At 70.4% G+C, this 115,343-nt stretch carries 98 protein-coding genes, 1 tRNA gene and 1 pseudogene (1 of these 100 running past the window's edge); 53 read left to right on the forward strand and 47 right to left on the reverse strand.

From position 1 onward, the window contains the following. Positions 1–127: 127 nt before the first annotated feature. The 7 genes from pknB to AB4030_RS06605 form a co-directional block, all read right to left on the reverse strand. Positions 128–1,975, reverse strand: coding sequence for a Stk1 family PASTA domain-containing Ser/Thr kinase (pknB, locus tag AB4030_RS06575; RefSeq protein ID WP_442278826.1), 1,848 nt, complete (start codon positions 1,973–1,975; stop codon positions 128–130). Between the two features lie 96 nt (positions 1,976–2,071). After that, positions 2,072–3,379, reverse strand: coding sequence for a serine/threonine-protein kinase (locus AB4030_RS06580; RefSeq protein ID WP_442278402.1), 1,308 nt, complete (start codon positions 3,377–3,379; stop codon positions 2,072–2,074). Continuing rightward, complete coding sequence (locus AB4030_RS06585; protein WP_442278403.1) at positions 3,376–4,836, reverse strand: peptidoglycan D,D-transpeptidase FtsI family protein; 1,461 nt, start codon at positions 4,834–4,836, stop codon at positions 3,376–3,378. The genes AB4030_RS06580 and AB4030_RS06585 overlap by 4 nt, the downstream gene beginning before the upstream one ends. Further along, positions 4,833–6,242 (reverse strand): FtsW/RodA/SpoVE family cell cycle protein, encoded by a 1,410-nt coding sequence (locus AB4030_RS06590; protein WP_442278404.1) that lies wholly within the window; start codon positions 6,240–6,242, stop codon positions 4,833–4,835. Before AB4030_RS06590 ends, AB4030_RS06585 begins: the two co-directional genes overlap by 4 nt. Continuing rightward, positions 6,239–7,690, reverse strand: a complete 1,452-nt coding sequence (locus AB4030_RS06595; protein ID WP_442278405.1) for a protein phosphatase 2C domain-containing protein — start codon at positions 7,688–7,690, stop codon at positions 6,239–6,241. The genes AB4030_RS06590 and AB4030_RS06595 overlap by 4 nt, the downstream gene beginning before the upstream one ends. A gap of 4 nt (positions 7,691–7,694) precedes the next feature. Then, positions 7,695–8,285, reverse strand: coding sequence for an FHA domain-containing protein FhaB/FipA (locus tag AB4030_RS06600; RefSeq protein WP_442278406.1), 591 nt, complete (start codon positions 8,283–8,285; stop codon positions 7,695–7,697). A gap of 49 nt (positions 8,286–8,334) precedes the next feature. Continuing rightward, the gene (locus AB4030_RS06605; protein WP_442278407.1) at positions 8,335–9,120 is read right to left on the reverse strand and encodes an FhaA domain-containing protein; all 786 of its coding nucleotides are present in this window, start codon (positions 9,118–9,120) and stop codon (positions 8,335–8,337) included. A 220-nt stretch (positions 9,121–9,340) separates the two neighbouring features. Here AB4030_RS06605 and AB4030_RS06610 point away from each other — a divergent pair, with 220 nt between their 5' ends. Further along, complete coding sequence (locus AB4030_RS06610) at positions 9,341–10,738, forward strand: MinD/ParA family ATP-binding protein (RefSeq protein WP_442278408.1); 1,398 nt, start codon at positions 9,341–9,343, stop codon at positions 10,736–10,738. Positions 10,739–10,775: 37 nt separating this feature from the next. After that, positions 10,776–11,615: an NAD-dependent epimerase/dehydratase family protein gene (locus AB4030_RS06615; protein ID WP_442278409.1), complete on the forward strand. Its 840-nt coding sequence runs from the start codon at positions 10,776–10,778 to the stop codon at positions 11,613–11,615. A 10-nt stretch (positions 11,616–11,625) separates the two neighbouring features. Here the strand turns inward: AB4030_RS06615 and AB4030_RS06620 are convergent, their stop codons facing one another. Beyond that, entirely contained in the window at positions 11,626–12,114 is a 489-nt protein-coding gene (locus tag AB4030_RS06620) for a MarR family transcriptional regulator (RefSeq protein ID WP_442278410.1), read from the reverse strand. A gap of 55 nt (positions 12,115–12,169) precedes the next feature. On the opposite strand from AB4030_RS06620, the gene AB4030_RS06625 reads away from it, so the two are divergent. Beyond that, on the forward strand, positions 12,170–13,861 hold the full coding sequence (locus AB4030_RS06625) for a DHA2 family efflux MFS transporter permease subunit (RefSeq protein WP_442278411.1): 1,692 nt from the start codon (positions 12,170–12,172) through the stop codon (positions 13,859–13,861). Positions 13,862–13,959: 98 nt separating this feature from the next. Then, positions 13,960–14,042 (forward strand) — tRNA-Leu (locus tag AB4030_RS06630). A gap of 241 nt (positions 14,043–14,283) precedes the next feature. Here AB4030_RS06630 and AB4030_RS06635 read toward each other — a convergent pair. Further along, positions 14,284–15,807: a DNA polymerase IV gene (locus AB4030_RS06635; RefSeq protein ID WP_442278412.1), complete on the reverse strand. Its 1,524-nt coding sequence runs from the start codon at positions 15,805–15,807 to the stop codon at positions 14,284–14,286. A gap of 627 nt (positions 15,808–16,434) precedes the next feature. On the opposite strand from AB4030_RS06635, the gene AB4030_RS06640 reads away from it, so the two are divergent. Together AB4030_RS06640 and AB4030_RS06645 are read left to right on the forward strand one after the other, a co-directional pair. Next, positions 16,435–17,433, forward strand: coding sequence for a serine/threonine-protein kinase (locus AB4030_RS06640; protein ID WP_442278413.1), 999 nt, complete (start codon positions 16,435–16,437; stop codon positions 17,431–17,433). A gap of 59 nt (positions 17,434–17,492) precedes the next feature. Next, the gene (locus AB4030_RS06645) at positions 17,493–18,143 is read left to right on the forward strand and encodes an LON peptidase substrate-binding domain-containing protein (protein WP_442278414.1); all 651 of its coding nucleotides are present in this window, start codon (positions 17,493–17,495) and stop codon (positions 18,141–18,143) included. Between the two features lie 282 nt (positions 18,144–18,425). On the opposite strand, the gene AB4030_RS06650 is transcribed toward AB4030_RS06645, so the two are convergent. Both AB4030_RS06650 and AB4030_RS06655 read right to left on the reverse strand, forming a co-directional pair. Continuing rightward, positions 18,426–19,133 (reverse strand): M50 family metallopeptidase, encoded by a 708-nt coding sequence (locus AB4030_RS06650; protein WP_442278415.1) that lies wholly within the window; start codon positions 19,131–19,133, stop codon positions 18,426–18,428. A gap of 46 nt (positions 19,134–19,179) precedes the next feature. Then, positions 19,180–20,115, reverse strand: coding sequence for a 2-dehydropantoate 2-reductase (locus AB4030_RS06655; protein ID WP_442278416.1), 936 nt, complete (start codon positions 20,113–20,115; stop codon positions 19,180–19,182). Between the two features lie 118 nt (positions 20,116–20,233). On the opposite strand from AB4030_RS06655, the gene AB4030_RS06660 reads away from it, so the two are divergent. Genes AB4030_RS06660 through AB4030_RS06675 form a run of 4 tightly spaced genes read left to right on the forward strand, consistent with a single transcriptional unit; the run spans position 20,234 to position 24,824 of the window. Further along, complete coding sequence (locus AB4030_RS06660) at positions 20,234–22,855, forward strand: molybdopterin-dependent oxidoreductase (RefSeq protein ID WP_442278417.1); 2,622 nt, start codon at positions 20,234–20,236, stop codon at positions 22,853–22,855. Further along, positions 22,852–23,790 carry an FAD binding domain-containing protein gene (locus tag AB4030_RS06665; RefSeq protein WP_442278418.1) on the forward strand — a complete coding sequence of 313 codons (939 nt, stop codon included), beginning with the start codon at positions 22,852–22,854 and terminating at the stop codon, positions 23,788–23,790. Before AB4030_RS06660 ends, AB4030_RS06665 begins: the two co-directional genes overlap by 4 nt. A gap of 9 nt (positions 23,791–23,799) precedes the next feature. Further along, on the forward strand, positions 23,800–24,333 hold the full coding sequence (locus tag AB4030_RS06670) for an EVE domain-containing protein (protein ID WP_442278419.1): 534 nt from the start codon (positions 23,800–23,802) through the stop codon (positions 24,331–24,333). Further along, positions 24,330–24,824, forward strand: coding sequence for a metallophosphoesterase family protein (locus AB4030_RS06675; RefSeq protein ID WP_442278420.1), 495 nt, complete (start codon positions 24,330–24,332; stop codon positions 24,822–24,824). Before AB4030_RS06670 ends, AB4030_RS06675 begins: the two co-directional genes overlap by 4 nt. Positions 24,825–24,845: 21 nt before the next feature. Here AB4030_RS06675 and AB4030_RS06680 read toward each other — a convergent pair whose 3' ends face one another. From AB4030_RS06680 to AB4030_RS06695, 4 genes are all read right to left on the reverse strand, one after another. Further along, on the reverse strand, positions 24,846–25,334 hold the full coding sequence (locus tag AB4030_RS06680; protein WP_442278421.1) for a DUF1269 domain-containing protein: 489 nt from the start codon (positions 25,332–25,334) through the stop codon (positions 24,846–24,848). Positions 25,335–25,436: 102 nt separating this feature from the next. Further along, entirely contained in the window at positions 25,437–25,934 is a 498-nt protein-coding gene (locus tag AB4030_RS06685; protein WP_442278422.1) for a DUF427 domain-containing protein, read from the reverse strand. Beyond that, positions 25,931–27,154: a cysteine desulfurase-like protein gene (locus tag AB4030_RS06690; RefSeq protein ID WP_442278423.1), complete on the reverse strand. Its 1,224-nt coding sequence runs from the start codon at positions 27,152–27,154 to the stop codon at positions 25,931–25,933. The genes AB4030_RS06685 and AB4030_RS06690 overlap by 4 nt, the downstream gene beginning before the upstream one ends. A 92-nt stretch (positions 27,155–27,246) precedes the next feature. Beyond that, positions 27,247–28,662: an FAD-binding oxidoreductase gene (locus AB4030_RS06695; protein ID WP_442278424.1), complete on the reverse strand. Its 1,416-nt coding sequence runs from the start codon at positions 28,660–28,662 to the stop codon at positions 27,247–27,249. A gap of 247 nt (positions 28,663–28,909) precedes the next feature. On the opposite strand from AB4030_RS06695, the gene AB4030_RS06700 reads away from it, so the two are divergent. Both AB4030_RS06700 and AB4030_RS06705 read left to right on the forward strand, forming a co-directional pair. Then, positions 28,910–29,440 (forward strand): mycothiol transferase, encoded by a 531-nt coding sequence (locus tag AB4030_RS06700; protein ID WP_442278425.1) that lies wholly within the window; start codon positions 28,910–28,912, stop codon positions 29,438–29,440. 92 nt (positions 29,441–29,532) lie between these two features. Then, positions 29,533–30,351: a CPBP family intramembrane glutamic endopeptidase gene (locus tag AB4030_RS06705; RefSeq protein WP_442278426.1), complete on the forward strand. Its 819-nt coding sequence runs from the start codon at positions 29,533–29,535 to the stop codon at positions 30,349–30,351. A gap of 23 nt (positions 30,352–30,374) precedes the next feature. Here AB4030_RS06705 and AB4030_RS06710 read toward each other — a convergent pair whose 3' ends face one another. The 3 genes from AB4030_RS06710 to AB4030_RS06720 form a co-directional block, all read right to left on the reverse strand. Next, the gene (locus AB4030_RS06710; RefSeq protein WP_442278427.1) at positions 30,375–30,971 is read right to left on the reverse strand and encodes an SOUL family heme-binding protein; all 597 of its coding nucleotides are present in this window, start codon (positions 30,969–30,971) and stop codon (positions 30,375–30,377) included. A gap of 44 nt (positions 30,972–31,015) precedes the next feature. After that, complete coding sequence (locus tag AB4030_RS06715; protein ID WP_442278428.1) at positions 31,016–31,303, reverse strand: hypothetical protein; 288 nt, start codon at positions 31,301–31,303, stop codon at positions 31,016–31,018. 142 nt (positions 31,304–31,445) lie between these two features. After that, complete coding sequence (locus AB4030_RS06720; RefSeq protein WP_442278429.1) at positions 31,446–32,261, reverse strand: hypothetical protein; 816 nt, start codon at positions 32,259–32,261, stop codon at positions 31,446–31,448. Positions 32,262–32,392: 131 nt separating this feature from the next. On the opposite strand from AB4030_RS06720, the gene AB4030_RS06725 reads away from it, so the two are divergent. Beyond that, the gene (locus tag AB4030_RS06725) at positions 32,393–32,737 is read left to right on the forward strand and encodes an MmcQ/YjbR family DNA-binding protein (protein ID WP_442278430.1); all 345 of its coding nucleotides are present in this window, start codon (positions 32,393–32,395) and stop codon (positions 32,735–32,737) included. Between the two features lie 75 nt (positions 32,738–32,812). Here the strand turns inward: AB4030_RS06725 and AB4030_RS06730 are convergent, their stop codons facing one another. Then, positions 32,813–33,220 (reverse strand): VOC family protein, encoded by a 408-nt coding sequence (locus AB4030_RS06730; protein ID WP_442278431.1) that lies wholly within the window; start codon positions 33,218–33,220, stop codon positions 32,813–32,815. A 135-nt stretch (positions 33,221–33,355) separates the two neighbouring features. Here AB4030_RS06730 and AB4030_RS06735 point away from each other — a divergent pair, with 135 nt between their 5' ends. From AB4030_RS06735 to AB4030_RS06780, 10 genes are all read left to right on the forward strand, one after another. Continuing rightward, entirely contained in the window at positions 33,356–34,246 is an 891-nt protein-coding gene (locus AB4030_RS06735) for a carbon-nitrogen hydrolase family protein (RefSeq protein WP_442278432.1), read from the forward strand. 125 nt (positions 34,247–34,371) lie between these two features. Then, entirely contained in the window at positions 34,372–35,007 is a 636-nt protein-coding gene (locus AB4030_RS06740) for a hypothetical protein (protein ID WP_442278433.1), read from the forward strand. Between the two features lie 110 nt (positions 35,008–35,117). Further along, entirely contained in the window at positions 35,118–35,438 is a 321-nt protein-coding gene (locus AB4030_RS06745) for a hypothetical protein (protein ID WP_442278434.1), read from the forward strand. Then, positions 35,438–36,382 (forward strand): FAD:protein FMN transferase, encoded by a 945-nt coding sequence (locus AB4030_RS06750; RefSeq protein ID WP_442278435.1) that lies wholly within the window; start codon positions 35,438–35,440, stop codon positions 36,380–36,382. Before AB4030_RS06745 ends, AB4030_RS06750 begins: the two co-directional genes overlap by 1 nt. After that, positions 36,382–36,945, forward strand: coding sequence for a ferric reductase-like transmembrane domain-containing protein (locus tag AB4030_RS06755; RefSeq protein WP_442278436.1), 564 nt, complete (start codon positions 36,382–36,384; stop codon positions 36,943–36,945). Before AB4030_RS06750 ends, AB4030_RS06755 begins: the two co-directional genes overlap by 1 nt. Further along, the gene (locus tag AB4030_RS06760) at positions 36,942–38,048 is read left to right on the forward strand and encodes an NADH-ubiquinone oxidoreductase-F iron-sulfur binding region domain-containing protein (protein ID WP_442278437.1); all 1,107 of its coding nucleotides are present in this window, start codon (positions 36,942–36,944) and stop codon (positions 38,046–38,048) included. Before AB4030_RS06755 ends, AB4030_RS06760 begins: the two co-directional genes overlap by 4 nt. Next, the gene (locus AB4030_RS06765) at positions 38,032–38,295 is read left to right on the forward strand and encodes a ferredoxin (RefSeq protein WP_442278438.1); all 264 of its coding nucleotides are present in this window, start codon (positions 38,032–38,034) and stop codon (positions 38,293–38,295) included. The genes AB4030_RS06760 and AB4030_RS06765 overlap by 17 nt, the downstream gene beginning before the upstream one ends. A 115-nt stretch (positions 38,296–38,410) precedes the next feature. Continuing rightward, complete coding sequence (locus AB4030_RS06770) at positions 38,411–39,316, forward strand: ROK family protein (protein ID WP_442278827.1); 906 nt, start codon at positions 38,411–38,413, stop codon at positions 39,314–39,316. Next, a complete protein-coding gene (locus tag AB4030_RS06775; RefSeq protein ID WP_442278439.1) occupies positions 39,313–40,269 on the forward strand; it encodes a 1-phosphofructokinase family hexose kinase in 957 nt (318 codons plus the stop codon). Before AB4030_RS06770 ends, AB4030_RS06775 begins: the two co-directional genes overlap by 4 nt. Continuing rightward, entirely contained in the window at positions 40,266–41,099 is an 834-nt protein-coding gene (locus AB4030_RS06780; protein WP_442278440.1) for a class II fructose-bisphosphate aldolase, read from the forward strand. The genes AB4030_RS06775 and AB4030_RS06780 overlap by 4 nt, the downstream gene beginning before the upstream one ends. 87 nt (positions 41,100–41,186) lie before the next feature. Here the strand turns inward: AB4030_RS06780 and AB4030_RS06785 are convergent, their stop codons facing one another. Beyond that, entirely contained in the window at positions 41,187–42,086 is a 900-nt protein-coding gene (locus AB4030_RS06785; RefSeq protein WP_442278441.1) for an SIS domain-containing protein, read from the reverse strand. Positions 42,087–42,215: 129 nt separating this feature from the next. Here AB4030_RS06785 and AB4030_RS06790 point away from each other — a divergent pair, with 129 nt between their 5' ends. The 4 genes from AB4030_RS06790 (at position 42,216) to AB4030_RS06805 (ending at position 46,340) form a co-directional block, all read left to right on the forward strand. Beyond that, the gene (locus AB4030_RS06790) at positions 42,216–43,016 is read left to right on the forward strand and encodes a DeoR/GlpR family DNA-binding transcription regulator (protein ID WP_442278442.1); all 801 of its coding nucleotides are present in this window, start codon (positions 42,216–42,218) and stop codon (positions 43,014–43,016) included. 161 nt (positions 43,017–43,177) lie between these two features. Then, complete coding sequence (locus tag AB4030_RS06795) at positions 43,178–44,434, forward strand: extracellular solute-binding protein (RefSeq protein ID WP_442278443.1); 1,257 nt, start codon at positions 43,178–43,180, stop codon at positions 44,432–44,434. 14 nt (positions 44,435–44,448) lie between these two features. Then, positions 44,449–45,444 carry a carbohydrate ABC transporter permease gene (locus AB4030_RS06800; RefSeq protein WP_442278444.1) on the forward strand — a complete coding sequence of 332 codons (996 nt, stop codon included), beginning with the start codon at positions 44,449–44,451 and terminating at the stop codon, positions 45,442–45,444. Continuing rightward, positions 45,441–46,340, forward strand: a complete 900-nt coding sequence (locus AB4030_RS06805) for a carbohydrate ABC transporter permease (RefSeq protein ID WP_442278445.1) — start codon at positions 45,441–45,443, stop codon at positions 46,338–46,340. The genes AB4030_RS06800 and AB4030_RS06805 overlap by 4 nt, the downstream gene beginning before the upstream one ends. Before the next feature lie 48 nt (positions 46,341–46,388). Here AB4030_RS06805 and AB4030_RS06810 read toward each other — a convergent pair whose 3' ends face one another. The 5 genes from AB4030_RS06810 to AB4030_RS06830 form a co-directional block, all read right to left on the reverse strand. Beyond that, positions 46,389–47,885, reverse strand: a complete 1,497-nt coding sequence (locus AB4030_RS06810) for a hypothetical protein (protein WP_442278446.1) — start codon at positions 47,883–47,885, stop codon at positions 46,389–46,391. A 106-nt stretch (positions 47,886–47,991) separates the two neighbouring features. Continuing rightward, positions 47,992–48,453, reverse strand: a complete 462-nt coding sequence (locus tag AB4030_RS06815) for a phage tail protein (RefSeq protein WP_442278447.1) — start codon at positions 48,451–48,453, stop codon at positions 47,992–47,994. 91 nt (positions 48,454–48,544) lie between these two features. Further along, on the reverse strand, positions 48,545–48,898 hold the full coding sequence (locus AB4030_RS06820; RefSeq protein ID WP_442278448.1) for a hypothetical protein: 354 nt from the start codon (positions 48,896–48,898) through the stop codon (positions 48,545–48,547). A 335-nt stretch (positions 48,899–49,233) separates the two neighbouring features. Then, a complete protein-coding gene (locus AB4030_RS06825; protein WP_442278449.1) occupies positions 49,234–49,647 on the reverse strand; it encodes a (R)-mandelonitrile lyase in 414 nt (137 codons plus the stop codon). Beyond that, positions 49,631–50,554, reverse strand: coding sequence for a helix-turn-helix transcriptional regulator (locus tag AB4030_RS06830; protein WP_442278450.1), 924 nt, complete (start codon positions 50,552–50,554; stop codon positions 49,631–49,633). Before AB4030_RS06830 ends, AB4030_RS06825 begins: the two co-directional genes overlap by 17 nt. A gap of 176 nt (positions 50,555–50,730) precedes the next feature. Between AB4030_RS06830 and AB4030_RS06835 the strand changes: the two genes are divergently transcribed. Continuing rightward, positions 50,731–51,750 (forward strand): zinc-dependent alcohol dehydrogenase family protein, encoded by a 1,020-nt coding sequence (locus tag AB4030_RS06835; protein WP_442278451.1) that lies wholly within the window; start codon positions 50,731–50,733, stop codon positions 51,748–51,750. Positions 51,751–51,800: 50 nt separating this feature from the next. After that, entirely contained in the window at positions 51,801–52,388 is a 588-nt protein-coding gene (locus tag AB4030_RS06840; protein WP_442278452.1) for a sugar O-acetyltransferase, read from the forward strand. Between the two features lie 8 nt (positions 52,389–52,396). Here the strand turns inward: AB4030_RS06840 and AB4030_RS06845 are convergent, their stop codons facing one another. The 8 genes from AB4030_RS06845 to AB4030_RS06880 all read right to left on the reverse strand — a co-directional run bounded on the left by AB4030_RS06845 (position 52,397) and on the right by AB4030_RS06880 (position 59,159). Further along, on the reverse strand, positions 52,397–52,972 hold the full coding sequence (locus AB4030_RS06845; protein WP_442278453.1) for an excalibur calcium-binding domain-containing protein: 576 nt from the start codon (positions 52,970–52,972) through the stop codon (positions 52,397–52,399). Between the two features lie 129 nt (positions 52,973–53,101). After that, positions 53,102–53,578, reverse strand: a complete 477-nt coding sequence (locus tag AB4030_RS06850) for a hypothetical protein (protein WP_442278454.1) — start codon at positions 53,576–53,578, stop codon at positions 53,102–53,104. Positions 53,579–53,725: 147 nt separating this feature from the next. Continuing rightward, positions 53,726–54,199, reverse strand: a complete 474-nt coding sequence (locus tag AB4030_RS06855; RefSeq protein WP_442278455.1) for a nucleoside deaminase — start codon at positions 54,197–54,199, stop codon at positions 53,726–53,728. Continuing rightward, entirely contained in the window at positions 54,196–55,626 is a 1,431-nt protein-coding gene (locus AB4030_RS06860) for a purine-cytosine permease family protein (RefSeq protein WP_442278456.1), read from the reverse strand. The genes AB4030_RS06855 and AB4030_RS06860 overlap by 4 nt, the downstream gene beginning before the upstream one ends. Positions 55,627–55,843: 217 nt before the next feature. After that, positions 55,844–56,188, reverse strand: coding sequence for a hypothetical protein (locus tag AB4030_RS06865; protein WP_442278457.1), 345 nt, complete (start codon positions 56,186–56,188; stop codon positions 55,844–55,846). A 351-nt stretch (positions 56,189–56,539) separates the two neighbouring features. After that, entirely contained in the window at positions 56,540–57,706 is a 1,167-nt protein-coding gene (locus tag AB4030_RS06870; protein ID WP_442278458.1) for a geranylgeranyl reductase family protein, read from the reverse strand. 356 nt (positions 57,707–58,062) lie between these two features. Continuing rightward, complete coding sequence (locus AB4030_RS06875; RefSeq protein WP_442278459.1) at positions 58,063–58,815, reverse strand: helix-turn-helix domain-containing protein; 753 nt, start codon at positions 58,813–58,815, stop codon at positions 58,063–58,065. Between the two features lie 41 nt (positions 58,816–58,856). Further along, complete coding sequence (locus AB4030_RS06880; protein ID WP_442278460.1) at positions 58,857–59,159, reverse strand: putative quinol monooxygenase; 303 nt, start codon at positions 59,157–59,159, stop codon at positions 58,857–58,859. A gap of 463 nt (positions 59,160–59,622) precedes the next feature. Between AB4030_RS06880 and AB4030_RS06885 the strand changes: the two genes are divergently transcribed. Then, complete coding sequence (locus tag AB4030_RS06885; protein WP_442278461.1) at positions 59,623–61,653, forward strand: P-loop NTPase fold protein; 2,031 nt, start codon at positions 59,623–59,625, stop codon at positions 61,651–61,653. 820 nt (positions 61,654–62,473) lie between these two features. Here AB4030_RS06885 and AB4030_RS06890 read toward each other — a convergent pair. The 3 genes and pseudogenes from AB4030_RS06890 to AB4030_RS06900 all read right to left on the reverse strand — a co-directional run bounded on the left by AB4030_RS06890 (position 62,474) and on the right by AB4030_RS06900 (position 63,980). Continuing rightward, positions 62,474–63,232, reverse strand: a complete 759-nt coding sequence (locus tag AB4030_RS06890; RefSeq protein ID WP_442278832.1) for a hypothetical protein — start codon at positions 63,230–63,232, stop codon at positions 62,474–62,476. Between the two features lie 21 nt (positions 63,233–63,253). Further along, positions 63,254–63,514 (reverse strand): annotated as a pseudogene (locus AB4030_RS06895) (hypothetical protein); the annotation flags it as partial. 211 nt (positions 63,515–63,725) lie between these two features. Next, entirely contained in the window at positions 63,726–63,980 is a 255-nt protein-coding gene (locus AB4030_RS06900) for a hypothetical protein (RefSeq protein WP_442278462.1), read from the reverse strand. Positions 63,981–64,712: 732 nt separating this feature from the next. Between AB4030_RS06900 and AB4030_RS06905 the strand changes: the two genes are divergently transcribed. Continuing rightward, entirely contained in the window at positions 64,713–66,167 is a 1,455-nt protein-coding gene (locus tag AB4030_RS06905) for a competence protein CoiA family protein (RefSeq protein WP_442278463.1), read from the forward strand. 350 nt (positions 66,168–66,517) lie between these two features. Then, the gene (locus AB4030_RS06910; RefSeq protein ID WP_442278464.1) at positions 66,518–67,588 is read left to right on the forward strand and encodes an IS110 family transposase; all 1,071 of its coding nucleotides are present in this window, start codon (positions 66,518–66,520) and stop codon (positions 67,586–67,588) included. A gap of 32 nt (positions 67,589–67,620) precedes the next feature. Here AB4030_RS06910 and AB4030_RS06915 read toward each other — a convergent pair whose 3' ends face one another. The 3 genes from AB4030_RS06915 to AB4030_RS06925 all read right to left on the reverse strand — a co-directional run bounded on the left by AB4030_RS06915 (position 67,621) and on the right by AB4030_RS06925 (position 69,785). Next, positions 67,621–68,151, reverse strand: a complete 531-nt coding sequence (locus tag AB4030_RS06915; protein WP_442278465.1) for a hypothetical protein — start codon at positions 68,149–68,151, stop codon at positions 67,621–67,623. A 419-nt stretch (positions 68,152–68,570) separates the two neighbouring features. Further along, positions 68,571–69,092, reverse strand: coding sequence for a hypothetical protein (locus tag AB4030_RS06920; protein ID WP_442278466.1), 522 nt, complete (start codon positions 69,090–69,092; stop codon positions 68,571–68,573). Between the two features lie 255 nt (positions 69,093–69,347). Beyond that, positions 69,348–69,785, reverse strand: a complete 438-nt coding sequence (locus AB4030_RS06925) for a hypothetical protein (protein WP_442278467.1) — start codon at positions 69,783–69,785, stop codon at positions 69,348–69,350. Between the two features lie 301 nt (positions 69,786–70,086). Between AB4030_RS06925 and AB4030_RS06930 the strand changes: the two genes are divergently transcribed. Together AB4030_RS06930 and AB4030_RS06935 are read left to right on the forward strand one after the other, a co-directional pair. Continuing rightward, positions 70,087–72,087, forward strand: a complete 2,001-nt coding sequence (locus tag AB4030_RS06930) for a hypothetical protein (RefSeq protein WP_442278468.1) — start codon at positions 70,087–70,089, stop codon at positions 72,085–72,087. A 248-nt stretch (positions 72,088–72,335) separates the two neighbouring features. Further along, the gene (locus AB4030_RS06935) at positions 72,336–73,127 is read left to right on the forward strand and encodes a hypothetical protein (protein ID WP_442278469.1); all 792 of its coding nucleotides are present in this window, start codon (positions 72,336–72,338) and stop codon (positions 73,125–73,127) included. A gap of 297 nt (positions 73,128–73,424) precedes the next feature. Here the strand turns inward: AB4030_RS06935 and AB4030_RS06940 are convergent, their stop codons facing one another. Genes AB4030_RS06940 through AB4030_RS06950 form a run of 3 tightly spaced genes read right to left on the reverse strand, consistent with a single transcriptional unit; the run spans position 73,425 to position 81,347 of the window. Next, positions 73,425–75,755, reverse strand: coding sequence for a beta-galactosidase (locus tag AB4030_RS06940; RefSeq protein ID WP_442278470.1), 2,331 nt, complete (start codon positions 75,753–75,755; stop codon positions 73,425–73,427). Beyond that, the gene (locus AB4030_RS06945; RefSeq protein ID WP_442278471.1) at positions 75,752–77,950 is read right to left on the reverse strand and encodes a glycoside hydrolase family 3 N-terminal domain-containing protein; all 2,199 of its coding nucleotides are present in this window, start codon (positions 77,948–77,950) and stop codon (positions 75,752–75,754) included. The genes AB4030_RS06940 and AB4030_RS06945 overlap by 4 nt, the downstream gene beginning before the upstream one ends. 1 nt (position 77,951) lies before the next feature. Further along, the gene (locus AB4030_RS06950) at positions 77,952–81,347 is read right to left on the reverse strand and encodes a GH36-type glycosyl hydrolase domain-containing protein (protein ID WP_442278472.1); all 3,396 of its coding nucleotides are present in this window, start codon (positions 81,345–81,347) and stop codon (positions 77,952–77,954) included. Between the two features lie 178 nt (positions 81,348–81,525). Here AB4030_RS06950 and AB4030_RS06955 point away from each other — a divergent pair, with 178 nt between their 5' ends. The 10 genes from AB4030_RS06955 to AB4030_RS07000 all read left to right on the forward strand — a co-directional run bounded on the left by AB4030_RS06955 (position 81,526) and on the right by AB4030_RS07000 (position 93,613). After that, entirely contained in the window at positions 81,526–83,202 is a 1,677-nt protein-coding gene (locus AB4030_RS06955) for an ABC transporter substrate-binding protein (RefSeq protein WP_442278473.1), read from the forward strand. 67 nt (positions 83,203–83,269) lie between these two features. Beyond that, positions 83,270–84,259, forward strand: coding sequence for an ABC transporter permease (locus AB4030_RS06960; protein WP_442278474.1), 990 nt, complete (start codon positions 83,270–83,272; stop codon positions 84,257–84,259). Beyond that, positions 84,256–85,209, forward strand: a complete 954-nt coding sequence (locus tag AB4030_RS06965) for an ABC transporter permease (protein ID WP_442278475.1) — start codon at positions 84,256–84,258, stop codon at positions 85,207–85,209. Before AB4030_RS06960 ends, AB4030_RS06965 begins: the two co-directional genes overlap by 4 nt. Beyond that, positions 85,206–87,059 (forward strand): ABC transporter ATP-binding protein, encoded by a 1,854-nt coding sequence (locus AB4030_RS06970; protein WP_442278476.1) that lies wholly within the window; start codon positions 85,206–85,208, stop codon positions 87,057–87,059. The genes AB4030_RS06965 and AB4030_RS06970 overlap by 4 nt, the downstream gene beginning before the upstream one ends. A gap of 66 nt (positions 87,060–87,125) precedes the next feature. Further along, a complete protein-coding gene (locus tag AB4030_RS06975) occupies positions 87,126–88,172 on the forward strand; it encodes a LacI family DNA-binding transcriptional regulator (RefSeq protein WP_442278477.1) in 1,047 nt (348 codons plus the stop codon). Positions 88,173–88,313: 141 nt separating this feature from the next. Next, positions 88,314–89,606, forward strand: coding sequence for a glucoamylase family protein (locus tag AB4030_RS06980; RefSeq protein WP_442278478.1), 1,293 nt, complete (start codon positions 88,314–88,316; stop codon positions 89,604–89,606). Between the two features lie 113 nt (positions 89,607–89,719). Continuing rightward, the gene (locus tag AB4030_RS06985; protein ID WP_442278479.1) at positions 89,720–90,196 is read left to right on the forward strand and encodes a hypothetical protein; all 477 of its coding nucleotides are present in this window, start codon (positions 89,720–89,722) and stop codon (positions 90,194–90,196) included. A 233-nt stretch (positions 90,197–90,429) separates the two neighbouring features. After that, the gene (locus AB4030_RS06990) at positions 90,430–91,755 is read left to right on the forward strand and encodes an ABC transporter substrate-binding protein (RefSeq protein ID WP_442278480.1); all 1,326 of its coding nucleotides are present in this window, start codon (positions 90,430–90,432) and stop codon (positions 91,753–91,755) included. A gap of 38 nt (positions 91,756–91,793) precedes the next feature. Continuing rightward, entirely contained in the window at positions 91,794–92,762 is a 969-nt protein-coding gene (locus AB4030_RS06995; protein ID WP_442278481.1) for a carbohydrate ABC transporter permease, read from the forward strand. Next, entirely contained in the window at positions 92,762–93,613 is an 852-nt protein-coding gene (locus tag AB4030_RS07000) for a carbohydrate ABC transporter permease (RefSeq protein ID WP_442278482.1), read from the forward strand. The genes AB4030_RS06995 and AB4030_RS07000 overlap by 1 nt, the downstream gene beginning before the upstream one ends. A gap of 22 nt (positions 93,614–93,635) precedes the next feature. Here the strand turns inward: AB4030_RS07000 and AB4030_RS07005 are convergent, their stop codons facing one another. From AB4030_RS07005 to AB4030_RS07015, 3 genes are all read right to left on the reverse strand, one after another. After that, the gene (locus AB4030_RS07005) at positions 93,636–93,968 is read right to left on the reverse strand and encodes a cupin domain-containing protein (RefSeq protein WP_442278483.1); all 333 of its coding nucleotides are present in this window, start codon (positions 93,966–93,968) and stop codon (positions 93,636–93,638) included. 94 nt (positions 93,969–94,062) lie between these two features. Next, entirely contained in the window at positions 94,063–94,428 is a 366-nt protein-coding gene (locus tag AB4030_RS07010; protein WP_442278484.1) for a hypothetical protein, read from the reverse strand. A 32-nt stretch (positions 94,429–94,460) separates the two neighbouring features. After that, a complete protein-coding gene (locus AB4030_RS07015; RefSeq protein ID WP_442278485.1) occupies positions 94,461–95,600 on the reverse strand; it encodes a carbohydrate kinase family protein in 1,140 nt (379 codons plus the stop codon). Between the two features lie 214 nt (positions 95,601–95,814). Here AB4030_RS07015 and AB4030_RS07020 point away from each other — a divergent pair, with 214 nt between their 5' ends. Then, positions 95,815–97,173, forward strand: coding sequence for a 6-phospho-beta-glucosidase (locus AB4030_RS07020; protein ID WP_442278486.1), 1,359 nt, complete (start codon positions 95,815–95,817; stop codon positions 97,171–97,173). A gap of 48 nt (positions 97,174–97,221) precedes the next feature. On the opposite strand, the gene AB4030_RS07025 is transcribed toward AB4030_RS07020, so the two are convergent. Further along, the gene (locus tag AB4030_RS07025) at positions 97,222–98,379 is read right to left on the reverse strand and encodes a sensor histidine kinase (protein WP_442278487.1); all 1,158 of its coding nucleotides are present in this window, start codon (positions 98,377–98,379) and stop codon (positions 97,222–97,224) included. Continuing rightward, positions 98,379–99,050 (reverse strand): response regulator transcription factor, encoded by a 672-nt coding sequence (locus AB4030_RS07030; protein WP_442278488.1) that lies wholly within the window; start codon positions 99,048–99,050, stop codon positions 98,379–98,381. Before AB4030_RS07030 ends, AB4030_RS07025 begins: the two co-directional genes overlap by 1 nt. A 308-nt stretch (positions 99,051–99,358) precedes the next feature. Here AB4030_RS07030 and AB4030_RS07035 point away from each other — a divergent pair, with 308 nt between their 5' ends. The 8 genes from AB4030_RS07035 to AB4030_RS07070 all read left to right on the forward strand — a co-directional run. Then, complete coding sequence (locus AB4030_RS07035) at positions 99,359–104,842, forward strand: IPT/TIG domain-containing protein (RefSeq protein WP_442278489.1); 5,484 nt, start codon at positions 99,359–99,361, stop codon at positions 104,840–104,842. 178 nt (positions 104,843–105,020) lie between these two features. After that, positions 105,021–106,325 carry a multicopper oxidase domain-containing protein gene (locus AB4030_RS07040; protein ID WP_442278490.1) on the forward strand — a complete coding sequence of 435 codons (1,305 nt, stop codon included), beginning with the start codon at positions 105,021–105,023 and terminating at the stop codon, positions 106,323–106,325. 21 nt (positions 106,326–106,346) lie between these two features. Beyond that, the gene (locus AB4030_RS07045; RefSeq protein ID WP_442278491.1) at positions 106,347–107,681 is read left to right on the forward strand and encodes a multicopper oxidase domain-containing protein; all 1,335 of its coding nucleotides are present in this window, start codon (positions 106,347–106,349) and stop codon (positions 107,679–107,681) included. A gap of 10 nt (positions 107,682–107,691) precedes the next feature. After that, a complete protein-coding gene (locus AB4030_RS07050; RefSeq protein WP_442278492.1) occupies positions 107,692–110,877 on the forward strand; it encodes a multicopper oxidase domain-containing protein in 3,186 nt (1,061 codons plus the stop codon). A 68-nt stretch (positions 110,878–110,945) separates the two neighbouring features. Continuing rightward, on the forward strand, positions 110,946–111,467 hold the full coding sequence (locus tag AB4030_RS07055) for a hypothetical protein (protein WP_442278493.1): 522 nt from the start codon (positions 110,946–110,948) through the stop codon (positions 111,465–111,467). Further along, the gene (locus AB4030_RS07060) at positions 111,467–113,353 is read left to right on the forward strand and encodes a copper resistance CopC/CopD family protein (protein ID WP_442278494.1); all 1,887 of its coding nucleotides are present in this window, start codon (positions 111,467–111,469) and stop codon (positions 113,351–113,353) included. The genes AB4030_RS07055 and AB4030_RS07060 overlap by 1 nt, the downstream gene beginning before the upstream one ends. Beyond that, entirely contained in the window at positions 113,350–114,285 is a 936-nt protein-coding gene (locus AB4030_RS07065; protein ID WP_442278495.1) for a lytic transglycosylase domain-containing protein, read from the forward strand. The genes AB4030_RS07060 and AB4030_RS07065 overlap by 4 nt, the downstream gene beginning before the upstream one ends. A 194-nt stretch (positions 114,286–114,479) precedes the next feature. Then, positions 114,480–115,343: the 5' portion of a nitrite/sulfite reductase gene (locus AB4030_RS07070; protein ID WP_442278496.1), read on the forward strand. It continues 861 nt past the right edge of the window; the window shows 864 of its 1,725 coding nt (coding positions 1–864); its start codon is at positions 114,480–114,482; the stop codon falls past the right edge of the window.

Genomic DNA, 115,343 nt, shown 5'->3' on the forward strand with positions numbered 1-115,343 from the left:
CCTCCCACCTCCCAGCTTCACTGGGAGGCGCACCTCAGTGGTACCGATTTGCCCCTGGTACCCCCACCAGAAGCCGAACAGGCCCGCTCGGGAAGGGGCCCCTTCGTCGTATGCCGTGTGCGTGGCCCTACGGGGTCGGCGTCGCGGTCCCGGTGCCGGTCGTGGTCGTCCCCGGCGTGGTGGGCGGCGGCGAGGTGACCGTCACGGGCGGAGGTGTCGGCGCCTTGGCGACCTTGACGGTGATGGAGGTGCCCATCTTGACGACGTTGCCGGCCTGGTCGACGGACAGCACCTCGTCGGGGTTCTTGGCGGACTCGACCGTCTCCTTGCGCGGCTGGAGGCCGGCGTTCTGCAGGGCGACCGCGGCCAGGGCCCAGTCCTGCCCGACGAGGTTGTCGGGCACCTTGACGTTGCCGGTCGCGTAGAAGATGCGGATCTTCGAGCCCTTGGCGACGACGGCCCGGGCGGCCGGGTCGGTCTTCGTCACCTTGTTCTTCTCCTGGTCGGGGGTGTTCTCCTCTTGGAAGCCCGACACGACGAAGCCCTGCTTCTCGAGCTCGGCACGCGCGGCGTCCTTGTCGAAGCCGGTGACGTCGGGGACGGTCAGGCTGTCCGGCCCGGTGGACACGACGTACTTGACCACCGACTGCTCGGCGATCCTCGTGCCGGACTTGGGGTCCTGGCTGATGACGTCACCCTCGGTCACGGTCGTGCTGGGTGCGGTCGACTTCTCGCCCCGGAGGTTGTTGGTCGCGAGCGTCTGCGCCGCCACGTCGCCCTTCATCCCCTCGATCGTCGGCACGGAGACCAGCGTCACGGCCGGCGTCTGGTTGCTGAACCACGTCACGGCACCCCATCCGACGAGGGCCAGCACAGCGGTGATGAGCACCGTGATGAGCGCGGCCTTGCCCCTGCCGCCCTTCCTCTCGTCGTCCTCCTCGTCGTGGCCGACGGCAGGCAGACCCGCGGTGTTGGCGTAGCGCTCGCTGCGCTCGGTGACGGGCGACTGCACCGCCGTCGGGGAGCCGGCGACGGCATACGACTGCGGGAGGGTCTGGGTGGCGACCGCGCCGACGGCGGCCGCGGTGCCCAGCGCCGCCGTGCTGATGGATCGGCCGAACCGGACGTTCTCGAGGTCGGTCCGGAAGGCGGACGCGTTCTGGTAGCGGGCCTCGCGGTCCTTGGCGAGCGCGTGCAGGGTGACGGCGTCGAGGTCTCCGCCGACGGCGTCGTTGAAGACGCTCGGCGGCTGGGGGAGCTCCCCGACGTGCTGGTAGGCGATGGCCACCGGCGAGTCACCGGTGAACGGCGGACGGCCCGCGAGCAGCTCGAACAGGAGGCACCCCGTCGAGTAGAGGTCGGACCGCTCGTCGACCGTCTGGCCCTGGGCCTGCTCGGGCGAGAGGTACTGGGCGGTGCCCACGACCGACTGGGTCTGCGTCATCGTGGCGGCGGTGTCGGCGATGGCGCGGGCGATGCCGAAGTCCATCACCTTGACGTGGCCGCTCGAGGTGATCATGACGTTGGCCGGCTTGATGTCACGGTGGACGATGCCCATCCGGTGGCTGTAGGCCAGGGCGTCGAGGATGCCCTCCGTCACGCGGATCGCCTCTGCGGGCTCGAACTGCTTGCGCTTGCTCAGCTGCTGGCGCAGGGTCTCGCCGTCGACGTACTCCATGACGATGTAGGGCAGCGTCGTCCGCGTGCCGTTGGGACCCTCGACGGCGCTGTCATCCTCGCCTGAGTCGAAGATGGCGACGATCGCGGGGTGGTTGAGACCGGCGGCCGACTGCGCCTCGCGCCGGAAGCGCAGGAGAAAGTTCGCGTCGCGCGCGAGGTCCGAGCGAAGCATCTTGATGGCGACCTGGCGCCCCAGGCGGGTGTCGTGGCCGAGGTGCACGTCGGCCATGCCGCCGCGGCCGATCAGCTCGCCGACCTCGTAGCGTCCGCCGAGGACACGGGGTGCGGTGCTCATGTCGTTGGCCTCTGCTCGTTCGGGTGCTGGGTCATCCTGGTCCACTCGTCGGGCGCCTGCAGCGCGCTGGTCGGGCTGGTCGCGGTGGTCGGTCATCTACTTGCCCTTGCCCTTCCCCTTGCCCTTGACGTGGTGGGCGGGCTGGTGCTTGGAGGTCGTGGACACGGGGGCGGCCTTGTTCGACGTGCTGTTCGGGGTCGTGCTCGACGTCGGGCTCGGCGTCACCGAGGGGGCGGTGACCCTCGTCGCTGGGCTCGGTGACGAGCTGGGCGTGCTGCTCGGCGTGGCGGTCGCCGCCGGGGCGGACGCGGGCCGCGCGGCCGGCCCCGCGACCGGGGCCTGCATCACACCGGCGAGGGCGACCGCGCCCCACGCGACGAGGGCGACGAGGGCGACGGCCGGGACCGCGAGCCAACCGAGACGGCGCCCGCGGACACGGCGGTCGCGGGGGCCAAGGGAGTCACGGCGGGCCGGACGGTTCGCCATCCGGGGCAGGGCGCGGGTCGGGGACGGCGAAGCAGCGCTTGTCGGGATGACCCTCGTGCCGTCGACGGTCACGGCGGGCAGTGGCGTGGCCCCGGGCAGGGAGGCCACCGACACCCCGGTCGCCTCTGCCACCGCGAGTGCGTGGGCCGGTCGGTCGGTCGCGGACTTGGCCAGGCAGGCCTCGATGACCTCCCGCAGGTCGAGCGGGACGGTGGCGGGCAGCTCGGGGGGAGTGTCGGTCACCTGGGCGATGGCCGTCGCCACCGGCGATCCCATGTCGAACGGCTTGCGGCCGGTGACCATCTCGTGCGCCACGATCCCGAGGGAGTAGAGGTCGCTGGACGCCGTCGCCGGGTCCCCGAGCGCCTGCTCCGGGCTGATGTAGTCGGGAGTGCCGAGCACATCGCCGGTGAGCGTGTGACCCGCACCGTCGCCGACCCTGGCGATCCCGAAGTCGGTGAGCTTCACCCGTCCCTCAGGGGTCACGATGATGTTCGCCGGCTTGACGTCGCGGTGCACGACGCCGGCCTCGTGGGCCGCCGAGAGGGCCAGCGCCGCCTGGCCGAGGATCGAGCGCACCTCCTCGGCCGGCATACCGTCGTCGTGGTCGCGGATGATCTCACCCAAGGTCCGCCCGGGCACGAGCTCCATCACGAGGTATGCCGTGCCGTCCTCCTCGCCGTAGTCGAAGACGGTCGCGATGTTGGGGTGGTGCAGCGAGGCGCTGCTGCGCGCCTCGGCACGGAAACGCTCGAGGAAGGCGGCGTCGCTCGGCCCCTGTGGGCGCATGACCTTGACGGCGACGGGGCGCCGGAGCACCTCGTCGGCGGCCTCCCACACGTCGCCCATCCCGCCGGAGGCGATGGCGGCACCCAGCGTGTAGCGGCCGCCGAGGGTCGCACCGGTCTGGAGCGTCATCGGTTCAGCACCGCTTCCATGACCGCGCGCGCGATCGGCGCCGCGACGCGGCCTCCGCCGACCTCGCTGCCCGTGACGCCGCCGTCCTCGACGACGACGGCCACGGCCACCTTGGGGTCGGTGGCCGGCGCGAACGAGATGAACCAGGCGTGCGGCGGCTTCTTGAGGTCGTGCTGGGCCGTGCCGGTCTTGCCCGCGACCTCGACACCGGGGATCTGCGCCCGCACGCCGCTGCCGTTGTTGACGACGGAGACCATCATCTTGGTCAGCGTGGAGGCGGTCTGCGCCGAGACGGCCTGCGACAGCTCAACCGGGTCGGGCGCCGACTGGATGACGTCGAGGTTCGCGCTCCGCACCGACTGGATGAGGTACGGCGTCATCACGCTGCCACCGTTGCCGATGCCGGCGGCGACCATCGCCATCTGCAGGGGGGTCGCGCGGACGTCGTACTGACCGATCGCGGCCTGAGCCGCCTGGGGGGCGTTGAGCTCGGCCGGGACGGAGCTCGTCGCGACGCGCATCGGGACCTGCAGCGAGTCGCCGAAACCGAACTTCGCGGCCTGGGCGCGGAGCTTCTCGCCGCCGAGCTGGAGCCCGAGCGCGCCGAAGGAGGTGTTGCAGGAGATCTCGAGGGCGTGCACGAGAGTGGTCTTGTCGCCCGGCCCGCAGGGCTGGCCCGTCTCGGTGGGCAGCGTGGTGCTGGTCAGGGGCAGGTCGAGCTGCGCGGGGCCGGGGACCACGGTGTTGCCATCCTTGACCAGGCCGTTCTCGATGGCTGCTGCCGCCGTGACCACCTTGAAGGTCGACCCGGGCGGGTAGATGCCACTGAGGGCGCGGTTGAGGTAGGCCTGGTTCGGGTCGGTGGACAGCGCCTTCCACGCCTTGGCGACCTTGCCGAGGTCGTGGCTGGCCAGGGGGTTCGGGTCGTAGTCCGGGTGGCTGACCATGGCGAGGATGGCGCCGGTCTTGGGGTCGAGCGCCACGACGGCGCCGCGACTGGCGCCGAGCGCCCGGTCGGCGGCCTGCTGCGCCTTGGGGTCGATCGTCAGCTCGATCGTCGCCCCCGAGGTCGTGCGGCCGGTGATGAGGTCGGTGATGCGGCGCACGAAGAGCTGGTCGGCGTTGCCGGAGAGCAGGTCGTCGGCGGCGTGCTCGAGGCCGTAAGGCGCGCCGACGGAGTAGGAGTAGAAGCCGGTCAGGTGGGAGTAGAGCGCGCCCTGGGGGTAGGTGCGCAGGTAGCGGTACTGGTCCGGGACCGAGACCGACTGAGCGACGGCCTGACCGCCGACGACGATCGCCCCGCGCTGGCGGGAGTAGTTGTCGAGCAGGGTGCGCTTGTTGCTCGCCATCGCGCCCAGCGACTTCGCCTGCGCGAACTGCACGACCGTCGAGGCGACGAGCAGCGTGGTGAAGAGCATCGCGATGACGATCGAGAGCCGTCGGATGGGGGTGTTCACGGCAGCCTCACCACCTGCGTCTGCTCAGCCGGCGACGGGGCGGGGGCCGGGTCGGCGACGGCGACCCCGACGGGCAGCTCCGGCATCGGGCGCCGGGCCTGGTCGGAGATGCGCAGCAGCAGCGCCATGATCACCCAGTTCGCGAGCAGGGACGACCCGCCGAGCGACAGGAAGGGCGTGGTCAGACCGGTCAGCGGGATGACCCGGGTCACGCCGCCGATGACGATGAACAGCTGGAAGGCGACGGAGAACGACAGGCCGATCGCGAGGAGCTTGCCGAAGCCGTCGCGCACACCGAGGGCGGTGCGGACGCCGCGCTCGCAGAAGACGAGGTAGAGGACCAGGATGGCGACGGCACCGAAGAGCCCGAGCTCCTCACCGAGGCTGGTGAAGATGAAGTCGCTCTCGGCGAACGGTGTCAGGTAGGGGCGTCCGGCACCCAGCCCGGTCCCGGTGAGACCGCCGGCCGCCATGCCCCAGAGCCCGTTGGCCAGCTGGTTGGACCGGTCGAGGCTCTGCTGCGAGAAGGGGTCGAGCCACAGGTCGACGCGCTCGTGGAAGTGGGCGAACGCCGTGAGGGCGAAGGCCACCGCGGCCGCGAAGAGCAGCAGGCCGATGACGATCCACGAGACGCGCTCGGTGGCCACGTAGAGCACGGCGACGAACAGCCCGAAGTAGAGCAGTGAGGTGCCGAGGTCGTTCTGGAAGACGAGCACGACCACGCACAGGGCCCAGGCGACGACGATCGGGCCGAGGTCGCGCCCGCGGGGGAAGGTGAAGCCGATGATCTTCTTGCCGGCGAGGGACAGCACGTCGCGCGTCTGCACGAGGTAGCCGGCGAAGAAGATCGCCAGGGCGATCTTGGCGAACTCGCCCGGCTGGAAGTTGAGCGGCCCGATGCTGATCCAGATCTGCGAGCCGTTGATGGAACGGCCGAGCCCCGGCACGAGCGGGAGAAGGAGCAGCACGAGCGCGGCCGCCATGCTGACGAAGGTGTAGCGGCGCAGCAGCCGGTGGTCGCGCAGCAGGACGAGCACGGCGACGGCCAGGACGACGGCCAGCGTCGTCCAGATGAGCTGGCGGTACGCGTCGCCGTCGGTGCCCAGCTTGCCCCGGGCGAGGTCGAGCCGGTGGATCATGACGAGGCCCAGGCCGTTGAGCACCGTGGTGATCGGCAGGAGGACCGGGTCGGCGTAGGCCGCCTTCCACCGCAGCACGACGTGAACAGCCAGCGCCAGCACGGTGAAGCCGCCGGCCACGGGGATGATGTTGGCGGGGACGGTGCCGTTGCGGTTGAGGTCGGTGGTGACCCACGCGAGGAGCACGATCGCGATCGCGAGGAGCAGGAGCAGCAGCTCGGCGCCGCGGCGCGTGCGTGGCCTCAGGGGCTCGACGGTCGTGGTCACGCGGCCACCTCGTCGTGACGGTCCGTCGCGAGCGCGACGGCCGGTGGGGTCCTCAGCGACACGGATGGGCGCGGCACCGACGGTCGCGGGGTCAGCCCCGGGAGCGTCGGGACGGGCGACGTCGATGGTGTCGGCGAGGTCGGGACGGGCGTCGTGGGGACGGTCGACGTCGGGTTCGGGGTCGTGCCGCACGGCGTGCCCGTCGCGGCCAGACGCTGGCACCGCGTTGCCTCGCCGCGCAGCGCGGTCACCTTGACCTGGGCGTCGGCGAGGTCGCGGGCCGGGATCGTGTTGCCGACCGAGGCCTGCACGTCCGTCGGCAGGTCGGAGAGGAGCACGTCGGAGGAGGACTCGACGTGGGAGAGCCGGATCGGGCCGAGGTCCTGCGAGACCCCCCGGAAGATCGCGACGTGTCCGGCGTCGGCAGCGACGAAGTACTGCTTCTGCGACCACGCCCACGCGGCATACCCCCCGCCGCCGAGGATCGCGGCGACGATGAGGACACCGATGGTGCGCAGCAGGATTTTCGAGCGGCGGGACCGGGTGCGGTCCTCGGCGAGCTCGAGGGCGTCGTCGTCGGGCTCGGCGCGGCCGGTGGCCTCGCGCGACAGGGCGGCAGCCTTCTCGGCAGGACTGGTCGGGATCGCCCGCGTGCGGCCCCGCATCCGCTTGCCGGCTGCCCCGACGACCTGCGGCACCGTGGTCGGCAGGTCGTCACCGTCGGCGTCGACGACCTCGGCGACGATGACGGTCACGTTGTCGCGGGTGCTCGCCTTGAGGGCGATCTCGATGCAGCGGTCGGCGGCCTCGTCGGGAGTGCGGGCCTCGCGCAGGATCTCCTCGATGACGTCGGCGCCGACGAAGTCGGACAGGCCGTCGGAGCACATGAGGAAGCGGTCGCCGATCTTGGCCTCGCGCAGCGACGTGTCGGGCTCGTCGTCCGGCTGGCCGGTCATGACGCGCGTGACGACGGAGCGCTGCGGGTGGTGGCCGGCGTCCTCCTTGGAGATGCGGCCCTCGTCGACGAGCTGCTGGACGAAGGAGTGGTCCTTCGTGATCTGCGAGAACGTGTCGCCGCGGAGCATGAACGCCCGGGAGTCGCCGATGTGGGCCATGGCGAGCTTGTTGCCGGTGCGGAGCATGACGATCGTCGTGCTGCCCATGCCGGCCAGGTCGGAGTTCTCACGCATCGCTTTGGTGAGCTTGGCGTTCGCGGAGTGCAGCGCCTCCTCGAGCAGCGGGATCGCCTGGTCGGCGGTGACGTCCTCCTCGTCGAGGGGGGCGAGCTCACCGACGATCATCGAGCTGGCCACGTCGCCCGCGGCATGCCCGCCCATCCCGTCGGCGAGGACGAGGAGGTTGGGACCGGCATACCCCGAGTCCTCGTTGCGGGACTTCGGTCCCAGCCCGAGGTCGGAGCGCGCGGCATAGCGCAGGGCGATGGCCACCGGGTCAGCCTCGCAGTTCGAGGACGGTCTTGCCGATCCTCAGGGTGGTGCCGACCTCGACGGGTCGCGACCCGGTGAGGCGCTCGCGACCGATGAAGGTGCCGTTGGTGGAACCGAGGTCCTCGACGGCCCAGCCGTCGCGTCCCGAGGGGTCGGGGTAGATCCGGCAGTGTCGACCCGAGGCGTAGTCGTCGTCGAGGACGAGGGCGCACTCGGGGTTGCGGCCGACGAGGACGCCGCCACTGCGCAGCGGCAGCGACGTGCCGGCCAGGGGCCCCTCGGTGACCACGAGGGTGGTCGGGGTGCCCTTGCCTCGGCTGCGCCCCTTGCGCGCGGCTGCCTGGGAAGGGCCCGCTGCCGCTGCGCCACCAGCGCCACCAGCGCCCGCGGCGCCGGCAGCCGCCGGCACCGGCGTGCGCGGTGACGTGCGCTGGCGGTCCTGCTTCTGGGCCTCCTTGAGCGCCTTGCGCTTGCCGCGCCGGCTCACCGCCGTGCCGTAGATGTCGGTGCGCAGCACGCCGACGACGCTGAAGATGAAGATCCACAGCAACGCCAGCAGACCCAGCCGCAGCAGGGTCAGGGTCAGTTCACTCATGCGTCACCCGACGTCATCGCCCCAGGGAGGTCCGTGGAGGTCATAGGGCTCACCGGCGTCCCGCGCGGAACGTCGCGGACGTGCGGCCGATCGTCAGGCGGTCGCCGTCCTGGAGCCGCTGGCTCGAGATGCGGTCGCCGTTGACGAAGGTGCCGTTGGTCGAGTTGAGGTCGCGGATCGAGGTGACGAGGTGCGGTCCGTCGGTGGTGACGCGGATCTCGCTGTGCCGCCGTGACACGCCCGGGTCGTCGATGACGATGTCGGCGGTCTCGTCGCGGCCCAGGGTCGTGAGGCTGCCGAGGAGGGGGTAGCGGTCACCGGAGATGTCGAGCCACGGGCGGGCGGAGGGGTTGGACCGGGGAGCCGGGCGCTGGACCGGGACCTCGTCGACGGCCGTGCCGGCGCTGGCCTGCGGCCTGGGTGCGGCGGGTGCCTGCTCGCGGGGGGCGGGCTCGCGCACGGCCGCCTTCGCGGTGGCGGGACGCACGCGGAAGACTCCGGTCTCGAGGCCCTCGCCCTCGACGAGCTGCACCTCGAGGGGTCCGCCGGGCTGGTAGCCCTGCGAGTCGGCGTGCTCCTGTGCCGCGGCGACGAGGTCGTCGGACAGGTCCTCCTCGTAGTCGCCGAGCCGGTCGTAGTCGGTCTGGCTGAGCTCGATCGTGTAGAGGTTCGGCACCATCGCGCGTCCGTGACCGAGCAGGGCGGCGCGATCGTCCATGGCGCGACGGATCGCGGACGCGATCTCGACGGGCTGCACCTCGGACTTGAATGCCTTGGCGAAGGCGCCGTGGACAGCCTTGGCCAGACCGTGCTCGACACGGTTGATGATTCCCACGCCGTCTCCTCCTTCGTGGTGAGCGCTCTTGCCGGGCGCCTCATCGTAACCGGGTCAGCCCCCGCAGCCCCCAACCGACAGCCGGAGCGGCCCCTCGTTCGGCACCCGTTCTGACCCGGATTGCGTGGTGCGCAGATTTGCGGTGTGGCGCAGTCATGGGACGATCTCACGGGTCCCGAGGCGGGACCGCGCACATGGTCAGGCCAGCAAGGAGTGCTCGATGAGCAAGGACGAGACCGGCACCACCGAGAGCCAGGGCATCCCCGGCTTCTCGGCGAACAGCTCCATCCCGGGTGGCTTCACTCTCCCCATTCCGACGGCGTCGGCTGCTGCCGGCGAGCCCGAGCAGGCCCCGGCCGACCCGTGGAGCTCGACGTGGGAGGACACCTCCTGGCAGTCGGCGGAGTCCGGTGAGGCGAACGCCTGGAGCGACTGGGAGCCCGCCGACCCCGCGACGTCCGACGACTCCGCGGCGACCGGCACCGAGTCGGAGACGCACACCGGCTGGACCCCTGCCGGCGCGACCCTGGACGGTCACACCGCGGCACGGCGGGCGTATGCCGGCCGGCCGACCATCGATCCCGACGTGGCCGCCGCGTCGGCATCGTCCCCCGCGTCCGCCGTCGCGGTCGAGGAGGAGCACGACGCCCAGCCCCCGGCATACGACCGCACTCCCGCGTCGCGCACCGGCCTCTCCGTGCGCCCGAGCGCCGAGGACCTCATCTCGGCCCGGTCCAAGGGAGAGCGCCAGAAGCTCAAGGCCAGCTCCGGGCTGCGCAGGGCCCTCGGCCTCGGGCCGAGCGTGCGGGAGATGCTCGAGCGGGACCGGCTCGACCGGATCGCGCGCCCCGTCAGCGGTCGCAAGACGATCATGGTCATCAACACCAAGGGCGGCGGCGGCAAGACGCTCGTCACCCTGATGCTCGCCAGCTACCTCGGGCGCTACCGCTCGGGCTCGGTCCTCGCGTGGGACAACAACGAGACCGAGGGCACCCTCGGCATGCGGGCTCCGTCCCAGAGCCACCACCGCACGGTCGTCGACCTGCTGGGCGCGCTGCCCACGATCGCCGACGACCCGTACGCCGGGACGTCTGAGCTCGCGCACTGGGTGCGGGAGCAGCGGGGCCTGTCCTTCGACGTGCTGGCCTCGGCCGACGACGACGAGGCGATGCGCATCATCGGCGAGCAGGAGTTCGAGGACCTCCACACGCAGCTGTCGCGCTTCTACCGAATGATCGTCGTCGACACCGGCAACAACCGGCTGTCGCCGAACTGGCTCGCGGCCGCCGCCCGCGCCGACATGCTCGTCTTCGCGACCTCGCTCAAGGACGACACCTCGGTCGTCGCGGCCAAGAACCTGGATGCGCTCGTGGCCATGGGCCGTGGTGACCTCGTGCGCAACGCGGTCTGCGTCATCTCGCACACCTCGGCCCGGAGCAACGACATCGGTGCCGGCGTGCACACGCGCGAGCACTTCGAGCAGTGGGTGCGCGCGGTCGTCGACATCCCCTACGACCCGATGCTCGCGCCCGGCCTGCACCTCGACCCGCTGAAGATCAACCGCAAGACGCACGAGTCGTGCATGGAGATGGCGGCCGCGGTCGTCGACGGCCTCTGAGCGAGCGGCCGGGTGGCCTCGCGGGTACGCCGGTGACGTGGCACTCCTCGCGTTGACCGGCGCCTCCGGGCGGATCGCGACCACGCTGCGCCCGCGGCTCCGGGCGGCCGGTCACCGGCTCGTGCTCTGCGACGCCCCGGGGGTGGCCGTGCCGGACGTCGAGGCGGCGACGGAGCGGGCCGTCGAGTGCGACCTGCGGGACGTGGACGGCCAGGCCGACGCGTTCGCCGGCGCCGACCTCGTCGTGCACCTCGGCGCCTACGCGGACGAGCGTCCGTGGGAGGACATCCTCGCCGTCAACATCGACGGCACGCGCGCCGTCTGCGAGGCGACGCGTCGCGCCGGGGTGCGCCGGATGCTGCTCGCGAGCTCGGTCCACGCCGCGGGCTACGTGCCGGCCGACTCCCCGCTCGTGGGCGAGGGGATGCCGTTGCCGGCGCCCGACACGTACTACGGGGTCAGCAAGGCGGCGCTCGAGGCGCTCGGCGGGTTGTATGCCGGCCGGTTCGGCATGACGGTCGTCAGCGCCCGGATCATGGTGTTCGGTGACATCGCGGACGGTCCGCCGCCCTCGCTCCGTTCGTGGTTCTCGCCCGACGACATGGCGCGGCTCGTGCTTGCCACCCTGACGACGACCGCGGCCGGTCACCACGTCGTGTGGGGCGTCTCGCGCAACACGCGCCGGGTCGTGGACCTCGCGCCGGGGCTCGCCATCGGCTTCGACCCGCAGGACGACGCGGAGGCGCACGCGGCCGCTGCGGAGCGGGTCGACCCCAGTGGACCACCCGGGATGCTCGGCGGCGGCTTCGCCGACCCGGCATACCTCCTCGGCGAACCCCACGGCGAACCTCACGGCGGCCGCACGTGCGGAACGTGACCCGAGCGCGTCAGTCGTCGACGGCGAACTGGCGGTAGGCCTCGGTCGCAGCCTGCAGGTAGCGGTGGATCGCGTCGCGCTCCTCGGCCGTGAACTGCTCGGTCAGGGCGTCGAGGCGGTCGAGCAGGCTGCGCAGCCGGCCGCGGACCTCCGTGGCGGCCGACTGCGTGGGGACGAGGCGGACCCGGCGGCGATCGGTGGTGTCGCGCTCGCGCAGGAGGTGTCCGGCGGCCTCGAGCCGGTCGACGACGTCGGTCATGGCTGCGGGCGTGATGCCGAGCCGCGTGCTCAGCTCGCGTGGGCCGAGCCGTCCGTCCGAGGCGGCGATGTGACTCATCGCGGACAGGTCGGTCGGGTGCATCCGCATCCTGCGCGCCAGGGCCCCGGAGGCCTCGGCCTCGGCGGCGCCGAGCGCTCTCAGCGCCCACGTCTCGGGCTGGTGGGTACGACGCGGCGTGCTGTCCGGCGGCGGCGTGCTGTCCGAGGGTGGGGTTGCCATGAGCCGATGCTACTGCTTCCATATGTTTAGGAGATCTAAAGACTTTGGAGGAACGATGACGCAGGACGTGACCACGGCACGTGGTGGGGACCGGCGCCGGTGGTGGGGACTGTTGGCGATCAGCGTCGCGGTGGCGCTGATCATCGTCGACTCCACGATCGTCAACGTCGCCGTGCCCTACATCGTCCAGGACCTGGGCCTGACGTCGTCGCAGGTCCAGTGGGTCCAGGAGTCCTACACCCTCGTCTTTGCCGCCACCCTGCTGATCTGGGGCACGGTCGCCGACCGCATCGGCCGACGCCGGATGCTGCTCATCGGGGTCGTCGTCTTCGTCGCCGCGTCGGCGCTGGCAGCCGTCTCCGGGTCGGGCGAGGCACTGATCGGGGCCCGCATCATCCAGGGCTTCGGCGGCGCGATGATCCTGCCGACGACGCTGTCGCTCATCAACGCCGGCTTCACCGGGCGCGAGCGTGGCATCGCCTTCGCGGTCTGGGGCTCGACGATCGGCGGCATGGTCGCGGTCGGTCCCCTCCTCGGCGGCTGGCTCACCACCTCCTTCTCGTGGCGCTGGGCGTTCGGCATCAACCTGCCCATCGGCCTGCTCATCGTCATCGGGGTGCTGCTCTTCGTCGACGAGTCGCGCGGCAGCCGCCGTGAGCGGATCGACGTCGTCGGCGCGCTCCTGTCGGCGGTCACCTTCGCCAGCCTCGCGTTCGGGCTCATCGAGGGCCGAACCTACGGCTGGTGGAGGGTGGCCAAGCCGTTCGAGCTCGGCCCGTGGACGTGGTCGAGCGGGCTGTCGCCCGTCGCGGTCGCCTTCGCGGTGACACTCGTCGCCGGGACCGTCTTCGTCGTGCGGACGCTGCGGCGCACCGCGGCCGGCCGGCCGACCCTCTTCCGCTTCGACCTCTTCGGGATCCGCTCGTTCCGCAACGGCAACATCGCCGCGATGATCGTCAGCCTCGGCGAGTTCGGCATCGTGCTCTCCCTGCCGCTGTGGCTGCAGAACGTGCTCGGCTACACCGCCTTCCAGACCGGACTGGTCCTGCTGGGGCTCGCGATCGGTTCGTTCACGGCGAGCGGCCTGGTGACGGTGCTCGGCTCCCGCCTCTCCGCGGCTTCGATCGTCCGAATCGGGATCGTCGCCGAGATCGTCGGGGTCGCCGGGCTCGGCCTCGTCATCGGCCCGTCGACGTCGTGGGGCGCCGTGGCCCCGTGCCTCTTCGTCTACGGGTTCGGTGTCGGTCTCGCGACCGCGCAGCTGACCGGTGTCGTCCTCGTCGACGTGCCGGTCGAGCGCAGCGGCGAGGGCTCGGGCCTGCAGTCGACGGCGCGCCAGGTCGGCTCCGCGCTCGGCATCGCCATCCTCGGCACCGTGTTGTTCACCACCGCCGGCGCGCGCCTCGACTCGGGACTGAGCGACCTCGGGGTGCCCTCGGCAGCGCGCACCGCCGTGGTCAACGCCGTCGTCGAGAGCGCGGGCGGCGCGATCCCGGGCCTCACCAAGGACCCACGGACGGCCGCGGCCGCGCCGGTCGCCGAGCAGGCCTTCTCCGACGCGACGAGGTATGCCGCCTTCACCGCGGCCGGCTTCCTCGTGCTCGGCCTGCTGGCCACCTTCTCGCTCGGCGACCCGCGCGACGGCCGTCACCGGCAGGGGTATGCCGGTCGGAGCGGCCCCACGGCCGGACGACGCGAGCCGGGTGCGGTGGACGTGCCCGATGCGGACGCCCCGGTGGTCCCCTAGACCGGGCACACGGCATACGACCCGTCAGAGCGCGGCGGGCGGGATGCGGGCCGGTTTGGCGATAGCGCGCCTCATGCAGCACACTGTCTCCTTGTCACGCGCGAGTGGCGGAATGGCAGACGCGCTGGCTTCAGGTGCCAGTGTCCGAAAGGGCGTGGGGGTTCAAATCCCCCCTCGCGCACGCAGCAGTGGGGAATCCCCCACGACCCCGGCCGGGTGGCCCGACGAGAGTCGGACCGCCCGGCCGCTGTCATGTCTGGGCTCCAATCCACGATCCTCGGGCACGGCACGGCACGGCACGGCACGGCACGGCACGGACGCCGCCGTCTACCCGGCCAGCCTCTGACCCTGGAGCTCGGCGGTCGACTGACCGCTGAAGGCGCCGCCTGGACCAGCCCTGCGCCGGTCCGAGGGCCGCCCGGTCACCCCGACGGCGTGGACCCCTCGACGGCCAGTGGGGCCATCGCGACACCGAGGTCGCCGAGGCTCGGCAGCGCGGTCAGCCTCCGCGGCGGGGTAGGCGCCGGCGGAGCGATCCGCATCAGGAGCGTGCGGCGCACGTCGAACGGGTGCTCGTGGCCCGGTGGCGTGCCGGGTCCCTCGAACCGGACGGTGACGACTCCGTCGTCGACGCGGGTGATCCAGCCGGGTCCGTGCTCGTCGTGCTCGACGTCCAGCCCCACCGCGCACGTGTGCACCGTCAAGGGAGCGGGCAGCCGCTCGCCGTCCCCGTCGCCGTCCTCGTCGCCGTCGTCATCCACGGCGTCATCCACGGCGTCATCCACGGCGTGATCCCCGGCGTCATCCCCGGCGTCGGCCGTGTCGGCCGCTGCGGCGAGGATCCCGTCCGTGCCGGGGCCGCTCGGTCGGAGCTCTGCACTCGCCTCACCGTCGGGCGTGGGTAGTCGCAGCTGCGCCCAGTGCGTCAACCCCGACAGGGCGACCCCGAGCAGCCGGACCGGCTCCACCGGGTCGGCCGCTGCCAACGCTGCCGTAGCGGCGTCCCGCAGCTCTGCCGCCTCTGACGTCGGCTGGGCCAGGGTGACCGAGCGGGTCACGGTGGTGAAGTCGGACAGGCGAACCTTCACCGTGACGGTACGGGCGCCGCCCCCGTGACGGTGCAGGCGCCGCAGCGCCCGAGCCAGGACGTCCTCGAGCGCGCCGGCCAGCTCCCACCGGCGCAGGTCCTCCGCGAAGGTGCGCTCCGCACCGACGCTCTTCGCCTCGCGCTCGACCACGACCGGGCGCGGGTCATCGCCGCGAGCGAGGCGATACAGGTTCCAGCCCGCAGCCTCCCCGAGCGTCCGGATGAGGTCCTCACGGCTGGTCGCGCGCAGGTCGGCGACCGTGACGATCCCGAGACGGCGCAGCGTCGTGTCCGTCGCCGGTCCGACACCCCAGAGGGCCGATACAGGCTTGGGCAGGAGGAACTCGTCCTCTGCCTCCGGCGGCACGACGGTGAACCCGTGCGGCTTGTCCGCGTCCGAGGCCAGCTTCGCGATGAGCTTCGAGCGGCCGAGCCCGACCGAGACGACGAGCCCGGACCGGTTGTAGACGAGCCGTCGGGCCAGATCTGCTCCGGCGGCCGGATGGCTGGCGAAGGGGCCGGCGGCCAGGTCGACGAATGCCTCGTCGAGGCTGACCGGCTGCACCAACGGCGACAGCTGTCGCAGGGTGTCCATGATCAGCGTGCTGTGCGCCGCGTATGCGGGGAACCTCGGCGTCAGGACGGTCGCCGACGGACACAGCACCCGCGCCTGCGCCATGGGCATCGCGGAATGGCACCCGAACGCGCGCGCCTCGTAGTTCGCGGTCGCGACCACGCCGCGCGGGCCAGTCCCGCCGACCAGAACAGGTGTGCGCGCCAGCGACGGCTTCTGACGCGTCTCGACCGAGGCGAAGAAGGAGTCCGCGTCGACGTGCATCACGCTTGCGTTCGCACGCACCCGTTCACCTCCCGTTCCTGTCATCTCTGAGTTCACTCTGGCGCGTCGGTCGGCCCTGGGCGCGGCAGTGTGCCGTTGCAACCCGCGGCTTCCTCGTCGTGAGGCGCACCTCGGCGGCGCACCACGTGCAGCGCCGATGTGCCGGCGACCGTCGTTCTACACGGTGTTGCGCCGGATGGTGAGCGTGTGCGGTGCGGCGTCTGACGCTGTGTCGCCCACGATCTTGACGTAGTGCTGCGCTGTGTCGTCGCGTTGGGTCAGACACGTGGACCAGCGGGGTGCCGGCGGTTCTGGAAGTGGCCACTGGCGTTCCAGCGGCGCGGTAGATCTCCACGGACAGCTTGTCGGGCCCTGTCGGGAGGGACAAGGGAAGGAGCCCTTCCCGCGGTCCGGGGCCGCTCGCCTCCAGAACCACCTTCGTCATCCGGGAGACGCCGTCGGGGCGTTCGAGATGTCTTCCAGTGGGGTAAGTGTCCCGGAGCCGCGCATCCGGGGGCCGGTTCAGCAGAGATTCCAACCCGTGGATGCTCACATCGTCCCGGGGTCCCGTACCATGACCGCTGACGAAGGCCCTTGAGATGTCAACCGACGCGCACCTTCCGTCCGAAAGCCACGGGTGCCACTGACATGAACCGCTTGCATGAAGGGTTCGTGCTGGGCGAGCGCTACCACCTGGACCAGCGCATCGCCTCTGGTGGGATGGCCGACGTCTGGGCCGGGACCGACTCGGTGCTCCAGCGCGAGGTCGCCATCAAGGTCATGCGTCCCGACGCCGACCACGAGCGACTGTTCGCGCTCCGATTCCGCGACGAGGCCGTCCACTCGGCCGCCCTGATGCACACCAACATCGCCACGGTCTTCGACTACGGCGAGGACCAGGGCCTCGCCTTCCTCGTCATGGAGCTCGTCTCCGGCCAGCCGCTCTCGGCGGTTCTCAACCAGCGCGGCCCGCTCCCGGCGAGCGAGGTGCGCTCGATCATGGGGCAGGCCGCCCTCGCCCTCGGTGTCGCGCACGAGGCACGAGTCGTGCACCGCGACATCAAGCCGGCCAACATCATGGTCCGCGACGACGGTCTCGTGAAGCTGACGGACTTCGGGATCGCCCGCGCCCTCGACGCCAGCGGTCACACGCAGCACGGCGAGATGCTGGGCACCCCGAACTACATCAGCCCGGAGCAGGCCCTCGGCCACGCGGCCACGGGCGCGAGCGACCTCTACGCCCTCGGCGTCGTGGGGCACGAGATGCTCTCGGGCCGGCGCCCGTTCGACCGCGGCACGCCGATCGCGACAGCTCTGAGCCACGTCAACGAGCCGTCCCCACCGCTGCCGGACGACGTGCCCGAGGACCTGCGCGACCTCATCCTCGAGTGCCTCGAGAAGGACCCCGAGAAGCGTCCGGCCAACGCCGCCGCGGTCGCGGTCCGGCTCGGACTCGGCGACCAGGAGCTGCGCGGCCTGGCGCTCGGCCTCGCCACGGCCATCAACGGGTCGCCCGCGGAGATGCTCGACGAGGTCGACGAGCTTCACGGCGAGGTCAGGGAGGGTTCGACGACCGGTTCGCGGCCCGCGGTCGACCCCGACCGGCTCGGGGCGACCCAGGCGATGCCGTCCGGGGTCCGGGACTGACGCAGTCAGGGTTGCACAGCGCCCCCGCCACTCGGACCGTTCCGACCTAGTCTGGACGCATGGCGAGCTTGCCGTTGTTCCCGCTCGGCACCGTGCTCATGCCCGGGGCCCGGTTGCCGCTCCAGATCTTCGAGCCGCGCTACGTCCAGCTGCTCAAGGACCTGCTCGACGGTCAGGACCAGCGTCCCCCCGTCTTCGGCGTGGTCGCCATCCGGGAGGGGTTCGAGGTCGGTGAGGACGGGGTCCGTGCTCTCCATCCCGTCGGTTGCGGCGCGCTGCTCACCCAGGCCGCAGCCCTCGAGGACGAGCGCTACCTCGTGGTCTCGGAGGGGACCGACCGTTTTCGCGTCGATGCCATCGACGAGTCGGCGGGCACGCCGTACACCACGGCCCGCGTCACCTGGCTGCCCGAGCGCGACGGCGACGCGGCGACGGTCGTCGAGCTCGCCGCCCGGCTGCGCGCCGAGGTGGCCGCGTTCGCCGCAGCGACCGGGAGCGAGGCCGAGCTCCCGACGGACGACCGATCGCTGGCGTATGCCGTGTCGGACACCGTGAGCCTCGACGTCGAGGACCGCCAGCGCCTCCTCTCGAGCACCGACACGGAGTCGCGTCTGCGCCTGGGGCTCCAGCTCGTCCGGCGCGAGCGCGAGTTCGCGTCCGCGCTCGGCGCGGTCGCCATGCCCCCGATGCCGCCGTTCAGCCTGAACTGACGCTCCACGTCCGGTCGGCGGCCAACCCGGCAGCACCGCCGGCCTCCCCCTGGTGCCACCGGGTCGGTGCCGCGGCCAGCAGGCCCGCCGGTCGCGACAGTCCCCGAGGGTGGTGCTGTGGATGGCATCCCCTGATTGCCATCCACCGAGTGGGCTCCCCCTGACCCACTCGCGGTCCGCTTACCCAACCGACGGTGCGACGATCACCAGCGGTCCCGCGAATCCGGGTCCTGCTGGCGGGGCGGGCACCGTGGAGCGACACGACACGGCATACGCCGTCGGTCAGCGCAGGGTGGCGACGACCTCGGCCGCGACGACCCACGTGGCCAGGGCGCACACCACCACGAACGAGAGGTTCCAGAGCAGGCGGGGCACAGGGGTCAGCGACGCGAGGACGCCGGGGTCGCTGCCGCGGCTGCGGTCACGGAGCACCGCGCTCAGGTGGCGCCACGCTCCGACGAGGAGCACCACCCCGAAGCCGACGAGGACCTGGGCCTGCAGCGCGTCGTCGCGCCACCACCACAGGGCGGCCGAGCCGGCGATCACGACGACCATGACGACGACGGTGAGGACCGACCTGACCCGGATCAGGGCGAAGAGCAGGATGACCAGCCCGGTCGTGATGAGGGGAGCCGCCCAGCCGCGTTCGGCCGCCCACACCATCGCCGCGCCGAGCAGGGCCGGCATCGGGTAGCCCGACCACGTCGAGGCGACGCGACCGGCACCGCGCACCGGCCCGCGGGTCACGGCGTGGCCGGACATGTCACCGCGCAGGACGAACCCGGTGAACTGGCGGCCGACGAGGACGCCGACGACCGCGTGACCGAGCTCGTGCACGAGGGTGACGGCGAGGCGGACGACCCGCCAGAGCGGGTCGACGGCGACGAGGACGAGGGCGACGCCCAGGACGACGAGCAGCCGGGGCGCGGTGAGCGCCACGTCGCCGGTCGCCGGGACCACCCGGTCGCGCACCGTCTCGAACCACTCCACGGACGCAGAACCTAGCCGACCGGGTTGTGTCCCCCTCGGGCCGGCGTCACCGGGGCAGGGCGCGCGGATGCCGCCCGGTCAGCACCTCGAGCAGCAGCCGGTGCAGCGGCACGGCCACGCCGGACGCGGCGGCGAGGCGGACGACCGCGCCGGTCCAGGCGTCGAGCTCGGACGGCCGGTCCTCGAGCAGGTCGCGCTGCAAGGTCGTCGTCCCCCCAGCCGGCTGGTCGTCGACGTAGGCCATCGTGCCCGCCACGACGGAGTCCGGCAGGCGTATGCCGCGTGCCCGGGCCAGCGCCTCCACCTCGCGCATCGCGGCCTCGAGCAGCAGACGGCTCGACCGCTCGGTGCGCAGCTCGCCGATGGTGGCGTCGAGGGCCGCGCCGAGGCTGCCGAAGGGCACGACGAAGAGCATCTTGGACCACAGCTCGGCCCAGATGTCCTCGGGCTCCGGCGACGTCGCGCCGGAGTCGATGATCGCCTTGCGGAGCCGCACCACCCGCTCGGAGGGCGAGCCGGGCGTCGCCGTCCACTCGTCGACGGCGAGGGACCCCGGCCCGCCGGCGTGCGTGATGCGTCCGGGGCCTTCGACGTGGACGAAGAGCTTGGCGATCCCGGGCAGCACGGCTTCTCGCCCGACGGCGGCGGCGACCTGGCCGGGCGCCTCGACGCCGTTCTGCGTCGTGACCACCGCGGTGTCCGGACCGGTGAGGCCGGGCAGCGCCGCGAGCACCGGGGGCAGCTGCCACGTCTTGACGGCGAGCAGCACGACCTCGACCTGGCCGATCGAGGTGATGTCGTCGGTGGCCTTGGCCGGCTGCACGGTGAAGTCACCGAGGACGCTCGTGACGACGAGCCCGTTCGCACGGATCGCCTCGAGGTGGGCTCCGCGAGCCAGGAACGTCACGTCGTGACCCGCCGCCGCCAACCGGCCACCGAAGTAGCCGCCCACCCCGCCCGTGCCCAGCACCGCGATGCGCATGACCGTGCCTCCTCGTCCGACGTGAGCCCTCGACACCATCATCGCGCGGAGGTCCTCGCGCAGGTAGCGTCGGTGAGCAGCGTCTCGTCCGGATGCAGTCGCGGCCACAGGAGGCCTCATGGAGCTCACCACCACGGTCAACGACGAGGCGCGGGTCGTCGAGGTCGACGGCACGGAGTCGGTGGTCGACGTCGTCCGCGACGGGCTCGGGCTCACCGGGACGAAGCTCGTCTGCGGCAGCGGCGTCTGCGGCGCCTGCACGGTGCTCGTCGATGGCGAGCCGGTCCTCGGCTGCCTGACACCGGCGACCCGGCTGCGCGACGCGGACGTCACGACCGTCGAGGGCCTGGCCGACGGGGACGACCTGCACCCGGTCCAGCGCGCGTTCGCCCACCACGACGGACTCCAGTGCGGCTACTGCACCCCGGGATTCGTCGTCAGCGCGGTGGCCTTCGACGACCGGTGGCGTGCCGAGCACGGCGCCGACGAGCCGGACGGTCCCGACCGCGAGACCATCGCCGGGGCGCTCGCCGGCCACCTGTGCCGGTGCGGCTCCTACGAGGGGATCTACCGCGCCGTGGCGGCCGCGTGCCGCGGCGAGCACGACAGAGCGCCCGACGGCCAGGCGGTCGAACGTGTCGAGTGTGTCGAGCGCGTCGAGGCGCCGGCCAAGCTCACCGGAGCAGCCGTCTACACGACCGACGTCGTGCTGCCCGGCATGCTGCACGCCGCCATCCGCCGGTCCGACCTGGCCGCGGGGGTCGTCGGACCGATCACCTTCCCCGACGGCGTGCTCGGGATGGACGTGCTCGGTGACGACCGGCGGGTCCGGTGGGCCGGCCAGCCGGTCGCCGTCGTCGCGGCGGAGTCCGCGGCCGCTGCCCGCCAGGCCGCACGCGAGCTGGCAGTTCCGTTCACGCCGCAGCCGTTCGTCCTCGACCCCGACGAGGCCAGGCGCCCCGGGGCGCCGCTCGTCTACGCCACCCGGGCGGACCGCAAGGAGGCGCCGACGGCGAGCGAGGGTGCCCCGATGCCGGCGCCGTGGGACGGCAACGTCCATGGCCCGTCGCGCGCGCCGTTCCTCGGCACCGTCGCCAAGCGCCGCATCCGGTCGGCCCGCTCCGAGGGCCGCCGAGGTCTGGTCGACCTCGAGTTCCACACCGCAGCGCAGCTGCACACCGCCTTCGAGCCGCACGCCTGCGTGGCCGACTGGAGCGACCCGCAGTACCTCCGGGTGTGGCTCAGCACCCAGGGCGTCGGGGCGATGCGCCTCGAGATCGCCGACCACTTCGACCTCGACCCGACCCGCGTCGAGGTCGTCGCCGAGCACGTCGGCGGCGGCTTCGGCGCCAAGCTCGGCCTGACGATGGAGGCCGTCGCCGCGATCTCGCTCAGCCGGCTCAGCCGCCGTCCCGTGCGCCTCGTCCTCGACCGGCACGAGGAGCTGACCGGCACGGGCAACCGCCCCGGCAGCCGCTCCCGCGTGTCCCTCCTCGTCGACGACGACACCCAGGCGATCCGGGCGCTCACCGTCGACACCGACAGTCATGCCGGCGTCGCCGTCGGCAACAGCGTCGCGGCGCTCGCCCTGCTCGTCTACGACCGCACGCCACGCCTGGCCCGTGACGTCGACGTCGTCACGAACGCCCCACCCGGCGCGCCCTTCCGGGGTCCCGGCGGCCCGACGATCGCCTGGGCGCTCGAGCAGACCGTCGACGAGGCCGCCCACCGCTTCGGCCGCGACCCGATCGAGCTGCGCGCGCAATGGGACGGCAACCAGAAGCGCCAGGCGCTCTACCGCTGGGCGTCGGCGCTCCCGACGTGGCAGGCGCGTCCGGCGACGGGAAGCCAGACCGGCCGCCACCGCCGCGGCGTCGGGTTCGCCGCGGCCAACTGGATGTACTTCGTCGACCCCGACTGCGAGGTCGTCGTCTCCGTCCAGGGCGGACGGCTCGTGGCCTCGACCGCGGTCCAGGACATGGGGACGGGCAGCCGCACGGTGCTCGCGCGGGCCGTCGCCGGCGTCTTCGGGGTCGCCCCGACCGCGGTGGACGTCCGTCTCGGGCACGCGCACAGCGGCGCGACCCACGGACCGGCCTCGGGTGGCAGCCGCACGACCGTCTCGCTCTGGTCGACGGCCGTCGAGGCGGCCACCAGCCTGCGCGCCCGCATCGGCACCGACCTCGCCGGGGCCCCCGACGGGACGTCGGCCACGGCGAAGCGCGGGGGTGACCGTGGCCTGCGCGCCGTGCCCGTGACGATGAACGGCATCCAGGTCGGCCGAGGGTTCTCGGCGGCCGTCCACGTCAGCGAGGTCGAGGTCGACACGCGCACCGGCCGGACCCGCGTCCTGCGCGTGCACGGGGGCATCGCCGTCGGCCGCATCCACGCCCCGGTGCTGGCGCGCAGCCAGTGCGAGGGCTCGGTCATCCAGGGCGTCGGGCTCGCGCTCTACGAGAACCAGGTCCTCGACCCGCACACCGGCCTCACCCTGACGGCCAACCTCGAGGACTACCGCATCCCGCAGCTCGGCGACACCCCCGAGATCGACATCCACTTCCACGAGGAGGGCTGGGACCGCGTGCCCGGTGGCGGGGTCGGTCTCGGCGAGGTCGCGACGATCAGCCCGGCAGCGTCCGTCGGCAACGCGATCTTCAACGCCACCGGCTGGCGGCCACTGACGCTGCCGGTGCGGCCGGACCGGCTGCTCGAGGGCCTGCGGGCAGGGGGTGCGCGATGAGCGTCACGATCCTCACGGCATACGACGAGCGACCCGATGGGCCAGGCGAGTTCGTCTACCGCGCCGGCGGCACCGACCTGCAGGAACGGATGCGCACGACGGGCGCGACGCCGCATGTCCTCGACCTCACCGGCGTGCCGGGCTTCGCCGGCATCGACCGCACCGAGGCCGGCACAACGATCGGCGCCGGCACGACCGTCGCCACCCTGGCGCGTGACCTGGCCACCGACTACCCGGCGCTCGCGCTGACCGCGGCGGGTCTGGCGACTCCGCAGGTGCGCGCCACGGCCACCCTCGGCGGCAACCTGCTCCAGCGCACCCGCTGCTGGTACTTCCGCCATCCGCACACCACGTGCTTCAAGTCCGGCGGCGACAGCTGCCCCGCCCGCGACGGCCGCCACCTCTACGGCGTCGCCTTCGACACCGCGCCGTGCGTCCACCCGCACCCCTCGTCCCTCGCGATGGTGCTGCTGACGTATGCCGCCACCGTCGACACGACCCAGCGGAGCGGTCTCGCGGTCGGTGACGTGCTCGGCGACGGGTCCGACCCGCGCCGCGACCACCTGCTCGCCGACGACGAGGTGCTGACCCGCGTCACGCTGCCGCCTCCGGCGGCGGGCGAGCGGGCGGCCTACTTCCGCTCGATCAGCCGGTTCGAGGCCGAGTGGCCTCTCGTCGAGGCGGTCGTCCGAGTGGTGCGCGACGGGGCCGGCACGGTCACCTCGTGCGGCCTGGCCATCGGCGGCGTCGCGCCGGTTCCCCTGCGGCTTGATGCCCTCGAGGATCTGGTCACCGGGTCGATGCTGGACGACGACACGGTGGCAGCGGCTGCCGCGGGGGCGAGCGCCGGCGCGAGCCCGCTCCCGGAGACGGGCTACAAGGTGGCGCTCGTCGAGGCCACCGTACGTGAGGTGCTCGAGCGCGTCCGCGGGTAGGGAGCGGGCATGGCATCAGGCGTGAGGACCGTGCGGGCCGTCGAGCGGGAGCGTCTCGGCGCCTGGGTGCTCAAGTGCAACCCGGCGCTGTGGGACCTGAGAGGCCTGCTCGACAGCGGCGAGCGGAGGCTGACGTCGTGGGCCGTTCACCCGAGCTATCGGACGCGCCTGCTCGTACCTGGTGACAGGGTGCTCTTCTGGGTCTCGGGCGACGGGCGTGAGGGCCTGCACCGCGGGGTGTGGGGACTCGGGCACACGGTGTCCGAGGTCGAGCCCTGGACCGAGGCGTCGCAGGGGTTCTGGCGCACCGCCGCCGATGCCGGCACCGTTCGCGTGCGCGTACGGGTCGACGTCGAGCTGCTCGAGGAGCCCGTCGAGGACGCGGAGCTGCGCTTGGTCGGCATCGACGGGCTCGAGGTGCAGCGACAGCCCTTCATGGCCAACCCCTCGTTCGTGACTCGTGACCAGCTGCGCGCGATCGAGCCGTTGCTGCCGCCGTGGCCCCCGGTCCCATCCGCCGCAGACGTCGGGGCGCGGTCGTGAGGGTCCTCGTCCTGTCGGACACCCACGCTCCGCGCCGGTGGAAGGGCTGCCCGCCGGCGCTGCTGCCGCACCTCGAGGCGGCCGAGGTCATCCTCCACGCCGGGGACGTGTGCACCCCCGACGTCCTCGACCTGCTCGCGACGTTCGCTCCGGTCCACGTCGTCATGGGCAACAACGACGTGCCCGAGGTCGCCGAGTGGGGTGCGCCCGAGACCCTCGAGGTCGAGCTCGAGGGCGTGCGCATCGGCATGATCCACGACAGCGGCCAGCGTCAGGGCCGCACGGCCCGGCTGCGCAGCCGCTTCCCGACCGCCGACCTCGTCGTCTTCGGGCACTCCCACATCCCGCTCGACGAGACCGGAGACGGCGTGCGCATCCTCAATCCCGGGTCTCCCACGGACCGACGCCGCCAGCCGGCCGGTACCTTCGCGGTGCTCGAGGTGCGGGACGGCTCCCTGGTGGAGGCCAGGATCGAGCAGCTCCCGCACTGACGGGTCTCGTCCCCGCTCGGCTCAGCGACCGCCGAAGGTCTCCATCATGATCTGGCGCTCGCCGGCCGTGAGGTTGGTCGCGATGAGCTTGCTGTGCCCGCCGTGGAAACGCTCACCCACCCGGTCGAGGTCGCCCTCCTCGGTGACGAGGAAGAGCGCCGAGGTGCCCGGCGTCACCTCCGTGCGGATGGTCGTCAGCTGCTCCTTGGTGATCCCGGAGTCCTGGGTCACCTTGCTGATGGCGCCGATCGCGGCGCCGACGACGCCACCCACCACCGGGACGAAGAACAGGGCGCCGGCCAGCACGCCCCACAGGGCGCCCCACCCCGTGCCGCGCCACCTCTCGTCATTGCCGTGGCTCGTCGTGGGGTGGGTCTCCCCCTCGGGCCAGGTGACGACTGCATGGTCGACGATCTTGATGAAGCCCTCAGCCTGACAGTCCTTGAGGACGGACTCCGCCTGGGCCGCGCCGCCCGGGCTGTCGAACTTCCATACCGTGAAGGCAGCCATGTCGTGCTCCTTTGCGTCGCCGCCGGCCGGTCGGCCGGCACCTCGACCCTCACGCTCGTGGGCGGACCTGTCCTCGCCCTCTCGGGGTGAGTTCCGGCGCCGTCACCAGCCCCAGGAGCCGGGTCCGCCCTTGAACGGACCGACGACGCGGTCGGTGATCCAGCCGCCGTAGAAGCCGCCCTCCTGCGCCCGCACCTGCTCGCCGTCGACGAAGCAGGCGTCCACGAGCCCGGGCATGACGGCGACGTGACCGGCCAGGACGGCATACGTCGGCACGGGCTCGGGATAGGTCCACGCGGCACGAGCCGCGCGACGACCGCCGCCGACGACGTCGAAGTAGGCCGCGCGACCCTTCCACTCGCACACGGTGCCGCCCTCGACGGGGACGAGCGCACCCTCGACGAACGCCTCGAGCGGCAGGTAGTAGGTCGGCGGGTGGCTCGTCTCGAGGATCCGCAGCGACGAGCGGGTGCGGGCCACGACCTCGCCGCCGAGGTGGACCTCGACGAGCTCGCCGCTGGGGTCGACGGTCGGTGGCCGCGGGTAGTCCCAGACCGACTCCTGGCCGGGCCCGGCCGGCAGCGGCACCGGGCGGCTCACCGGGCGCCCCCGCAGATCTCCTCGAGGCCGGTCGCGAGACGGTCGACGTCGTCGGCGCTCGTGTAGGGCGCGAGCCCCATCCGCAGGCCGCCGGTCGCGCCGAGGCCGAGGTGGTGGCTGCACGCCCACGCGTAGAAGTGCCCCGCGGGCGCGTTGACGCCGCGTTCCGCGAGGGCCGCACGCAGGTCCTGCGGGTCGTGGCCCTCCACGGTGACGAGCAGCGTCGGGGTGCGGCGCTTCGCGTTGCTGTATGCCGTGAGGCCGGGGATGGCGCGCAGCCGCTCCTCCAGCGAGGCGAGGAGGGCGTCCTCGTGCTCCTCGAGCGCGGCGAACGAGGCCTCGAGGCGCCTTCGGCGGGGACTGGACGGGTCGGTGAGCGCGAGATCGGCGAGGAAGTCGACGGCGGCGGTCGTGCCCGCGAGCAGCTCGTAGGGCAGGGTGCCCAGCTCGAAGCGCTCCGGCACGGCGTCGGACGACGGCAGCAGCTTGTCCGGGTGCAGCGTCTCGAGGAGCGCCGGACTCGCGGCGAGGACCCCGAGGTGCGGGCCGAGGAACTTGTAGGGCGAGCACACCCAGAAGTCGGCGCCGCTCGCCAGCACGTCGGTGAGCACGTGGGCCGTGGCGTGGACGCCGTCGACCCACAGGAGTGCCCCCACGGCGTGCGCGACGTCGGCGATGGCCGGGAGGTCGGGGCGGGTGCCGATGAGGTTCGAGGCGGCGGTGACCGCGACGAGGCGGGTGCGGTCCGTGACGACCGCCTGGACGGCCTCGGGCGGCAGCTCGCCCGTCGTCGGGTCGAAGTCCGCCCAGCGCACGGTGGCGCCGGTCGCCTCGGCGGCGAGCACCCAGGGCCGGATGTTCGCGTCGTGGTCGAGGCGGCTGACGACGACCTCGTCACCCGGGCCCCAGTCCTTGGCCAGCGTGCGGGCGAGGTGGAAGGTCAGCTCGGTCGCGGACCGCCCGAAGACGACGCCGGCGGGGTCGACCGCGAGGAGGTCTCCCATCGCGGCTCGGGCCTCGACGACGATGCGGTCGGCGCGCCGCTCGGCCGGCGTCACCGTGCCGCGGTTCGAGATGGCCGAGGTCAGGGTCTCGACGACCGCCGTGGCGACCGTGTCGGGCACCTGGGACCCGCCGGGCCCGTCGAAGTGCGCCGCGCCCTCGTGCAGGGCCGGGAAGTGCCACCGGATCCGGTCGACGTCGTAGCCGGGATGTGTCATGCCCTGATTCTCACCCATGCCCGTCGGACGTCAGGAAGTGAGCACTCGACGGACCCCCTTCGTCGAGTGCCCACTTCCCGACCACCTCCGGCTCAGGCGGTGACCTTGCCGTCCTCGAAGAGGCGGGGGATGCGGTGGTTGGCGAGGAAACGGTCGTCCGGGTCGTAGGCCGACCGAATCCCCTTGAGCTGCACCCACGCCGATTCGGTGTAACCCGTGCGGGCGTCGACCTCGTTCTCGGCGAAGTTGAGGTAGCTGCGGCCCGTCGACCACGGCTCGAGCGCCCGGGTGAGCTGGTGGGCGTCGAGCTGGCCCTGCATCGCCATCTCCGGGGTGGCCGCGATCGCGACGGCGAAGGCCGCGTATGCCGCGTCGATCGTCGCGAGGGCACCGTGGCCCTCAGGGGCCCGACCGAGCGCACCCCCGAGCTGTCGCAGCTCGGCCGCGAGCAGTGAGGAGGTCGACCCGGGCCCGACCTGCTCGAGGATCGTGTCGATGGTGACGTCGCCGAGCTCACCGAGGAGCGTTCCGTCCGAGACGGCAGGGGCGGGTCCTTCCGGGTCCATGTGCAGCCGGGTGAGGGCCCGGGCGGGCACGCGGTCGAAGGTGTCGATCTCCGGGCCGAGCCCGCGCAGCAGGGCGAGGATCGAGCTCGCCTCGGCGTCGCAGCCGAGCACCGCCCCGTCGATGACGACGAGCGACCGACCGCGCAGCGGCTCCGGGATCGTCGGCAGCGGCGGGAGGTTCAGGAAGCGGAAGGAGGTCGTGACCGCGTCGGGTGCCTCGGGCGCCCAGTCGGCCCAGCGTCGCAGCACGCGCTCGGCCTGGTCGCGGTCCCAGACGAGCATGCCGGCATACGCCGTCTCGATGGGATGGAGGCGGAACTCCAGGGCCGTGACGACGCCGAAGTTGCCGCCGCCACCGCGCAGCGCCCAGAAGAGCGGGTCGTTCTGCGTCGCGTCGGCGCGCACGTGCTCGCCGCTCGCGGTGACGAGCTCGACCGCGGTCAGGCTGTTCGAGGCGAGGCCGAGCTTGCGGGCGTACCAGCCGATCCCGCCGCCGAGGCTGTAGCCGGCGATGCCGACGTCGGGCGAGCTGCCGTGCAGCGCCGCGAGCCGGTGGTCGGCCGCGGGCTCGGTCGCGTCCATCCAGAGCGCGCCGCCCTCGACGCGGGCGATGCGCCGGGTCGGGTCGATGGTGACGCCGCGCATCCGCTCGGTGCGCACGAGGACGACGTCGTCGAGGCCGCGCGCCACGAGCGGTCCGGCGTTGTGGCCGGTGCTCTGTGGCGCGATCCGCAGACCCGCTGCGGCGGCGGCCCGGACGACGTCCTGGACGTCGGACACCGTGCGGGGCAGCGCGACGGCGGCCGGGCGCTGGTCGAGCGCCACGTTCCACGGCATCCGGGCCGCGTCGTAGCCGGGGTCGCCGGGGAGGTGGACCGCACCGTCGCAGAGTCCGGCGACGCTCGTGGCCCGTCGGTCAGTGGGGGTGAGGTTGAGGGTCATGCTCGTCTCCTGAGTCGTGGTCGGTCGTGGTCGGTCGTGGTCGGTCGTGGTCGGTTGCTCGGCCCCTGGTCGTCTCTCGTGGTGGGCGCGGCTGTTCAGAGACCCGGGGCGCCCCTCAGATACATCGCGAGCGGAAGGTCCGCTTCGTCCCAGCAGGTCCGCGCAGCAGGGGATTCGGCGCCGCGGACCCGGCCCGCAGGGCGCCCGGTTCGCTGCGCCGCAGCGGCCCGAGGTGCATGCTGGGCTGATGGACGACGTGACGACCGGCACCCTGCGCGACCTGCTGCTCGACGGCTTCGGCCGCATCCGCGAGGGTGTGCCGCAGGTGGTCGACGGCCTCTCCGTGGACGAGCTGCTGTGGCGTCCGGACGCCCAGGCGAACCACATCGCGTGGCTCGTCTGGCACCTGGCGCGCCAGCAGGACGACCAGGTGGCGCACCTGGCCGGTGAGCAGTCCGCGTGGCTCGGCGACGGCTGGATCGACCGCTTCGGGCTGCCCTACGCGCCCGACGCCCATGGGTGGAGCATGAGCTCGGACGACGTCGGCCGGTTCACCGTGACGGACCCGGAGTTGTTCGGCGAGTACCACGACGCCGTCCACGACCGCACCGCCACGCTGCTCCAGCGCCTCGATGCCGACGCCTACGAGCGCGTCATCGACGCGAACTGGGACCCGCCCGTCACGGTGTCGATCCGGGTCGTCTCCGTGCTCGGCGACGCCCTCAAGCACCTCGGGCAGGCCGAGTACGTCCGCGGCCTCGTCCAGCGACGGCGTTGAAGGGTGGGGCCCCTGTGACCTGCGTGGTGAACGTGGTCACGAGGCTCCCGGAGCATAGGTGCCCCACAGGAAGACCTGCGAAAATGGAGGCAATGAGCCTCCACGTCCTTCGTCCCGCTGCCGTCGCCGTCGAGCCACCTTTCGACGGTGGCGTCGTGTCGCGGCACGACCCGGTGCGACGTCATCGTCTGGCCCTGATCGCCCGCGGTCGCCGTGCTCGTCTCGCCGCCACCGTGGTCGTCGTCTTCGCGCTCGCGGGCGTCAACATCGGCAACCACGTGCTCGGCTGGGACACCATGTGGCTCGGCCCCGTCGGCGCCGTGGCGCTGCTGGCCTTCGCGCGGTGGCAGGGCCTGACCTGGCACCAGCTCGGCCTGGCGCGGCACACCCATGCGCGCGGCATCCGGTGGGGACTGGGGGTCATCGCCGTCGTCGGGTTCGTCTACCTCGTCGGCATCCTGCTCCCGTCCACGCGGAGCGCCTTCCTCGACGTGCGCTACCACCTGCCCCCGGCGGGCGCCCTGCTCACGGCCTTCGTCATGATTCCCGTCGGCACGATCCTGCTCGAGGAGGTCGCCTTCCGCTCCGTGCTGTGGGGCTTCCTCTCCCGGCACGCCCGGATGTGGCAGGTCCTGCTCGTCTCCTCCCTGCTCTTCGGCCTGTGGCACGTGTTCCCCGCGATGGCGTCAGCGACGGGCAACCCGGCCATCGGCTCCGCGGTGGCCGGACTGGGCCCCCTCGCGAGGGTCGCCGTCGTCGGCGGCACCGTGCTCTTCACGGCCCTCGGCGGTGTCCTCGCCGGTGAGCTGCGCCGCCGCAGCGGCAGCCTCTTCGCGAGCGTCGGCATGCACTGGGCGACCAACTCGCTCGGCGTGCTCTTCGGCGTCCTCGCCTGGCGCCTCACCTCCTGAGCCCACCCCCAGGTGGCGGCCGGCTACGTGCTGGCGCCCGGTGTGTCTGGTGTGTCCGGTGAGTCCGGGTCGACGACGTCCTGGACGACCTCGTTGCGGCGCAGGAGCCACGGCACGAAGGGCGGGTCGAAGCGCGCCCACCGGGGCGAGCCGACCGGGGTCAGGCCGGCGGCGCGGATCGCGCGGTCGAGCGTTGCGCGGTGCTGCTCGAACGACGCCTCGGTCCACCGGCCGCGGTAGCGCCGCGCCGCGCCGAGTGCTGCCGGGCGCTCGTGCAGGTGCACCTCGGGACTCGTCGGGACCGGCGCCTGCTCCAGGGTGAGCGATGAGGGCAGGACGAACGCCACGGCATACTCCCCCTCGCCCGTCCGTTGCTGCTCGACCGGCTCCGTCATCGGGATCCGCTGCGAGTCGCGCTGGATGACCGGCGCCGTCATGACCACCTTGCTGGCCGAGCGGTTCTGGCCGCTGATGTAGCCGGCCAGGGTGCGGAACGCCGCGTTGCCCGCGTCCTCGAACGGTGCCGCCACGACGACCTCCGCGACGAGGTGCGGGGCGTAGCGACGCAGCTCGAACTCGTCGTAGGTGCGCACGACCTCGTAGGCCTGCTGCTCGGTCACGCTTCCGACGCTACGCGCCTCCAGCGCGGGACGGATCGGGCGCCTCAGACGACGACGGCCTCGCGGCTGCTGTGGGAGTGGGCGGCGTGGCCGGCGTGGCGGATCTCGTCACCACAGTACGAGCAGGACCAGCGGGTGGCGTCCTTGAGGTAGTGGTGTCCGGCGGACCGGCACGTGAGGTCCGGGCCGGACTCCGTCCGCGTGACAGCTGGGGACGTCCGGCCGGCCCGGACGAAGGCGGTCCCGACGAGCCAGCCGATCATGAGCGCGAGGAGCACGAGCGGCCAGGTAGCCATCAGGGAGGCCGCGCCGTCGTGGATCACCGAGTTCATATCGTGCACTCTGCCGGCACTCGTGCAAGAGATCCTCGCGCAGAATGGCAAGAACACCGCAAGAAACGCACAAGACGCCAGCCAGCGCTCGTGCCGCCACCCGTTTCGGAACGTCACCCACTGGCGCGCTGCACCTGCTCGTCTACGAACTCGAGCTCGACGCCGACCGAGCCTCCACGCGGGCGATGAGGTCGCGCACGGCGGCCACCATGGTCGGGTCGAGGGCGACGTGGGCCTCGAGCAGGCGCAGCAGCGTGGCAGCCGCGTGCGCGTTGTGCTCGTAGCCGGGCACGAGGTCGGCCAGCGGCAGCAGGTCCGGCCCGAAGCGGCGCTCCGCGCCACGGTCGATGACGAATACGTCCTGCTGGGCCCCGTGACCGAGCCCGAGGTGGCCGAGGACCGTGATCCAGCGGTCCACGGCATACCCCTGGATGAAGCGGGTGGCCGTGAGGCGCTCGCCGCGCAGGTCGCGGTGCAGCCCGACGTAGAGGTTGGTGATCGCCTCGCCGACCTGGTGCTCGAGCGAGTCGGGCTGCGGCACCGGCGTCTTCGGCAGCTCGAGACCCGCAGGTGCGTCGGCGCGGCTCCAGTGGATGCGGCCCGGTGGGTAGCCCGCGGTCTCCATCTCGGCGAGTGAGAAGACGGCGTACTCCGCGAAGAGGTCCCCCTCGAGCAGCGCCTTGCGCCCGGCACCGCTGTTCTCGAACGACCACACGACCGGGTGCGCGGCCTCGAGCCAGTCGATGTCGGCGAGGTAGCGGTCGCGCGTGGCCGCGTCGTCGACGACGACGAAGAAGTCCGCGTCGGAGTGCTCGTCGAGGCGGTGCAGGTCGCGCCCCACCGAGCCGAGGCCGAGCAGCGCGACGGCGTCGCCGCGACGGTCGAGCTCGGCGCCGAGGCGGTCGAGGAAGGCGAGCAGGCGCTCGGGAACGGTGAGCTGGGTGGGCGCTGACGGCATACGTCGTCTCCTTGTCGTGATGGAGTCGACGTTTCAGCCCGCCCGGCCCGGAGCCGTCGGGGTCGCGACAGAGGCAGGGTATGCCGTCCCGCCCCTCCACGGAAGAGGCTCGGTCGTGGCAGGCTGGACGGGTGCCCGTGACCATCGAGGACGTGCGGCGCGTGGCCGAGCAGCTGCCTCGCTCCTACGAGGTGCTCGTCCGAGACCGCGTCAAGTTCCGCGTCGGCAAGATCGTGTGGCTCGCCTTCTCGGCGGACGAGACGCAGATGGGCTTCGCCTTCCCCAAGGATGAGCGCGACGTGCTCGTCGCGAGCGAGCCCGACGTCTTCCTCATGCCGCGCCCGTCGGACCTGCGGTTCAACTGGGTCGAGGTGCGGCTCGACGCGATCGACGTCCCGCGCATGCGCGAGATCGTCATCGACGCCTGGCGCCTCGTCGTGCCCAAGAGCGTGGCCCTGGCGCAGGGCGGCGACTGAGCGGCGCCCGCCGGACGACGTCGTGTGTGCAGGGGGTGGGGTCAGGACCCCGTCAGTTGCACACGCGGCCCCGCGTCACGTGGTGATGCGGTACGCGCGTGGGGGGCGGGGGCCCGTCTCGGAGACACCGCGCTCGATGCAGAACTCGTTGCCCTCGGGGTCGGCCATCGTGACCCAGCCCGAGCCATCGGGCGTGCGGTGGTCGCCGACGACGGTCGCGCCGAGGTCGAGCGCGCGCTCGACCCACTCGTCGCGGGTGCCCTCGTCGGGGGCGAGGTCGAGATGCTGGCGGTTCTTGGCCGACTTGCCCTCGGGGACGGGGATGAAGAGCAGCCCGAGACCCGAGCTCGGGAACGACGCCGCGACGACGACCTCGGGGTCGTCGTCGTAGTAGACGTTCCAGCCGAGCAGCTCGGACCAGAAGGTGCCCAGGGCCCGGGCGTGGGCGCAGTCGAAGGTCACGTTGTGGATGTGCAGCGTCATGCTGGCAAGCGTGCTGGCGCCTCTCCTTGCGGGGCAAGCGGATTCCGGGACTCTGACCGGGCCGCTCGCGGCTCCGAGTGGGACGTGCTCTGCGTCGCTGGGCTGGGTGTCGTGGCCCGTCACTAGGTTGTCGGCATGACAACGGTGCGGTGGGCGGTGGCGCAGAGCCGGATGGCCGAGGACCCGGGCGATGCCGAGGCCGTTCGTGCCGCTGGCGCCGAGGTCCGTGCCCTCATGCGCGAGGCCGCCGCGGGAGGCGCCCGCCTCGTGCAGTTCCCGGAGGGCGCGATCGTCTACCCGAGCAAGCACGTCATGTCCTCGTCCGGGCCGGGGACGGTGTCCGACGCGGACTGGGAGCGCGCCGACTGGGACCTGCTGCGTCAGGAGGCCGAGTCGATCGCCCGGCTCGCTGGAGAGCTGCGGATCTGGGTGGCGTTCGGGTCGATCCACCCGTTGACACCGCCACACCGTCCGCACAACAGCTACTTCGTCGTGTCCGACTGCGGCGAGCTCGTCGGTCGATACGACAAGCGCTTCCTGTCCAACACCGAGCTGACGTGGATGTACTCTCCCGGCACCAAGCCGTTGGTCTTCGAGGTCGACGGTGTCCGGTTCGGAGTGGCGCTCTGCATCGAGGCGAACTTCCCCCACCTGTTCGAGGAGTACGAGCGGCTCGACGTGCACGCCGTCCTGCTCTCGGTCATGGTCGACGACGCGATGCGCGCGGAGATCGGCCGGTCGTATGCCGCCTTGTTCGGCTACTGGGTCGGCTACTCGGTGCCTGCGCAGTACGGCTCGACCGTGCCGTCGGGCATTGCCGCACCCGGCGGCCGGTGGGTGGCCCGGTGCCCTGCGCAGGACCGGTCCGCCCTCGCGTTCGTCGACCTCGACCTGAGCGCTCCCGACGACGACGTCCGCATCGCCGTCGACCTCGCCCGTCCGTGGCGGCGCCGCGCGAAGGACGGCCTGTATGCGTCGCGCCAGGTCGCCGGCGACCCTCGCAGCCAGGACGTCAGCGCCTTCTGACGCCGGGATGTGTGCAGAGTGTGGGGTCAGGACCCCGACATCTGCACACGCGGTCGGCGCCGCGGCCCTGGCGCGGGGGCTAGATTCGGGGCCTCGATGACCGGGACGGGACTCAGGGGGTTCGGGTGGACGCGGCGCAAGCCATCGCGCGACGAGGTGGCATCGCGTTTCTGGCGGCCACGTTGACGCTCGTCGTGTGCACCGTCGCCTGGCCGGCGGTGCTCGTCCTCGGCGATGACGTGGCCAGCGCCGGCGACGCCGCCGTGGGCCTCTTCTGGGCCGGGCTCGCCCTGCTCGTCCTCGCCCGCGTGCTCGGCCTCGTCCACCGCCGGCGACACGCCTCAGGACCGGACCCGGTCCCCGGGCCGTCCCCCCAGGGCGCGCCGCGGCCGACCCCGGGCCGACGGCTGACCGTGGGGCTGCTCGTCGTCGGGGCCGGCGTCGCCACTGCCTTCTCCTGGGCCTTCGACACCGGCTCGACCTCCGTCGTGGTGAACCCGTCGAGCGCCGGTGGGTGCCGGGTCGTGGTGCAGGAGCGGTCGTTCCTCCTGAGCGGCAGCGGCGCCGTCTTCGTCCTGCCCGCCCACGGGGTCGTGGCGCGACGCGTGAGCCGGTACAGCACGGACGACGGCTATCGACCCGTCGCGGCCGGGTCCTTCACCCTGACCTGGGCCGGTGAACGGGGCCACCTCGAGGTGTCCGGGTCCGGGGTCGACCCCGTGTGGCCGAGGAGCCACGACGTCGCCTGCCCCGGCAGCTGAGCCCTTCGCCCGCGCCATGCCAGCGATGCATGCCGGGGTCATCGGGCCGGCACAGCGCTCCCACAGTGGCGCTGACAACGGTGGAGTCATCCCCACCGAAGGAGTCCCCGATGAGCACCGTTCCCCGCGCCCTGCGCCGAGCCCGACTCTGGACCGCCGGCCTGATGACGGCCTCCACGGTCCTCGTCGGCGCCATCGGCATCCACCTCGCCGAGGCCCAGACCCGGACCATCGCGACCCAGACCTCCTTCGGGACGAGCGCGTCGAGCTCGAGCGGTTCGAGCTCGTCCGACGACTCGTCCTCGACGACGAGCAGCTCGGACGCCGGCGCCTCGGATCTCGGTAGCTCCAGCTCGAGTTCCGGCTTCGGTGCCGTGGCCCCGGTGGGCGGGAGCAACGCCCAGGCCCAGACGAACTCGGGCGGCTCGTGATGGACACCGTGACCCGGCCCCCGGTCGCGACGGGCACGTTCCGGGCCATCGGCACGACGAACTCCGTCCTCGTCACCCGTCCCGAGGTGCTGGCTGACGCCACCGTGATCGCCCAGCGGCACCTGCGCGAGGTGGACCGCGCCGTGAGCCGCTTCCGGCCCGACTCGGAGGTGAGTCTCCTTGCCGCGCGGGCCCGCCGGGCACCCGCCGAGGCGTTCGTGTCGCCGACCTTCGCGGCATACCTTCAGGCGGCGCTGCGCGTCGCGCGCCTCACTGGCGGCCTCGTCGACCCGACCGTGGGGTCGGCTCTCGTCGCCGAGGGGTACGACGGCGATCTCGACGTCGTGCGCGGCCGTCGGGGCTTCCACCAGGTGCGCGTCGCCGCCGTGCCGCACTGGCACACCGTGCACCTCAACCTCTCCGGCCGCCGGGTGTCCGTCGCTCCCGGCACGCTGCTCGACCTCGGTGCCTCCGCGAAGGCGTATGCCGCCGACTCCATCGCCGCGCTGCTCGCCGAGTCGCTGCCCGGCGGGTTCGCGGTCAACCTCGGCGGTGACGTCGCCGTGTCGGGCGAGCTGCCGCCACAGGGCTGGTCGATCGGCATCGAGGACGCGGCGGGTGCTGTCCGCCAGGTCGTCGTGAGCACCGGGCAGGCCATCGCGACGTCCTCGACGCAGCTGCGGGTCTGGGACACCGACGACGGACCGCGCCACCACATCGTCGACCCCCGCACCGGGCGGATGGCGCCCGTGGTGTGGTCGCAGGTCTCGTGTGCTGCCGCCTCGTGCCTCGAGGCCAACGCGGCGTCCACGGCGTCCGTCGTGCTCGGAGCCGACGCACCGGCCTGGCTCACCGCCCAGGGTGTCCCGGCGCGGCTCGAGACCGTCGACGGCCGGGTCGTGACCACGTCGGGCTGGCCTGACGAGACGAGCCGGGCCGCCTGATGAACGAGCTGCTCTGGTACCTCTCGCGCGCCACCGGCGTCGTCAGCATCGTGCTGCTCACCGTCGTCGTCGTGCTGGGTCTCGTCACCTCCGGCCGGCGGCGCCCCACGGGAGACTCCGCGACGGTCGTGATGGCGCTGCACCGCTGGCTCTCGCTGGGCATGAGCGTCTTCCTCCTGACCCACATCGCGACGGCCGTTGCCGAGACGTACGTCTCGATCGACCTCGTCTCGGCGGTCCTGCCCTTCACGTCCGGCTACGAGGCGCTCTGGGTCGGCCTAGGCACGCTCGCCTTCGACGTGCTCGTCGCCGTCGTCGTCACCTCCCTGGTGCGGCACCGGCTCGCCGAGCGCACCTGGCGCCGGGTCCACCTGATGTCGCACGCGCTCTGGCCGATGGCGATCGTCCACGGCCTGGCGCTCGGCACGAGCAGCGAGCTGCTCCTGCGGGCCACGACCATCGACTGCGCCGTCGTCGGGGCCGGCGCCATCGCGTGGCGCTACACCTCCACCCACCTCGACCGAGAGCGACGGGTCGCCGTCGCCGCCCAGGAGTGGTCATGACCATCGTCCCCCTGCTCGCCGAGGCCGGCCTCACCGGACGGGGCGGCGCCGCCTTCAGCACCGCGACGAAGGTCGCGGCCGCGCACGCCCACGACGCCCACCTCGTCGTCAACGCCTGCGACGGCGAGCTGGGCGCCGCCAAGGACGGCTGGGTCGTCGCCCACCGCCTGGGCGAGCTCGTCGACGGGGCCACCGAGATCGCCGCCGGCGCCTCGGTCACGTATGCCGCCCACCGCGGCTCCGACACGGCCCTGCGTCTGCGCGCGGCCGGGCTGCGCGTGCTCGGCGTGCCGCCGCGCTACGTCTCGTCCGAGGAGTCGGCCCTGATCTCCCTCGCGCAGGGTGGACTCGCCCGGCCCATGACGAAGCGTCAGCCGTTCGTCCGCGGTGGCCGCGACTCCGAGGGCCGCCGGATCAGCCCGACCGTCGTGCTCAACGCCGAGACGGTCTGGCGGGCCGCCCAGATCTCGCGGCACGGTGCGGCGTGGTTCCGGTCGTTCGGCACGCCCGAGCAGCCCGGCCCGCGGCTCGTCTCGGTGAGCACTCCGGTGGCGCGGGGCGTCGTCGTCGAGACCGCGGCGGGTGCTCCGGTGGCCGACCTGCTCGATCTCGCGGGCGGTCTGCCGGACGGTTCGCCGGCCGTCCTCCTCGGCGGCCTCGGCGGCGCCATCGTCCGTCCCCGCGACGTCCCCGGTCTGCTCTGGTCCGACCCCGACCTGGCGCGCGTCGGCGCCCGCACCGGCCCCGGGGTCCTCGAGGTCCTCGACCCGCGGGACTGCCCGCTCGGCTTCGTCGAGCGCTGCCTCACCTGGGCCGCGGGCGAGTCCGCCGGACAGTGCGGTCCGTGCATGTTCGGCCTGCCTGCCCTCGCCGCGGACTGGCGGGCGCTCGTGGGAGGCGACGACACGGCATACGACCGCGTGCGCTCACGGGTCGGGCTCCTGCCGGGGCGCGGCGCGTGCCGCTTCCCCGACGGCGTGGCGGGCTTCGCCTGGTCCGCGCTGCACGTCTTCGCCGACCACGTCGAGCAGCACCGCGCCGGCCGCTGCGATGCCGTGGCGGCCCGCACCACCTCGAGGAGGACCGATGCCCACGTCCACTGACGGCTCCACCGGCGTCGGCGAGGACCACACGCGGCGTCGGCTCGGACTCGTCCGCGACGCGCACGTCGCCGTCGACCGCGTCGCCTGCACCGGACACGGACTGTGCGCCCAGCTGCTCGCCGGGGTGACCCTCGACGAGTGGGGGTACCCGATCATCGGCGACGACCGGGTCGTCGGAGAGGACGGCCGCGATCTCGCGGACACGGCCGTGCGGCTGTGCCCGGCCCGGGCGCTCTACCTGCGCTGACGCGCCCTGGGGGGCCCGAGGTGGCAGGCTGGAATCGTGCGTGAGCGACTGTCTGTCCGAATGTGATCGATCGGGTGTTCAACCGTGCACGAATGCTCATAGACTGCGCCGCGTGATGCGCCAAGCAGTGGTCGGAATCGACGTCGGCGGCACCCGGATCAAGTCGGCCCTCGTGACCCCCGACGGGCAGGTGCTCGCCGAGACGGTCCGCGAGACCCCCGACCAGGTCGGTGCCCGGCTCGGCGAGGTCGCGGCCGACGAGGTCGTGGAGCTCACGGCCAGCGCCGGCGAGGCCATCGACCTGCTCGCTGTCGGCGTCGTCGTCCCCGGCCTCGTCGACGACGTGGCCGGCGTCGGCGTCTGGTCGGCCAACCTCGGCTGGCGCGACCTCGACCTGCGCGGCCGGGTGGCGGCCCACGTCGACGTCCCGGTCGCGGTCGGCCACGACGTGCGCTCCGGTCTGCTCGCCGAGCACCGTCTCGGCGCCGCACGGGAGGCCGACAACGTGCTCTTCGTGCCACTCGGCACCGGCCTCGCGAGCGCGATCCTCTGTCGCGGCCAGCTCGTCACGGGGTCGCTGTGGACCGGCGAGATCGGCCACGTCGTCGTCGCCCCCGACGGGCCGCTCTGTGCCTGCGGGCAGCGGGGCTGCCTGGAGGCGCTGTCGAGCGCCGGCGCGATCGGCCGCCGCTGGTCCGAGGCGACCGGACTCGTCGGCGACGCCGAGGAGGTGGCCCGCCGCGTCGAGGCCGGAGAGCCCGAGGCCCGCCGCATCTGGCAGGAGGCCGTCGACGCGCTGGCGTCCATGCTCGCGCCGATCGTGGCGGGCGTGGGCACCGAGCTCGTCCTCGTCGGCGGCGGTCTCGTCCATGCCGGTGACACCCTCCTCGCGCCGCTGCGGACGGCTCTGCGGGCCCGGCTCGGGGGTCCCGAGGACGTCGTCGTCGAGGCCGCCGCCCTCGGCGCCCGCGCCGGCGCGCTCGGCGCTGCCACGATCGCACTGGACCTCGTCGGCCGATGATCATCACCGTCACGCCGAACCCCGCGCTCGACATCACGTATGCCGTCCCGTCCGTCGCGCTGGGCGAGTCCCACCGTGTCGCCTCGGTGAGCGAACGGGCCGGGGGCAAGGGCCTCAACGTCGCGGCGGTGCTCACGTCGATGCGCCACCGGTCCGTCGCCGTGGCACCGGTCGGCGCGACGGACGTCGACCTCTTCGCGTCCGACCTCGGGGCGCGCCGGGTGCCGCACCATCTCGTGCCGTCGCCGTGCCCGACCCGGCGGTCCGTGGCCGTGGTCGAGGCCGGCGGCCGCGCGACGCTGTTCAACGAGCCGGGCGTCGGTCAGTCGCAACGGGTCTGGGACCAGGTCGCACACGAGGTGACGGCGCTCGCACCGCAGGCCTCGGTGCTCACGGTGTCGGGCAGCTTCCCTCCCGGCACCGACCCTGAGCTCGTCCGGCGGCTGACGCGGCTGGCGCACGAGGCGGGCCTGCGCCTCGTCCTCGACGTCAGCGGGGTCCACCTGTCGCGCGCACTGGCCCTGCGGCCCGACCTCGTCAAGCCCAACCGCATCGAGGCGGCGCAGACCCTGACCGGGCTCGGGCGGGGCGAGGTGCCGTCCGTGCCCGGGGCTGCCCGGGCGCTCGTCGCCGCGGGGGCCCGGGCCGCGATCGTCAGTGACGGCACGAACGGCCTCGTCCTCGTCCACGACGACCTCGCGCTGCGGGCCTACCTGCCGCGCTCGCTCTCGGGCAACCCGACCGGGGCCGGCGATGCCCTGACGGCCGCGCTCGCGGCAGACCTCGACGGCATCGGCGACCTGCCGACGGGCCGGGAGGACTGGGCCGCGGTGCTGCGCCGCGGTGTCGCGTGGTCGGCGGCCGCCGTGCTGCAGCCTGTCGCCGGCGCCGTCGACCCCGCCGACGTCGACCGCCTGCTCCGCACCGTCGAGATCGAGGAGATCCGTCCGTGACCCGCTCCGCCCTGACGCCCGTGCTCGCCGAGGCGGTGGCTGCCGGTCGTGCGGTCGCGGCGTTCAACGTCATCCAGCTCGAGCACGCCGAGGCGTATGCCGCCGCGGCCGAGCGCGTCGGCCTCCCCGTCGTCATGCAGATCTCGGAGAACTGCGTGCGCTACCACGGGTCCCTGGCGCCGATCGCGGTGGCGACGCTCGCCATCGCCGACGCGTGCACCCAGCCGGTCGTCGTGCACCTCGACCATGCCGAGGACGTCGCGCTCGTCGAGGAGGCGGTCCGGCTCGGCCTGACGTCGGTGATGTTCGACGGGTCGACGCTGCCCGACGACGAGAACCGCGCCGTGACGCGTCGGGTCGTCGGGCTGTGCCGCGCGGCCGGGGTCTCGGTCGAGGCCGAGCTCGGCGAGGTCGGCGGCAAGGACGGCGTCCACGCGCCCGGGGCGCGCACCGATCCGGCGGACGCGGCGCGCTTCGTCGCCGACACCGGCGTCGATGCGCTCGCCGTGGCCGTGGGCAGCAGTCACGCGATGACGGACCGCACGGCTGAGCTCGACACGGATCTCGTTGCGGCACTGAGGGCGTCGGTCCCGGTGCCGCTCGTGCTGCACGGCTCGTCCGGGGTGCCCGACGCAGGCCTCGTCGCCGCGGTGCGAGCCGGCATGACGAAGGTCAACATCGCCACGCACCTCAACCAGGTCTTCACGCGGGCGATGACCGAGCGGCTCGAGACGTCCCCCACGGTCGACACGCGGAAGTACCTCGGCGCGGCACGCTCCGCCGTCACCGACGAGGCCGCCCGCCTGATGCAGCTCCTCGCCCTCCGCTGACTCCCCCAATCGAAAGAGCAATCCGTCCGCCTTTCGGGGCGGACGGATTGCTCTTTCGATTGAAAGAAGGGAGGAGGTGGGTCCGGGTCAGGTGAGGACGATGCTTCTCGTCAGGTTGCGGGGGGAGTCGGGGTCCAGGCCTGCCGCGTCGGCCTTGCCGAGGCACAGCCGGTGCAGCCGCACGAGGTCGGCGAGCGGGTCGATGTCCCGGTGCTCGAACCGCGCGCCGGTCGCCTCCACCTGCTCGCGCAACCCCTCCGGCACCTCGCCGAACGCCCACACGGCCCGCCCCGGCGCGGCGATGCTGATCGGGCCGTGCCGGTACTCCATCGCCGGGTAGGACTCGGACCAGAACTGCGCCGACTCGCGCAGCTTGAGCGCAGCCTCGTTGGCGATCCCGTTGGTCCACCCGCGGCCGAGGAAGGTCACCTGCTCCGCGTCGACGAGGGGGCCGTATGCCGTCGCCGCGTCCTCGGCCAGCACCGCGCGGGCCTGCTCGGCGACCGGTCCCAGGTCCTCGCCGAGCGAGGCGCGCAGCAGCGCGAGGGTCGTCGTGGCGAACCGCGTCTGCACGACGCTCTGCTCGTCGACGTCGTCGAGCAGGACGGTGGCGTCGGAGCGCTCGGCCACCGGGGTGCCGCCCGTCGCGACGAACGAGACGTGCGGGGTGCCCGCGGCGCGCAGCTCCTCGACGACCGCCATGACCTCGGTCGTCGTGCCCGATCGGGAGATCAGCACCACGCGGTCATAGCCTCGCGCGAGACGGTGCTCGGAGGCGGCATACGCGTCGGTGATGCCCTGCCCCAGCTGCTCGCGGCGGGCGGCATACGCCTGGCCCATGAACCACGACGTGCCGCACCCGATCGTCGCGACGCGCTCGCCCGGTCGGGGGAGATGGCGCGCGACGTCGTCGAGGCGCCCGACGACGCGTTCCCAGTCGTCCGGCTGGGTGGCGATCTCCTGGGCGAGGTGGCTGGTGTGCGGCATGGGGGCTCCCGGCGGCTCGAGGACGGGCGACAGACGCCCGAAGAAGTCTGATTGTGTCTGCGCGAATGACAGCGTAAACGCGCAGAGATGCACATGTCCATTGATCGTTCTGCGCGGTATCGTCAGCGCGTGACCGAAGAGACCGACCCCGCCCGCAACCGCGCCAGCCGCTGGTCGGTCATGCTCGACCGCCTCGCTACGACGGGTCGTCTGGGCGTGGGCGAGGCGGCGGAGCTGCTCGGCGTCAGCGAGGCCACCATCCGGCGCGACTTCTCCGAGCTCGCCAAGCGCCAGCTCGTCGCCCGCAACCACGGCGGCGTCGTCGCGACCTCGGTCGCCTACGAGCTGCCCTACCGCTACCGCAGCAGCATGGCCGACGACGACCGGACCCGCGTCGCCGGGGCTGCTGCCGCCCTCGTGCAGCCCGGCCAGGTCATCGGCCTCAACGGCGGCACGACGACGACGGCGACCGCCCGCGCCATCACGGCCCGCGACGACCTCACCGCCGACGGCGAGATCACCATCGTCACCAACGCCCTCAACATCGCGACCGAGGCGGTGCTGCGGCCCCACGTCCAGTGCGTCTCGCTCGGTGGGGTCGCCCGCCCCGAGTCCTACGAGGTCACGGGCCCGCTCGCGACTCTCGTGCTCCAGCAGCTCTGGCTCGACGTCGCCATCGTCGGGGTCAACGCCCTCTCGGCGCTCGAGGGTGCGACGTGCCGGCACGAGGAGGAGGCCGCGATCATCCGGACCATGATCGAGCGGTCCAAGCAGGTCATCTGCGTAGCCACGGGTGAGAAGCTCGGGAGGCGCACCTTCGCGTCGATCTGTCCCGCCGAGCGCATCGACCATCTCGTCACTACCGTGGGCGCAGACCGCGACGAGGTCCAGGCGCTGCGCGAGGTGGGCGTCCAGGTCCACGAGGTCTGACGGGTCGCACCCGCCTTTGCGTGATTGTGATCGGATGATCGAAGTTTCGGTCATCATTGCTCTTGCGGAGCCATGGACGCCGCCTTAGGTTGGGCGTCACCGTTGGCCGGGTCGGCGCGGACCGCGCCGCCACCACTCCCGGCACCGAAACAAGGAGAGACATGACGTCGACGAAGAAGTCTGTGGTCGTCGCGGGCCTGGCCATCGCAGGCCTCGCCCTCGGCGCCTGCGGCGGGGGCACGGGTGCCGGCACGAGCGCGGGCGCCAGCGGGGGCAGCGGTCAGGGGGCCACGACGATCAAGCTCGTCGCGGCCGAGTACTCCAAGGATCACACCAAGGCGTTCTGGGACGCCTTCGCCAAGACGTACAAGGAGAAGACGGGCAACACCCTCGAGGTGCAGGTCGTCAGCTGGGACAACATCGACCAGCAGTCCTCGACGATGATCCAGAACAACCAGGCTCCCGACATCCTCAACCTCAACGCGTACGCCAGCTACGCCAAGGACGGCCTGCTCTACAACTCGGACGAGGTCCTCCCGGCCGCGGCCAAGAGCGACATCCTCGACACGTTCGTCAAGTACGGCACGTACCAGGGCAAGATGTACGGCTTCCCCGACCTGTCCTCGGCCCGCGCGCTCTTCTACAACAAGGCGCTGTTCAAGCAGGCCGGCATCGCCAACCCGCCGAAGACCTGGGACGAGCTCGAGGCGGACGCCAAGAAGATCGCCGCCACCGGCAACGTCGGCTACGCCCTCCCGCTCGGACCGGAGGAGTCGCAGGGCGAGTTCTCGATGTGGCTGTTCAACAACGGCGGCGACTGGAAGACCGACGGCAAGTGGGTCATCAACTCCGACAAGAACGTCCAGACGCTGACCTTCATGAAGAAGCTCGCCGACGAGAAGGTGACGCAGAACAACCCGGCCCGCACCAACCGCGCCGACGCCTTCGACCTGTTCAAGTCGGGCAAGGCCGGTATGGTCGTCGGCTTCAGCCCGCTGGCCGGCGCCCTCGACGCGGACAAGAAGGTCGACTACGGCGTCGCGCCCTTCCCGAGCAACGACAACACCGAGAGCAAGACCTTCGGTGTCACCGACTACCTCATGGCCTTCAAGAAGCCCGGCAACCAGGCGGCGGTCAAGGCCTTCTACGACCTCTACTACCAGCCTGACCAGGTCAACACCTTCATCAAGGCCGAGGGCTTCCTGCCGGTCACGAAGACCGGTGTCCAGCAGTTCTCGAGCGACCCGAAGCTCAAGGTCTACCTCGACACGCTGCCCAACGCGAAGCTGACGCCGACCGACGACCCGACGTGGGACAAGGTCAAGCTCGCCGTCCAGCAGAACCTCGGCGGCGCCATGACCGGCTCCCCCAAGGCCACCCTCGACGCCCTGCAGAAGACCGCCGAAAACGGCGGCTGAGGCATACCACTCCGATGACCGAGAGCACCACGGTGAGCCCCGACCCCGCCACGACGGCGGGGGCGGGGCCGGGCCGTTCCCGTATGCCGTCACGCGCAGGTCGTCGTCGCCGAGCCGGACGCATCGGCCACGTCCACCCCCTCGTCGCGCTGCTCTGGCTCGCGCCGGCGCTCGCGCTCATCCTCGGTGTCGTCCTCTACCCGGCGATCAAGCTCTTCGACGCCTCGCGCGGTGAGTACTCCATCACCGGGCTGCGCAAGGGTGACGCCGGCTGGAGCAACTACGCCAAGGTGCTGGACCACCCGGACCTCGGCACGGTCCTGCGCAACACCGTCATCTGGGTCGTCGCGGTCGTGGCGATCACGATCGTCCTCAGCCTCGCGCTGGCGCAGTTCCTCAGCAAGAGCTTCCCCGGTCGCCGGTTCGTGCGGTGGGCGGTCATCATCCCGTGGGCCGCCTCGCTCGTCATCACGAGCCAGCTGTTCGTCCTGCTCTACGACTACAACTACGGCATCATCAACCACGTCCTGCTGAGCCTGCACATCATCGGGACGCCGATCGACTTCCTCGGCAACGACAGCTGGACGATGTTCTCGATGGTCGTCGTCGGGATCTTCGTCTCGCTGCCCTTCACGATCTTCGTCTTCATCGCCGGGCTCGGCGCGATCCCCGACGACGTCATGGAGGCGGCGACCGTCGACGGCGCGAGCCCGTGGCAGCGCTACTGGAACATCACGCTCCCGCTGATGCGCCCGGCCCTGATGATCGCGACGGTGCTCAACGTCATCTACGTCTTCAACAGCTTCCCGATCATCTACACCCTCAACGACCGCAACCCGGGCTACCTGCACGACACGACGATCACGTTCATGTACAAGCTGGCCTTCAAGAGCCAGGAGAAGGACGTCGGCATGTCGGCGGCGGCCGGCATCTTCAACGTCGTGCTGATCCTCGTCGTCGTCGGGGTCTACCTCAAGATCATCAACTGGCGCGAGGAGACGAGCCGATGAGCACGACCACGGCTGCCGCACCGGTGCGACCGGGCGCACCTGAGCCACAAGGAAACCGGTCCCACACGACGGACCCGCGTCGGCGCAAGCGCACGCTCATGGCGATCGGTGGCGCGCTCGTCGCCCTCGTCTTCGTCGCGCCCTACGTCGTCATGGTGCTCGACTCGCTGCGCACGAGCACCGACGTCAAGTCCACTCCGCCGACCTTCCTGCCCACGGTGTGGCAGTGGGACACCTACGCTCAGATCCTCGGCGACGAGCGCTTCCTCAACTGGCTCAAGACCTCGCTCATCGTCGCTGCCGGCTCGACCGTCATCGTCATCCTCGTCGCGATCCCGGCCGCGTTCATGACCGCCCGGCACCGCTTCCCGGGCCGCGGCGCGTTCCTGCTGCTCGTGCTCGTGACGCAGATGTTCGCGCCCACCTCGCTCGTCGTGGGCCTCTACCGGCAGTTCTTCGAGCTCAATCTGATCAACACCTACGGGGCGCTGATCCTGACGAACGCGGCGTTCAACCTCGCCTTCGCGATCTGGATCCTGCACGGCTTCTTCTCCTCGATCCCGCTCGAGGTCGAGGAGGCCGCGGCGCTCGACGGCGCGAGCCGGTTCCAGATCCTGCGGCGGGTCATGCTGCCCCTGACCCTGCCGGGCCTCGTCACGGCGACGATCTTCACCTTCATCGCGGCGTGGAACGAGTACGTCGTGGCCCTGACGCTGATGATCGACGACGACAAGAAGCCGCTGACGGTCGGCATGCGGGCCTACATCACCGGCTACGAGCAGCACTGGGACCAGCTCTTCGCCGCCTCGGTCATCGCCGTCGTCCCGGTCGTGATCCTCTTCGCGATCATCGAGAAGCACCTCGTCGGGGGGCTGACCGCCGGCTCCGTGAAGTAGCGGCGCGGCCGTGCGGCCCAGCCTGTCCGGGTATGCCGGCCGGGTCGCTCAGATCCAGCTCGGCGGAGTCGGCACGACCACCGCGACGAGGTCGCGGCCGTCGACCGTGCCGAGCGGGACGACGGTCCGGCCTCCCGGGCTGAAGGCGAGCCGTGTGGCCACGTCGAAGCAGTCGGTGGGGCTGCACCGCACGGGGATGGCGCCGCCCTGCTCCTCGTGCACCGCCATCATCAGGGTGCTGGCCATGATCTGGCCCGACCTCGTGGCCGCCAGGTTGGGGTCCTGGTAGACGATGACCGTCGGGGAGGGAGTGCCGGGCTCGTGGGCCGTGGCCTCCGCGGCGATCGCGGCATACTGCTGGCGGACGGCCTGGTGCATGGCGATGTCGGCGCGCCAGGCGAGCACGCCCCCCACGGCCAGGATCGCGACCAGCGCCGTGGCGACCCGGGTGGGCGTCACGGTCCGAGCGGCCGGCCCGTCCTCACGCTCCGGCCGGCGCACGAGCAGCAGGGCGGCGGGCAGCACCGCGAACGGCCACGTCCACAGCTGGCCCCGGGCCTCGGTGACGACGCCCGTCACGAGCGTCTGGAAGGCGTCCATCCCGGTGGCGACGGCGAAGACGACGAGGAGGCGCTGCAGGCGGGGGCGGACGGCGGCCTCCCGCCAGCCGAGGACGATCCCCACCAGCGCAATGAGCCCCAGCCACCACAGCGCGGCCCACAGCTCCCCGACCGTCGCGAACCACCGGCCCGCGTTGACGAGCAGCGCCTGGAACGAGGTGAGCGGGTTGGGGTGGCGCCACGAGGCGAGCTGCAGCCGGAAGTGTCCATTGAGCAGCCAGTTCAGGGTGTAGGCGACCAGCACGGCGAGGGCGAAGCCGCCCAGCCACGTGGCGACGACCGCGAGCACGCGGCGCCACGGTGCGGTCCGCAGCAGCACCACCGCGAAGGCGAGCACGACCACGCCCACCGGCGGGTAGGTGAGGACGGCCGCGACCTCGGTCAGGAGCAGGAGGAGCAGCAGGCGCCGCCGGGAGCGCGCCGCCCACGGCAGCAGCCACAGGGCGACCGCCCCCACGACGACGGAGGGCGTCAGGGTGCCCGGCCAGTAGAGCAGCTGCACCCACACGGCAGATGCGTAGAGGGCGACACCGAGCAGCACGTCGGTCACCAAGCCGGGTCGGATGCCTGCATGGTGCAGCACCCGCCACATACCGGCGACGAGCAGCACGTAGGCGACGGCATACGTCAGCGCGGCGCTGGTCGCCGAGCCGTGCTGACCGATGAGCGTCCACCACAGGGTGTTGAGCCAGCGGCCCTCGCTCTTGTCCCAGTAGGAGATCGGCAGCACGCCCTTCAGGTGCGGCGGCAGCAGGAAGGGCCAGTCGTCGTTGCGGATGAAGGGCGTCACCGCCTGCGCCAGGCCCTCGGTCACGACGAAGACGACGCCGAGCACGGCCGGCACGAGGTAGCGGCGGCGGGGGCGCGGTGCGAGCAGGCGCGTACGCCTGGCCGACGGCACGGCAGTCAGGGTCGGTGTCGTCATGGTGGCGCGCTCACGGAGATCGGGGGTCGGTCAAGGTGGAGATACCCGCCTGACTTTACGGCCACACCCTGCACGGTCCCGCATCGATCGCTGGGAGGTGGCCCAGTCAGTACTCGCCCTTGATGACGAAGTAGGAGCCACGGATCGTGCCGGCGAGCTTCGACTTCTGCCGCGCGAACTTGAAGCCGGCCAGCTCGTCGGGGACGTCCATGCCGTCCGAGAGCTTGAACCCGACGGCGCGCTTGCCGCCGTCGGCGAGCGTCCAGAGCACGTTGATCGACAGGCCGGACTCGTAGAAGACGTAGGACCAGCGGACGCCGTCGACCTCGAACTGCCTCGCCTCCAGCGCCGGCGAGCCGATGACGATGTCGCGCTCCTCCTTGAGGACACGGGCGACGTGGTCGACGACGTCGTCCGCCTCGTGCGCCGGCAGGGTGGTGAACGTGTGGTCGTACTTGTTCTTGAAGTAGCGGGCCTCGTTGGCGCGCAGCCCCGCCAGCGCCTCCGCGACGGGCGAGGACTCCAGCCCGACCGTCGAGACCTCCGTGAAGTCGACTTCGTATGCCATCACGCACCTCCTGCTCCGACGCTGCCCCTTGCGGTCGTCCTCCTCGCAAGGCTAGCCGCGAGCCTCGAGAGCCGGAGGGTACGCGCGGTCGCTAGTCCTGAAGCCTCAGCACCAGGGTTCCGGTGCCGTCGCCGTTCTCGTCCAGCGTGCCGTCTCCGCGAGCGGTGCGGAACTGTCCTGAGCCGCCGGTGACGGCGAGGACCTTGTGCGGCGGCGGGGAGTTCACGAAGGAGTAGGCGATGGTGCCGCGCTTGTCCAGTCTCACGACGCCGGTGCAGTTGGCCAGTCCCTGGGGATCCACCAGGACGCAGCTCCCCACCTCGTCCCCGACCGTCTTGCCACTCTGCTGCAGCTGGTCGTGGAAGACGATGACGTCCGCGGCCGACGGTCCCGGCGCACCGAGATCCGTGTAGTTGAATGGGCTGAACAGTACGTGGAACCTCATCGTCCGGTCCTGTGCAGACTCCTGTCCTGAGGTGGCGCTCGCGCTCAGGGCGGAGCCTCCGAGAAGCAGGGCGATCGCTGCCACGGTCGCCCCACCGGTCATGGTTCGGGTTGATGTGCGCACGGTGTTCTCCTCGCTGCGGCCGGCGAGCCTGCCGACCTGACGTCGACGGAAGCCCGCTGCACCGAGGCGCCGCGGGCGCTGGTCTGTCGAGTGTGCTCGCCACGAGATACCCACCACAACCCTCCACCGCCTTGAGGCAGTTGAGTCCATGCGAGCTGACGGCACGTGCCGCAAGCTCGCCGATCGCCACCTCGACGCGTGGTCCTGGAGAGTCAGTCGCTGACCGCGGGTGCGGCGGCATACTCCTCGTCGGTGACAGGCGTCAGCCAGTGCACGACGTCGTGGTCCACGTCGCCCTCGTTGATGGCGAGGTGCACCATGAGGCGGCTGGGTGCGGCGCCGTGCCAGTGCTCCTCGTCGGCCTCGAAGAGGACACGGTCGCCGGGGCGGATGACCTCGATCGGGCCGCCGCGGCGCTGGCAGAGGCCGACGCCCTCGGTGACGAAGACGGTCTGGCCCAGCGGGTGGCGGTGCCAGTGGGTGCGGGCGCCCGGCATGAAGTGGACGAGGTTGGCCGAGACGCGCGACGGTGCGGGCGCGGCGGCGACGGCGTCGATGTAGACGTCGCCGGTGAACCAGTCGCTCGGGCCCTTGACGGTGTCGACGGAGCTACGCGTGATCTGCACGGGATTCCTTCTGACTGTTGGGGATCGGGATGTCGGTGGTGGCTGTCGGACTTGGTGAGCCAGCCGTCCAGGAGGCGAGCAGCTGGAGCCGCTCGGCGGACGGCGAGCCCGGCTCGGCGGTGTAGACCATGAGGACGAGGCCGGGCTCGGCGGTGATGGCGAGCTCCTCGTAGGCGAGGGTCAGCTCGCCGACGACGGGGTGGTTGAAGCGCTTCGTGCCAGTGCCGTGGGTGCGCACGTCGTGCGCGCTCCACAGGCGCCGGAACACCTCGCTGCGGGTGGACAGCTCGCCGACGAGGTCCTGCAGGCCGCGGTCGTGCGGGTCGCGACCGGCCTCGGCGCGCATGATGCCGACGCACATCCCGGCGAAGAGGTCCCAGTCCGGGTAGAACTCGCGCGAGGCGGGGTCGAGGAACTGGAACCGGGCGAGGTTCGGCATCCGCCCGCCCTCGCCGATGACGGGCGAGTAGAAGGCGCGGCCGAGGGTGTTGGTGGCGAGCAGGTTCTGGTGCGGGTCGCGGACGAAGGCCACCGCGTCGCGGATCGACTCGAGCGTCCACTGGAGGCTCGGTCGAGAGGCCGGCTTGCCGGCCGCGCGGCGCCGTGGTCGCCCGGAGGTTGGTATGCCGTCCGCTGCCCTCGCGAGATCGAGCAGGTGGGCGCGTTCGGTGTCGTCGAGCTGCAGGGCGCGAGCGAGGGCGTCGAGCACGCCGGTCGACGCCCCGGCGATCTGTCCGCGCTCGAGGCGGGCGTAGTACTCGACGCTCAGGCCGGCGATCGACGCGACCTCGCTGCGGCGCAGGCCGGGCACGCGTCGACCGCGGCCGGCGGGGAGGCCGACCTGGTCCGGGGTGATGCGGGCGCGGCGGGTCATCAGGAACTCGCGCACCTCCTGGCGGTTTTCCACGCTGTCGAGACTAGGCCGGGTGGCGGGGTTCATTGAGCCGCGAGAGGTGCCCTGTCAGTACGTCCCTCGACAGGGACTCCCCCTTCCTCTCGTCGGGGGCTTCACTCGTGGGGTGGGCCGACTCGGCCCCGGTGGGCCGCTGGCCCGCCAGTGAAGCGATCGAAGGAGTTCACGCGATGCGTGGAGTTGTCATGTACGCACCCGGCGACGTGCGGGTGGAGGAGCGCGAGGACCCGAGGATCATCGAGCCGACCGACGCGATCATCCGCCTCACGGCGACGTGCATCTGCGGCAGCGACCTGTGGCCCTACCGCGGCGCCGAGCCGGTCGACCACCAGGTGATGGGGCACGAGTACGTCGGGGTCGTCGAGGAGGTCGGCTCCGACGTGCGCACCGTCAAGGTCGGCGATTTCGTCGTCGGGTCCTTCTGGGCCTCGGACAACACGTGCGAGATCTGTCAGGCCGGCTACCAGGCGTACTGCGTGCACCGCGTCCTCATGGGCACGCTCGGCACCCAGTCCGAGCTGGCCCGGATCCCGCTGGCCGACGGCACTTTGGTGGCGACGCCGGGGCAGCCGGACGCCGACCTGATCCCGTCTCTCATGGCAGCCTCGGACGTGCTCGGCACCGGGTGGTTCGCGGCGGTCGCGGCCGAGGCGGGCCCGGGCAAGACCGTGGCCGTCGTCGGTGACGGGGCCGTGGGGCTGCTCGGCGTCTTGGCTGCGCGGGAGCTGGGCGCGGAGCGGATCATCGCCTTCAGTCGGCACGCCGACCGGCAGGCGCTTGCACGAGAGTTCGGCGCGACCGACATCGTCGAGGAGCGCGGGGACGCGGGGGTGGCGAGGGTCAAGGAGCTGACCGACGGGCTCGGGGCGCACTCGGTCATCGAGGCCGTGGGCACGCAGGAGGCGATGATGCAGGCGATCCACTCGGCGCGTCCCGGTGGTCACGTCGGCTTCGTCGGCGTCTCCCACGACGTGGCGATCCCCGGCGACGAGCTCTTCATGGCCGGCGTCCACATCCACGGCGGGCCCGCGCCGGTGCGCGAGTACCTGCCGCACCTCATCCAGCTCATCTGGGACCGGAAGATCGACCCGGGCAAGGTCTTTGACCTCACCCTCCCGCTCGAGGACGCCGCCGAGGGCTACCAGGCCATGGACGAGCGCCGCGCGACCAAGGTGCTGCTGACGCTGTGAGGGTGTGGCTCAGTTCGCCGGCCGCGCCGGCACGTCGAGGGGAGTGACGCATGGACCTGCAGGAGTTCCTCGACCACGTGGACAGCGGACGCCTCATCGAGGGCGAGTCGGCGGCGCACGAGTTCATGCACGCGGCGTCGCAGGAGGCGTTGCGGACGCTCGCCGAGCTGAACGGCGCCTACCGCTCGCCGGACGAGGTGCGCGCGCTGCTGTCCCGGTTGACCGGTCGGAATGTGGCCGAGTCGGTGACGGTCTTCCCGCCGTTCTACTCCGAGTTCGGCAAGAACCTCACCCTCGGCGAGGGCGTCTTCATCAACATGGGCTGCCGCTTCCAGGACACCGGCGGCATCTCCGTCGGCGACGGGTCGCTGATCGGCCACGGCAGCACGCTGACGACGCTGAACCACTCGATGGACCCGGCCCGGCGCGCCGACATGGTGCCGGCGCCGGTGGTGATCGGCCGCAACGTCTGGCTGGGAGCCGGCGTCACGGTCGTACCGGGCGTCACCATCGGCGACGGCGCGATCGTCGGCGCTGGGGCGGTCGTCACCAAGGACGTCCCCGCCGACACCGTCGCTGCGGGCGTTCCCGCGAGGGTCATCCGCTCGACGGGATTCACGGCTCCCTCCAGCGTCTGAACGGCTCGTCACTCGCAGGCGATGCCGTCCCCGTCGCGGTCGAGCTTGCGGGAGTAGCCGGGCTGGCCGGCATAGATCGGAGCAGCACCGGCCGCGCGGACTGCGGTGCAGTTGGCGTAGTAGACGCTTGCCACCGCCCTCGCCTGCGCGGCCTGTGCCTGCGCCGCAGCCTTGGCCTTTGCTTCGGCAGCGGCTCGGGCCGTCGCAGCGGCCTTGGCGCGAGCCGCTGCCTGAGCCTGGGCGTTGGCTGCAGCGACCTTGGCGCGAGCTGCAGCCTCAGCCTTCGCCGCAGCGGCCTTGGCGTCGGACTCCGCCTTCGCCTTGGCAGCCGCCTGCACCTTCGCTGCGGCGACCGCTGCTGCAGCCCGCTCGGCGGCGGGGTCGGCGGTCGGCGTCGGTGAAGTGGTTTCAGGAGGTGTCGTGGTGGTGGCGGGGGTGGTCGCAGGGGTGTCGGTGATGGTTGCAGGGGTGGCGGTGGTGGCGCCCGGCTGCGAGGCGACGAGTCCGACCGGGCTCGTGGCTTGGGGTCCCGACTCCTTGCAGCCAGTGAGTGCGAGAAGAGCCGCGGCGACGACGAGGGTCAAGCGAAAACGTGAGTTCATAACCTGGTTTCTGAGTGCTTCCTGTGGGCTCCAGAGGCTATGTGTGGTCGCGCCAATACGGAGCGAAATAGGCAGATTGCCCGATTCGCCGCATACCGGGGAGGGCTGGGTCTAGTCCTGCAGCCTCAGCACCAAGGTTCCGGTGCCGTCGCCGTTCTCGTCGAGGGTCCCGTCTCCACGAGCGGTGCGGAACTGTCCTGAGCCACCGGTGACGGCAAGGACCTTGTGCGGCGGCGGGGCGTTCACGAAGGCGTACGTGATGGTGCCGCGCGTCCCGAGTCTCACGACGCCGGTGCAGTTGGCCAGTCCCTGCTTGTCCACCAGGACGCAGCTGCCGACCTCGTCCCCGACGGTCTTGCCGCCCTGCTGCAGCTGGTCGTGGAAGACGATGACGTCCGCGGCTGACAGTCCCGGCGCACCGAGATCCGTGTAGTTGAACGGACTGAACTGCACGTGGAACCTCATGGTCCGGTCCTGTGGCGACTCCTGCCCTGCGGTGGCGCTCGCGCTCAGGGCGGAGCCGCCGAGAAGCAGGGCGATCGCTGCCGCGGTCGCCCCCGCGGTCATGGTTCGGGTTGCTGCGCGCACGGTGTTCTCCTCGCTGGGCCGGCGAGCCTGCCGACCTGACGTCGACGGGAGCCCGCTGCACCGAGGCGCCGCGGGCGCTGGTCTGTCGAGTGTGCGCGCCCGCGGCTACCCCCGACAACCCTCCGCCCTCGCGGGTCGGTCGGCAGGTCAGTCGACGCCGATGTCCTCGTTCCACAGGTCGGGTCTCGCCGCGATGAAGTCGGTCATCATGCGCACGCAGTCGGGGTCATCGAGCAGGATGACCTCGACCCCGGCGTCGTCCGCGAGCCAGTCGTGCCCGCCGGTGAACGTCCGCGACTCGCCGATGAGCAGTCGGCCGATGCCGAACTGCCGGATCAGCCCTGAGCAGTACCAGCACGGCGACAGGGTGGTCACCATCGTCGTCCCGCGGTAGGACCGCTGCCGCCCGGCCTTTCGGAAGGCGTCCGTCTCCCCGTGGATGGAGGGGTCGTCCTCCTGGACCCGGCGGTTACGGCCGCGCCCGAGCAGCGTGCCGTCAGCGGCGAAGAGCGCCCCGCCGATCGGGATGCCGCCCTCGGCCAGCCCCGCGCGCGCCTCGGCCAGGGCGACGGCGAGCATGGCCCGGTCGGAGTCGGACCCGGCGGACGGCTTGACGGTCATGCCGTCACCCCCACGGAGGTGCGGGCGGGCAGCAGACGCCGCAGGACGGCATACAACCCCCCGGCGAGGACGAACCCGACGAGGAAGGTGATGTCACCGACGCCCGGGCTGGCCTTGACGATGACACCGGTGTACATCTGCTGGTTGGAGAACAGCCAGATCGAGACCACCATGGCCACGAACATCGCGATGGCCCCGGCCCAGTTGACGTAGCGACGGTCGGTCGCGATCGCGCTCACCTCGGCCCTCGGATCTCCTCGGCGCAGCAGGCGGTCGGTCAGGACGACGCCGAGCCACGGGCCGATCCAGTAGGCGATGACGAGCAGGAAGTTCTCGTAGTTGGTGCCGGCGTTCTGGAGGCCGAAGAGCGCCAGGACGAGACCGAGCAGGCCGAAGACGATCGCGACCACGGCACGGGCCCGGTGCGCCGGCAGGCTGATGCCGAGCGCCAGGAACGACATGGCTCCGGAGTAGATGTTGAGCGCGTTGGCTGCGACCGCACCCAGCGCGATGCACAAGAGGGTGAGGTCACCGAGCCACGTCGGCATGAGCCCCGTGTAGACGCCCGGATCGACCGCGGCAGCCTTCCCCGCGGCGGAGACCATCGCCGCCCCGGCCGCCTCGAGGACGATGCACGAGATGGCGATGCCGAGCGCGGCGAAGAGCCCGACGCTCTTGGCCTTCGACGTCCTCGGGAGGTAGCGGGTGTAGTCCGACGCGTACGGGTTCCAGCCGCAGGCGTAGCCGAACGCCGCAGCGGTCTGGATGAGGAACGCGCCCGGGACCGGCTTGCCCGCCGCGCCCAGGTCCGCCTTCGAGAACACGTAGAACAGGCCGAGAGCGAAGACGACCGCGAGCAGCGGCAGCGCGTAGCGCTCGAAGGCGTGGACGAGGTTGTGCCCCAGGAACGCGATGAGCAGCTGCGCCGCCACCACGAGGACAAGACACAGCCAGCTGGGCAGCCCTCCCACGAGGGCGTGCAAGGCGAGGGCACCGCTGATGCTGTTGACCGCGAACCACCCTACGCCGGCGACGAGTGCGTTGAGCCCGGCGGGCAGGATGTTGCCCCGGAAGCCGAAACCGGTGCGTGACAGCACCATCTGCGCCAGACCGTGCTGGGGGCCCCAGCTCGACAGGACGCCGTGCGTCGCCGAGCCGAGGACCGTGCCGAGAACGATCGCGCCCAGCGTCTGCCCGAAGGAGAGGCCGAAGAAGAGCGGACCGATGATGCCCACGGCGACCGTCGCGAACTCGAGGTTCGGGCTCATCCAGGTCCACAGGAGGTTGATGGGGCTGCCGTGCCGCTCGCTGTCGGGGATCTGCTCGATCCCACCTGGCTCGACGGCCAGTGTCTTGGCGCCGTAGTGCTCAGCGGCAATGGGGTTGGTGTCCTCGACGGAGACGGCTTGCCGCTCGGCTGGTGTCATGGGCCGCATGTTCCCGCATATGCCGACCCTGTGGGTTTCGGACGTGTAACAGGAGGCTGGGTTGCCCCTGAGTGCCGTGCCGCCGGTCCCCGCCGCGGTCGTGTCGTCCCGTCGAGACGACGTGCCTGGACCGTTTCGGTCAGGGCGTGCCCAAGCCGTGCGGGTTCTCCTCAGGCACCGACCGCGAGTTCGACTCCACAGTCGTGGTGGGGACCGCTCAGTTCCCAGCCATGAACCGCTCGAGCCATGCGGGCCGCACGACGGCCGCCGCGATCAGCACGGCGTTGACGACGAGGCCGAAGGCGAGCTGCCAGCTCCAGAACAGGACGAGCAGAAGCGTGGACAGGGCAGCGCCGACCAGGGTGAGCAGCGGCCACGCGCCCTTGAGCCCGGGGACCTGCCACACGCAGAGGGCGACGAGGACGAACGCGACGATCGTCGCGCCTATGAGGACGTATGCCGTTGGCCGGCGGCCGCCCTCGGGCACCAGCCAGGACCGCTCGATCGAGAACTCGGAGACGTCTGGGGCAAGGTAGAGCAGGTGGACCAACGCGTGCGCCACCAGGAGAGCACCGACTACGACTCGAACCACGACATGCACAGGCACGACCTCCGAGGGCGTAAGTAGACGGTGGCGACCCGTAGCCCGGCCGAGAGCGGTTTCCCAGGCAACGGGTCCGTGGGGTGCAGGAGCGAAGCCTCGGGAGCGTTGGGACCACGAAGTCCTCTCCGAAACTCCGCCCGCGACGTCGACCGGGGACGCGCCACCGGTGAGGTCGGTTACTGCGGTGTAGGGGTGTGGGAAGGGCACTGCTCATCGGCACGACCGGGAAGCCGGAGAGGGCCGATATGCGGCGGTTTGACGCGCTCAATCCTTGACAAACGTCGGACGCCAGGGCTTTGTCGGCCGCCGTTACTGACGTCCGTGCCGAATCAGGCCTCGAAGGATTCGAGGCGTGAGCCGGCCGGGACCCAGTGCCAGCTCTACGAGGTCATCGAAGACCTTTTGGTCGGCGACGGAGGCGCGGAGCCCGGCTGAAAGGACCAAGGGCTTTGAGACCATGCGGCCGGCGATAGCCGTGCTGACGAGGTTGGCTCGCAGGAGGCGACGCACTCCTTCACGGTGAGCGGTACCAGGATCAGCGGGCTGCCCTTCTGGGGGTGAAGTCGCCCGGAGGGCGGCCACCCGACCGGCGCAGGCACCGGTGGCGACTGCGTAGTAGATGCCCTCTCCGCTCAGCGGGTTGATTAGGCCGGCAGCATCACCCGCAAGGAGTATTCGACCGGCAGGTTGGTGCCACCGCGCCGTCGACAGGGGCAGGTGGTGCCCGAGCCAGGAGTGCGCTGCAGAGGTCGACCCTGGAAGAAGGTCCTCTAGCCGCTGGACCATGAGCGCATGCGAGGGTGTCGACAACCGGTCGGACAGTACCTCGCCGTAGCCGACGTTCGACCATCCGTCGCCTCGGTCGAAGGCCCATGCATACGAGGGTTGGCGGTCCTGCCCGAAGCGAATGACCTGGCGACCTGCACGCGAGCGCGGGGTCGGTGCATAGGCCCGCAGTCCCAATGCCATTCGGGGAGGCAGTCCCAGTCCGAGGCTCCGGCGGACCCCTGAGCGGGCACCGTCGGCGGCCACAACGACTCGAGCGCGGATCGTCCCGTCGATCAGCACCCCTCTTGAACTTGTGTCCACGGTGCGCACTCGATGGCGGCGTAAGACCCCACCGGCACCCACTGCGGCGTCGACAAGGCGGGCGTCGAATTGAGCCCGGGGAACCACCAGCGCAGATCGACGCATCCGACGAGTCACGCCTTGAGCGCCCATCGACAGCTCCAACGTTTCAACCGCACGGTGACGGTGCTGCAATTCCCGCACGGTCTCGTCGGCCCCCAGGGAGCGCAGCACGTCGAAAACGTGGGGTGCTATCCCATCGCCGCACGACTTGTCCCTCGGAAAGCCGGAGCGGTCAAGCAGCAACACCCGAGCGTCCGGCCTTTCGTGCAGTGCAGACAGCGCGGCCGAGCTTCCGGCCGGTCCCGCTCCGACGACGACCACGTCCCAGATGTCATCGGAGGTCATAGTCCGAGCGCCCACTCCCGTCGTGGTCCCAAATTCACGTGAGTCGCTCTGGAAGGTCGCCGACGAGGAGACTGTCGAGGACAGCACGCAGGGCCGGACGCAGGGTCGTGGGGACGAACGGCATCTATCGAGTGAACCACTAGCGCCATCTCCGCACCTGACTCGCGGCGGATAGACACAGGTCTGCCACGCCGCGGCTCGCGGCCTGATCCGTGCATGGGGCATGTCGTCGTGCGACTCGCCGGAGGGACCGACGCCGGCCAACGGTGAGGTTGCGGAACGTTGTCCGCGGCATGCGTGTGGAACGGACTCTCGGTACCTGCGGTGGGTCTGGGCCGGATCCGCCGGGGCGGTGTTCAGCGGGTGAAAGTGGCGCGATAGCCCGATGGGGTCACTGTGGTCAGCTCGCGGAAGGCGGCGTTGAACGCCGAGAGTGAGCCGTAGCCCACCTCGTGGGCGATCGTGGTGATCGGCGCGTCGTCGGCTGCGAGTAGTTCCACGGCCCGCAGCACCCGCATCCGGCGCAGGGTGGCGCGCCAGGTCATCCCGACCTCGGCCTCGAACCGACGGGCCAGCGAGCGCGGGACCAGCCCGACCGCGGCCGCGACCTCCTCGAACCGGATCTCGTCGCCGAGCCGTTCCTCGGTGAGCTGCAACGCGGTCCGTACCTCGGCGGAGCGTCCCGCTGGCATGACCACGGGGCTGGGGCGCTCGGCTAGCCGCCACGTGACCGCGGCCAGCGCGGCGAAGATGGCTCGGGCGTACGGGGGCAGTGGCTCCTCCGCCTCCTGCCACGTGCCGCATTCGCTGACGAGCGCGCGAGCAAGTGGGTCGAGGTCGAAGACCGTCAGCTGCTGCGGCGGCGGCGGCACAAAGTCGACGTGGAAGAGCACCGAGGCGGTCTTGGCCGGTTGCGGGATCGCGATCGTGGCCGGCCGCCCGGCGCGTAGGAGCGCGGCCCGGGCCGGGGGGAGCAGCCAGCGCTGGCCCTCGGCCTCGAGCCGCAGCGCTCCCGTGGAGGCGCACAGCAGGTAATGACGGTCGACGACCAGCTCGGTCGGCCCGGTCGGCCCGAAGGACCGGGTGAACGCGAAGGCCTCGCGGGTCACGAGTGGACTCCCACGCACCGATCGTAGGGACGCCGCGTCGGTCAGGCGACGGCCTCGACGAGTTCCGCGCGGAAGCGGCGGCTCACCGGCCCGCCGGTCACCAGGGGTCGCAGGACGGCGTTGGACCGGGCGAAGGCGTCGGAGGCGAGGTAGGCGGCGAACGAGCTCTGATCGGTCCACTCGTGCACGACCGTCACGGTGCGGTCGTTCTCACGGGAGGCGTATACGCGGAAAGCGAGGTTGCCCTGCATCGAGCGGACGCGCGCCCGCTCGCCCTCAAGCTGGGCCAGAGCGCGGGCGCGGTCGTCGGCGAGGGTCTCGAAATCGAGGATGGCGATGAACACGATGTCTCCTGAATCTGGAAGGTGGTGGATGACTTCTCCAGCCTCCCCGGAGTCCTCGGGTGCCGCTTCCGTCCACCGGACGTGTTCACGCGTCCAGCGGACGCCGCCACGGCCGTGCCGGGAATGCCGACGCCAAGAGGGTCGACCGGCGGCGGAATGGGACGCTGCCGCTTCGCGGCGGAAAGACGCATGGGAAGCACTACCAGTGACCCAAGGGTTCATGGCGGCTGTCCCCGCCGGCCCCGCAGCTCGAAGGGCGTGCCTTGCGGCTTGAGCGGCCCCGCGGTCAGCCCTGGCAGTGTTCGATGGATCGGCCAGCCGTGAGGAAAGTTCAGCGTCACGCTAGGTTGGCCGTCTCCTATGTCGGTGCCGCCGTGCGCCGGCGCGGCCGAGAGTGCGGGGTGAGGATGAAATGCGGGAAGACCGATCAACCGGACCGGGTGCATCCGATGCTGGCCCGCCTGTGGGTTTGAACAAAGCACGCGAAGACTTGGCAGCCCGTTACGAGGCTCTGCGAGTATCACCGGAGTTCAGCCAGTTCGGCGAGCACTGGAAGCAAGTATGTTCATTCGCGTCAAAGCGAGATTTGGCGACATATGTGGAAAGGCTTCATCGAGCACACGAAAAACTCGAGAACATAACAAAAGAGGAAGAGAGGGTGGCGGGTTCACCCAAATCGCGCTTGCGGTCGTTCACAACTAATGGCAACTACTTCGTGGCGGTGGGCCTCCTCGGGCTAGCAGTCGTTGTTCTGTCGGAGTGGGTCCTTGGCCGGGGCTGGGCTCCGGAGTGGTCATGGCTACACGCTAGCTGGGGAAAACCGGTATTCGTCATCTCTCTTGGCTTGATGGTGGTTCTCCTGATAGTTAGAGCCCCCTATGTGGCACGCGACGAGGATGGAACTCGGCAGAAGTTCGCAGCACAGAGGCTGAAGACCGAGAATGACTGGCAGAACGAGGCGGAAGTCTTCGCTTCTGAATCCATCAGGCGCTCAATCAACCAGCTTTTGGGACCCCGCGGCCTCGTTCCTTTTCCCACTGCCGCGCCGGATTTGGTCGAGTTGGCTGCCGAGAACATTGTTGACTCGAAGACGATCGCATTTGTCAAGAAATTCATCTCTGAGCACACTACATCGGCGATCGGGATTGCTGGGCCTCGAGGCAGTGGAAAAAGTACGTTGATGCTTGCGATATCGCAGCTCGAAGGAACCCGAGCCATCTCAGTGCTCGCCGCCAGCAAGTACGATCCTATGGACCTGCTGCGCAGAGTCGCATTCGCGGCCGCCTCACCAGATGGTAGCGACGTGGACGCGCTGTATGAGGCGACGGTGGAGTATAGATATCGGAGGCGGCTGCGAATGCTACGCGTCGTCTTGGCGGAGCTGCTAATCTTTGCTGGCCTTGGACTCATATTGGCCGATATCCTCGAACCTCCGTTCTTGAAGTTATTTGGTCCTGTCAGTTTGCTTGGAGCGTTAGCCATTCTTGCGGCGGTTGCACTGCTGCTCGGCAGCGCGTCACGAGGAAGTGCAGGGCGACGGCCATCAGGAGATTCTCGCGCCTACCAATTAGTATCGGATTTGGCCGCGGAATATACTGAGAATCGCGGCGCGAAGGTTGGGCTCCAACTGACTTCTTTGTTTGGTGTGGAAGGGACCCGTTCTTATCAGCATAAGCGTCGTGACCTGACCTACGGTGATCTGGTCGATCGATTGCGCCAGGTCCTGCCCTCGCTCCTTGATGATGCGAGTAGTATGAAGCGACTTGTAGTGGTGATTGATGAACTCGACAAACTGCCGGATGTTGCGTCTCTTACTAACGTTGTCAACGCCATCAAGGATCTGTTTCACATCCCGGGCGTGCACTTCTTGGTGTCCGTGTCCGACGAGGCATTAGCCAGTTTTGCCCTCCGCGGTCTTCAGCCAAGGGACGCCTTCGACTCATCCTTCGACGAGATCGTAGAAATGGCTCGCTTAACTCCTCTGGAATCTCGTAGTGTTCTCGAATCGAGAGTCGCTGGCTTTCCGGAGCCCCTCGGCGTATTTTGCAGCGTTTGGGCTGGAGGATTGCCCCGTGACCTTATACGTGCTGCCCGTGGCTGTATCGAAATCTCCACCAGCGGCTCGAAGATTCAGCCCTGGTCGGTCATCGGAAAGGCGTTCTTGGAGCGCGACTTGTCCCGGCGGAGTGGTGCCTATCAAGCCTCGGCTGCATTGCTGGCGGAGCAGGGCCTGGGTGCCGGTGCGGTAATAGGAGAGTCCTTCCAAGCCTCCGGCGAATCAGGGTCGGCAATAGACATTTTCACAGCCTGCTGCAAGGAAGCTCTTGAAAGGGTGGCGACCTCAGACTTCAAAGAAGGCGAGAACCTCAAGCGTCTTGAGCAGTTGTCAGACGCGGTGGCGGCGATTGGGTCCGGCCCTCACGGCTTGGCCAAAGCGCGACAGCTACTTGGTATGACCTTTACGGTGCCTTCCCAACAGGTCCAAGACATCTAGTTATGCTCGGCCGAAGGGTTGGCGATACGCGAACGGCCGAGACGAATCGAGCCACTGGTTCGTTGAGGCGCCTGGTACGGGCAGGACCGGGCGTCGTCTGGTCTTGTCCCTCCAATCTTCCTTGCAACGGTGGCCACCAGGCCGTGTTGGCGCGTGGGCACATAGGTTGGCGTCAGGAGCACAAGGTTTAGCCGCGTACGGGCGCGCTTCTGCGTCTTGGAAGGCGGCCCTTGACAGGGCGGAAATCTCGCACGGGGAAAGCGATCGACAGTCTTGGCCTCATGGCGGAGCTAGTGACGACAGGGATCACTTCTATTAATGGATCGCACCGAGTGGACACGCGGCGGTATGACGTTCGCCGTAGGGGAGGAACTACCTTCTCGCTGAAGCGGAGTGTGCAATCGAGCTCTTCGGCCGCTTTGGGCGGTCCAAATTACATCCGCGTGAAAGCGTCGCGGTGGCCGACGACTTCGTGCGCAGGCATCCATACCGAGTGCTCCTGGCCTCTCGAATCCTTGGCTGGCCGGACCTGCACACTGAAGCCGCGCTGCGCGGCTTCGTACGCACCCACCCGTTCGTGGCACTTCCCCCCTCAGACGCAGCCTGAGACCTAGTCGGATCGCATCAGGCAAGCGGCCGCGTTCGTTCTCTCGAGCGAGGGCAGCTCGGCTGATTGCTGGCCGACAAAGGCGCCGGTTGCGCGACAGGCGGCGAAGTGACGCAGGCACCGTGCACGAGCATCCCGGCGGGGTGGAATGCGTTGTGCGGCGCACAGCCTAGGTGAAGCCGCCTTCGCCACCGTGGAGTCGCCGACCCTCAATCAAAACCCATCGATGTCTTCGAGGATGATGTCGTCTGCACGTTTTGAAGAGGTCTCGCCTGCCAACGCGCGGACCCGTGCTCGAATATCTTCCAATGACCCCGTTACTGCCCCACTCGGCGAATAGTTCACCGGGTACTCGAGGCGGATGACGCGATGCGACAATGCCTCTTGGGTGTGCATCAGATAGAGGCCCTCTTCAAACCGGAATAGCGGGTCGAGCTCTGAGTGCACAGCGCGCACCACCAAGTTGGCCGACTTGACTAAGTGAGTCGTGAGGTACCACGTCACCGTGCAGTCAACAAGAAACTCGCGGAACAGCCTTTGGTGCTCAACCGGGTCCCACCTCTCCAAACGCTTGTCTCTTCGGGGCGTCCGGCGCTGACGCCCTTCCGCCCGGGCATCACCTTCCATGCTGTCGCGAATATGGTTAGTGAGGACCGTAAGGACCATCCGATGCCACTCGAATGCCTGCCCCAATTGGGGATAGGACGTTGGCCAGACTTTCGATAGAAGGAGTTGGGCAGTTTCGGTGATAGAGCCGAAGTTTTTCTCTGATATTCCCGGAACTGCAGTGTTGAGTCCAAACGTCAGCCTGTCGAAGTCGGTTAGATACTGGGAGTAGGACCAGGTGTCTACGGTGGCAACCGTCCTCTCTTCGATCTTCTGGCGAAGGGCCTCGGGTGCGGACCGGCTAAGCGCCATGGCCGACTCGTGCGTTCTCTTGATGTCGAGAAGTTGCTCTACGGTAAACGCCATCCCCTTGTTCTTGTCTATTAGCGTGTGGTGAGTTGGACAAAGGAGGACGAGGTTTTCGTAAGAGTCGACATCTCCAGAGGGAAAGTTGCTTTCGAAGCGCGGACCATCCACTCTCCCTGATCTTATGTGCGCTTCCTCGCCGACGATAACGCCTTGTGATCTCAGGGTTGCCGACGCCGCATCATGAAGGTCCTCCGTAAGCGGCTGCATGCAATCCGGAAAGGCACACTGATTGGCCGCCCTCGCCCATAGTAGCTTCCGGGCCGTCAAGCTAATGCTCATCCTCTTCAGTTCCTCGCGATCTTCCGGGTCCAGAATCGAGAGACTGTCCTCAGTGGCGCGAGAAGCGGCTCGCGCCAGTGCCTGTAGCCTGGCCCCCGCACGATTATGGCAGTGGTCGCTGCCGTCGGTGCTTGTGAGCCTTCGAGTACGACCCAGTTGAGAGACGCTGCCGATTACGGCGATGTGACGCAGGTGCCATGGCCGGGGGGGGTTAGTGTTCTGTGACCTCGATGGCAGCAAACATGGAATCGAGCAGCTTCGCCCTAGCTGAATCACCGCTGACGCCTTCTTCTTGGAATCGGCGCTCGTCTCCGATCTTTGTCGCCTTGGCCAGGAAGACTCTATGGATGCGGGGATCTGGGGCATTGGGTGGGCTCGTGCGCATGGGGCGATACAGCTGGAACCTCCAACCACGTTGCTCGAAGGCTCGCTGTTCGGCATCAAGGTCCCGCTCGTCGTCAGTCATCGAGCCATGCTAAGCCTCTCACCACAGAACCGGGTGGTGATGGCACACAAGATCCTTCCGTGCGCGTAGCGCACCCTGAAGAGGTGTGACTGCGGTCGCGATGGTCGGACTTTCGTGTGGCCGAAAGAGCGCTCAGCGTTGTTTCGTGCTGCTAAGAACTGTCCCTCCACACACGGAGAGGGCTCGGTGGATCACCGGCGTCGCGTCTTGGCTGTGGGAATGCAGGGAGCAACGTTGGATCCAATGTGTAGGGGAAGGTTCCTCCCTCGGCGCGCGTGGACGTGCATTTCGTGTGGTAACTCCTGACAGGTGGGGCGGATGGCAACAGAACCAGAACGGCATGCAGTCACGACGACACGGTCCGGGAACCGCTTGCTGCATCAGCGCCCTCCGTGCAGACGTGTGATGCAGTCGCCATAGGGATGGAGCCCGGTTCGCGGCGGAATGACCGTGTCCGTTTGAGAGGCGGTTGACCAGCATGACGATGCTTGTTGCCCGTCTCGGCGAAGGTGCCGAGCCTGAGCCGAGCGCCGTCGCCGACCCTGCCGACGGAGTCATCTATGGCCGCCGAGCCTGACAGGGAAGATCCCTGCGGCTGCAAAGTTTCTCGATCTCGCTCGGCGACGGCGCAAGGCGCAGGTACCGTTCGAGCCCATGGAGGCGGAACGGGATTCCGCACTGGGCGGGGGCGGTGAGCGGGCGCGTCCCGCTCGTGCTCATGCGGGACGACCGATGCCCCAGATCTTCGCCAAGTGGTCGGCCGACCCGGACAGGCCGCTGTTCAAGCTGCCGATCGGTTCCGCTGACGAGGTGCGCCAGGACGTGAACGCCGGCGCGCTCATCTGCCCCATCCATGACTGCGCGAACCCGCTCTTGCGCGTGCGGGGTAAGTCGCGGCGGGACCACTTCGCCCACCGCGCCCTCGACGAAGGGCATGGCCGGGAGACCCTCGCCCATCACACGAGCAAGCACCTCATCGCGCAACGGCTGCGCGAGCTCTACCCGGACGCGCAGGTCCACCCCGACACGAAGGAAACCGAGGACGGCGCCCGGCCCGACGTGTACGTCGTTCTGGACGACGGCACCCAGCTCGCGTACGAAGTGCAGTTCGCCCACCTGACCCCCGAGGATTGGCAGCGCCGCCACGACCGGTACGCGGCCGCCAATGTCAAGGATGTGTGGCTCTTCGGCGGCCCCACCTATCTACGCACCCCGACCGACAGGGACACCACGGCACGGTGGTTGTCGTTCTTCGACACAGTCCTCGAGGGTAACCGGCCGATTCTGTTCATCGACCCGATGAGCGAGCGGCTCGGTGTGGCTCACGCTGACCGTGCCCGTGACGTTCTCGCCGTGCACAACCGGTCGATGGTGTGGCCGCAGGACGAGACGGCAGTCAGATGGAGCACGCTGGGCCAGACGACAGCAGCCCGAGGCGTGCTGCTCCCGCCAGGGCTACCTGAGCTGTACGCGGCAGCGAGGGTCCGCGAGCCGCAGCTTCGCGCTGAACAGGCGAACCGGGAGGCTGCCGCGCGGGACGCCCAGCGACGGGCCGCCCGCCTCACGAGTGCACCCGCACGCAACCGCGAAATGGCGGATCTCGACGCGCCCGTTTGGCAGTACGAACGGGGCAGGCTCGAGCAGCGCCAAGGATTTCCGTTCCCGGATGTCGTCGACCAGACACCAACCGAGGACGAGCTGAACGCCGGGCTGCTCGGCGACCAGTGGCGCATCGCCGTGCTGCGCATGCTGGGCGCACACGCCGGGAAGAGCGTCCACATCGGCCGGCCCTTGGCCATCGTGCTGGACTGCCGGCGCGGCGAGGAGGCGGTCCCCGCCCTGCACTCGAGCTTGCGCCGGTACCTGGACCTGCTTGAAGCCGGCCGCTGGGTCCGGCGAGTCGAGCGAGGTCGCGGAAAGCATAAGGACGAGCGCGTCGAGGTGCTCTTCTCGCTCTACGACCCGCCTCCGACATGGGCCGCTGGTTGTCGTATGCGCGTGTGGCCCGACCCGCCGATCGTCGAGTTTCAGTTGCACGGTCCCGGCGGCGAACTGGTGGTGCGCGAGGTCGACCGGCAGCACAACGTCTCCCTCGAGCAGACGATTCCGTTCTACCCGTCCCAGTTCACAGCCCGCGGCGGCAAGCGCCTGAAGTCCGCGGCCAGGAAACGGCGTCGGCGGTGGTAGACGGAGAGATGTCGGACCGCCGCAGCAGGTAGGCATACCTGTGATCCCGCATGCGCGTAACAGCGAAAAGCTCGACGGCTCGCGGCGGAATGACTGTGAGGATCGCCAAGGCAGCCTGAAGGTGCTGGGCTGTGGTTGGTGACCGCGAGTGTGACCCCCGGAATGACTGGCTTTGTGCCTTTGTTGCGACCTGTCCGCTCGTGGTCACCGGCCCCGGCCCGGTTGGAGGAGCTGGCCTGATCAGGAGCTTGACCATCTGGCGTTAGAGGCGCCGGATGTGTCTCATCACAGTCCTGCCGAGCCTCCGTCCCGGACCGGAACCACGTCCCGTCCGGCGAAGGAGAGAACGCATGAACAGTCTGACCGATCTGCGCGAGGTGGTCGATGTCGTCATCGGCGTCGACACCCACGTCCACACCCACTCCGCGGCGATAGTCGATGCTGCGACCGGTGGGCTCCTTGACGAGATCACCGTCGAGGCGACATCCCAGGGCTACGCCGAGCTGGTGGAGTTCGCCAACAACCACGCGATGCTGCGGGCCTGGGCGATCGAAGGAACCGGCGGTCATGGCGCCGGTCTGAGTCGTCACCTGCTGGCGATGTCGGAGATCGTCATCGAGTTGGATCGTCCGAAGCGTGCTGCGCGGCGCAACGGCGCGAAGACCGATCCGCTCGATGCGATCCGCGCTGCGCGTGAAGCGATGGCTCGACCGCGGTTGGGAACTCCTCGCACCGGGGGCGAACGTCAAGCACTGGCAGTGCTTTTGGCGGCTCGCCGCTCCGCGATCAATGCCTCCACCGAGGCCCAGCAGCAGGTCTTCGGCCTGGTCATCGCAGCACCCGAACCCATCCGCGTCAGGTTCCGTGGCCAGAAGCTTGCCGCGATGCTCAACACCGCCGCGAACCTGCGAGTGCACGCCTCCTGGGACACCGAAACGACCAGCACCGTGGTGGCGCTGCGGACCGTGGCCCGTCGCGCGCACGCGATGCTGAAAGAGGCACGGGAGCTGCAGAAGGCGATCGTGGCCATCATCCGCAGCTGGCGTCCTGACCTGCTCGAGGAGTTCGGCGTCGGACCGATCGTGGCCGCGACGGTGTTGTGCGCCTGGTCCCACCCCGGCCGTATCCACTCCGAGGCGGCGTTCGCGATGCTCGCCGGCGTGGCACCGATCCCGGCGAACAGTGGCCAAGTCACCACCCGCTATCGGCTCAACCGGTACGGCGACCGCCAGCTCAACAACGCACTGCACACCGTGGTCCAGAGCCGGATCCAGTACCAGCCAGCCACCCGCGACTACGTCGCCCGCCGCACTGCCGAAGGCAAGACCGGCCGCGAGATCAAACGCTGCCTTGCCCGCTACGTCGCCCGCGACCTCTACCGCCTACTCGAAACACCACGACAGGCGCTTGACGAAGCATAGGAGCGTCCGCGGCCCCGCGACCATCGCTGCCGTCAGAGTGCGATGCGACCCTCCAGAACGTACGAGGTGGGCCCGCTCAGCTCTATCCATTGATCCGAACTCCCAGGTCGGCGAGATGGATGGATAGTCTCAGGAAGTGCCTTGAGGACGTTTCGCAGATCCGTGCGATAGGCGCTGCGGCTGTATGTGATCCAGTCCGTGGCGTCGCCCCAGCGCTCTTGGTCTGGCAGGGGTTGGCCGAAGGTGCTGGACTCACCTGTGAGGAGCCAGACGAACGGCCTGAAGTAGATTTCCGCGAACGCCTCATAGTCCTGCCGCTCCCCGATGACGCGGTGAAGGTGGTAGGCGCTCGCAATGCGCACGTGGGTGTCGGAGGTCAGGGCGAGTCGCAGTCGCATGCCAGCCGGCAGCCGGATGTCGTCGCCGTCCTCCAGCAGGTCTCGTACGAACTGCCGGCCAACGACGTTGAACGACGGCGCTAGGGCCACCATCGCATGGAGGACTGATCTCGCGACACGGCCCGGGGCTACCGCGATGGGCGGAACGCCGTTGGCGCTCGGCAAGCTAAGTGGATGCCCGCCTACGTGCGGAAGCAGAGCATTGGCGAAGGCGCCGTAAGCATCGTCGTACTTGCTAGCGAGGATGTTGCACTCCCGGCAGACCGTCCTCAGCCAGAGGCCCCCCTCGTTGGGGGATTCCCAACGTCGTACTTGATCTTCGATGTACGGTCGCCCGCGCGTGACTGCCGCGCCGTTGTTCTTAGCGCATCTCGGCGGGATATGCGCCTTACTCAGGGTGCTGGAGCCCTGACAGAGGGCACACAAGAGACCCGTGCGAGGTGGCGCCTCGCCCACGTAGTTTCGGCGCGAGCTCACCTGACAATTGAACTCTATGACCCTGACGCTGGCAGTTCGCTGCTATGGGCCGCGGTTCTCTGCCCTCTCGGCGCCGTTTGACGCCGGTCGCCGATCACGGTCGGGGTTCAGCTCAAACGCGCCAAGAGCCGATCGATGACCCTCAAGGGCCGGGCAGGCGGAGGACCGGGCTCCTCCAGGCGAACCAGGCGCTCCTCGAGCGAACGCAGAAGGGCGATCAGCTCGTCGTGCCGCTCGCGCGTCTCCACGTCCTTCGCGCGTGCATCGACCAGCCGGAGCACGAGAATCGCGGCCCCAACGACGCCCAGCCCGAACAGCAAGGGACCGGCCAGCTCACCCAAGCTCGAGAACACACCAAGCAGGGCGACGCCCGCCACCGACAGGGCCGGCAGCGTCACGACTGCCGATGTGCGAACGGGCTTGAGTCGCGGCGCCAACGCGATGCACATCCCCAGGAATCCCATGGCCCAGCCGGTGTACGCGACCCACAGCCAAGGCTGCTCCGGCGATGTCACCGACCGCCAGACAAGCCACAGCGAGAAGGGCACCCCGGCGAGCGTCGACCACATCGCGACATCGCGGAACGCCCCACCAACCATCTTGAGCACGCCATCCGAGGTATCGGCCATGGCTGAGGTTCCCACCCAGGTGGATGAGACAAGGGCCGACCCGCCGCGGTGGCGTTGTGACGCAACTGCCGGCTCAACCTGTGACGGGGTTGCCAGACCGACCTCGCGGCTCCGCGGCACAGTCAGAGTGGCGCGCGATGGATCACTCGGGCCTTACCGAGAAGGGCCCGAAGCGTAATGACCTTCGCCCGAGGAGCCAATCCGGGTCACCCTACGCGGGCCGCTGGACACTCGAGGTGTTCCAACAGAAAGTCATCAGCCCTTTTGGGTTATGAGCCGAAGATGGGCCCCATCGACTGAATCGACCTCTTCAGCGAGACCGTCCAAGAGTGCTTCACGCACCAAGTGGAAGGCCTCCTCGTTCTCTTCAAGCACCATTCTGGCGCTCGCCAGTCCTGAGTCTTGCACGGAGGTCGAGGGCGCGCCCAGCACCTGGAGGTCGTGATTTAGGTGGCGAGCGCTCCAGGGAACCCCCGCCAACAGTTGGCCCGCGATTCCAGACATGACCAGCACGCTGCGGCCCTCTGCATCGAGACTGTCTAACTCTCCGGGACCGAATCGGACAGATGCCAATACGGCTGTGCGCTGCTGAAGATTCACGTGCTCCACCTCCATCCTCAAGCCCCACGCGATGATCACATGGCCCGCCTCATGTGCTGCTACAACCTCATGGCTGTCGAGGTCCTGAATCATGGAGCAACGGTCGCACAGGCGGAGAGGTGCTCGGCGACGACAGGCGGCGTTATGGCGCTGGCCGTTGTGCAAGCTTCGGTATCTCTCGCACGGCTTGAAGGGCTCTAGCGGTATCGGTGGGAGAGGCGGCGGCGGAGTGAGGCTGATTTGGAGCGATCAATCCCTCGGTCGTCGGGCGCGCGCCGCGTCCTCCGGCGGTGAAGTTACGCTGCGCGAACTGTCGGTGCTACTCCGTAGGTTTAGTGGGTGAAGGCGCTCTTGCGCTGACGAGGCGCGACCGAACAGGGAACGGGCAGACACGGTGGGCGACGGGACTGAGACCGACGATCTCGACGACAACGAAGCAGAGGGGCACTCGGAAGCTGCCGCGGGCCTCGCGGACGTGGAAGCCGAGGTTCGACGCGTGAAGTTTTATAGCGCGTCCGACTCGAGTGTCGGCTGGGAGGCGCCTCGTGCGGCCGAGGTGGCACTCGCTTTCGATCGGGCCGTGGGCGTCGCCAACGTCGGAGATGCGTTGGAGTTAAGCAACGTAATTAAGTTCATCGAATTGGGGCTGGTTCCGCAATCGCTGAGCGCGGAGGAGCGCTCGGAACTCTTCGCCCGGGTCCGCGTGATCCGGGCCGCGGTTGCGCGCTTCTTCCGATCCGTTGACGAGTCGAACGTGAGTTCCCTCTTGGTGGGGGTTCCTATTATGTATAGGTCCGACCTGCTCGAAGAGTTGGCTCGACAGGATGTGTTCGGTCGCTGCTGCGCCTCCTCCATGCTTCCAGCGCTGCAGAAGACGGGCTTCGTCCTTCGGGACTTCTTGGAGTCGAAGGCCTTGGTCAGGGCGTACGACCCCGAGGTGTCATCGATGCTGCTGGCCGACCCGCTGAACGGTGAGCATCTAGTGCAAAAGTATCTAGCGGCGGGCACCCAGACCCCGATCTATCTGCCTAGCACCTTCTCCCCAGGCGACGCAAAGACCCTTATGGGTAGCTACGTCGACTCCGACGACGCCCACCCGAACTCGTTGGAGTTGATTTCCCGAACCTCGGACGACACAAGGGTCGGGATCGACCGCCAAGTGCGCTTCCGCGCACGCAAGCGGCGTGAAGCAGTGGTTGCGAAGTTCTTCGAGACCAACAATGGCCTCAAGACCGGCTGCGAGGTCAAGCTAGATCCCACCCAGACTGCTCCCGCGACGGAATCGCTGGACGGAATGGTGGCTCGCTACTCGTACAGTCAGGCCTGGTTTGAGGAGACGTTGGACTCGCCGAGCATCTTGAACAACTTCCAGTTCGTGTTCGATTTCGCTGACGCTGATGGCCTGCTGAACTTGCCGTCCTTCTACGCCGACCTCGGGATCATCGACAGGTTCATGACGAGCAAGGGGGTGAGGGACTACGTCACAGGCGCCGCGTACAACGTGAAGGATTGGAGTTCGACACTGCAAACGGCGATGTACATCCGGTTCCTGAGGTCTTACGACATCGAACTGGAGTCGTTGCTGGAGTGGTTTATCAATGACTACCTTCCGTCAGAATTCGGCGTCACGCGGTTTCGATTCAAGGCGTCTTCCTCCACAAGTTCCTACCTAGAGCGTTGCCGCCACCTGTTCCCGGAGATGGAGGGGCTGGTTCGCCAGTTCGTTCTTTTCACCGAGGATGGGGTAGTTGACTTCGATATGCTGGAGATGTCGTCCGAGGCAGTCGAATACGCGGACGTTCCGAGTGCTCTAGAAGGGAAGTACGTATACCGCACCGATGGCACCAAACTCGTCGGCGTTTTGAACTCATTGTTCTCGGACCAGTCTGGCCTCGCGTACATCCGGGAGGATCTTCAAGACGTAAACTTCGCCCGGCTCGTGGTCATGAATCGAATCGAGATGGGCGACTTTGCTCCGCATCAACTGCCCGGGTTGAAGTATCTAATCGACCACGACGTGCTGGCGGTCAAGGACGAGCGCGTGGTGCTGGCCAGCAAGGATCGGTTCATCGTTTTATACACGCTCTGGACTAAGGAAGCGGTCAGTTACCACCATCTGTCCGAAGCGGGTCGCGCCTATGTAGATGATATGGAGAGCCGGGGTTGGGTGACGCGGAAGGCCACGCTGCTCACGGAAGCTGAGGGGAACTATCTCGACTACATGCTCAACCGTAAGTTTCACAACGGCCCAAATTTACGCAACAAATACTCTCACGGCGCCCAGCCTGGTGGAAGCGAGGAGGCGCACTTCGCTTCCTACGTGGCTGCTATCAAGTTGCTCGTGGCGCTGGTCATCAAGATGAACGACGAGTTCTGTCTGTGGGAAGCCACCTGAAGAGTCGGCCTGTTATGAGACGAGGCAGCGACCACTAGGTAGGTGGCGTCGCCATTAGTCGGGATCAATCTGGGCACTGCGAGAGGACCTGCGGCGTTCGCGCGTCGCTTCGCTAGACGATACCGACGGACTCGGTAGGCAGTGGACTCCGGTGACGGTCGTTGCCTGCGGGGACGGTCGACCTAAGTCCGGCTATGGCGCACCCTCTTAAGACGCAACGCCCGAGGCCCGTCGATACTCTGCTCGCCATGTCGTTGTCGCACGCGGACCGTGCAGCCCTCACTCAAATGTTCGAAACCGAACCGGACCTTGACCGCTGGCGGCTCAGGGCCCACAAGGTGGAGGAACCTGAGAGCGCCAGCGACCTGGCGCTTGACGACAAAGTCTTTCCGCATATGGCGATTAGCCAGCTCGCGCGGATGTCCCTCGTGCTCTCCGGTGAACATCTGCGTCTGGCGCTCGACGCTGTACACGCAAAGCAGCTCTATCCCTCGTCGCACTTCACCGTGTTGCGTGGTGCGTTGGTCGGTGCATCTCAAGGAGTGTGGATCCTGAGCCCTGAGGGTCGCGGTGAGCGTCGCGAGCGAGGGCTCACTGTCCTCACCGAGTTGTACAAGGAGCTGGACAAGTACTACGGCTCGCTCTCTGGGTTGTCGTCAGACGAACAGGAAAAACTCGGGAATCAGCAGAAGTGGCTAAGCGGGCGTAGGGCTGAAGTCAAGGCACTCCGAACAAGTAAAGCGGACCTCATTCTCACCGACGTCATCCGACAGTCAGCCGAGGTCACTTTCAGTAGAGCTGGCCACCGCGCCGCTGTGCAGCGGCTGTGGCGCGAGATGAGCGCTGACGCACACGTGCTCGGTTGGTCCCTGTTCCAACGCTCGACCTTTGGACCAGCGGACCGTCGGACCGGCATCGGCGAGGGTCAAGCCCCGGGAAGCCCCAGTCACGTTGCAGAAGCGTTCTTGGCCTCGTATCGGACGCTCAAGCACGGCTGGTCCTTGTTCGACCGCAGATGTGAGCAACCGGCCGGGATTTGACGACGCGAGGATTACAGGTCGACCAAGTCGCCGAAGCCGCGGCTCTAGAATTTGCGAGCTCGGCTGCGATATCCGCGCTGCCGACGTACTTGAGGAGCCCCTTCGAACTGCGACGCTGCTCCGCAGTGCTCGGATGAATTCCCGCGCGCCAGCTCGTACAGTCGACGCACGCGAATCCGCCGATCTCGCGATGCCTCATTCTGGGCGGGATGGGCTACCTACTCGCAGGCTCTTGAGGGATAGAGAACGGCCGGGGTGCGACTGTCGTCGCGCCCCGGCCGTTCCTTGCCCTCCACGTCAGGGACGGAGCGTGTGCTCCCCTGAGGCCAGCTCGACGGGGAGGCCGTCGACGACGATCGTCGTGCCGCCGTCTTCGTCGAGGCCGGGGCGGAAGTGGATCGTGCCGTCATCATCGATTCCCGCGATCTCGGCCGAGGCCCAGTCGATCCGGCGGCCGGCCACATCGAGGCCCAACGGCAGGATGTGTCCTGACCGTGCCGGCAGGTGCACCGTGGTGCCAGTGGAGATCGGGGTGCCGTCGAGGGCGACCGTCACTGTCGCCGGCGACCCGGAGATGTTGATGACGTGCAGCGCCCGCTGGCCGTCGTCGGTGCTCGTCGTCGTGGCGAAGACGCCCGGCCACTGCGTCTCCAGCCGCAGGCCCGGTGTGACGCCGAGGCTCGACAGGGCGCGGTCGCAGAGCGCCGGGTCCGAGGGGACCTGCGCGGCCAGGACGATCGCCCGGCCCTCGCCGAGCGGAACGTCGACGCCGCAGACGGCTCCGTAGAGGTCGGTCAGCACGACGTCGCCGCGCTCGTGCTCGAGCCGCTGCAGCCAGCCGGCGCGCATCTCCGGCCAAGGCTGCGCCCAACCCTGCGCGACGAGCGACGGGAAGTAGTGCCCGGTGTCGCGCAGGACCTCGCCGCCGCGGATCCCAAGGGCGTCGGCCAGCACCGTGCACGGCGACCCGTCGAGGTCGCGCTCCGGCACGCGCCCCAGGAGGATCACGTTCCCGCCGGTGGTGACGTGCCCGACGAGCCGCTCCTGCACGACGCGCGATAGATGAAGCCCCGTCCCGAGCAGCACGGTCGACCCAGGCGCAGGGTCCCGTCGTTCCAGGTGCGTCGCCCCGAAGCGGAAGCCGCCGAGCAGCAGCGAACGGGCCAGCGCCTTGCGCTCACCCGCGCCGCGGTGCGCGGTGAGGTCGTTGACGACGTCCGTCATCACCGACGACCCGGGGTGGTGGTACTCCGTCATGTACGCGTCCAGCACGAGCCCGAGCGTGACGTCGTCGTGCTCCTCGTCCATCCGGGCGAGCCACGGCTCGTTGGCCTTGACGGCACGCACGCCCCGCGCGGTCGCCTCGTAGGCGTAGCCGCGCTGCCCCTCCGGGCCGACCGGAGCGGCGGTGCCGTGCCGCTCGCCGGTGAAGCTGACCCGGTCGTTGCCGTCGTCGATGCGCTCGTCGAGTGGCGGGTTGATGCCGCCGGCGAAGAGGTAGTAGTTGATGAGCCGGTTGCCCTGGGCGAGGCACAGACGGGTCTTGAGGTCGGCCGTCGACGGGTCGTACTGCATCTCCGCCCCCGCGCCGTAGTCGCCGGAACCCGCCTCGAACTCCAGGGACGTCAGCGGCTGGTCCGAGTCGTGCACCGCCGCCATGAAGGCGTTCATGACGTAGAGGTCGGTCATCGTGTTGAGCGTCGCCTCGCCGAGGTAGTGGTCCGACCCCGAGACCATCCCCGGGATGCCGGCATACGTGTCGACGAGCTGGCTGATGCCGATCGGGAAGGGCGCGCCGTTGCCGCCCTCGGTGCCGTGGATGTTGATGAAGAACGGCACGCCCGCGACGCCACGCTCCTCGCACATCCCGCGCAGCGCCGCCACATACGAGGCGAAGCGCTGCCGCATGAACAGCCCGAGGTCGAGGCGCAGCACGCCCGCCCACTCCTCCTTGGGGGACCGCACGGCCTCCGCCCAGCCGTCCTCACCCGGCGACACGGCATACGGCCCCGCGTCACCGTGCCGCTCGCGCACGAAGTCACCGAACGACGCGACGAGCCCGTCGGTGAGGTCGGGCGAGTTCGTCACCCAGGCGAGCATGCCGATCTCGTTGTCGAGCTGGACGCCGACGATCGGCCCGCCGGCCGGCTGCAGCCGCGGCGCGAGCACCGGCATGATCGCGTCGAACCAGCGACCGCTCTCCGAAAGGAACTCGGGCGCAAGGTAGTCCACGGTCCGCGAGGTGACCGGCACGCCGTCCCAGCCGAGCGGCACGATCTCCGGGTGGTCGCGGTAGACGCGGAACGGGATGCCCTCGTTCTTCAGCTCGGCCATGATGAACGGCCCCGGGCGGGCCAGGACGCGCAGCCCCTTCGCGGCGGCGAGGTCGAGGAACGCGCCGATGTCACGCTCGGGCCGCGTCTCGCCGGTGACGTCGATGGTGCCGTCGGGCAGCTCATGGAAGATCCACGGGATGTAGGTCGCGACGGTGTCGCAGCCGGCCTCGAGCAGCAGGTCGAGGCGCTGCCCCCACTCGGCCCGCGCGACGCGGAAGTAGTGCACCTCCCCCGCCATGACGATGCGCGGCTCGCCGTCGATGCGGATCTGGCGCTGGCTGATCTCGATCATGAGTCCTTCTTCGTCACCGTGACGGACACGGGCTGGAGGCGGGCGGAGTCGGGGCCGGTCAGCAGGACGATCTCGCCCTCGTCGACGCGGGTGGTGAGGTCACGGCCTGCGTATGCCGTCTGCTCGGCTGCCACCTCGAAGGTGACCTCGCGCGCCTGACCGGGTTCGAGGTCGACGAGCGCCCAGTCGGTGAGCTCGACGAGCGGTCGGGTCACCTGCGCGACGGGGTCGCGGAAGTAGAGCTGGACGACCTCGCGGCAGACCCGCGCGCCGGTGTTCGTGACGGTCACCGACAGGGTCACCCAACCGTCCGTGGGCAGCGTCTCGGTCGACACGGTGGGCGCGGAGTACTCGACCGTCGTGTACGAGAGGCCGAACCCGAAGGGCAGCCGCGGGTAGGTGAGGGCGTCGATGTAGCGGCCCTCCTCGTGGTCGACGTCGGCGCGGATGAGCCGGCCCGTCGGCCGCTGGTGCGTGCTCGTCGGGATGTGCCCGGTCGAGAGCGGGAAGGTCATCGGCAGGCGGCCGTGCGGCTCCACCTCACCGAGGAGCACAGAGGCGAGGGCGTTGCCGGCCTCGGTGCCGGGGTGCCACACGACGAGCACGGCGTCGGCGAGGTCGAGGACCTCCGATAGGTCGAGCGGGCGCCCCGTGTAGACGACGGCCACGAGCGGCTTGCCGAGGGCGGCGACGGCACGGAGGACCTCGAGCTGGCCCGGGGGCAGGCCGATGTCGACCACCGACTGCGCCTCGCCGGAGCGGGAGCGGTGCTCGCCGAGGAGCAGGACGGTCGTCTCGGCGGCGCGCGCCTGCATGAGCGTCACGTCGGAGAAGCGGCCGTCGGCGACGGTGACCCGGTCGCCGAGGCGCTCGCGCAGGGCGGGGCCTGGGGTGACGACCTCCTCGCCCCGGCCGTCGAGCACCCACGTGCCGAGCAGGGCGTCGCCGTCGTCGACGAACGCGCCGCTCAGCAGGACCGAGCCGGTCGCGTCCGCCGATGCGTCGAGCGGCAGGACGCCGTCGTTCTTGACGAGCACGTGCGCGGCCTGGCCGGCCCGGAGGGCGACCTCGCGGGTCTCGGGGGTCGGGGCGTTCGACGCGCCCGGGCGGGCGGCATACGGACGCTCGAAGAGCCCGAGGCGGAACTTCAGCCGGAGCACGCGGCGCACCGCGTCGTCGACGAGCGCGAGGTCGACGTCGGCAGACTCGACGAGCTCCTCGAGGTGGGCGAGGTAGGCGCCCGAGCACATGTCGAGGTCGACGCCGGCCCGGATGGCCTGCGCCGCTGCCTCGCGCAGGTCGGCCGCGACGCCGGCGTTGACGAGCTGGCCGACGCCGTTCCAGTCGGCGACGACCATGCCGTCAAAGCCCCACTCGCCCTTGAGGACTCCGCGGATGAGGTGCTCGTGGGCGTGCATCGGGATGCCGTCGACGTCGTTGAAGGCGGCCATGACGGTCGTGACCCCGGCGTCGACGGCGGCCTTGAAGGGCCGCAGGTGCAGGTTGCGCAGGGTGTTCTCGCCGACGCTCACGGTGTCGTAGTCGCGGCCGCCCGCGGCGAGGCCGTAGCCGGCGAAGTGCTTGGCGCACGCGGCGAGGCGGTCGGGGTCGCTGACGTCGTCGCCCTGGAAGCCGCGGACGAGACCGGCCGCCAAACGGCCCGAGAGGACCGGCGTCTCACCGAGCGACTCGGCGACGCGGCCCCAGCGCGGCTCCTCGGAGAGGTCGACCATCGGGGCGAACGTCCACGCGACCCCGTCGACCACGGCCTCGCGGGCCGCGATGGTGCCGATCTCCTCGGCGAGGTCGGCGTCGAAGGAGGCGGCGATGCCGAGTGGGATCGGGGCCACGGTGCGGTGGCCGTGGATGACGTCGCGCCCGAAGAGGAGCGGGATGCCGAGGCGGCTGCCCTCGACGGCGTGGCGCTGGGCGGCGTCGATGTTGCCGACCAGGATGCCCTCGTCGCGCTCGTTGCCTGCGGTGGCACCGGAGGCGTAGAGGCTCGAGCCGATCCGGCCGGCCGCGATCTCGTCGGCGTCAGCATCCGGGTCGATGTTGGCGACCTGGTGGGTCTGGCCCACCTTCTCGGCCAGGGTCATCTCGGCCAGGAGGAGGTCGATGCGCTCCTCGACGGGCAGCGCGGCATCGAGCCACGGCCGCTCGTGGGTGGGCGGCGTGGCGGTGATGTCTGTCATGTCAGTGGGTCTCCACGATGATCTCGGTGGCGGTCTCGGTGGCGGGCTCGGTGGTGGGGGCGAGCAGGTCGGCGGCCCGGACGGCCACGCCTGCCCGGCGGTAGGGGTTGGTGAGGGGTCGCAGCTCGAGCTCGCGCCCGCCCACGGTGACCCGGCGCACGCCGTGGCCCTCGGGTCCGACGACGTAGCGGATCGTCAGGTCTCGGCCCTTGAGCGGGAGCCGCGCGGTGAGCTCGCTGGCGCCGTCCTCCGCGGGAGGAAGCACCGGGTCGACCTCGACCTCGTCGCCGCGCTGACGGATGCCGAGGAGCACCTCCGTGACGAGCCGAAGCACGAGTCCGGGTCCGGAGGAGTAGATGCGCCAGCCACCCTCGAGGGGCACCTCGCCCGCGAGCAGTGCGGCATACCGTTCCGAGGCGTCGTAGCGGTCGGTGAAGGCGCCGTCGCACGACGAGTAGTAGCAGGTCGTCTGACGCGGGCGTGCCTGCGGCACCAGCGAGTCCAGCCCGACGGGGCTCGCCTTGGCGAGGGCGGTGAGCAGGGCCGCGCCCTCCCCGACGCGGGCCAGCGCCTCGGCGTAGCGCAGGTGCGCGTGCATGTACATCAGGCCGATCTCGCGGCCCCAGAAGGTGCTCGCCTCGGCGCGCTGGAAGACCGTCATGGGGCCACCGACGTAGCTGACCGGGCGGTCGAAGAGGCGCGCGCCGTCGGGGCCGAGCAGGTGCTCCTCGATGAGGTCGAGGTGGTGCCGCGCCTGCTCGGGCGTCATGAGGTCGGCGCCGATCGCGTGGATCCACGGCAGCACGCCGTAGTGCAGCCCGGTGCGCTCGTCGCTCGGGTGCACGAGCGGCTCGAAGCGCCCGTCGTCGTGGTGCAGCAGGTAGCCCGGCAGCACCGGGTCGGCAGCGAGCTGGTCGAACAGCGCGTCGTGGGTGCGCTCGGCGAGCTCGTCGGCGTCGGCGCTGAGGGTGGCGGTGTCACCGGGCGTGCCGACCGCGTGGAGACCCTCGGCGAGGGTGCGCAGCGACTGCGTCTGGAGCACCGCCGTCCACGTCGAGACGAGGTGGGCGGCCAGGTGCGGGTCGGCCGGCTGGAGCGAGTCGTTCCAGTCGCCGTGGCCGTATGCCGGCAGCGGGCTGCCGGGGACCGTGCTCTCCGTGATGCGGTCGACCGCACGCCGGAGGTGCTCGGCCACCGTGGCCGGCTCGCCGAGGGCGTCGTCGCCGACGAAGGCCACCACCTCGTCGAGCAGGCTCGCGTCGCCGGTCGTGCGCAGGTAGTCGCCGGCGGCGAGGACGGGCCAGAAGACGACGTCGCCGTGCGAGTCCTGCTGCCCCGTCTCGGGCAGGGGCGGGAGGAACTCGAACGCCTGCGGCCAGTCACCGCGGGCGTTCTGGGCCCGGAAGACGCGGAGGAGCACGTCGCGCACGGCTTCCTGTCGGCCGAGCGCCGTGAGCAGGCCGACCGGCCCCTGGCACACGTCTCGCGTTCCCCAGGCGCCACCGGAGAACTGCTCGAGCCCCCGCGGCGAGAGGTAGTGCACGAACGCGTTGTGGGTGAACCACGGCAGGGCGGCGGAGAGGTTCGCGGCCTCGGACCCGGCGACGCCGAGCGCGGAACCGTCGAGGCTGACGGCGTGACCAGCCTTGTCCCAGAACGACTTTCCGAGGCGCTCCCCGTCGGGGACCACCTCTCCGTCGGGCGCGTCACCGGCGTCGGGAGCGGAGGCGACGACGACCTCGACACGGTCGCTCGGGTCGAACAGGACGGTGACCCACCCCGGCCCGCGGCTGACGCCGTCGGCCTGGAGGCGGGCGTCGCCGACCTCGGCGCTGCCGAGGCCGGTCCATGAGACGCGCCACGGGCGGGGGTCGTGCGCCGTCGTGACGTCGAGGTGGTCGCCCGCGGTGGACACGGTCGGCGCATCGGTGAGGTCGTCGGCGACCTGCAGCGCGAGGAGCACCCGACGAGGCGCCGCGCCGTGCTGGGCGACCGACAGGCCCAGGGCGTGCTTGTCGGCCGGGGCACCCGAGGTCACGGTGAGCACGGGACCCGAGGTGCCGGCATACCACCACGTGCAGTGGTCGAGCGCCGTGAACCACGCGCTCGGGGTCTCGAGGAGCGACCACGAACCGTCGGCGTCCTCGACGAAAAGCCTGACGCCGTGGGCGCGCTGGAGGCCGAGGTAGGTGCGGCGGCCCGTGACCACGGGGTTGCGACCGACGTGGCCGCGGGTGATCTGCGAGTGGAAGGTGCCCGCCATCCAGACCGTCGAGGCGAGCGAACGGGAGTCGGGGGTGAAGGCGTCGCCGGTGCGGAGCAGGTGACCGTGCGGGCGCAGGACCGCGAGCTCCTTGGCGGGCGTCACGAGCTGGCCGCCGCGGACGGTCCAGGCGAGCTCGGTGCCGTCGTCGGCCGTCTCGACGTCGGTGCGGCCGTCGAGCAGGCCCGCGTCGTCGAGCTCGGCGCGGTCGAGCGCCCGCGAGGGGAAGGCGGGGCTGGACGACCACAGCGTGGCCGAGGTGGGGTCGGCCGCACTGTGGTCGGTTCGGGGGGTCTCACGGGCGCTGCTCGCCACCGCGACGTCGGCCCAGCGCGCGTCGGCGTCGGACGTCGCCTCGGGGTGGTCCTCGAGGGCGATGCCCCAGAAGCCGGTGCGGCGGGTGTCGGCCGGCGCGATCTCGGCCGGGGCGTCCTGCAGCGCGATGAGCGAGTGCTCGTGCTGGAGGCGCGCGCACGGCAGGTCGGCTGCGTCGAGCCCGGGCCAGCGCACGCCGCGCCCTGTGCGCTCGACGAGCTGGAGCGCGTCGGTCGCCCAGCCGGTGCCGGTGCCGGTCGTGCCGACCATGAGCCAGGACACGCGCTGGCCGGGCATGTTCTGCCGGACGGCGACCGCGGTGCCGTGGCTGGTCGTCGTGACCGGCGAGATGTCGAGGTACTGGCTCACGTAGTACTCGTTGGTGCGCACGGCGCCCAGCGGCGCGAGGGCGGGGTCGTGGGTGAGCACGACGTCCGCGGTGACCGGCTCGTCCGACGTGTTCGTCAGCTCGAGGTCCCAGTGCCAGCTCGCGTGCTCGTCGCCGAGGCGCAGGACGAGGCGGTAGTCGATGCCCTCGTGGTGCCCGGTGACAGTGACCGCGCCCTCGCCCGGCGTGACGACGGAGCCGCTGCCCGGCCCGAGCAGGGCCCGACGACGTATGCCGTCCGGCCGGTGCACGCGCAGGTGCACGTTCGTCAGACCCGCCTCTGCGACGGTCGCGGGGTGCAGCAGCAGGCTCGTGCCGAAGGCCTCGAGTCGGCGCAGCGCACCGTTGTCGAGGACCTCGGCGAAGAGCGTGGAGCAGCCCTCGAGGGAGTGGACCGTCGGAGCGGTCAGGACAGCGTTGTCGTCGAGCACTGTTCTTTCCTATCAGCGGGCCTGTTTTCACTCCAGAGTGAATCCCCTTGAAAACAAATGAAAGTCACGCTGCGCACGAGTGAAGCCATGAAAGTAGTTACATGCCTCCAGAGCGTTGACAGTCGTCGTCGGAGTGCACCTAATCTGACGGCAATCCCGCCCCACACGGAGGTCTGCAATGACGCTGGCTCGTACCAAACCCCTGTTGATCGTGACCGGCCTGACCGCCGCCCTCGCCCTGACGGGCTGCGCCGGCGGCGCGGCCCAGAAGCAGGGCCAGGGCAGCAGCGGCGGCATGATCGACCAGTTGACGTTCCCCTCCGAGGCCGACGCGGCCGTCGGCGGACTCGTCAACTACAACCCCAACTCGCCCAAGCCGCTCACGGGAACCTGGCTCTACGAGCCGCTCATCGTGCGCAACAACCTCACCTGCGAGGAGACGCCGTGGCTCGCCACGAAGTCGACGTGGGAGGGCGGCACCAAGCTCACGCTCGACATCCGCCAGGGCGTCAAGTGGAGCGACGGACAGGCCTTCACGGCCAAGGACGTCGCCTTCACCTTCAACCTGATGAAGCAGTACCCCGCCTTCGACAAGGCCGGCGTCTGGACCGACAGCTTCGGTGCACCGGCCAAGTCCGTGACGGCCGTCGGTGACCAGGTCGTCTTCGAGTTCACCGGCAACGCGGCCGCGAAGTACGACGGCATCATCGGTACGAAGATGCTGCCCGAGCACGTCTACTCCAAGGTCGGGGACCCGACGAAGTTCGTCGACAAGACGCCCGTCTCGACCGGGCCCTTCAAGGTCGCCAGCTACAACGGACGCCAGCTCGTGCTCGAGCGTCGTCCCGACTACTGGCAGGCCGACAAGGTCAAGGTCAAGAAGATCGTCCTCGAGGGGCAGTACGACGCGGCCCAGGCCGCGCTCAAGCTGCGCTCCGGGCAGCTCGACGCCTACTGGGGCGAGATCCCCAACCCGAAGAAGACCTTCGTCGACGCCGACCCGAAGAACAACCACTTCTACTACGCGCCCAACGGCATGACGGTCCTCACCGGCAACGACGAGAAGCCGCCGTTCAACGACGTGAAGTTCCGCGAGGCGATCTCCTACGCGATGAACAAGCAGGACATGTCGGTCAAGGCGACCTACGGCGTCATGAAGCCGGCGAGCCAGACGGGGCTCAAGCTGCCGTCGATGGCGTCGCTCCTCCCGGCCAACTACGGGGGCGAGGACACGGTCATGCCGTTCGACCTCGGCAAGGCCAACTCGCTGCTCGACGCGGCCGGCTACAAGAAGGGCGCCGACGGCAAGCGGACCATGCCCGACGGCTCCCCGCTCGCCGTGAACTTCTCGGTGCAGGCCGGCTTCATCGACTACCAGGCCATCGCCGACGTGGTCGTCAAGGGCCTCAACGACGCCGGGGTCACCGCCAAGGTCACCGCCTCGGCGCCCGACTCGGTCGACGGCCAGAAGAAGTCCGGCGACTTCCAGCTGATGCTCGAGTACCTGCACGGCGGCTGCGAGCTCTCCAAGAACATCGGCGCGAAGCTCTCGAGCACGCAGATCCCGACGAAGACCGACATCTTCCCGAACGTCGAGCGCTTCAAGGACCCCGCCGTCGATGCGGCCGTCGCCAAGCTGGCGTCCGACACCGACAAGGAGAGCCAGAAGGCCGACCTCGCGCCCCTCGTCGAGACGATGATGACGAAGTACCCGGTCACCGCGCTCCTCTACGCTCCGGCCCGCATCATCTACCGCTCCGACAAGGCGGTCGGCTGGCCGAGCGAGCAGGACCCGTACGCCAACCCGCAGGACGACAAGCTCCTCGTGCTGACGCACCTCACTGCGCCGAAGTGACCCCCTGCACGCGTGCCGGGGTGGCTGCACCAGCAGCCGCCCCGGCCCCGGCGGGGAGGAGACCCGCATGAAGTACTTCGCGCGCAAGTTCGGCTTCTTCCTCGCCACGCTCTGGGCGGTCGTCACGCTGAACTTCCTCATCCCACGCCTGCAGCCGGGCGACCCCGCCGAGATCATGGTCAAGCGCCTGGCCGGCAAGGACGCGGCACTCGACCCGGCGCAGGTCAAGGCGATGCGGGCCATGCTGGGCACGCCCGACGGCTCGCTGCTGAGCCAGTACGTGAACTACCTCGGTGACCTGGCCCACGGCAACTTCGGGCTGTCCTACACGTACTACCCCTACAAGGTCACCGACGTGATCGGCCAGGCGTTCTGGTGGACGATCATCCTCGTCACCATCACCCAGGTGCTCTCCTTCGCCGGTGGCGTGGTGCTCGGTGCGTATGCCGCGTGGCGACGCAACACCCGCTTCGACTCCGTCACGACGCTCGGGTCGACGTTCCTCGGCACGCTCCAGCCGTTCTGGATCGGTCTGCTCCTGCTCTACGTCTTCGGCTACAGCCTCGGCTGGTTCCCCACGTCGGGCGGCTACGAGGAGTCCACCCCGGGCTTCAACTTCCCCTTCATCCAGGAGGCGGTCTCCCACTCGTTCCTGCCGGCGGTGGCGCTGCTCATCGTCACCCCGATCGGCTGGATCCTCGGCATGCGCAACACGATGATCATGAACCTCGGCGAGGACTACATCCGGCTGGCCAAGGCCAAGGGCCTGCCCGACCGCCACGTCGCGCTCAAGTACGCAGCGCGGAACGCCATGCTGCCCAGCGTGACCGGCTTCGCCCTGGCGCTCGGTGGGGTGCTCGGCGGGGCGATCCTCGTCGAGACCGTCTTCGACTACCCCGGCCTCGGCCGGCTCATGGGCGAGGCCGTCGCCAACAAGGACTACCCGCTGCTGCAGACGCTCATGCTGCTGACGACCACGGGCGTGCTCGTGGCCAACCTGGCCGCAGACCTGCTGTACGGCGTGCTCGACCCACGAGCGAGGAGGGCCGAAGGATGAGCACCACCCCCATCCCCACACCGACCGGGGACTTCGTGGCCGAGGGCCAGCCGGACCAGGCCCTCGCCACCCTCGCGGTCGAGCAGGTCAGCGACGCCGGGCGTCCCGAGCAGTGGTGGCAGGTGATCTGGAGCAGCAAGAAGGCCCGTGTCGGCGTCGTCATCCTCGCGGTCTACGTGCTCGTCGGGATCTTCGCGCCGCTCATCGCGCCCCACGACCCCCTCGACAGCTCGTTCACCCCGCTGGCCGGCCCGAGCGCGACCAACTGGCTCGGCACGACGACGAGCGGTCAGGACATCGCCTCCCAGCTCATCTACGGCACCCGGATCTCTTTGCTGGTGGGCCTGTTCGCGGGTTTCATCGCGACGGCGATCGCCCTCGTCATCGGCATGATCTCCGGCTACGCGGAGGGCACCCTGCTCGACGACGTGCTGTCGTTCATCACGAACGTCGCCCTCGTCATCCCGGCGCTCCCGCTCATCATCACGCTCGTCGCCTACTCCGAGGTGCGCGGCATCTGGCTCATCGTCGGCGTCATCTCGATCACGTCGTGGGCCGGCGCGGCCCGGGCCAAGCGGGCGCAGATCATCACGCTGCGCAACCGCGACTTCGTCACCGCGGCGAAGTTCTCCGGTGAGGGGACGTGGCGCATCGTCTTCCGCGAGATCATGCCCAACATGACCTCGCTCGTCGCGGCGAGCTTCGTCGGCGCGGCCACCGGCGCGATCGGCGCCGAGGCCGGTCTCGCGGCGCTCGGTCTCGGCGACAGCCAGAGCGTGTCGTGGGGCACGATGCTCTACCAGTCCAACGCGCAGGGGGCGATCGCCCAGGGCCTGTGGCTGTGGGTCTTCGTGCCGGGTCTCGTGCTCGCGATCCTCATGACCGCGATGACGTTCATCAACTTCGGCGTCGACCTGCTCAGCAACCCCCACCTCAGGGAGGACGCATGACACTCCTCGACGTCCGCGACCTCAGCGTCCGGTACGAACCCAAGGCGAGCCGCCCTCTCGACGCCGTGCAGGAGGTCAGCTTCGGCATCGAGCCCGGCGAGTTCGTCGGTCTCATCGGCGAGTCCGGCTCGGGCAAGACGACGCTCGGCGTCGCGCTGCTGCGGCTGCTGCAGCGGCCGGGCCGCATCAGCGGCGGCTCGATCACCTTCGACGGCACCGACATCACGCACCTGGCGGAGGACGACCTGCGCGCCCTGCGCTGGCGCGACATCTCGACGGTCTTCCAGAGCAGCATGAACTCGCTCAACCCCGTCGTCCGGGTCGAAGGCCAGTTCCGGGACGCCATCGAGCAGCACTCGAAGCTGCGGGGCGAGGCGGTCACCCGGCGCATCCGCGAGCTCTTCGACATGGTCATCATCGACCCGAAGTTCATGACCGCCTTCCCGCACGAGCTCTCCGGTGGGATGCGCCAGCGCGTCAACCTCGCCCTCGCCCTCGCTCTCGAGCCGAAGTTCATCCTGCTCGACGAGCCCACGACGGGGCTGGACGTCGTCGTCCAGCACTCGATCCTCGAGAACGTGCGGCGGCTCCAGGCCGAGCAGGGCTTCGCCGTGCTCTTCATCAGTCACGACATCGGCACCGTGCTCGACCTCTCCGACCGCATCCTCGTGATGTATGCCGGCCGCATCGTCGAGGACCAGAGCGCGGGGGCGCTCGTGCGCGAGCCGCTGCACCCCTACACGAAGGGTCTGCTCGGCTCGTACGGCGATCCGCGGCAGGAGACCGTGAAGATCACCTACGTGCCGGGACGGCCGCCGGACCTCAGCCGCGACATCGTCGGCTGCAGCTTCGCGCCGCGCTGCCCCGAGCGCATCGAGCTCTGTGTCGAGAAGGAGCCGGCTCTCGTGCCGCTGCGGGGCGGGCGCGCGGCCTGCCACGTCGCCGTCCTCCAGCGCGAGGACGGGGGCGCCATCAGGTTCGGCGAGGTCAAGCGCGGCTTCGAGGGCCCTCAGTTCGTCAAGACGGCCGACGAGTCACGCAGCGCGCTGACCAACGACGTCGTGCTGTCGGTGCAGGGCGTCACGAAGGTGTTCGAGCGTCGTCGCGGGCTCACCGTCACCCGGACCGAGGCCGTCAGCGACGTCAGCTTCGAGCTGCGCCGCGGCGAGGTGACCGCGCTCGTCGGCCAGAGCGGCAGCGGCAAGTCGACCATCGCGCGGATGATCACGGGTGTCGAGAAGCCCACGGAGGGCCGGATCGTCTTCCACGGACCGGACGGTGACCGTCAGGTCTCGGGTTTCCGGGGTCGCGCCCTGCGGCAGTATCGCAGCGACGTCCAGATGGTGTTCCAGGACCCCTACAGCTCGATCAACCCGGCCAAGCGACTCGGCTACGTGCTGTCGCGCCCGCTCGTGAACTACCAGGGACTCAAGGGCGAGGAGCTGCGCGAGCGGGTCAAGGAGCTGCTCGAGCGGGTGGCGCTCACCCCGGCCGACCGGTTCATCAACCGCTACGGCTACGAGCTGTCCGGGGGCCAGCGCCAGCGCGTCATCATCGCCAAGGCGCTCGCCGTGGAGCCCGACATCATCGTCGCCGACGAGCCCATCTCGAGCCTGGACGTGTCGATCCGGGCCGAGGTGCTCGAGCTGCTCAACGACCTCGTCAAGCAGAACAACGTCGGCATCCTCTACATCACCCACGACCTGCTCAGCGCCCGCATGCTCTCCGACGAGGTCATCGTGCTCAACGGCGGCAAGGTCGTCGAGAAGGGCCCGACGCTGGAGGTCATCCGTGACCCGAAGGACGACTACACCCGGACGCTTCTCGACGCGATCCCCAATCCGTTCTGAGGCACGTGGCTGGAGTTGTGAAGGACGGCTCGCCCGTGCACAGTGGACCCGGAAGAGGGAGCCTGGGTGTCCACGGAGTACGACGACGCGCGACCGGTCACGATCTACACCGTGGCCGAGCGCGCCGGCGTGTCCATCGCCACGGTCTCGCGCGTGCTCAGCGGCTCGACCCCGGCCTCGGCGATGACCCGGCAGCGGGTGCTGCGCGCGGTGGAGGACCTCGAGTACGTCCCGCTGCGGGCGGGCCGATCGGTCGACGTGCCGTCGCACCAGACGCACGGGCTCGTGCTGCCGGGCCTGCGGGGGCCCTACTACTCCGAGCTGCTGTCGGGCTTCGAGTCCACGGCGGCCCGGGGCGGGCAGTCCGTCGTGGTGGTGGTGTGCGACGCGTCCAAGGACGCCGAGGCCTCGGTGCGCAAGATGCTGGGGCGCATCGACGGCATCGTCATCGCCAACGACACGATCAGCGACACGATGGTGCGCCAGATCGTCAAGACCACCCCGACGGTGCTTGTCGCGCGCGACGCGATCGAGGGCTGCGACGCGGTGCAGGTCGAGAACTTCATCAGCTCGGCCGAGCTGACCCGGCACCTGCTCGAGCACGGCCGCACCGGGCTCGTCTTCGTCGGCGACCCGGAGACCTCGCACGACGTCTCGGAGCGTTACCGCGGCTTCCAGCACGCGCTGACGAGGAGTCGTGGCGCGGAGGTGGCCGGCCCGATCCCGGTCCAGTACGAGGAGACCTCGGCACGACGCGTCATGGAGGGGCTGCGCGAGGCCGAAGCCGCCGGCGCGGTCGTCGACGGGCTCGTCTGCGCCAACGACGAGCTCGCCCTGGCCACCATGGTCCTCCTCGCCCGAGAGGGCCGTCGGGTGCCGGACGACGTCGCCGTCGTCGGGTTCGACGACATCATGACCTCGCGCTACCTCGCACCCGGCCTGACCACGGTCCAGCAGCCGATGCGCGAGCTCGGCCGGTGGGCGGCGATCCGCCTCCACGAGCGGATCGGCGGCCGGAAGTTCGACGTTCACCCGCAGGTCCTCCCGACCCGCATGGTGGTGCGCGGCTCGTGCGGCTGCGACTGGGACCAGACGTCCATCGCCGGCGCCTGACGCTCCCCGCACCGACCGACCGCCACGAGCTCGCCTCGCCACGCTCGACCCACTTGCGTATGCCGTGTCGTGGCGGTCCCTCGGGCCGTGCCCCTTGTCGAGTGTGCAGTTCCCGACACCTCCCAAACCGAAGGACTTTGTATGCCCGACCGCACCCTCCTGACCCGCTGGGCCGCCGACACCTGGCGCTCCTTCGAGGCCATGACCGACCCGGAGACGGGTCTGCCGACCGACAGCATCGCCGCCTCGCTCGACCCCGCGACCCGGAGCGGCTACACCTCGCCGACCAACATCGGCGGGCTGCTCTGGTGCACCGTCGCGGCGCGCGACCTCGGGCTCGCCGACGCCGACGAGGCCCGTGACCGGCTCGCCCGGCTGCTCACGACGCTCGCCGGGATGGAGGTGCACGACGAGTCGGGGATGTTCTTCAACTGGTACGACGACCGTTCGGGTGCCCTGCTGCGGCAGATGCCCGACAGCGGGCACGAGATCCAGCAGTTCCTCTCGAGCGTCGACAACGGATGGCTCGCGGCCGGGCTCATGGTGGCCGCGGCTGCCGAGCCGCGGGTCGCGGCGCAGGCCCACGTCGTGCTCGACCGGATGGACTTCGGGGTCTTCCACGACGCGGCCGCTGGACCGGACGGGCCGGGCGGGCGCCTCACGGGCGGCTTCTGGGTCGAGGACCCCGGCGTGGATACGCGACGCGCGTCCTTCGTCCCCGGTCACGCGGACGTCTTCCACACGAAGCACCACTACGACCTGCTCGACTCCGAGCCGCGGATCGCGAGCTACGTCGGGATCGCCTACGGCCAGATCCCGCCCGAGCACTATGCCGCGCTCGACGCGCCGCTGCGGCACTACCGGGGCCGCGACGTCGTGCCGACCTTCGGCGGTTCGATGTTCGAGGCCCTGATGCCGACGATCTTCGTGCCCGAGGCGCGGTGGGCGCCGGACACCTGGGGCGTCAACGAGGCGCGCACCGTGGCCCTCCAGCGTGAGTACGCCCTCGACGAGCAGGGATACGGCTACTGGGGGTTCAGCCCGTCGGCCTGTCCCGGTGAGGGCTACTCGGTGTTCGGCGTGCCACCCATCGCGTGGGAGGCCGACGGCTACCCGAGCGAACGCGACGGCGAGGTCGTCGTCACCCCGCACGCATCGGCGATGGCCCTCATGGTCGAGCTCGGCGCCGCCACCGACAACCTCGTCCGCATCGAGCGCGACCTCGGCGCCTACGGTCCCGGCGGCTTCATCGACGCCGTCGACACCCGGACGGGTCGGCACGCGGGTCGCCACCTGTCCCTCGACCAGTCGATGGTGCTCGGTTCCCTGGCCAACGTCCTCGTCGACGACTGCCTCCGCCGCTGGTTCGCCACGCCCGAGGTCGAGGCCGTGCTGCGCCCGGTCGTCGCGGCCCGCGAGATGCCGCTGTCGTGACAGGTCGTGGAGCTCCTCCGGCACCCGGCGCCGGAGAAGCTCCACCACCCCGGACGTTCGAGCCGGTCGTACGCTGGTGGGGTCCGGAACGGGCGAGAGGCGGTGTGGCGGGCGTGTCTCAGTGGCGTGAGCAGTGGTCGGAGCAGGAGTGGTTCACGCTCCGGCTCGGCCCCGTCTGGGTGCTGAGCGCCCTGGTCGGTCGGGTCCGCTTCGACGACGACGAGCGCGGCGCCTTCTGGGACGCGGTGACCGACGCGGCGCTGCGCAGCACCGGTCCCGGCCGGGACCTGCTCGGCACCGCGGCAGCCGAGAGACGTTGGCTCTTCGACGAGTTCGAGCTCGACGGTCGTCCCGTGGTGTCGGGACTGCTCTCTGTGACACGGCTGCTCGAACGCATGGATCCCGACACCCTGACCGACGTCCGCTCGAGCTTCCTGCGCGTCGGTGTCGGCGTCGCCCTGGCGCGCGGCCACTTCGGGCGGCGCATGACGCTGGAGGACGAGCAGACGCTGGTGCTCGTCGAGCAGCTGCTCCAGACCGCGCGCGAGACGCTGGACGACAACCCCCTCAACTCCGCCGCCACCATCTGAGCCCCCGCCGACACCCCTCCCTCGATCGAAAGAGCGATCCGTCCGCCCGCAGGCCGGACGGATCGCTCTTTCGATCGGGGTGGGCCGCGCTGACGTCACGGGGTGGCCCATCCGGCATACGCGGAGGTCTCGGGCATACGATCGCACGGTGGGCGGGGTCGAGCAGACTGGCCGAGCGCCCACCGTCGTCAACGGTGCCCGCACACCCGGGCAGGAAGGACGCAGGGGAACCTATGTCTGACAAGCAGATCGGCCGCGAGATCGGCCAGGCCCTCGGGGCCAACCTCACGCGGCGCTCGCTCTTCGCGCTCGGCGGTGCCGCTGCGGTCACGGGTGCGCTCGCCGCGTGCGGCAGCAACACCGGACGCCAGCCGGCGGCCACCGGCGGCGCGAGCGGCGGCGGCAGCGGGGCCACCATCAACCAGTGGTACCACCAGTACGGCGAGGCCGGCACGCAGCAGGCCGTCGAGAAGTACGCCGCGGGCTACAAGGACGCCACCGTCAAGGTCAGCTGGAAGCCCGGCGACTACGACCAGTCCACGGCCGCCTCGCTGCTCACGGACGCGGGCCCCGACGTCTTCGAGTACGGCAACGGCCCGACGATCGACATGATCAAGGGCAACCAGGTCGTCGACCTCACCGACCTCCTCGCCGACACGAAGTCCGACTTCAACCCGAGCATCCTCGAGCGGATGACCTACCAGGGCAAGACGTATGCCATCCCGCAGGTCGTCGACATGCAGCTGCTCGTCTACCGCAAGTCGATGCTCGACAAGGCCGGCGTCACGCCGCCCCAGACCATCGACGAGCTGATCGCCGCGGCGAAGAAGCTGACGCAGGGCAACGTCAAGGGCCTCTTCCTCGGCAACGACGGCGGCGCCGGCCTCATGGGCGGCCCGATGCTGTGGTCGGCCGGTCTCGACTACCTCACCAAGGACAACCAGTTCGGGTTCGACGACCCGCGCGCGGCGACCGCCCTCGGCAAGCTCCGCGAGATGTGGGACGCCAAGGTGCTGCTCCTCGGTGCGCCCAAGGACTGGTTCGACGCCTCGGCCCTGACCTCCGGCCTGACGGCGATGCAGTTCACCGGCCTGTGGACCTTCCCCGACATCAAGAAGGGCCTCGGCGACGACTTCGGGGTCATGGCGTGGCCGGCGCTCGACGGCAGCGGCAAGGCCTCCGTGCCGGTCGGTGCCTACGGCTCGTGCGTCAGCGCCAAGAGCAAGGACGTCGAGGCGGCCAAGAAGTTCGCCAAGTGGCTGTGGGTCGACCAGACCCAGGACCAGCTCGACTTCGCGACGAGCTACGGCTTCCACATCCCGTCCCGGACGAGCCTCATCAGCCAGGCGTCGACCCTCCAGAGCGGGCAGGCCGCCGAGGCCGCCAAGCTCGCGACCGACGTCGGCCACGCGCAGAGCCCGATCCTCTGGACGCCCAAGTGCGCCACGGCTTTCGGCGACGCGATGAACCGCATCGTCAAGGAGGGCGCCGACCCCGCCGGCGAGATCGCCAAGGTCAAGGCCGTGGCCGAGCCCGAGCTGAAGCGGGTCCTCGCCTGACAGCGCAGGCCGACCCGACGGCATACGACAACACGGCCGTGCAGCGGAAGGCGACCGACCGGGCGACACCACCCCCCACCGCGGGGAGGCCGTCGCTCGGTCGGCGCCTGCGCGGGCGCCAGGACCGCAACCTGTGGTTCTGGGTCTTCGTCGGGCCGTTCGTCATCGGGCTGATCGTCTTCGTCTACGTGCCGATCGCGTGGTCGATCTACCTGTCGTTCTTCGAGTCCTACAACACGGTCACCCCGACGAAGTTCGTCGGCGCCGGCAACTACCTCGACATGCTGGCCGACCCGGCGTTCCGCAGCAGCCTCGTCACGTTCCTCGCGTTCGCCGTCTTCATCGTGCCGACGACGTTCGTCATCTCCCTCGGCGCGGCGCTGCTCGTCGCCCGCACCCGGGTCATGCAGTCGTTCTTCCGGTCGGTCTTCTTCCTGCCGACCGCGTGCTCCTACGTCGTGGCCGCGCTGATCTGGAAGATGTCGATCTTCAGCGGTATCCGCTCCGGCCTGGCCAACGGGGTGCTCGGCTGGTTCGGCATCGACTCGATCCCGTGGCTGAGCCTGGCCAACCCCCCGTGGTACTGGCTCGTCATCGTCACGGCGCGGCTGTGGCTGCAGGTCGGCTTCTACATGATCCTCTTCCTCGCCGGCATCCAGCGGATCAGCCCGACGCTCTACGAGGCGGCCGCGATCGACGGCGCCGAGGGGTGGAAGGTCTTCCGCCACATCACCCTGCCGCAGCTGCGCGCGACGTCGACCGCGGTGCTGCTGCTCCTGCTCATCAACGCCTTCCAGGCGTTCGACGAGTTCTACAACATCCTCTCGACGTTCGGCACCTACCCGCCGTACGCGCGGCCGCCGCTCGTCTACCTCTACTACACGGCGCTCGGCTCGGGCCAGGACTTCGGGCACGGCTCGGCGGGTGCCGTCATCCTGACCCTCATCATCGCGATCATCGCGGTGGTGCAGGGCCGCATCCTCCGACTCGGCGACAGGGGCGACTGATGGCCATCGTGCGCAGCAAGCGCCAGTCGCGGGTCACGGGATGGGCCCGCTACAGCGCCCTCGTGGTCGCGGCCGGGCTCTTCCTCATCCCCTTCTACCTGCTGATCCGCAGCGCGTTCATGCGTGAGCAGGACCTCGGCTCGCCGGACTTCCACTGGCTGCCGCCGGTCTGGGAGACCTCGAACCTGACCGGCCTCTTCGCCAACCCGGCCATCCCGATGGCCCGCAGCCTGCTCAACTCGGGCCTCATCGCGGTCACCCAGACCGTCGGCGTCCTCGTCATCTCCGGCCTCGCCGGGTACGGCCTGGCCCGCATCCCCTACCGCTGGTCCAACGCCGTGTTCTACACGATCACCGCGACCCTGCTCATCCCGGCGGCGGTCACCTTCGTGCCGAGCTTCGTCCTCGTCTCGACCCTCGGCTGGATCTCGACCCTGCGCGGCCTCATCATCCCGGGCCTCTTCCAGGCGCTCGCGACGTTCCTCTTCCGGCAGTTCTTCCTCGGCTTCCCCAAGGAGATCGAGGAGGCGGCGTTCATCGACGGCCTCGGCTACTGGGGCACCTTCTGGCGCATCGTCGTGCCCAACTCAGGCGGCTTCGTCGCGGCCATCGGCACCATCACCTTCATCGGCTCGTGGAACGCCTTCCTCTGGCCCCTCGTCATCGGCCGCGACCAGGAGTCGTGGACGGTGCAGATCGCGCTGTCGACGTTCCTCACGGCGCAGTCGGTGCAGGTCAGCCAGCTCTTCATGGCCGCCCTCGTCGCGATCGTGCCGCTGCTGCTGATGTTCCTCTTCCTCCAGCGCTGGATCGTCGAGGGCGTCGAGCGCACCGGCATCGCCGGCGACTGAGGGCGTATGCCGGGTCGCCGGCTCAGGGCAGCTTGGCGACGGTCAGCAGCACGGCCGAGTCCTCGAGCGCCTCGAGCGTGTGGCGCGCCTGCGGGACGACGAGCAGGTCACCCGGCGCGCCCTCCCACGCGACGTCTCCGGCGCTCATGCGCACGCGTCCCCGCAAGACCTGCACCGTGGCCTCGCCGGGGTTCTCGTGCTCGGTCATCGAACGGCCCGCCGCCAGCGCGATGACGGTCTGGCGCAGCACGTGCTCGTGGCCGCCGTAGACCGTGTCCGCGCCGCGACCGCTCGAGGTCGTCGTGGCGTGCTCGAGCAGCTCGCGGGCGAGGGCGGTCAGCGATGACTTCTCCATGGACCCACCATGGCACCCCGGGCGGCGATGCGTCGTCGGTACCGGACCACACGGCATACGACCGAGTGCGTATGCCGGGTGGCCCGGCCGAGGGTCAACGGACCCGCCGCAGGTGGTCGGGTGCCGGCATCCGGCGAACCTCGACGCTCCAGAAGCGGATGACGATCGCGTAGCCGGGCGCGAGGGTGATCCGGTGCTCGAACCCGCTGTCCTCCGTCGGTGCGACCGTCGAGCGCTCGACCTCGGCGGCGGCCGCGACGGCGCGGTCGAGGTCCCGCCGGTTCGTGTGCAGCACGACGGCGCCCACGTAGGTCACGGTCGCGAGCTCGTGGCCCGCGTGGGTGTCGCCGGCGAGCAGCGTCCATGAGAACGAGTCCCCGGCGATGGACCAGTCCTGGACCTGCGCGCCGTACAGGTCGAGCGCGGCGAGGTCACGGACGTCTTCGGGCAGCTCGGTCACGTCACCATCGTGCCCGCCCAACGCAGGGCCGGTCAGTCCAGGTCCTGCACGTCCGCACGGCGTGCGATCGTCGCGGTCGCGCGGCGGCACGCCAGGACGGGCACCCGAGGCACGATCTCGTCGAGGAAGGCGAAGCGGCGCCGGAGCGAGCGGTGGTAGGCGTCGCCGCTCGTGTCGGACACGAGCGCGGTCCACCAGTCGGCGAGGTCGCCCCAGCCCGGTGCCGCGAGCGAGCCCCCGTACTGCTGGAGGGCAAGCCCGGCGCACAGGCTGGCGAAGGTCATCCGCTGCTCGAGCGGCCACTCCGCGAGGGTGCCGACGAGCAGCGCGGCGCCGAACACGTCGCCCGCCCCCGTCGGGTCGACCTCCCGGACGCGCAGCGCGGGGACGCGTGCCTCCTCCCCGGTGCGGGCGTCGATGCCGAGAGCTCCGGCGGCGCCGTCGGTGACGATCGCGACGGGCACCCGGTCCGCCAGGGCGTAGACGGCCTCGGCGGGCGAGCCGGTGCCGGTGTAGGCCATGGCCTCGACGGCATTCGGCATGAAGACGTCGCACCGGTCCAGGCGCTCGAGCACGTGCGGCGACCACTGCTCCTTGGGGTCCCAGCCGACGTCGGCGAAGACGAGGGAACCGTTGTCGCGGGCGCGGTCGACCCACGTCGGCCCCGTCGCGCCCCAGACCTCGTCCTCGCCGAGGTCGACCATGACGGCGCGCGAGCGCGGTGGCGTGCCGATCAGCTCGCTGGCCGGGACGGGGGACGGGTGGCCGTGGGAGACCATGCTGCGGTCGCGGTCGACCGACATCGAGACGGTCACCGGGCTGTGCCAGTCGGCGAAGCGGCGGCTCCGGGCGAGGTCGATGCCCTCCTGCTCCTCCAGGGTGCGCCAGCAGAAGTCGCCGTAGTCGTCGTCGCTGAACGCGGCCGCGAGGCCGGTGCGCAGTCCGAGCCGGCGGGTGGCGACGGCAAGGTTGGCGATGCCGCCCGGGCACGACGCGAGCCCGTCGGCCCACACCTCGGTGCCCGGCTTCGGGGCGTGGGGCAGTCCGGCGAAGATCATGTCGAGGAAGACGGTGCCCCAGACGAACACGTCGAGCGACGGCTCGTCGGGGCGACGCAGGGCCGCGAGCGGGTCGAAGGTGTGGTGAAGGGGCACGTCCCCATGATCGCGCATCGTCGTTCACGACTCGCCGTGTTCCCCCGGGCGCGGACGGATTGCTCTCTCGATCGGAGGAGGGCGCGGACGGATTGCTCTCTCGATCGGGGTGGGGTGCGCTCACCCCGCTGATCGAAAGAGCGATCCGTCCGGCGCGGACGGATTGCTCTCTCGATCGGGCTTGGCGTTGCTGCCGCGTCCTGCCTTGGTACGGTCCGAGGGTGGTGCTGCCATGAAGCTGGTCATCCTCGGCGGGGGCGGGTTCCGCGTGCCGCTCGTCCACGGTGCGCTCCTGCGCGACGACGCCGACCGCCGCGTCACCGAGGTCGTCCTGCACGACACGGACCACGCCCGGCTCGACGTCATGCGAATGGTCCTGTCCGCACAGGCCGCCGACGTCGGCGGCCCGGTCGCGCCACCCACCGTCACCGCGACGACCGACCTCGACACGGCGCTCGCCGGGGCCGACTTCGTCTTCTCGGCGATGCGTGTCGGCGGTCTCGAGGGACGCACCGCCGACGAGCGGATCGCGCTCGACCTCGGGCTGCTCGGCCAGGAGACGACCGGGCCCGGTGGTGTCGGCTACGGCCTGCGCACCGTCCCCGTCGCGCTCGACGTCGCCCGACGCATACGCCGTCTGGCCCCGGACGCGTGGGTCATCAACTTCACCAACCCAGCCGGGCTGGTCACCCAGGCGATGCAGTCGGTGCTCGGTGACCGGGTGGTTGGCATCTGCGACTCGCCGCTGGGTCTCGCCAAGCGTGCTGCCGGCGCGCTCGGGCACGACCTCGACGACCTCGAGATCGACTACGCCGGGCTCAACCACCTCGGCTGGCTCACCGGGCTGCGGCGGGACGGGCGCGACGTGCTGCCGGACCTGCTCGCAGACGAGACGGCGCTCGCGGCGATCGAGGAGGGCCACCTCTTCGGCACGGACTGGCTGCGAACGCTCGGGGCCCTGCCCAACGAGTACCTCTACTACTACTACTTCACGCGCGACGCGATCGCGCAGATCAGGAGCGCCCCGCAGACGCGCGGGGAGTACCTCGTCGCCCAGCAGGCCGACTTCTACTCGGCCGTGGCCGCCTCGCACGACGACGCCTGGCAGCGGTGGGACGCGGTCCGGCGCGAGCGCAACGCGACCTACATGCAGGAGACCCGCGAGGGCGACGACGGGGCGTCGCACGAGCGGGCCGAGGCGGACGTCGAGGGAGGCGGCTACGAGGGAGTGGCCCTCGCGCTGATGGCGGCGATCGCCCGTGACGAGCCGGCGCGCCTGATCCTCAACGTCCGTGGTGGAGGTGCCGTCGCCGGGCTGCCCACCGACGCGGTCGTCGAGGTCCCGTGCCGCGTCGACGCCGCGGGTCCGGTGCCGCTGCCGGTGAGCGCCCTGCCCGGCCACGCGCTCGGGCTCGCCCAGCAGGTCAAGGCCGTCGACGAGCTCGTCATCCGCGCCGCGGTCGAGCAGTCGAGGTCACTCGCCGTGGAGGCGTTCGCGCTCCACCCGCTCGTCGACTCGGTCACGGTGGCGCGCGAGGTCATGGGCGCATACGAGCGGCGGCTGCCCGCTTTCTACTGCGCGCTGCGGTGAGTGTCGGTTTGCCGTCGAGTCACCCGGAGATGTGTCGCTGGGGGTGCTTCAGGCGCTGAACGCCTCGGTCCCGGGCTCCGTCTTCCGCGCCGTCGCAGAGCGCCAGAGGGGCATGAGCTGGGGCGTGGTCGGCACGTCCACCGGGGTCGGCCAGAGGGACTGACCCCCGGCGACCTGCGGGACGAGCGGGAAGATGATCGCGACGTCGGCACCGCCCCACGGAGACACCCCCAGCTGGACCCAGCCGCCGCGACGGGTCGCGACGTCCCGCACGAGGGAGAGTCCGAGACCGGTCTGCGAGAGGTCGTCGCGCACACCGTCGAGGATGTGGGCCACCGGATGCGCGTGATCCTGCCCGGCGGCCGTGCGCAGGGTGTCGGCACTGAAGCCGCGCCCGGAGTCGGCGACCCCGATGGCGATGGCGTCGCGCATCGGGCGGGCGTAGAGCATCACCGTGTCGTCGTCGCGCTCGGTGTAGCGCAGTGCGTTCTCCACGAGCGTGTCGAGGCAGGCCCGCAGTCGCTCCGGAGAGCAGTCGAGGGTGATCGCCGGCGACTCCACCTGCCAGTGTCGCGGTGCGACGGTAGACCACCGTCGGGCCGTCTGCTGCAGCACGGCGTGGAGGTCGATCTCGGTGATCTCGAGGTCGAGCTCCACGCGCATGCTGCGCACGAGCCGCTCGCACACGCGGGTCAGCCGTGACAGCTCCTCGTCGACGACCTGCAGATCCGACAGGTCCTCGCCCGCCGGAGTCCGGTCCATCAGCAGCTCGACGTAGCCGCGGGAGATCATGAGCGGCGACCGCATCTCGTGGGACGTGCGCTGCGTGAGCAGCTCGCGCATCGTCGAGTCCGCGCGCTCGCGGGCCGCGAGGTCCGTGAGGTCCGACAGCGCCTGCTGCCGGCGCCGCACGTGCCAGATCATGAGCACCATGAGCAGCAGCATGAGCGGGATCTCCGTGGTCTCCTGCCAGTCGAGCACGCCGGTCGTGACACGGTGCGCGAGGATCGCCCCGGTCACCCCGGTGAAGAGACCCAGCCCGATCCAGGTGGATCGCCGGCTCCACTGCTCGAGGCCGAAGCAGAGCGCGAAGGCCGCCCAGCCGATGTGGTAGGGCACCGTCTCACTGCCGGGCAGGGCGATCATCGCGGCCGAGCTGAGCGCCGCGACCACACCCCACAGCAGGACCATCCGTTGACGCAGCATCAGGCGTCCTCGTAGAGGCCGTAGCCGACGCCGCGCAGCGTCTCGATCGGGATGTCCTGCCCGAGCTTGGCGCGGATCCGCCCGACGCAGACCTCGACGACGTTGCTGCCGGGGTCGAAGTCGAGCTGCCAGACGTCGTGGAGCAGCTCCTCCCGGTGGCACACCTGTCCAGCGCGCCGCATGAGGTGCGCGAGCAGGCTGACCTCCCGTTCCGTGAGCGAGGCGCTGACCGAGCGGAACGTCGCGCGGCGCCGACCGACGTCGAGGCGTATGCCGCCCACGTCCAGACAACGGTCGTCGGGCACGCTTCGGGTCAGCCCGACGTTGCGCCGGACGCGAGCGAGCAGCTCGGTCAGACTGAACGGCTTGGACACGACGTCGACGGCCCCGCGGTCGAGCGCCTCGACCCGGGACGCCACATCGGTGACCCCCGACAGCACGATGACCGGCGTCGTCTTCTTGCCCTCGTTCAGTGCGTTCAGCACGGCCAGGCCCCCCAGGCCCGGCATGACCAGGTCGAGGACGACCAGGTCGACGGACTTGGACTCCAGCCGGTCGATGGCTGCACTCGCCGATGCCGCGGTCACCACCGTGTGACCTTGCGACGACAGCGACTTCGCCAGCAGTGTTCGGACTCTTTCCTCGTCGTCTACGACCATCACCGTAGCCATGAGAGACCCCCCTCCCCGATATGCAGGATCAGTATGGGTCGCACCGTCGATCTCGGGACGGAAAAGGGCCACAAGTGGTGCGAGCTGGTGTCCCACACCCGGATGCACCGTCGCATAACGGGCACGAAGATGACAGGTATATGACGGCGGGCTCCCGGAACGGTGACGCGTCCCTGAGGCGACGCCCACCGGATCGGTGACAGTTGGCTGAGCCTGCGACCCGTCTCGGCCGTGCGCCCTGACGACGCCTGCGACGTTCGCGGGACAGCGGGCTCGCACCGAGCCCGCCGCATCACGTGGGGGTTGCCGTGGACGTGTCGAAGCTGCGCAGGCGTTCCGTTTCAGTCATCGCGAGCCTCAGCGCGCTCGCCATCGCCGGAATGGCCCAGGTGGGTGGGCCGGTGGCCACCGCCGCGGCCGCGTCGAGCGCGGTGGCCGCACCGGCCACGGCGCCCGCGGCAGTCGCGCCCACCGTCGTGACCGTCGCCAACTGTCCGCCAGGCACTGCTGCCGGGAGCGGCTGCATCTCGCTCGCCGTCGCGAGCGCACGCACGTTGGATCCCATTAGTACGACCTCGACTCTTGTCCACAAGGGCGACCCCGTCGGCACGTACCAGTGGATGATCAACGAGGACAGCACTGGCGACCCGGGCACGGCCGCCGCGCCGCTCCTCGACCGCTGCCTGCCGTCGCGCGCACCGGGCGGGAGCACCAAGCCGGCCAACCCGGCCGCCGGAGACCCGACCGAGCCGTATGCCGACAGCTGCCCCTGGCCGTCGGTCCGCCCGACGTCGGGGCACTCCAAGATCGTGGCCCAGGGCGACCAGAACGACCTCGCCAAGGCCACCCTGCTCAAGGGCCTCAAGCCCGGCAAGTACCTCATCTCGGTGACCGCCCCCGACTTCAAGATCGACGGCGCCCACTTCAGCGTGGTCGCCGGCCGGCAGACCGCGGTCGAGGTCGGGATGCAGCCGCTGCCGCTGCCGCTGGCGACCATCAAGATCCAGGTCTTCAACGACAACGTCCCGACCGACGGGACCTACGAGGCCGACGCCGAGCAGGGTCTCCGCGGCTTCACCGGCAACCTCTCCGACGTCCTCGGACTGGTGAGCACCGACTACTACGGCAACGCCCTGTGCACCGTCTACGTCCACGACCGGAGGACCGGACGGATGACGTTCGGGGCCGACGGCAAGCCCGTCGTCGACACGAGGCGGTCGACCGGCAAGTGCACGAGCGACGCCCAGGGTGTCATCACGATCCCCAACCTCGGCCCGAACCGCTACGGCGCCACCGTCTCGCCGCCGGTCGGCCAGTCGGGCTGGGTCCAGACGACGACCCTCGAGGGCGGCCACGACCACGACATCTGGGTGCAGGAGGGCGACACCGGCCTCGACACCGAGTTCATCAAGGGGGCCGAGCCAGTCCCGGCCACCCAGTTCGGCTTCGTCCGCGTCAAGGCGATGAGCGTGCCGAGGACGAACCCGCCGACCGGCGAGATCAAGGGCGTCGCCGTCGCCGGCCTGCCCTACATCGGCGGCCAGAACGGCCAGGTCGTCCCCGAGACCGGGTGGGCCGGGGCGAAGTCCGCCGGGCCGATCCCGGCGCCGTGGGTCGCCCTGTCGGACCTCACGGGTGGAGACGCGGCCGTCTACGTCGGTCGGGGCGCCGCCAACGGCTCGTTCGACATCAAGAACGTCCCGGACGGCACTTACCAGCTGACCATCTGGGACGACAACCAGGACTACATCCTGTGGAGCTTCAACGTCGAGGTCTCCGGCGGTGGCCTCGTCGACGTCGGCAACAAGATGCTCGTCGGCTGGTTCACCCACGTGCGCGGCACCGTCTTCGTCGACGACAACGGCAACGGCAAGCGCGACCCCGGCGAGGCGGCGGTGCCCCAGTTCGCGCTGACCGTCCGCGAGCGCGACAACACGCTCATGGACCAGTACACGAACACGGTCACCACGAACGACGCCGGCGTCTACGACATCCAGGAGGGCTACCCGCTCAGCAAGTGGCTCGTCCTCGAGGCGTTCAACACCCGCTACCGGACCACCGGAGTGACCTACCAGGCCGACAACGAGGACTCACCCACGACGATCCTGGGCGGCCTCGTGGACATCAACTTCCTGCCGGTCATCGGCCTCTCCGGGCGCATCGACTGGGGTGTCGAGCCCTACGCGACGAACGACAATGGCGGCATCGCTGCGACGGTCTCCTACGACACGACCCGCAACGAGCTGGACCCCGCAGACGCGGTCAGCGAGGCCTACCAGCCCGGCATCCCGGACGTGAACGTCCACGTCTACGAGTCGGTGCCCTGTGCGGCGACGACGCCCGAGGACATCGCGAACTCGTGCCGGCAGGGCAAGGCCATCGTGCCGATGTCGGTGCCGAACCCTGCCCACGACACCGACCCCTCGGCCCCGCAGACCATCCCGAACCCCGACCCGGAGCGTGGCGCGCTCGTCAAGGGTCCGGAGAAGGACAAGTACACGAGCGAGGAGTGGGCGGCGCCGCGCGGCTGCACGGCTCGCCAGTGGGACGGCACCGAGCTGACCGACCAGCTCGCCCTGCCCGAGTCCGGAGCAGCGGCCAACAACCTCTGCGTCGAGGCCCCGATGATGGGAGTGCAGGCCGGCCCGTCCGACAGCACGCCCGGGGCCGCCAGCCAGACGGTCAACGGCAACTACGGCTTCGGTGACCTGGCCGCCGGCGACTACATCGTGGCCGTCGACGTGCCCAAGGACCCGGTCGACGGCAAGCCGATGTACCAGGTCACCAAGGAAGAGGACGTCAACGTCTTCGACGGCGACACCTACCTCCCGCAGGAGAACTTCCCGCCGACACCTACCGAGGCCGCCTCCGACGGTCCCGGCACCGGCAAGGACCCGCTGCCGCCGACCCAGCCGCCGTCGCAGGGACCCGGCATCATCTCCCCGTGCGCAGGCCCGCTCCACACGGTCCACGTCAGCGATGCAGCCTTCTCGGCCAACGGCGGCAGCCCCTTCGAGGGCCAGGACCGGCCGCTCTGCGACGCGAAGCTCATCACCGTGCGCAGCGGACAGACGGTCGCGCCGAACTTCAACCTCTTCACCCCCGTCCCGATCCCGACGCACTTCTGGGGTCTGACGATCAACGACCTCGGCCTGGCCCTCGACAAGCGGAGCGCCAACTACGGCGAGGCCCAGGGTCTGCCCAACGTCCCCGTCGGTCTTTACGACTGGAGCGGGCGTCTCGTCGACACCACGCACACGGACTTCAACGGCATGTACGAGGCCCTCGAGCCCTCGACGAGCACCTACAACTGCCCGGTGCCGGCCGGCCCGTGCCCGAACATGTACCGCTTCACCGGCAACGACCCGGGTGCGCCGGGTGACCCGAACCCGGACTACAACCCGGCCTACCGCACCATCAGCACGAACTTCCAGGGCTGGCCCGGCGTCTACACCGTGACAGACACGGCGCCCACCCAGGCAGCGGCAACCGTGCTCGCCCCCGGGACCACCGCGTCGAACCCGGCGCGCTGCGACCTGGGCCTCACCGACCCGCAGCTGCTCGCCGTGGACCACCCGTATGTCCGCCCGACCGGCACGGGACGCACCGTCACCGTCACCGGCAAGGGCTTCGGGGCGACCCAGGGCACCGGCTCCGTCACGCTGACGAACGCCGCCGGCCAGGCCGTCCCCGGTGTCACCGTCTCCAGCTGGTCCGACACGAGCATCTCGTTCGCGGTCCCAGCACTGACGACGGGCAAGGCCACTCCTAGCTCGAACGGCGCCCTCAAGGTGTCGATCACCAACGGCTCCAGGCGGTCGACGTTCAACGGCATCACGATCTGGAACCTCGGCGCCGCACCCGGCAACAACGCGTCGTCGGCCATCAACCCGAACGTCGTCGAGGTGGGCCCGGGCCAGCAGTACGGCACGGTCCAGGAGGCGCTCGAGGCGGCTCGGCCGACCTCGTCCCGCAAGTACTGGCTCGTCGTCGTCTGGCCGGGCTCTCCCACCGCGCTCAACCCGCGCGGTGAGTACAACGAGAACGTCATCGTCCACCACCGCGTCGCGATCCAGGGCGTCGGCCCCGGCGGCTTCATCCCGCAGACGGACGGCTCGCAGAAGTGGGTTGCCGGCTCGATCATCGACGGCTCCGGCTTCAGCCCGGACCTGCCCGGCGGCACGGCCTGGCTCAACCTGCTCGGCTCGCTCACCTACAGCGGCGAGCTCGACGTGCCGGACGCCGCGACGGTCACGGTCCTCGACGACCCGCGCGGCACTGGGTCCGACGCGGCCTACCCCGTCGCCATCGACGGCCTCCAGGTCACCGGAGGAGCCCAGACCGACTTCCCCGGCAACGTCAACGTCCTCACGGGCGGCACCAAGACGCCGTACGGCGCCACCGGTGCCCTCGTCACCCAGGGCGGTGGCATCTACCTCCACAACAACAACCGCAGCACCCGGATCACCGACAACGTCATCGTCGGCAACAGCGGCAGCTACGGCGGCGGCATCCGGGTCGGCACGCCCTACACGGGTGACAACCGCAACTACGACACCGTCATCGCCGACAACCAGGTGCTCAACAACGGCGGGACCAACCTCGCCGGCGGCATCGGACTCTTCACCGGAAGCGACGGCTACAAGGTCCAGCACAACGCAATCTGCGGCAACTTCTCCGCGGAGTACGGCGGCGCCATGACGGCCTTCGGCTACATGAGCAACCCCGGCTTCAGCAACGGCGGCACGATCAGCGGCAACACCGTCTGGTTCAACAGCTCCTACGACGAGGGCGGCGCGATCATGCTCGCCGGCGAGCTGCCGGCCACGCCGACCGGACTCAGCCCCGGCACGGGCTCGGCGACAATCGATGGCAACGTCATCGACGCCAACCTCGCGAGCGACGACGGCGGCGGCATCCGACTGCTCCAGGTGGCCGGCACGCACGTCACCAAGCTGGACCCGCAGACGATCACCATCTCGAACAACACGATCACCAACAACGTGTCGGCCCACGAGGGTGGCGGCATCGCCCTCGACGACGCGCCGTTCGTCAACATCGTCGACAACACGGTCGCCGGCAACATGACGACGGCGACGGCGGTCACCTCGGACGGTCTGCCAGCCCCCGCGGGCCTTTCGACCGGCCCGAACAGCGATGTGCTCATGGCTCGGCTGAACAGCAACGGCCTGACGGGCTTCAGTCTGGTGCGCACGAACGGGCAGGCGACCTTCAGCAAGCCCGTCCTGCTCGACAACGTCTTCAACGACAACCGGGCCGGCACCTACATCGGCGGCTACGTCTACGGCATCGGCGGCACCCTGCCCGACGGCAGCACCAACTCCGTCAACCCATGGGACATGGCGGTCGTCGGCGGCCCGGGCTCTCTCCACCCCGTCGGTGGTCTGGTCCAGACGACGGCGGGCACCGACGGGGGAGCCAACGTCACCGTCACCGACACCCCCGGGTTCAAGGACCCGACGCCCGAGCTCACCGTGACTGTCCTGGCCGCTCGCACCTTCCCGGCCTTCCGGGAGGCAGCCATCGTGACGGCGCTGCTGCCTCCACAGCTGCGGGCCGACTACCACCTCTCGGGGGCGGGCGCGGCGGCATACGGCAAGGGACGCGGGACCACGTCGGTCACCTACGGCAGCCAGACGATCCTGGGAGTCGCCATCCCGTGGACCGTCACCGTCGCTGCACCACTGCGGGACATCGACAACCAGGCGAGGCCGACCGTCGTCGGCACCAGCCGGCGGTTCGACTCCGGCTCCGACCAGGTCGGACCGTGATGCCTCGCCACTCACTGCCCCGGGGCGTGACACCTCCTCCCAGAGAGGTGGCCTCCCCCCGCGCGCCCCGGGGTCCTCACCGTCCCGGCTCCCCGATGGGGATGCCGACCAACCACACGCCGACCAAGCACACGCCGATGGACCGGTGCACCGGTCGATCCGACCAATGGAGCAGACCATGAACGACGAGAGCAGCGTCTTCACCGCAGCCGCCACCTCAGCGGACCGTGCGGGACTCGGGCGACGGGCTGTCATCCTCGGGGGCGCCGGGGCGCTGGGCGCGGCGGTCCTCGGGTCGAGGGTGTCCTTCGGGAGCGCCGCGGCCATGCCGAGGGTCGTCACGCCACGCGCGACGACGCCGGGCCCGCGCAAGACGGTGCACCTGGCCGGCACGGACGGCTGGGTGAGCATGCCGGCCGGCTCGCCCCATGACCTGCCCTTCTACCCCGACTCGCTGGCGCCGAGCCCCTTCGACACCTACGTCTTCGGGTTCCGTGACGTCACGGGGTTCTCCGACGCGCAGGTCGCGGCCACTCGCGGGAAGGCGCAGATCAGCGCGCCGATGCTCGCCTTCGACGAGGGCGACGACATCACCATCACCCTGACGAACCTGGGTCTGCTCCAGCGGCCCGACCTCTTCGACGGCCACACCCTGCACTGGCACGGGTTCGTCAACGCCATCCCGCTCTTCGACGGTGTCCCCGAGCTGTCGCTGTCGGTGCCCATCGGACGCAACCTGTCCTACTTCTACCGGCCCCACGACGCGGGGACGTACATGTACCACTGCCACTTCGAGGACGTCGAGCACGTGCAGATGGGCATGACCGGCATGGTGTTCGTGCGGCCGGCCCAGAACAAGACGCCGGTCAACGGGCACCCTGTCGGCGCGAAGTACGCGTACAACGACGGCGACGGCAGCACCCGCTACGACCGCGAGTTCGCGTTCATGATGACCGAGCTGTGGTCGGCCGCCCACTACCGCGACGCCCACATCCAGGTCAGCGACTGGACGGACTACGCCCCCAGCTTCTGGCTGCTCAACGGTCGCGGCTACCCCGACACGATCGCACCCGGGGGTGACCCGACAGCGTCCTCGGCCGGCCGCCTCCAGTACCAGCCGATCAGCTCGCTCATCACATGCAACGTCGGGGAGACGGTCCTGCTGCGGCTGTCGAACCTCGGCTACCAGAACCACGCCATGACGCTCGACAACGTCGACATGACGGTGATCGCCAAGGACGCGAGCCTGCTCCGTGGCCGCGACGGCACGTCGAACTACCAGGCCACCAACAGCGTCGACGTCGGCCCCGGGGAGAGCCGGGACGTGCTCCTCGCCCCGACCAAGCCCGGCGATTACCTGCTCTACGACCGGACCCACGGCCTCACCGGGAACGGGGGCGCAGCCGGACTCGGCGGCATGATGACCGTCCTTCGCGTCGGCGCCGCCGGGACCTACGGCCCCCAGACCCAGCCCAACACCTGACGACCCGACGAAGGGATGATCATGCGACTCAACAGATCACGTGGTGCCCGGATCCGGGTCCCGCTCAAGACCCGGATCCGCGGGCGTGCGCCGGTGGTGGTGGGTGTGGGTGCCGTCGTGGCCGCCACCGCCTTCGGCGCCACCTCGGGCGCGCAGGCCGCGACGTCCGAGGGGCTGCTTTGCGAGAAGGGCAACCAGGGGACGTTCTCGCTGACGGCCCGGGACGGCTACGTCTCCACCCCGGACGGCAACTCGATCTACTCGTGGGGCTACAGCCTCAGCTCGGGCCACTTCCAGCTGCCCGGCCCGGTCCTCTGCGTCACGTCGGACCAGACCGTCACCGTCGTCCTGCACAACGAGCTGCCGGAGGCGACCTCGATCGTCTTCCCCGGCCAGAAGGGCGTCACGGCCGACGGCAACGCGGCCCAGCCCCAGTTCGACCCCACCTCGCACGCGCTGACCTCGATGGTGCAGCCGGCGGCCGCGTCCTCGGGCTCGGTCACCTACCAGTTCAAGGCCGGGTCACCCGGCACCTACCTCTACACGAGCGGCACCGACGTCACGAAGCAGCAGGAGATGGGCCTCTTCGGTGCCCTCGTCGTGCGCCCCAAGGACGCCACTGGCCAGGTCAACGACCGAGCCGACTCGGTGTTCAACCCCCAGCACGAGTACGTCTTCCTCCTCTCGGAGATCGACCCCGACGTCCACCTGGCCGTCGAGCGCAAGGAGCCGGTCGACTGGACGGCCTACAACGCGCGCTACTACATGATCAACGGCCGCAGCATGCCTGACACCCTCGCGCCCAACAACGCGTCGTGGCTGCCCAACCAGCCCTACGGCGCCCTCGTGCACATCAAGCCGTGGGACGCAGCCACCAACAAGGACCCGGCCGTCATCCGCTACCTCAACGCCGGCCGCGTGAGCTTCCCCTTCCACCCGCACGGCAGCGACGAGCGGGTCGTGAACAAGGACGGCCACGCGCTCGTGGGCACCTCCGGCCAGGACCTCTCGTACCTGAAGTACGACCTCGACGTGATGCCCGGCCAGACGGTCGACGCGCTCATGGACTGGCGCGACGTCGAGCACTGGAACGCGACGACGAACCCCGTGCCCACCCAGCTGCCGGTCATCACCGACCAGCTGCTCGTCGGCACCGACACATGGTTCAACGAGAGCCCCTACCTCGGCCAGCAGGGCTCGTTCCCCTCGAACATCACGGTGAACAACGAGTGCGGCGAGTACTACCACGTGGCCCACAGCCACGCGCTCCAGCAGGCGACCAACTACGGCGCAACCTTCGGCGGCATGATGACGGTCTTCCGCATCGACCCGCCCGCCGGTTGCCCGGTGAAGTGAGGCGACTCCGATGACATCTCGACCCAGCCTCCGGCTTCGTCTCGGCGCCTCCGCCGTCGCTGCCGCGCTCGCGACCCCCGCCCTCGTCGCCACGACTGCGTATGCCGTCGCGCCGGCCTCCGGGCCCACCTCGGCCGTCGCCGTGGCACCCGCCACGGCTCCCGCGGCAGCACCCGCTGCCGCGGTCGGCAAGCTGACGCCGACGGCGCCGGGCTGCACCGTGACGCCGGCGTCCGCCCCTGACCCGGAGATCGTCTCGTGCGACCTCTGGGCCAAGCCGGGGACGAACGAGTTCCTGTCGCAGTCGATCCCGATCTGGGGCTACTCGACGACCGAGGCGGGCCCGGCGACCGCGCCCGGCCCGGTCATCGTCGCCAAGCAAGGTGACCGGGTCGTGCTGACGCTGCACAACGGCCTCGCCGAGGCGACGGCGCTGGCGCTGCCCGCGCAACCGGCCTCGTCCATCACCGAGGGCCTCGCCACCACGGCAACGACGCCGGGCATCGCGCCCGGGGCCACGGCCCGCTACACGTTCACAGCCTCCCGTGCCGGGACGTTCCTCTACGAGGCCGGCCACACGGCCGGTGGCGCCCGCCAGGTGGCCATGGGTCTCGCTGGTGCGCTCGTCGTGCTCTCGACGGACGGCACGGCATACGGCCAGTCCTACGACGACGAGGCGGTGCTCGTGCTCAGCGAGATCGATCCCGCCCTCAACGCCGACCCGGCCAAGTTCACCGACCTGCGCGAGTTCAAGCCGAAGTTTCGGCTCATCAACGGCAAGCCGTTCCCCTCGACCGACCCGGTCGCGACGGACCAGGCACACAAGGTGCTGCTGCGCTACGTCAACGCGGGGACGGAGCTGCACCCGATGAGCCTGCTGGGCGGGGAGCAGCAGCTGCTCTCGCAGGACGGGCACGCCCTCGGCTCGCCCGAGCCCTCCGTCGTCGCCGCGGTCGACCCCGGCGTGACGATGGACTCGCTCGTCACGATGCCCTCCGGCCCCGAGGCGAAGCTGGCGCTCTTCGAGTCGGCCGCGCAGCTCGACAACGGCGGCCAGGCCGCGGGCGTCGACCCCACGTCGGTCGCCTTCGGTGGCATGCTCACCTTCCTCGACACGAACGCGCCGCCGCCGAGCACCGATGTGGTGGGCCCGGCCTCGACTGCGGTCGGTGTCACGCCGAACCCGGCCAACGGCCTGGGTGCCGTCACGGTGAGCGCCACGGTGACCGACGCCAACAGCGGCGGATCGGCCATCGACCAGGCGGAGCTCGTCGTCGACGACGACGTCGCGACGGTCGCAGCTGGCACGAGCACCATCAAGATGACCGGCACGTTCGGCAGCACCTCGGCAGTCGTGTCGGGCACCATCCCGGCCAGCGCGACGCCGACCCAGTGCAGCTCCGCGACCCCGCCGGTCGACCTGCACTGCCTCAGCTCGAGCAAGCACACGATCTACGTCCGAGGCCACGACGCCGCCGGCAACTGGGGCGTCGTCGGCTCGGTCATCCTCAACCTGGCCAAGACCGGCCCGCAGACGATGGCTGGGACGGTCACCCCGAACCCCGCCAACGGCACGGGCAACGTGACGCTCAGCGCCACCGGCGACGACACCGCCGCCAACGGCACCATCACGGCCGCCGAGTACTTCACGGGCACCCCGGGCGTCGACGGCCAGGGGACCCCGATGTCGCTGAACCGCCAGGCCACGAAGGTCGCGCTCACCGCCACCGTCCCGGCGGCCACGGTGCTGGGGGTCGGCGAGGGCACGACGCACCTCTTCGTCCACAGCCGCAACAGCCAGAACATCTGGGGCCCGCCGCTCGACGTGCCACTGGTCGTCGACGTCACGGCTCCGCGGGTCAACGCAGCCTCGGTCGGGCCCAACCCGACCAACGGGGTGCTCAGCCCGAAGGCCTACCCCGGCTACCTCGTCGTCTCGACCGAGGTCGAGGACCGCGACGCCGGCGGTGCCACGCAGAGCAACATCACCGGGGCCGAGGCCTTCCTCGACCCGGGAACGGCACCCGTCTCGGGCAAGGGGCTCACGCTGATCGCGGTCGACGGCGCCTTCGACTCACCGAAGGAGCAGGCCTACGGCCTCATCCCGCTCACCCAGGTCACGTCGCTCAACCCGGCCGTCCCCCACTTCGTCAACGTCCACGCCAAGGACGCTGCCGGCAACTGGGGCAGCCTCACGGCCGACAACGCCGCGGTGCGCCTGATCATCGACAAGACCGCCCCGGTGCTCGGAGCGCTCACCGCGACTCCCAACCCGACGAGCGGACCCAGCGTCGCGCTGATGGGAGCGGTCACCGAGACCGTGCCGAACTACGTCGGACCGCGGTTCCAGGCTGCGGAGTACTGGATCGGCACGACCGACCCGGGGGTCGGCAAGGCCACCCGCCTCACCACGGTGTTCGACGACGGCGCCAACGCCGGCGCAGAAGTTCCTGTGACGGGGCTGCCGAACGGCGCGTACACCTTCCACCTGCGCCTGCAGGACGCTGCGGGCAACTGGAGCAACGCCTCCACCGCCACGGTCACCGTGGTCCGGCCCAACCTGATCTTCAGCGACGGGTTCGACACCGCGCTGTCGACCTGGTCGGCCCGGTTCAGGGCGGTGGCCGGCACGACGGCGGCCGGCATCCCCGCCGGCGGCGGCAACGTGGGACTCGCAGCAACGGTGGGGGCGCGCAACACGCCGGCCTACGTCGTCGACGACACGCCGCTCAACGAGTCGACCTACCACGCCCAGTTCTCGTTCGACCCCAACACCCTGACCACAGGCGCCAGCGGCACGGCCTGGGCGACGGTCTTCGAGGGGCGGACGACCACCGGGCAGGCCTTCGCGGTGCAGTACCACCGCGTCGGCACCGGCGCCACCGCTGGACAGGTGCGGATCGTCATGAGCGTCCTGAACCGCAACCGGATCGCCACCACGACCGGGCCCGCGGTGAACCTCACCGCCGGCGCGCACACGGTCAAGGTCGACTGGGTCCAGGGGACGACGGGGGGCACGTTGAAGCTGACCGTCGACGGTGTCCTGCGCGACACCCGAACCGGCAACAACTCGGGCACCGCGATGCAGGTCCAGTCGGCTCGTCTGGGCGTCATCGCAACCACCACCAACACGTCGACCATGGCGGGCACGGCCTGGTTCGACAGCTTCATCTCGACCCGGAACATCATTCCCTGATCCGGTCCCACCTCGTGCCGGGGTCACCTGCCCGTGACCCCGGCCGGCAGCATCGGAGGGCAGTCCGAATGAGCATCACCACAGCAGTCCCGCCCGGCCCGTCACCGGCCGACGCCGACGGCTCGTCCCGGCGCACCAGCCGGGATGGGCGGTCGCGCACGGCGCTCGCCGTCGTCGCCGTTCTCGTCGTCGCCGTCCTCGGCCTCCTCGGAGCCCGGGCCCTGCGGGCCGGGGACGACGACCCGGGCCGGCCGGTCCCGCAGTCCGCCGAGATGGAGACCGCCCTCGGCGTGCGGATGTCCCGTGTCGCCGTGGTCGGCGACGGCGGCCTCGTGACCCTGAGCTACGTCGTCCTCGACGTCGACAAGGCCACGCGGTTCCAAGCCGACACGAAGCACCCGCCGGTGCTCCGCAGCGAGGCTCGCGACGGCTCCACGAGCCGGGTCTCGATCATGCGCCAGGGTCACATCAACCGTGCAGGCGCCACGTACTACTTCGTCTACCAGAACACCGGCGGCGCGCTCCGCGCCGGTGAGGACGTGACGATCGAGTACGCCGGCCTGCGCCTCGAGCACGTCCCGGTGCTGTGATGGGCGCGCGCCGGCTCCTCGTGAGCCTGGGAGTGGCCATCGGCACGGCCCTGGTCGTCGGACTCGGAGCATCCCCGGCCTCGGCCCACGCCTACCTCGCCTCGAGCAGCCCCGCCGACGGCGCGAGCCTCGCCGCCGCGCCGCGGACGATCGAGCTGCGCTTCACCGAGCACGTCGTCCTCGAGGCGACCGAGATCACCGTCACCGAGCCGAACGGCCACCAGCTGGCCCTGTCCGGCCTGAGCCTCGTCGAGAGCGACGAGGACCGGGAGGCGCCGTCGACCGTCGTTGCGCCGGTGCCACCGCTGGGCGTCGGCGCCTACCACGTGTCGTGGAGCACGCTGTCGAGCGACGACCTCCACAGGTCCACCGGCACCTTCGCCTTCGGCGTCCAGAGCGAGGTGCAGGCGGCCGGCCCGAGCGAGACGAACCCCGACCTCTTCGAGCTCGTCGGCCGGTGGGCGGTCCTCGCCGGTCTGGGTGCCGGTCTCGGTGCCGTCGTCGTGGGCCGTCTCCTCGGCCGGCTCCCCGTCGACACGGGTCGTATGCCGCGGGCCTGGCTGCGCCGTCAGGCCGCCCGGCTCCTCGTGGTCGCGACGGGGGTCGCGCTCGCCGTCGCCCTCGTCGACCTGGTCCGGTTCGGGTCCGGGGCCTTCACGACGGGCTACGTCGTGCGCTGGGGACTGCGCGAGCTCGCCCTGCTGGGTGCCGCGTTCGTCCTCGGCAGGCGTCGTGGCAGGCGTCGTGACAGCCGTGGTGGCACGCGTCGTGACGAGCTCGCCGCCACGACATTGCTTGCCGGAGCCGGGCTGCTCACGGTGAGCATCGGTCACTTCGGTCTGCGCGGGGGCGCGACGTGGGTCATCACCTCCACGGCGCACCTCGTCGCCGCCCTCCTGTGGGCCGGCTCCGTGGCTGCGCTCGCCCTCCTCGGTGTGCGGTCGGCCCGGCTCGGGCTCTCGCGTGGGGAGGTCCGCACGGTCCTGCGGGGCTTCCGCGTGCCGGCGACGGTCTCGGTCGTCGTCATCGCCGTCTCGGGCATCTACCTCGCCAGCGACGTCGTCGTGTCGGTCGACGCCGTCCTGCTGACGACCTACGGCCGCGTCCTGCTCGCCAAGGTCGCGCTGGCGGGCCTCGTCGGGCTCATCGCCCTGGTGACGAGCCGGCTCCTGCACACTCGGCGGGTGCAGGAGCGGGCCGCCCGGGGGCCGCTCGTGGGGGTGGAGGCCGTCGGCCTGCTCGTCGTCGTCGCCCTGGCCGGACTCCTGGCCACCGGGCAGCCCGCCGTGTCGCCGCGCCTCGTCACCGAGCAGGCGCCGAGCGTCATCGACGACCGCCCGGTCGCCGACCTGCAGCAGACCCTCGCCCTGCGGCCGAACCGGCCGGGGTCGAGCGTGGCGCTCATCGACGTCCTCGACACCCGGCGTCCTGCTCCCGGTCCCGTCACGGGCGTGTCCCTGACGGTCCGTGGCGTCCCGTCGGGCGGCGGCAGCGCGACGACGACCGGTGCGACCGCCGTGGCGGCGACCGCGGTCACGGCGTCCCGGTGGTCGGCGGCGCTCGTCCTCCCGTCGAGCGGGCCGGTGGACATCGACGTCGTCGTGCACCGCCGGGGCGTCGACGACGTCCACAGCACCGTGCGCTGGGTCGTGGGGCAGAGCAGCTCCGACCCCGCGACGGTCGTCTCCCGGGCCCCGGTGTCCGCCCTGCTCGCGTGGAGCTCGGTCGTGCTCGCCGTCGTCGCTGCGCTGGGAGCCGTCCTGATGCTGCGGAGGCGGCGCGCACGTGTGACACCGTCGCGAGTTCGTGTGCCTCGAGCTCGCGAGGCAGGCGATCCCGCGCCCCGCGACCCCGCGGTGGTCACGCACGCCGGCTCCCGTCGGTGATCGGGACACGCGCCGCGGCGGCGTCCCTCGCCGTGGCCGCGATCCTGCTCGGCACCGGCTCGGCCGCCATCGCGGCCGACCGGCCCGCCGTGCCGACACCGACCCCGACGCCCTTGCTGTCGCCCTGGGCCCAGGGGGGCGTCACGCCGTCCGCGTCCGGCAGTGCCGCCGCACCGGCCGGGTCGAAGCCTTCGTCCGGTCCCGGATTCGGTTCCGTCGCAGGCGATCTCGTGCTGCCGGTGTTCGACGAGATCCGGGTCGCGGCCGTCCTCTCGGTCGAGCGCGTGACCCCGGTGGCCGACGTCGAGCTCGAGCCCGGCGGCGGCTCGAGCAGCAGCCCGACGCCGTGGCGACCCAAGGCGGACCTCCAGATCCCGGTCGCCGCGGCGGCGGCACCGAAGGCCACCACGAACCAGACCCGGCTGTCCGACGACGAGATCATCTGGGCGGCATACGCCTCCGCGGCCGAGCGGGAGCGCAGCTGCCGCCTTCCCGTCATGCTCCTGGCGGCCATCGGTGAGGTCGAGTCGTCGTCCCTGCGGGGACGCACGCTCGACGCGGCGCACGACGCCGTGCCCCCGGTGCGCGGGCCGGCCCTCTCGGGCGGCGCGTTCTCGGCGATCCGGGACACCGATGGTGGCCGCTACGACGGCGACCCCGTCTGGGACCGCGCGGTCGGCCCGATGCAGTTCATCCCCGGCACGTGGCGGATCTGGGGAGCCGACGGCAACGGCGACGGCGTCGCCGACCCGCAGAACATCGAGGACGCGGCGCTCGCCGCCGCCGGCTACCTCTGCGCCGGGGGCCGGGACCTGTCGCGGCCGGCGGACCTGCAGGCCGCGGTCCTGTCCTACAACCACTCGCAGCAGTACCTGTCGACGGTGCTCGGCATCATGCAGGCCGTCGACTCCGGGCAGCTCGCCGGTCCCTGAGTGCGACCCGTCCGGGGACGGGTGACGCAGCTTCGGGGCGTCCGGGGCACCCGCTGAGCGTGGCCGGGTGACGAAGGTGCGTCATCCGTCCCTGGCGGGGAACTTCCTGGCCTATTCCCACCACCGCGGTAGGAAAGGCTCGGAGTGTGGACCACCCCCAGCGGCGAATAAGCAGCGGTTATACATTCGATTACATGACCGTCACCGAGACTTCAGGCCCCGCGGGCCGTGCGGCCACCCGCCCGCCCCGCGGCGACCGCTCCAACGGGCAGTGGAAGGTCGACGGCCCCGCGCCGCTCAACGGCAACGAGACGTGGAAGCAGGAGGACAACGGCCTCAACGTCCGCGAGCGCATCGAGCAGACCTACTCGCGCGAGGGCTTCGACTCGATCCCGACCCAGGACCTGTCGGGCCGCTTCCGCTGGTGGGGGCTCTACACCCAGCGCCGCCCCGGCATCGACGGCGGGCGCACCGCGCAGCTGAGCGACGACGAGCTGAGCGACCGCTACTTCATGATGCGCGTGCGCAGCGACGGGCAGGCGCTCACGCCGGAGCGGCTGCGGGTCCTCGGCGGCATCTCCACCGACTTCGCCCGTGACACCGCCGACATCACGGACCGGCAGAACCTCCAGTACCACTGGGTCGGCATCGAGGACGTGCCCGAGATCTGGCGGCGCCTGGAGTCCGTCGGCCTGCAGACGACGGAGGCCTGCGGCGACACCCCCCGTGGCTTCCTCGGCAGCCCGGTCGCCGGCGTGGCGGCCGACGAGATCATCGACCCGACCCCGGTCATCGCCGCGATCACCGAGAAGTACCTCGGCGACCTCGACCTGTCCAACCTGCCGCGCAAGTTCAAGACCGCCATCACCGGGCACCCGAGCCTCGACGTCGTCCACGAGATCAACGACATCTCGCTCGTCGGCGTCGTCCACCCCGAGCTCGGCCCCGGTTACGACCTCTGGGTCGGCGGCGGCCTCTCGACCTCGCCGCGGCTGGCGGAGCGCATCGGCGTCTTCGTCTCCGAGGAGGAGGCCGTGGACGTCTGGCACGGCGTCATC

The sequence above is a fragment of the Terrabacter sp. 2YAF2 genome (genome assembly GCF_052114705.1).
In the GTDB taxonomy this organism is placed as follows: domain Bacteria; phylum Actinomycetota; class Actinomycetes; order Actinomycetales; family Dermatophilaceae; genus Terrabacter.

Coding starts and splice junctions, on each gene's coding strand:
- AB4030_RS07005 (WP_442278483.1), bottom strand. CDS start 93,968: ATGGAGAAGTCATCGCTGACCGCCCTCGCCCGCGAGCTGCTCGAGCAC.
- AB4030_RS06735 (WP_442278432.1), top strand. CDS start 33,356: ATGACAACGGTGCGGTGGGCGGTGGCGCAGAGCCGGATGGCCGAGGAC.
- AB4030_RS06945 (WP_442278471.1), bottom strand. CDS start 77,950: ATGACAGACATCACCGCCACGCCGCCCACCCACGAGCGGCCGTGGCTC.
- AB4030_RS06840 (WP_442278452.1), top strand. CDS start 51,801: ATGGACCTGCAGGAGTTCCTCGACCACGTGGACAGCGGACGCCTCATC.
- AB4030_RS06730 (WP_442278431.1), bottom strand. CDS start 33,220: ATGACGCTGCACATCCACAACGTGACCTTCGACTGCGCCCACGCCCGG.
- AB4030_RS06980 (WP_442278478.1), top strand. CDS start 88,314: ATGCCCGACCGCACCCTCCTGACCCGCTGGGCCGCCGACACCTGGCGC.
- AB4030_RS06910 (WP_442278464.1), top strand. CDS start 66,518: ATGAACAGTCTGACCGATCTGCGCGAGGTGGTCGATGTCGTCATCGGC.
- AB4030_RS07040 (WP_442278490.1), top strand. CDS start 105,021: ATGAACGACGAGAGCAGCGTCTTCACCGCAGCCGCCACCTCAGCGGAC.
- AB4030_RS06755 (WP_442278436.1), top strand. CDS start 36,382: ATGAACGAGCTGCTCTGGTACCTCTCGCGCGCCACCGGCGTCGTCAGC.
- AB4030_RS06620 (WP_442278410.1), bottom strand. CDS start 12,114: ATGGCAACCCCACCCTCGGACAGCACGCCGCCGCCGGACAGCACGCCG.
- AB4030_RS06810 (WP_442278446.1), bottom strand. CDS start 47,885: ATGACGACACCGACCCTGACTGCCGTGCCGTCGGCCAGGCGTACGCGC.
- AB4030_RS06655 (WP_442278416.1), bottom strand. CDS start 20,115: ATGCGCATCGCGGTGCTGGGCACGGGCGGGGTGGGCGGCTACTTCGGT.
- AB4030_RS06645 (WP_442278414.1), top strand. CDS start 17,493: ATGGCGAGCTTGCCGTTGTTCCCGCTCGGCACCGTGCTCATGCCCGGG.
- AB4030_RS07025 (WP_442278487.1), bottom strand. CDS start 98,379: ATGCTGCGTCAACGGATGGTCCTGCTGTGGGGTGTGGTCGCGGCGCTC.
- AB4030_RS06900 (WP_442278462.1), bottom strand. CDS start 63,980: ATGACTGACGACGAGCGGGACCTTGATGCCGAACAGCGAGCCTTCGAG.
- AB4030_RS06835 (WP_442278451.1), top strand. CDS start 50,731: ATGCGTGGAGTTGTCATGTACGCACCCGGCGACGTGCGGGTGGAGGAG.
- AB4030_RS06785 (WP_442278441.1), bottom strand. CDS start 42,086: ATGCCGCACACCAGCCACCTCGCCCAGGAGATCGCCACCCAGCCGGAC.
- AB4030_RS06700 (WP_442278425.1), top strand. CDS start 28,910: ATGGACGACGTGACGACCGGCACCCTGCGCGACCTGCTGCTCGACGGC.
- AB4030_RS06765 (WP_442278438.1), top strand. CDS start 38,032: ATGCCCACGTCCACTGACGGCTCCACCGGCGTCGGCGAGGACCACACG.
- AB4030_RS06795 (WP_442278443.1), top strand. CDS start 43,178: ATGACGTCGACGAAGAAGTCTGTGGTCGTCGCGGGCCTGGCCATCGCA.
- AB4030_RS07000 (WP_442278482.1), top strand. CDS start 92,762: ATGGCCATCGTGCGCAGCAAGCGCCAGTCGCGGGTCACGGGATGGGCC.
- AB4030_RS06705 (WP_442278426.1), top strand. CDS start 29,533: ATGAGCCTCCACGTCCTTCGTCCCGCTGCCGTCGCCGTCGAGCCACCT.
- AB4030_RS06695 (WP_442278424.1), bottom strand. CDS start 28,662: ATGACCCTCAACCTCACCCCCACTGACCGACGGGCCACGAGCGTCGCC.
- AB4030_RS06640 (WP_442278413.1), top strand. CDS start 16,435: ATGAACCGCTTGCATGAAGGGTTCGTGCTGGGCGAGCGCTACCACCTG.
- AB4030_RS07030 (WP_442278488.1), bottom strand. CDS start 99,050: ATGGCTACGGTGATGGTCGTAGACGACGAGGAAAGAGTCCGAACACTG.
- AB4030_RS06990 (WP_442278480.1), top strand. CDS start 90,430: ATGTCTGACAAGCAGATCGGCCGCGAGATCGGCCAGGCCCTCGGGGCC.
- AB4030_RS06750 (WP_442278435.1), top strand. CDS start 35,438: ATGGACACCGTGACCCGGCCCCCGGTCGCGACGGGCACGTTCCGGGCC.
- AB4030_RS06580 (WP_442278402.1), bottom strand. CDS start 3,379: ATGACGCTCCAGACCGGTGCGACCCTCGGCGGCCGCTACACGCTGGGT.
- AB4030_RS06745 (WP_442278434.1), top strand. CDS start 35,118: ATGAGCACCGTTCCCCGCGCCCTGCGCCGAGCCCGACTCTGGACCGCC.
- AB4030_RS06665 (WP_442278418.1), top strand. CDS start 22,852: ATGAGCGTCACGATCCTCACGGCATACGACGAGCGACCCGATGGGCCA.
- AB4030_RS06670 (WP_442278419.1), top strand. CDS start 23,800: ATGGCATCAGGCGTGAGGACCGTGCGGGCCGTCGAGCGGGAGCGTCTC.
- AB4030_RS07060 (WP_442278494.1), top strand. CDS start 111,467: ATGGGCGCGCGCCGGCTCCTCGTGAGCCTGGGAGTGGCCATCGGCACG.
- AB4030_RS06610 (WP_442278408.1), top strand. CDS start 9,341: ATGAGCAAGGACGAGACCGGCACCACCGAGAGCCAGGGCATCCCCGGC.
- AB4030_RS06820 (WP_442278448.1), bottom strand. CDS start 48,898: ATGAGGTTCCACGTACTGTTCAGCCCATTCAACTACACGGATCTCGGT.
- AB4030_RS06760 (WP_442278437.1), top strand. CDS start 36,942: ATGACCATCGTCCCCCTGCTCGCCGAGGCCGGCCTCACCGGACGGGGC.
- AB4030_RS06715 (WP_442278428.1), bottom strand. CDS start 31,303: ATGAACTCGGTGATCCACGACGGCGCGGCCTCCCTGATGGCTACCTGG.
- AB4030_RS06855 (WP_442278455.1), bottom strand. CDS start 54,199: ATGACCGTCAAGCCGTCCGCCGGGTCCGACTCCGACCGGGCCATGCTC.
- AB4030_RS07015 (WP_442278485.1), bottom strand. CDS start 95,600: ATGCGCGATCATGGGGACGTGCCCCTTCACCACACCTTCGACCCGCTC.
- AB4030_RS06860 (WP_442278456.1), bottom strand. CDS start 55,626: ATGACACCAGCCGAGCGGCAAGCCGTCTCCGTCGAGGACACCAACCCC.
- AB4030_RS06800 (WP_442278444.1), top strand. CDS start 44,449: ATGACCGAGAGCACCACGGTGAGCCCCGACCCCGCCACGACGGCGGGG.
- pknB (WP_442278826.1), bottom strand. CDS start 1,975: ATGAGCACCGCACCCCGTGTCCTCGGCGGACGCTACGAGGTCGGCGAG.
- AB4030_RS07020 (WP_442278486.1), top strand. CDS start 95,815: ATGAAGCTGGTCATCCTCGGCGGGGGCGGGTTCCGCGTGCCGCTCGTC.
- AB4030_RS06815 (WP_442278447.1), bottom strand. CDS start 48,453: ATGGCATACGAAGTCGACTTCACGGAGGTCTCGACGGTCGGGCTGGAG.
- AB4030_RS06935 (WP_442278469.1), top strand. CDS start 72,336: ATGTCGTTGTCGCACGCGGACCGTGCAGCCCTCACTCAAATGTTCGAA.
- AB4030_RS06775 (WP_442278439.1), top strand. CDS start 39,313: ATGATCATCACCGTCACGCCGAACCCCGCGCTCGACATCACGTATGCC.
- AB4030_RS06960 (WP_442278474.1), top strand. CDS start 83,270: ATGAAGTACTTCGCGCGCAAGTTCGGCTTCTTCCTCGCCACGCTCTGG.
- AB4030_RS06680 (WP_442278421.1), bottom strand. CDS start 25,334: ATGGCTGCCTTCACGGTATGGAAGTTCGACAGCCCGGGCGGCGCGGCC.
- AB4030_RS06940 (WP_442278470.1), bottom strand. CDS start 75,755: ATGATCGAGATCAGCCAGCGCCAGATCCGCATCGACGGCGAGCCGCGC.
- AB4030_RS06955 (WP_442278473.1), top strand. CDS start 81,526: ATGACGCTGGCTCGTACCAAACCCCTGTTGATCGTGACCGGCCTGACC.
- AB4030_RS06660 (WP_442278417.1), top strand. CDS start 20,234: ATGGAGCTCACCACCACGGTCAACGACGAGGCGCGGGTCGTCGAGGTC.
- AB4030_RS07050 (WP_442278492.1), top strand. CDS start 107,692: ATGACATCTCGACCCAGCCTCCGGCTTCGTCTCGGCGCCTCCGCCGTC.
- AB4030_RS06925 (WP_442278467.1), bottom strand. CDS start 69,785: ATGATTCAGGACCTCGACAGCCATGAGGTTGTAGCAGCACATGAGGCG.
- AB4030_RS06625 (WP_442278411.1), top strand. CDS start 12,170: ATGACGCAGGACGTGACCACGGCACGTGGTGGGGACCGGCGCCGGTGG.
- AB4030_RS06905 (WP_442278463.1), top strand. CDS start 64,713: ATGCCCCAGATCTTCGCCAAGTGGTCGGCCGACCCGGACAGGCCGCTG.
- AB4030_RS07045 (WP_442278491.1), top strand. CDS start 106,347: ATGCGACTCAACAGATCACGTGGTGCCCGGATCCGGGTCCCGCTCAAG.
- AB4030_RS06920 (WP_442278466.1), bottom strand. CDS start 69,092: ATGGCCGATACCTCGGATGGCGTGCTCAAGATGGTTGGTGGGGCGTTC.
- AB4030_RS06600 (WP_442278406.1), bottom strand. CDS start 8,285: ATGAGTGAACTGACCCTGACCCTGCTGCGGCTGGGTCTGCTGGCGTTG.
- AB4030_RS06970 (WP_442278476.1), top strand. CDS start 85,206: ATGACACTCCTCGACGTCCGCGACCTCAGCGTCCGGTACGAACCCAAG.
- AB4030_RS06890 (WP_442278832.1), bottom strand. CDS start 63,232: ATGGCGTTTACCGTAGAGCAACTTCTCGACATCAAGAGAACGCACGAG.
- AB4030_RS06870 (WP_442278458.1), bottom strand. CDS start 57,706: ATGACCTCCGATGACATCTGGGACGTGGTCGTCGTCGGAGCGGGACCG.
- AB4030_RS06805 (WP_442278445.1), top strand. CDS start 45,441: ATGAGCACGACCACGGCTGCCGCACCGGTGCGACCGGGCGCACCTGAG.
- AB4030_RS06720 (WP_442278429.1), bottom strand. CDS start 32,261: ATGCCGTCAGCGCCCACCCAGCTCACCGTTCCCGAGCGCCTGCTCGCC.
- AB4030_RS06965 (WP_442278475.1), top strand. CDS start 84,256: ATGAGCACCACCCCCATCCCCACACCGACCGGGGACTTCGTGGCCGAG.
- AB4030_RS06690 (WP_442278423.1), bottom strand. CDS start 27,154: ATGACACATCCCGGCTACGACGTCGACCGGATCCGGTGGCACTTCCCG.
- AB4030_RS07055 (WP_442278493.1), top strand. CDS start 110,946: ATGAGCATCACCACAGCAGTCCCGCCCGGCCCGTCACCGGCCGACGCC.
- AB4030_RS06770 (WP_442278827.1), top strand. CDS start 38,411: ATGCGCCAAGCAGTGGTCGGAATCGACGTCGGCGGCACCCGGATCAAG.